This window comes from Amycolatopsis sp. NPDC054798, assembly GCF_053611505.1.
Window position 1 is genome coordinate 57,206 of record NZ_JBSHAM010000015.1, and the last position, 81,315, is coordinate 138,520.

The window sequence follows — 81,315 nt, forward strand, 5'->3', positions numbered from 1 at the left end:
CCCACGTGTCGAACTGCCGCGCGCGCAACGCGACCGTGCTGCGGCTGCGGACGATCGACGGCTTGTCGAGCTTCGCCCAGTCGTAGTCGATCCGCTCGACGGCCTCGGCCGCGAACCGGTCGCCGAGAACGGGCTGCGGATCCCGGGCGTCCTGAGCGCGCAGGAACAGCGTCACGAGCATCGTCGACTGCACGCCCGTGAGATCGACCCGCCCGGTAGCCACCGGAGAGATCTTACGCCGATCACCAGTGATGACCAGGCGTCGTCTTCACCGTCTTCATCGCGAACTGCGAATTCGTCCGTGCCACTCCGGGCATCCGCGTCAGCTCCGTCATATACAGCTGTTCGTACGCTGCCATATCAGGCACCGCGATCTGCATCAGATAGTCCGGCGTGCCGAACATCCGGCGGCAGGACACCACGTCCTCCAGTCGCACAGCCGTGTCCTCGAACACCTCGATGACCTCGCTGCGCTGATCGGCCATTTCCACGTGCAGCAGCACCCCGAGGCCGCGGCCGAGCGCGGCCGGGTCGACCGACGCGTGGTAACCGGTGATCACCCCGGCCGCTTCGAGCGCGCGGACCCGGCGCAGGCACGGCGATGGCGACAGCCCGACCCGGTCGGCGAGTTCGTTGTTCGGCAGCCGCCCGTCGGCCATCAGGTGGCGAACGATTGCGTGATCCGTCTTATCCATGGCATCCGATGCTAATCACCGCGCTGCGAAGCGCAATCTTTGCCATCGGCTGCCCGTCCTTCCGCATTAACGTCGGTTTCAGCATCCGATCATCTGGAAGGCAGCACCGTGAACTCCCTCGTCCTCTCCCCGGCGGAGCGCGCGCAAGCCGCTGACGCGCTGGCCCGTTTCGTCGACAGCTACGAGGAATCCCTGCCAGCCCGTCCGATCCTCCCGGACCTCGACCGGGACACCCTGGCGAAGCTCCTCGCCGAGCCGTTCCCGGACGAAGGCATTGGCGTGGCAGGGTTCTTCGCCGATCTTCGGGACCGCATCGTGCCCAATTCGACCGCCATCGCCCACCCCCGATTCCTCGCGTACGTGCAGGGACCGCCGAACGGAATCGCCCCCTACGCGGACGCGATTACCGCTGTGCTCAACCAAAACTGCAACTTCTGGCAGCTCTCCCCCGCCGCGAGCGTCGTCGAACGCTCGGTCGTCCAGTGGCTGGCCGGTCTTTTCACCCTCGGCCCGGCGGCGGGCGGCATCCTGACCAACGGCGGTTCCGGCGCGACCAAGGACGCCATCACCACCGCCCTCGCCGACCGCCGTCCGGATTTCCGCGAACGCGGCCTGCAATCCGGGGCCCCGCCGCTCGTGCTGTACACCTCCGAAGAAGCCCACCGCTGCGTCGACAAGGCAGCCGCCACGCTCGGCCTCGGTCTGGACCACATCCGGCACATCCCCACCGACGACGCCTTCCGCCTGCGCGTCGACCTCCTCGCCGACGCCATCGCCGCCGACCGCGCCGCCGGGCTCGAACCATTCTGCGTCGTCGCCACCGCGGGCACGGTCACCAGCGGCTCGATCGACCCCATCGGACCGATCGCCGATCTGTGCGCAAGAGAAGACCTTTGGCTGCACGTGGACGGCGCGTACGGCGCGCTGTTCGTCCTCGCCGACTCCGCACGGGAGACGTTCGCCTCGTTGTCCCGCGCGGATTCCATCGCGCTGGACCCGCACAAGATGTTGTTTACCCCGCTCGAAGCCGGTGCGCTAGTGGTGAAGGACGTCGCGAAACTCCGCGCGGCTTTCGCGTTCTCGTCGTCGTATCTCACCGTCGCCGAAGACGAGCTGATGCTCGACTTCATGGACTACGGCCCGCAGCTTTCGCGCAGCTTCAAGGCATTGAAGGTGAGGGCCGCACTGCGGACGTTCGGCGTCGACACCTTCCGCGCCGCCGCCGAACGCTGCCTCCGTCTCGCCGCGCGGCTCGGCGAACGCGTCGCCGCCGAACCCGGATTGACTCTGCTGAACCCCGTATCCCTGACAGCCGTGTGCGTGCGCCTCGACGGCCGTCGCGACGAGGAATACCCGGAACTGCTCGCCCGGCTCGCCGGCGAAGGCACCGCGTTGCTGGGCCCGGCCCGGCTCGGCGGCCAGACCGCGATCCGCGCGTGCATCGCCAACTACCGCACCACTGAGGCCGACATCGACCTAGTCGCCGACCGCTTGGCCGCGCTCGCCAAACATCCCCGCTGAATGCGCGGAACGGTCCCGGAATCCGCTAGCCCCGGTCCTGGTGCCGATCCCGGCGGCGAACGTAGCGTCTCCCTTGTGCCGAAAGAAATACAACCCGGGCGGATCGGCGGCCAGACCGTCGCGATCACCGGCGCCACCTCCGGGATCGGTTTCTTCGCCGCCGCGCGGCTCGCCGATCTCGGCGCCCGCGTGCTCGTGCTCGGCCGGTCGGAATCCCGCGGCCGCGCAACGGTTTCCGCCCTCCCGGACCCGGACCGGCACGAGTTCGTCCAGCTGGACCTCGCCGACCGGGCATCGATCGCCCAGGCTGGCGACCAGCTCGGCGAACTGCCGCGGCTGGACGCGCTCGTGCTGAACGCCGGAGTCGTCGCGGGAGCGTCCGGCTCCGGCCCGGCGCACCGGATCGGCGCGTTCGGCGTGGAGGAGATCGTCGGAATCAACCACCTCGCGCACGCGGAACTGCTGCGGCGCGCGCTCCCCTCGGTCCGGCGGGTGGTCAGCCTCGGCAGCGCGCTGACCCGGAAAATCCCGTTCGACCGCGAGAATTGGCTGTCCGAACAGCATTACCGAGCACGGGTCGCGTACGCGATGTCCAAGCACGCGACGGAAATCTTCGGCTTCGAACTGCACCGGCGGGCCGAGGTGCGGTCGATTGTCGTGGATCCCGGCGGGGCGATCGACGCGCTCGCGCCGGGACGGCCCGGGGCGCGTGTGCTGCGCGCGGCGGCCCGGCCGTTCCGCGGGATCGTGCAGGGGAAGGATCAGGCGGCGCGACCGGTCGTGGCCGCGGTCGCCTCGCCGGACCTGCGCGGCGGCGAGTACCTCGGCCCGCATCCGACCGCCGCCGCGGAAGTGCGCCAGCCGGTGGCCACGAGCCGGGATCCGGAGCTGGGCGCGTGGTTGTGGACGGAGACCGAACGGCTGCTCGGCGGCCGGATTCCGGCCGAACCGCGTCACCCGATCGGGTAGAAAACCGCCACGGCCCATCAAGCAGGCCGCCGGTTAACCGCCAGCTAGCCTTGAGCCGTGGACGACCCGGCGGTGCTGGACGCCTTGGCCCAGCGGCTGGCGCGGATCGGCGAACGCCGGAATCTCGACGTCCCCGCGCTGCTCCGCCGCGCCGGCATCCGCCCGGACCGCACCGGCGTCACCCGCCAGCAGGTCTCCGAGCTCACCCGCGAACTGTGGCTGCGGACCGACGACGAACTCTTCGCCCTCGGTCCGCGCGCGCCACGCGGATTGTTCCGGCTGGTAGTCCGCTCGGTGGCCCCCGCACCCGACCTCAGGACCGCCCTGCACCGCCTCGAAGAGGCGGCCGAAGTCCTCCCCGGCATGCCCGCGGTCGTGGTGCGGACGGCGGATCCGCTGGTCGAGGTGGACATCGAGGTCGGCCGGCTCGACGATCCCGAACACGTCGCGGCCGAACTGGTCGCCGTCGTCGTCCACCGGCTGCTCGGCTGGCTCACCGGACAGCGCATCGACCTGCGCGACCTCCGCCTGCCCTGGCCGAAACCGGACCACGCCCCGCACTACGAGCCGTTCTTCGGCCGCCATCCGCGCTTCGACGCCAGCACGCTGACCCTCGCCTTCGACAGCTCGCTCCTGTCCGCCCCGGTGATCCGCGGCGAAGCCGAACTCGCCGAATTCCTGGCGGACCAGCCGAACGTCTCGCTCGCCACGCGCGACTACAGCTCAACCCGTGCCGAGCGGGTCCGCACCATCATCGAGCAGGGCGTCGACGCTCCCGACGACATCGCCGACCGGCTCGGGATCAGCGCCCAGCATCTGCGCCGGCTGCTGCGCGCCGAACACACGTCGATCGGCCGGATCCGGGACGCCGTCCGCCGCGACATCGCCATCGCCAGCCTCAGCCGAGGCGGCGAATCCATCGAGAAATTGGCGCAGCGCCTGGGTTTTTCCGAAGCCAGCGCGTTTCGCCGCGCGTTCCGCCGGTGGACTGGGCGAAGTCCTGGAGACTACCGCTAGCCCGGCACCTTCAGCGCCCGCATCCGCGCGTACAACGTCGTCCGCGAAATCCCCAGCGTGCTCGCCGCCCGCACCTTGTTCCCGCCAGCCGACCGCAGCGCCGCGACGATCGCGTTCCGTTCCGCCCGCTCGATCGGAGCCAGTTCATGCCCGGAGGCGTCCGCCACCAACGCGGGCGGCAAGTCCGCCGGGCTGATCGCGCCCGCTGACCGTTTGCGGATCGCCTGGCTCAGCACGCCGCGCAGCTCCGGCAGATTGCCCGGCCAGTCGTAAGAGCCGAGGATCCGCAACGCGCCGGGCGTGATGTTGTGCGTGCGCGCGGCCCCGAGTTCGGCCAGCATTCGCATGGCGACCTCGGGAAAGTCCGGCCGGTGCGCCAGCGGCAGCAGCTCGGCGTTCTCCCCGCACGCCGCGATCAGCGCCCGCTCCGGCCCGGTCAGGCCCTCGCGCGGGCCCGTGGTGAGCACGAGGTGCGGGCCGACGCCCCGGGCGGCATGCGCGGCGACCAGATCGACCAGTTCCGCGGGCAGCTGGTCCGCGCCGTCGACGCAGATGCTGCCGGAACCCGACTCGACCGCGGCAGTGAACCGCGCGGCCCAGGCCGCCGACCCGCCGAGCACCGCTTCCGATCCGGTCAACGTGGTGCAGGGTTCCTCGGGCACCCGCAGCCGCGCCTCGGTGGTGCGGCCGGTTCCGGGCGGGCCCGAGATGTGCACGTGCCCGGCCAGCGGACCGGGCACCGCAGCGGTGCGGCGGCGCGTCCGCCGGGCCTCGTCCGCGCTCAGCGGGCGGATCTCGACCAGCACTCCGCCGCGGGCGCCGGCCACCGGTTCGGCCCGGACCCGCGCGCGCTGGCCGGAGCGCAGTTCGGTCTCCATTTCGGACGGTCCGGCCGCCTCGCCGGCGAGGTTCCACAGCAGCGCGACGTCCGCGCCTTCCAGCAGGTCCGCCGCGGCTTGGTTGCACAGCAACAGGTCCGGGCCGATCGCGACCACCGGCCGGGTCGGGCGCGACGTCGCCTGGAACGCGGCCAGCAGCGACCGTTCGGACACCCGGCTGCCTTCCAGCAGCTGCCGTTCGATCTCCTCGACGGCCTTCGCGACCAGGGGCGCGAGCAGCGGGTTCGCCTCGGCGGCCAGCAGCGTGATGTCGAGCGCGCCTTCCAGCCTGCGCGTGACCGGATGGAAAATCGGGTGCCCGTAACAGCTGAAGCCGCGCAGCGCCTCGGCGTAGTGCTCCTCCCCGTGCACCACGATGCTCGACCGGGTTTCCAGCGCGGTGCCCGGTCCGGTGGTCCCGACCTCCTCCTCCAGCAGGCAGGTGCCGACCCCGATGCCCAGCTGGTCGAGACTGTCTTCGACGGCGCGGTCGGCGCTCCAGCGGTGGACGAGCCTTCCGTCGTGGTCGACGAGCACAGTGGACATCGCGGTGCCGGCGAGGCGATCGTCGAGGTCCTCCAGCACCGGCGCGGCCGCCGAGAGCAGCCTGCTGGCCGGGTCGACCTCCTCGGAGCGCAGACCGAGCAGCGCGGTTTCGGGCCGCACCCCGGCGAGCGAAGCCCGCCGCCAGGACTGGGCGATCGGTTCCCGCAGCACCGCGCTGCGCGAGGACATCAGTGAACTCACGCGGATCTCCACCTTCGTTGGTGACGCGCAGCAGGATAACCATCGCTCTCCGCTGCCGCTGTACAGAACTTGAACACTCAAGCCCGCATTCACCCGGCAAGGTGGTCCCCCACCACCACCCGCGTGCACGTGTTGCGATCCGGCACGCGGTCCTTACCTCGAAAGGGGAATCAGCGTGACTCTCAGTCACTCCGAGTCGGACACCGGGAAGGAGCGCGCGGGCGTTTCCCGGCGCGGGTTCCTCGGCTACGTCGTCGCGGCCGGAACCCTCGTCGTCGCCGCGGACGTCGGGCTCGCCGCTCCCGCCGCGGCCGCGGTGCCGTCGGCTCCGCAGCCTCCCGAGCTGTACGACCTCAACGACGCGCTCACCGACGCCGCACTCCCGACGTCGCAGCTGATCACCGTCACCATCAACAAGGACGGCAGCGCCTCGTTCGAGATCCCGCGCGCCGAAGTCGGCCAGGGCATCACCACCTCGACCGCGATGATCATCGCCGAGGAGCTGGACCTTCCGGTCGAGAAGGTGCACGTCACGCTCGCCCCGGCGCGTCCGGAACTGCTGTTCAACCAGCTGACCGGCGGGTCGAACACCACGGTCTCGACCTACACGCCGATCCGCGTCGCCGCCGCGATCGCCAAACAGCAGCTGCTGCAGGCGGCGGCGATCCTGCTCGGCGGGACCGCCGAGCGGTTCATCGTCAAGGGCGGCGTCGTCACCGCGCCGAACGGCAAGACGGCGACGTACGGCGAACTGGCGACGAAGGCCGCGTCCAGCACCACAAAGCAGGTGCAGCTGGACCCGAGCAAGCTCAAGGGCTCCAGCGAGTTCAAGGTGCTCGGCAAACCGCAGACCCGGCTCGACGCGCTCGACATCGTCACCGGCAAGAAGCAGTTCGCGATGGACCTGGACGTCCCCGGCGCGCTGCCGACGATGATCTGCCGCCCGCCGACGCTCAACGGCACGCCGAAGGGCATCCGCAACAAGGCCGACGTGCTGAAGCTGCCCGGCGTCACCGACGTCGCGATCATCCCGACCGGCGTCGCGGTCCGCGCCGAGACGTTCGGCCAGTGCATCGACGGCGTGCGCGCGCTGCAGGTCGACTGGGGCCCCGGCAGCGTCGAGGGCGAGAACGACGAATCCGTGCTCGCCAACCTCCGCCGGGCCGAACTTCCGCTGGCTGTGCCGAAGGTTCCGGTGCTGGCCAAGACGGTCGAGGCGGATTTCGAGTTCATGTTCCGGTCAAGCGCCGCGCTGGAGCCGTACTGCGCGGTCGCCGACGTGCGCGACGGCAGCGCGGAGATCTGGGCCGGGCTGAAATCGCCGATCGTCACCCAGGGCGAGGTCGCGCAGGCCGTCGGCTTGCCGCAGGGCAAGGTGAAGGTGCACGTCGTCACCGGCGGCGGTTCCTTCGGGCACAAGCTGTTCGGCAACCACGCCGTCGAAGCGGCGCAGGCGTCGAAGGCGTTCGGCAAGCCGGTGCGGCTGATGTGGCACCGCGCCGACGAGCCGCGGCAGGGACGGCTGCACCCGATGGCGACGTCGCGGATCCGGGCCACCGTGCTCGCCGGGAACGTGCTCACCTTCGAGCAGCGGCACACCTCGGTCGAGACGTCGTTCCGGCACGGGCTCGGCGAAATGCTCACCTCGGTCGCCACGAAACTCCCGACCGGGCTGGGCAACCTCGGCGTGGCCGAGGCGGTTTTCGTGCTGAGCCAGGAAATGCCGTACAACTTCGGCGTCGTCGACCAGACGCTCACCGAAACCGACCAGCGGTTCAACACCGGGTCGATGCGCAACGTCTACTCGCCCGACGTCGGCTGCGCCAACGAGCTGGTGGTCGACATGCTGGCCAAGGCGATGGGCAAGGACCCGTACGACTTCCGGATGGAATTCCTCAAGAACGACAAGGTGAAGGGCGTGCTGCGCAAGGTCGCCGAGGTCGGCGGCTGGGGAAAGAAGATGGCCTCGGGCACCGCACAGGGCATCGCGATCCACAAGGAGTACAAGGGCGCGAGCGCCTGCCTGGTGGAAATCGACTGCCGCCCGGAGACGGTGAACCGCAAGGTCCGCGACGGCGTCACCGGCCCGCGCGTGACGAAGGCGGTCATCGCCCTCGACGCCGGACTGGTGATCAACCCGCGCGGCCTCGAGGCGCAGATCATGGGTGGCTTCGCCGACGGGCTGGCGCTGGCGCTGACCAGCAGTGTCCACCTGAAGGACGGGCATTTCCTGGAAGCCAGCTGGGACAACTACTTCTACACCCGGCAGTGGAACATCCCGCACGACTTCACCGCGATCGCGATGCCGTCCAACGGGGAACAGCCGGGCGGCGCGGGCGAAGCGGGCGTGGCCTGTTCCGTCGCGGCCGTCGCGTGCGCGTACGCCCGGGCGACCGGGAAGGTCCCGAAGCGGTTCCCGATCAACCACGACGACCCGATCGGCTTCGAGGTCAAGTCGTTCGTCCCGCCCGTTCCCGAATCGCCGACCGACGGCCTGAACTGGACCTTCTGAGGAGCACGCCACCGATGAGCAAGCACACCTTCATCCTCAACGGGAAACCGGTGTCCGTCGACGTCGACGACAACGTGCGGCTGCTGTGGGTCCTGCGCGACGTGCTCGGCGTCCGCGGGCCGAAGTACGGATGCGGCATCAACGTGTGCAAGGCCTGCACGTCGCACTTCAACGGCAAGGCGTTCAACCCGTGTTCGGTGCGGGTGGCCGACATCAAGGCCACCGACGAGATCACCACCATCGAGGGCCTGCCGGACACGGTGAAGGCCGACCTGCACCCGATGCAGGAGGCCTGGCTGGAGAACGACGTCGCGCAGTGCGGCTACTGCCAGCCCGGCCAGATCATGGCGGCGGTCGCGAAGGTCAAGGAGGCCAAGGCGAAGGGCCGCGAGATCACCGACGCCGACCTGGACGAGATCCGCAACGTCTGCCGCTGCGGCACGTACTCCCGGATCCGCGAGGCGATCAAGGCCGGCGCCGCGAAGATGTGACCGGTTGTCCTTGCCCCGCAGCCAGTTCCGGCTGCGGGGCAAGCTTCCCGGCCTGCGCCAGCGTCCCGCCGCCGAGCAGCACCGCCACTCCGATCAGCTGCACCGGGCCCAGCGCCTGACCCAGCAACAGCCACGCGAGCAGCGCGGCGACCAGGGGTTCGGCCAGTGCCAGCACTCCGGCCAAGGCGACCGGCAATCCGCTGAGCGCGTGCAGCCCGGCCAGATACGGCAGTACAGTGCCGAAGACGGCCAGAATCAGCAAAGCCAGCCAGGCCGGGATCGTCGCCTCGCCCAGTGCCACCGGGTTCGAGGCGATTTCGACGGTCCATAATGGACTGACCGCGATCGTGGCCACCGCTCCGATCGCCAGACCCGCAGCGGTCATCCCGAGCGGATCGTGCCGCTGCGCACCGCGTTCGCCGAGCAGGAAGTACCCGGCGGAACAGATCGCCGACGCCACTCCGGCCGCGACGCCCAGCGCGTCCAGCTTCGCCCCGGGCCCGATCCCGGCGATGAGCACCAGACCGGCGATCGCCAGCGCGATTCCCAGCCACACCGCCGCGGACAGCCGCGTTCGCCGGACGACGCGCACCCACAGCGCGACCAGCACCGGCGCCAGATTCACCAGCACCATCGCCACCGCGACCGGAATCCGTGACACCGCAACGAAAAAGAACAGTTGCACGCCCGCGACGCCGAGAAGCCCGTACCCGAGCGGCAGCCACAGTTCAGCGCGCCGGAACCGCAACGCTCGCGGCCGCAGCAGCGCGACGCCGGGCGTCAGCAGAACAGCGGCCAGCCCGATCCGCACCGCGGTCACCGCGGCCGCGCTCCAGCCCGCGTCCAGCATCGCCTTGGCGAGCGGGCCGGAACTCGCGAACAGCACCCAGGAGACCAGGCTCAGCCCGGTCGCCCGCGCGGTGCTGCCCTGGTCGGCCATCTCCGCATTCTGAGTCCCGGCCCGGTGCCGCGGCCACCGGTTTTCCGGGTGCGACGCGGGTCACATCCCGAGTTGTCACATCCGGCGGGCGGGCGGCATCTCATGGGCATCAGCTACACACCACTGGAGGATCTGATGAGCGCACGGTTCGACCTGATGAACAACGACCTCGGCAAGTCGCTCGGCAAGCGGTTCGCGGGGCTGGCCATGCTGCTGAACAACACGTCGCTGCCGAAGGCGACGCAGGAACTGGTTTCGCTGCGGGCCAGCCAGATCAACGGCTGCGGCTTCTGCGTCGACATGCACACCAAGGACGCCACCGCGGCCGGAGAGGCCGCGGAACGGCTCCACCTGGTGGCCGTGTGGCGCGAGGCGACCGTCTTCACCCCCGCCGAGCGGGCCGCGCTCGCGCTGGCGGAGGAGGGCACCCGGATCGCGGACGGCGGCGGCGTTTCGGACGAAACGTGGGCGCAGGCCCGCGAACACTACGACGACGACCAGCTCGCCGCGTTGGTATGTCTGATCGGGTTGATCAACGCCGCCAACCGGATGAACGTCATCGTGCGCATGCCCGCCGGGCTGTACCAGCCGGGCCAGTTCGCGACGCTCAACTGAGGCAGACACGGGCCGCCGCCGAGCAACGGTGGGACTCGGCGGCGGCCCGTTACCCAGCACGGGATGCCCCGTGCGTCTTCGCGGGCGCTTACTCGATCCGGGCGATCGGCGCGCCCTGTTTCACCACTTCGCCCTCCACCGCCAGAAACCGCACCACTCCGGAAGCCGGAGCGGGCACCTCCGCGTCGACCTTGTCCACCGCGACCTCCGCGAGCAGCTCGCCCTCGCGGACGGTCGCGCCGTCCGTCGCGAACCAGGTGGCCAGCACTCCCTCGCCGTCCGGATCGGTTTCGGACAGGACGGGGAACGGAACGTCGGTCATGCGCCCACCAGGTCGAGGACGGCTTGGCGGATCCGCGCCGGAGTCGGCAGCACGGCGTACTCGAGCGGACGCGCGTACGGGATCGGGACATCGGGCACCGCTACGCGCGCGGCGGGAGCGCGCAACAGGCCCGGATCCCGCTCCACGACCCGGGCGATCACCTCGCCGGACAGGCCGAACGACAGGTAATCCTCGTCCACCACGAGCAACCGGCCGGTTTTGCCGACCGAATCGAGGATCGCGTCGGTGTCCAGCGGGACCAGGCTGCGCAGGTCCACGACCTCGCAGTCGACGCCCTGTCCGGCGAGATCGTCGGCGACGTCCAAGGCGTGGTGCACCGACAGCGACAGCGTCACGATGGTGATGTCGCTGCCCGGGCGGACGACATTCGCCTTGCCGATCGGGACCTCGTGGCCGCCCTCCGGCACCGGGCCGATCGACCGGCGGTTCTTCGCCATCCACGGCAACCCCATGATCCCCTTGTGGAACAGGTACACCACCGGGTTGTCGTCGCGGATCGCGGAGGTCATCAACCCCTTGGCGTCGACGGGATTGCTCGGCACGACGACCTTCATCCCGGGCAGGTGCGCGAAGGTTCCCCACAGGCACTGGGAATGCTGCGCGCCGTCGGAGTACCCGCCGCCGACCGCGGCGGTCAGCACCATCGGCACGGACACGTTCCCGCCGGACTCGTAGTGGATTTTCGCCATATGGTTGTAGATCTGGTCCATGCACACGCCGAAGAAGTCGACGAACATCAGCTCGACGACCGGGCGCAGCCCCTCGACCGCCGCGCCGATCGCGGTGCCGATGAAGGCGGTCTCGGAGATCGGCGTGTCGAGCACCCGGCGCGGGCCGAACCGGTCGAGCAAACCCGTGGTGGAGCTGAAGATCCCGCCGTAGGACCCGACGTCCTCGCCGAGCACGAACACCCGGTCGTCGCGCTCCATTTCCTGCGCGACGGCCTCCACCATGGCCTTCGCGGTGCTGAGTTTCCGCCCGGCTGGCGCGGAGGGTTCGGTGAGCGTCATTGCTTCTCCTCGCTGGGTCGTCAGGCTGTCGTGAGGCTGTCGTCAGGCTCGGGCGAACACGAAATCCAGCGCGGTGGCGGGGTCCGGCTCGGGGCTGGCCTTGGCGAACGCGATCGCCGCTTCGACGCGTTCGGTGGCCGCCACCTGGAGCCCGGCGACCTTCGCGTCATCGAGAACGCCGTCCGCGCGCAGCTGGTTCTCGTAGGTGGGCAACGGATCCCGCCCTGGCACACCGTCCAAATCGGACCGGTAGCCCTGCGTGTCGCCTTCGAAGTGACCCCACAGCCGCAGTGTGTGCACCTCGAGCAGGCTGGGTCCTTCGCCAGCGCGAGCCCGCGAGACCGCCTGGCCCGCGGCTTCGTGCACTGCCTCGACCGAGTTTTCCTCGACGCGCACACCCGGAATCCCGTACCCGGCGGCGCGGTCCGCGTTCGACGTGACGCACGTGGACGCGCTGCGCGGCACCGAGATGCCCCAGTCGTTGTCCTCCACCACAAAGACCACCGGCAGCCGCCACAACGCGGCGAGGTTGAGCGATTCGTGGAACGCTCCCTGGTTCGCCGCGCCCTCGCCGGTGACCGCGACCGCGATCCGGTCCGTCCCGCGCCGCTGGAAGGCGAGCGCCTGTCCGAGTGCGGGCGGGTACCCCTCGGCGATGATGCCCGAACACGAGAAATGCACCGTGGGGTCGAAGAGGTGCATATGCCCGCCGCGGCCTCTGCCCAGTCCAGTCGTGCGGCCAAAGATCTCAGCGGTCATCCGGTGAAGTTCCACACCGTGCGCGATGGCGAAGTGGTGCGGCCGGTGCGTCGCGGTGACCGCGTCGTCCGCGGTGAGGTGCGCGCAGACGCCCGCCGCCACCGGTTCCTGCCCGGCGGACAGGTGCATCTCTCCGGGGACGAGTCCGGCGCCGATGTCGAAGACGGGTTTCTTGTCGGCGTGGTACTCGTGGAGGATGGCTTCCTCGTAGGTGCGGATCAGGACCATCGTGCGGTACAGGTCCAGCCTGTCCTGCGCTTCCATGGGACCTCCCGTTCGCTCTGGAGGTCACTTTCGCCGGGGCCGGCCCGCCGGACAACGGGCTGGATTTCAGATGGTGATAACGGCCCGGTTCAGCGCGTGACAGCGAGCGCGCGCGACACCCGCTGGGCGGCCCGGCGCAACGACTGCGCCGGCGCGGAACCCAGCCGCCGCGCGGGCAGGGAGATCGCGACCGCGCCCAGCGCCCCCGGCGTGCGGACGGTCGTCGCCAGGCACGCGGTGCCGAGCAGGTACTCCTCGCGATCGTTGAAAACGTCGCCGCTCTGCGACAGCCGCTGCTCCAGGACCCGGCTGTCGGTGATGGTGTGCGGCGTGAGGTCCGCCAGCCGATGCCGCGACAGGTAATCCCGGCGGCCCTCGCTGTCCAGGCCGGACAGGATGCACTTGCCGAACGCCGTCGCGTGCGCCGATTCGTGCACGCCGACCCACAGGTCGACCGACGGAGCGGCCGGGCCGTCGGCGATGTCGATGAGCTTGATGTCGCCGTCGGAGTAGAGCGAGAGGTAGGCCGCACCGTGCACCTCGTCGCGCAAGGCCCGCAGCACCGGGCGGATCTTCGGCAGCAACGCGTGCCGCGACGTGTGCTGGCGCAGTTCGCTGACCTGGCCGCCGAGCGCATAGCCGTCGTCGAGTTTGCAGAGGTAGCCCTCGTGGACGAGGGTGCGCAGCAGGTGATACGTCGTGGGCAGCGGCAGCCCGACGGTGCGGGCGAGCACCTTCGCCGGCACCGGCCGTTCGCTCGCGCCGACCGCGTCGAGCAGGTGCAGCGCGCGCTGCACGGACCCGATCAAGGTCGGCTCAGCCGCCATCCCCGTCACCTCCGCCGCCGCCGCGTCCCCGCGGACTCCAGCATGCGCTACGGCTCTGACCTGGGCAAGAGCAGTTCCGTCGGACGGATCACGGGTTTCCGCAGAAGGTTCGCTCGGCCGCGAACGGGTCCGGCGGGACGGTCACCCCGGTGCGGTGCACGGCTCCGGCGAGGTTGTCCCAGAACCGGCCCCACGACATCGGCTCGCGCGTGGACCGCTGGATCTCCGCCAGATCGCCGCAACTCAACGCGTGCCGGGCGGCGGCGACCTGCTCCGCGGTGACGTCGGCGCGCATCGCGAAGTTGCCCGGGCTGAGGACCGGGGCCGACGGGTCCGCGTAATCCGCCAGCAGCCAGGCGTTGCTCAGCGGTTTCGAATGCCCTGGTTTCACCGTCGGGAATTCGAACCGCGCGCCGATCGGGTTGGCCAGGCCCCAGAAGTCGACGACACCAACGTCCACCGGTGACATGACACCGACCGTCCCCAGATATATCCCGACGAGCATGGTCTTCGACGGGACGTCCGGGCGCAGTCGCGCGGCGAGGATCTGTTGCTGCGGGCCCGGGCCTTCATAGATCAGGGCACCTGGGCTCGCGGCGTCCTTGAGATATTTCATCCTCGGCGTGAAATCCGCCGACTCGGTGGGATACGTCTGGCCGGTCCACGCGTGGTAGTAGCCGCGCTCGTCGTCGATGAGCTTGCTGTTCTGCGGGACGAACTGTCCGACGCTGGCGCAAAGCACCGCCCACGCCAGCAGGACGACGCCGGTCGCGCGGGTGCTCTTCGCCGCCGGGAGCACCAGAACCGGCAGCATCAGCAGGAAGAAGATCGGCAGCGCCATGCGCGCGTGCATGTAGTCGCCGCCGACCTTCAGCAGATATCCCAGCGAGAGCACACCGGCGACCACCGGGGTGAGGGTGACGATCAGATCGGTGCGGTTGCTCTTGATCCGCCGCAGCGCCCCGGCGAGCAGGACCGTGCAGAGCACCAGGGGCAGCCACAGCAGATACGGGTTCACGAAATCGCCGACGTACGTGAATCCGCGCGCCCAGAACGATTCGCTCGCGTTTTTGGTGAGCGCGGGCATCGGCACGAGGATGCCGTAGAAGCCCATGCGGAAGATCTCGTAACCGACCGGCAGCGCCCCGGCAGCTGCCACCGCGGCGACGACGACGCGCCAGGACGGCTTCGTCACCAGCCACAGCGCCACCAGGAACACCGCTGCCACCAGTGTTTGTTCGGGACGCACCAGCGGGCCCAATCCCATCACGAACGCAGCCGTGACAACGGATTTGGCCGACGCGGCACCGCGCAGCCGCACGAGCAGCCACCAGCACAGCGCCATCCAGAACGTGTTCAGGCCGGTCTCCAGCCCGGACGTCGCGTACTGCCACACCGGCCGCACGCCCAGCAACGCGAGAACGCCGCACGGCACCATCGCCGCGACCTGCCCGCCATGCAACCGGCTCGTCGCACTCACCGCGAAACCGAATCCGGCGGCGGTGAGCAGCAGGCCGAGCATCCACGACAGTGTCGAGGTGTCCGACTGGCCGAACACGAACCCGGCGAACGCGAGCAGCCATTGCCACAGCGTGCTCGTCGAGGCCTCGGCCCGCTCGCCGAGGTTGTAGACCGGTCCGTTCCCGGCGAGGATCTGCTCGACGATTCTGGTGAAAATCAGCGCGTCGTCGCAGATCCAGCGGGTGAAATAGCCGAGAATCGCAATCAGGAAAACCGACCCGCCGATGATCCAGCTGTTTCTTCGGCGGTTTAACCGGACGTTGATCAGCTGATTTTGGGCGCGCGGAAGCACCCTGGGCATAGTGTCCATTTAATTTCCCCCCGTTAAGAGAGCTGGCGTCGGTAGTCGACGATCCCAGCCGCGATCAGCGCCGCGATGCCAGTGGCCACGAGGGACACCTGCAGCAGTTCCAGCTTCTGGAAGTCAGGCACGACCATGGTCGCTTTGAGCACCAGCGGCTGGATCAGCACGAGCGCACTGCACGCCGCGAGCGAGAACGACCACGCCGGCGAGCGGCGCCGGAACACGAAATAGGCGGGCGCGACGACCGCGGCCGCCCAGACGAACCAGGAAAGCCCGCGCATTTCCGATGCACCGAAGAAGCCGAAATAAAGCGCGGAAGCCGTGACCCCTGCCAGGGCAATCCACCATTTACGCGCCGACGGCAGCGGCGCACCGCCGTGGAATCCGGCGATCATCAGCAGCAGCGGAAGCCATTGCGGAATGAAATAGCCCAGCAGATCGGGGCTGAAACTGAACGAATACTGGTGCAAGAACACCGCGAACCCGCCGACCAGCACCACCGCGGCGACCACCCGCGCGGCCCGGCGCCGCCCGGCGAGGAGAAGCGCGAGCGGCACAGCGGCCGCGGCGGTCAACGCGATGTCGCGCCAGAGTTGCTGGGCCTCCTGCGCGACATAAAGCGACAGGGTTGCCTCGCCCGGCGAGCCGAGTGCGGAATACAGGCCGCTCGCCTGCGGATAGCCGTCGTACAAGTCGCGGCCGATGAAGAGGACGCCCTTCATCACTCCCCACAGGAGCCCGAGCAGTGCGACCAGACGGACGGTGTCGCCGAAAGCGACTACGCGAGCCGGAGCTGAGCCAGCAGCAAGCCGGGCGCGCAGGCCCAGCCCCAGCATCGCGAACAGTTCCCGCCATTCCGCGAGGCGGCTTCCGCTGGCCTCGCGGGCGTCCAGCAGGGCGCCGACCATTTCTTCCTCACGGTCGGCGCGGTACCAACGGGGCAGCAGGCGCATCATGCGGCGGTACTGGAGTTCCGGGGCGGTCATGCTCTGCCCCCGGTTCTGGCCAGCTGCCGGGATTGTTCGGAGTACGCGGCGTCGCTGGGGTTGGTGGACCGGGGACGCGAGCGCAGCGCCGAATCTGTCGCGGTCTTGGCGGCCGATCGCCTGGGCGGTTCGCCGCCGAGGCCAGCGAACCGGCGAGCCCGCAACACCGAACCCGCCGCCACGTTCACAGCCGACAGCCCCGACCGCCCGCCACCAAGATCGGCGACCCGACAAGCCCACAACACCGAGCCCGCCGCTGTGGCATTCACAGCCAACCGCCCACGCAGCTCACCGCCAAGCCCAACGACCCGGCGAGCCCACAACCCCGACCCCGCCGTCACGCCCCGCCCCCAGTCCCCAGCGCCCAGCCCCTCGCCCGCAGCACAGAATCCGCCGCAGCAGCGTTCGCCGCCAGCCGCCGCGACTGTTCGGCCAGCACGCGGCCGCCAAGATTGGTGAGCCGGTAGTAACGGCGCAGCCTGCCCTGGTGGATCTCCTCCTTGTCCCGTTCCGCCCAGCCGTCGGCGACCAGCCGGTCCAGCACGCCGTACAGCGTGCCGACTCGCAGCCGGACCCGGTTTTCGGACAGTTTCCCGACGGCCTGGACGATGCCGTAGCCGTGCTTCGGCTCGTCGGCGAGCGCGGTGAGGATCAGGAAGACCTGCTCCGACATGCCTCGTTCGGTCACCCGTCCATATATATCACGATGCGATATATGCGGGTGGCCGAACTACAGCTCGGCGACAGCCGTCCCCTCGAGTTCGACCAGCAGGGTCGGGATGGCCAGCCGGGTCACGCCGAGCATCGTGGTCGACGGCGCGACGCCCGCCGCGCCCAGCCGGGCCGCGAGGACGCCGTAGTGCTGGAAAAGCAGGTCGACGTCGGTCGTGTAGACGTTGAGCCGAACCAGGTTTCCGAGCGTCATGCCCGCTTCGGCGAGCACCGCTTCCAGGTTGTCGAGGCTCAGTGCCACCTGCTTCGCCATGTCCCCGGCGTGCTGGGGCTCGCCCTCGCCGCTCATCGCGGTCTGCCCGGAGCAGTACAGGGTCCGCACCGGCCCGGACACCAGTTCGCCCTGGTGATATCCCATCGCCGCCGACCAGGCCCACGGGTTGACAGTCGTTCGCTCCACCACTTGCTCCATTCGCGTTCTCAGCAGTACGCGGAGCAGCCTCGCAAGCAATACGCGACATCCTGTGTCGTGTATTCGGTACAGTTTCCAGCATGCGCGCCGACCGGTTGGTCTCGCTGGTCCTGCTGCTGCGCCAGCGCGGCCGGCTGTCCGCGGCCACCCTTGCCCGCGAGCTGGAGGTGTCGACCCGCACCGTGCTGCGCGACATCGACGCGCTGTCCGCGGCGGGCGTCCCGGTCTACGCCGAACGCGGGCGGAACGGCGGTTTCGCGCTGATGCCCGGGTTCCAGACCGAACTCACGGGCCTGAACCACGACGAAGCGCTCGCCTTGCTGGTCGCCGGATCGCGACGCGGCGCGCAGGCGTTCGGCCTCGGTTCGGCGCTCGCTTCCGCCATGCTCAAAGTGGTCGACGCACTGCCCGAAAGCCATCGGACCACTGCCGCGGGCGTGGCCGAGCGATTGCTCATCGATCCGGAGATCGACCTTCTCTCGCGCCGCGCGGTCGCCGAGGAGGCGCCCGACGCCGTGGTGGCCGAAATCCGCCGCGCGGTGTTCGCCGGGCATCAGGTGCGCATCCGCTACCAAGCGGTGGACCAGGCCCCGAAATGGCGCACAGTGCACCCGGTTGGACTGGTCACCGTACGAGAGCAGGGATATCTGCTGGCCACCCGCGAAGGCGAAGACCGGACCTACCGCCTGTCCCGGGTGCTGGCCGCCGAAGAACTCGACGAACCCGCGCAGCGGCCGGACCGGGTCGACCTGAGCCAGGCCTGGCAGGAGCGCAGCACGCGGTTCCGGAGCGGCGGCGACCGAATCGTCGCGCTGGTCCGGATTCGCCCGGCACAACGAGAAGAATTGGCCCGCACCGCGCTCGCGATGCACGCCGAGGAATCGCGCCCGGACGGGTGGCTGCACTTAGAGGCGGCTTTCCAGGATTCCCGGCACGCCGAATGGGCGCTGTGGCAGCTGGCAAGGAACGCGGAAGTCCTTGCACCGCAATCGTTGCGCACCGCGCTGCACGACCGCGCCGTCGCGCTCGCCGCCGCCTACGCGGACCCCTCCTGAACCCTCGGCACCGGCACTGCCTGCACCTTCCGTAGTTGTGCGGATACCTACTCGCTGGTAAGTTACCCGCCAGTCGTGATCCACTTCATGGTTCAAAGGGGAGTCATGATCCGGAAACCCGTCCGCGCGCTGATCGCCGCCGCCGCTCTCGCGATCACGTCCGCCGTCGCGCTGCCCGCCGCGGCCTCGGCCGATTCCTTCTACAGCTACGACGGCAGCACGCCGCTCTCGTCGTACGCACCGGGCACAGTATTGAAGACGCGGACGTTGACATATCACGTCTTCGGCTTCCCGACTCCAGTACAAGCCACGCAGCTGCTCTACCGGACCACCGACGCACAGGGCAATCCCACCGCGAATGTCACCTCGGTCGTCCGAAACCCGTTGGGCAACAACGGAAAAGCCGTGTCATACCAGTCCGCGTACGACTCGCTCAACCCCGAGGACGCGCCGTCCCGCGCAATCGCGGGCGACGTCCGGCTCGGCGGCGTGCTGCCGAACGCCGAGTCCGTGCTCATCGCGCCGGCGCTCGCGCTCGGGTACAGCGTCGTCATCCCGGACACCGAAGGCCCAGCCGCCGATTTCGCCGCCGGGCCGGAATACGGTCAGACCACTTTGGACTCCATCCGCGCCGCGACGCACGCGTCCGGCACCGGAATGACCGAAACCACCAAATTCGGCCTCCTCGGCTATTCCGGCGGCGCGATCGCGACCGGCTGGGCGTCGGCCATCGCCGCGAGTTACGCACCGGACGTCGAGAAGAACCTCGTCGGCTTCGCCGAGGGCGGGGTGCTCGTCGATCCCGCGCACAACCTCAAGTACGTCGGCGGCAGCCCGGTCTGGTCCGGCGTGATCCCGATGGCGCTGATCGGCGTCGCGCGCGGCTACGGCATCGATCTCAAGCCGTACGCCAGCGAGTACGGCCTCAAGGTGCTCGCCGAACTGGACCACGCGTCGATCGCGCAGGCGCTCGGCCACTACCCCGGGCTGACCTGGAAGAAGCTGGTCAAGCCGGAATACGAGAACCCGAATTCGGTGCCGCCGTTCGTCGACGCGGTCAACAAGGTGAACATCGGCTCGGCCGCGACGCCGTCGATTCCCGGGTTCATCGCGCAGGCCAACAACGGCGCGCTCGAAGGCACTGTCAGCAACGAGCCGGGCATCGGCACCGGTGACGGCGTGATGGTGGCCGGGGATGTCCGCGCGCTCGCGAATCAGTACTGCGAGACCGGAAACACCTCGATCAAGTACACGCAGTACGACGCGCTCAGCCACGCCACCGCCGTCCCGGTGTGGGCGCCGGCCGCGATCGCCTGGCTCGGCGACCGGTTCGCGGGCAAGGCCGCGCCGTCCAGCTGCGGGCACATCCCGCCGGGGAACTCGCTGGATCCGGAGCAGCACACCGGCTCGTAACAGATTGCTCCGGACGGTTCGGCGGCGAAATCCCGCACGGCCGCGTCGCCGAACCGCACGGTGCACAATCCCCGTAGCAGCCGGGATTCCGCTGCTTTCCGTGTGCCTGACGCTGTATCGCCGGGCACCACATCGTCCTCTTAGGACCTTCTGACTCCGGCTCGTCCCCAAGCTCCCGGCTCAGCGAACGAACTCCGCCAGCCGGTCGAGCTGCCGCACCGCGTCGGCGGGGTCCTCGTGGTCCTCGAGTTCGAACAGCACCCGGCGCAGCACCTTCACCCCGACCCCACCGATCAGCACGGGCAGCGACCGGGCCGGTTTCGGCCAGGACCAGATCTGGTCGAAGTCGACGAATTCGCCGTGGAATTCCGCTCCGTCCTCAGTCCAGATTTTCCGGACGGCGGCCACCGCCTTTCTGGCCAATGTCAGTGGTCCACTACCGAACGCCAGTTGAGATCCCACGAGAAAGCCCCTGCCCGCATGCTCGCGGACAGGGGCTTTCCGTTGCCGGCTAACGAATCAGCCGTCCGAATCAGCCGACGGGATGAACGCGCCCGGCACCTGGTCCGGTGCGAAGATCTTGTCCTCGCCCGGATACGGCTGGGTCCACCCGTGCACCTGGTACCACGTGAAGTGGTCCATCTGCGCGGGGTTGGCGTAGTCCGCGGTGGCGTTCGGGCCGGTCAGCTTCTGCTGCGCCTGCCATTGCTGCCACTGCTGCGCCAACTGCTGCTTGTCCGCGGGCACCGCCGTCGACGCCGCAGCGGTGGACGGGGTCGGGACGTCGTCCGTGCCGCACGACGGCGGGGTCTTCAGTCCCGCGGTCAGCGACGTTTGGTTCCGCACCGCGGTGAACGGCGCGTAGTCCGGTTTCGGAGTGAACGCGGTCGCCATCGGGGTGGCCGCGCTGTCCTTCTGGTTCATCGGGTGGATCCCGAGGATCTGCTCGATGGTGCGGATCATGGTGATCTGCGAGTAGTACCGGCTGTCGGTCACGCCGCGCTGGGCGTACGGGCTGATGATCTGGACCGGGGCGCGGTGCCCGTCGACGTGGTCCAGCCCGGCCTGGGAATCGTCCTCGAGGACGAAGATCGCCGAGTCCTTCCAGTACTGGCTGTGCGAGATCTTGTCCACGATCTTGCCGACGGCCAGGTCGTTGTCGGCGACCTGCGCGGCCGGGCTCGGCGGGCCGCCGGTGTGGTCGCTCGACAGCCAGAACATGTTCAGGTCCGCCGGGCCGTTCTTCTCGAAGTCGTTCTTCCAGATCTCGTACCGGTACTGGTCCGGCACGGCGGTGTCGAACTTCGGGAAGCCCGGCACCGAAACGCTGTTCAGCGACGGGATCGGCGACGACGAGACCAGCGGGTACGCGGTCGGCGCGCCGGTCGCGGCCATGGTCTTCGAGTCGCAGTACAGATTCTGCCAGCTCGCGTCCGCGGGCTTGGTCAGGAACTGGTGGAACTCGCCGAAGTCGCGGACGGTCCTGCCCGCCGCCTGCGCCCCGGTCCACAGGAAACCGCTGCGCTGATGGCCCAGCGCGTCGTCCTCGGTGTCGTAACTGCGCTTGTACTCGCCCGCGGAAGACTCGGTGTACTCCGGGTTGTCCGCCTGCATCAGCCAGTTGTGCCCCTCGGCCGAGTTCGTGCCGATGTCGTAAGTGTTGTCGTACAAGCCGAACTGGTCGGCCAGTGCGTGCTGGTTCGGCGTGACGGCCTGGCCGAACTGCGCGAGCGCCGGGTTGCCGTTGCCCTTCTTCATGTCGCCGAAGAGCTGGTCGTACGTCCGGTTTTCCTTGACCAGCAGGAAAACGTGCTTGATCGTGGACGGGTCGCCGAGGCGTTTCGGCACCGGAACGGGCTTGACGTTGCGGTTGCCGGACGCCACCGAACCCGGCGTCCAGCCGTTCTGCTTGAACACCTGATATGTCTGTGCCCAGGTCTGCCAGTCGGTCGGCAGCGTGAACCGTTGCAGGCTCGACGTGGTGTCGTGCGTGGCGTGCCCGGCCGCGGTGGTGGGGCGGCGGGCGTCGATGCCGCGGGTGTTCGCGACAAGGATGTTATTGCCCGACGCTGAGATACCAGACGGGAAGTAGTCCGTCGGCAGCAGCCCGATGAAGGCGGCGGGGGCCTGCGGGAACCAGTAGCGGTAGACCGCGACCGCGTTCGCCCGGCCTAGGGTCACCAGCAGGTGGCCGTCGTCGGTGAGTGTGAGGTCGGTCGGTTCGTAGCCGACGGTCGCCTCCGGCCATGGCTGCGTCGCGATGGTCTGCACCACGACGTTGCGCTGGGCGTCGATCACGGAAACGCTGTCGCCACCGGTGTTCGCCACGAACAGCGTGTTGTTCTTGGCGCGCAACGCGGTCGGGTGCAGGCCGACGTCGATGCTCTTGACCGGCGCGGCCGGGTTCGCCAGGTCGATCACGCTGACCGTGCCGGTGGTGGCTGCCCCGGTCTTCGGGTCCGCGACGATGTCGGTGCCGTACGAGTTGATCGTGGTGTCGCCCGGTTTCGCCGCGCGGCCGCCCTCGTTGCTGACGTAGATCCGGTTGCCGATCAGCACCAGTGCTCGCGGCGCGTTGCCGACCGTCCAGCTCTGCTTGATCTGGCCACTGGCCGCGTCGATCGCGACGACCCGGTTCTGGCCGTTCACCGCGGAGTACACAGTGGACCCGTCCGCGGAGAAAATCGCGCCTGCGGCAAGGGAATGCTTCGCCCCGTCAGCCGGGATCGGGACCCACGCCGGGTTGGCGACGGTGCCGTCCGGGTTCACGGCGAACTTGCGGTAGCCGTCGATCTGGCCCAGCCACAGCGTTTTCCCGTCCGGCGAGTACGACGGGCCCTCCTGGCCGACGTCGTTGCCCGGCAGCTGCAGGTCGGCCTTCTTGTCCTTGCCGACGAGCTGCTGCACCTTCCAGCTTTTCAGGTCGACGATGGTCAGCGCGATCCCGCCGTCGGTGGTCAGCGCGGCGAGGTGGCTGCCGTCCGGGCTGACCGCCGACGACATGATCTTGCCGTTCGGGACGACCAGCCGCTCGCCGATCGGCTTGAGGTACTGGTCGCTGGAGATGGTCAGGCCGTTCTCGGTTTCCTGGCCGACCTGGTCGGTGCCGAACTGCTTGGTGGAGGCGAGGCCGATGCCCGAGCCCGCGGCGACGAGAGCGGCCGCGGTCGCGCCCGCCGTGACGAAGCGCAGCCTGCGGGATCTCCGGAGTTCCTTCTTCCCGCTACGCCGGCGACGGCGCGTTACTTGCATGTCCTCATCCCTTCGTGGAGGAGAGCAGCTCGACGTTGCCGTCGAACTGCCACAGCGGGTTCGGCTGGTCCCCGTCCGGCGTCCGCACCTGGAAGTAGCCGTTCACTTCCTTCGGCCCGTCGCCGTCGGCGACGTACCGCCCGTCCGAGGTGACGTCGAGCTGGTAGATCGCCTGGCCGGTCGCTGAGATGCCAGGGAGATGCCAGGAGACGACACAGCGCCAGTCGTTGCCGGGGCCCTCGGCCTCGACGAGACCGCCGCCCTTGGTGCATTCCGTGCTGGCCGCGAGCTGCTCCTCGGTGACGTCCGGACGGTGCAGCTGCGCGGCCTGCATCCGGTAGAGGTGCGCGAACTCGGTGGACAGCGACTGCTGCAGCTTGGCCTGGTCGATGCCCGAACCCGACGCCGGCGTAGCGACCGCGACGACCGCCACGGTGACGGCGATCAGCCCGGCCAATGGCAGCAAGCCCGCGGTTAGTACCCGACGACCGGCGCCGTCATATGTCAGATCGGTGAAGTCGCGTCTCAGGAACAGCAGGTAGGCCAGTGCAGTCGCGACAATTGCCCATACCAGGCTCACCCCGATGCCGATCAACAGCGGGCCGAGCTGTGCCGGGTCGGTGAAGAGACCGTTCCACGAGATGAACGCGTACGTCGGCAGCGCGAGCCGCACGACGACCGGCAGCGGCAGCAGCTGCGCCACCGCCATCACGAGCGCGACCACCGCGGGCAGCAGCAAGCCCATCGGCGACCGTCCTAACGCGACAGAACCGAGCAGGCCGATCCCGGCGAGGGCGAGCGTCGGGGCGAGCACGCAGATCCAGGCGAGCACGACCTTCACCGCCGCGTCTCCGGACGACAGCAGATGTCCGTCGAGCCCGACCAGCGGCTGCCCGCCGACCGCGACCAGGCCGCCAGCCGTGCTGGACACCGCCAATCCGAGGACCAGCAACAAGATCACGGTGAGGCTGGCGAGCGCTTTCGAGGCGAAAATCCGCCGGTACGACCGCATCGCCACCAGCAGGTGCCGCCAGGTGCCGAGCCGGTCTTCGGCGGCGAAGACGTCCCCGGCGACCAGGGAAGTCAGCAGCGGAAGCGCGTAGCTGCCGGCGAACCCGAGCAGCACGAGCGGCCCGGCCCAGCCGGTGGCGTTCATCAGGCGGCCGAACAGGGTGTCCACCGGCAGGTCGCTCTGCTGGCTGACCGCGGCGACGAACACCGCCGGCGCGAGCCAGCAAGCGAGCAGCAGGACCCGGATTCGCCACTGCGACAACAGCTTCACCAGTTCGAACCGGTATCCGCGGCCCAGCCCGACCGGACGGGCCGAGGCCTGCGGCCCGGCGGGCGCCTCGGTGACGGTCATCGATTCGCTCCCTGCTCCGTCAGCTCCAGGAAAGCCGCCTCCAGCGGCGAAACGACCGGAGCCAGTTCCCGTACGCCGAGGCCCTTGCCGACAACGCGCGCGACCAGGTCGTCGAGCGCGGGCACCAGGCCGCGCACCACCAGGACGTCCGCCTGCCCGCGCGGGGTCTGGGTGTCGTCGATGCTCAGCCCGGGCACGTTCCCGGCGATCTCGCGCGCGGCTTTCTGGTCCGAGGTCACCAGGCGGTAGGCCAGTTCGCGATCCTCAGCGGACAGTTTCGCCAGCGGCCCGGTGAACACGACGGACCCCGCGGACAGGATGGTGACCTCCGAGCACAGCGCTTCGAGGTCGTCCATCCGGTGGCTGGACAGCACCACCGCGGCCCCCTCGTCGGCGAGCCGGGTGAGCACGCTGTGCACGTGTTTCTTGCCTGCCGGGTCGAGACCGTTGGCGGGTTCGTCGAGGATCAGCAGCCGCGGTTCGGTCAGCAGCGCGGCGGCGAGGCCGAGGCGCTGGCGCATGCCGAGGGAGAACCCGCGGGTCCGGTCGTCGGCGACGTCGGTGAGCCCCACCTGCGCGAGAAGGTCGTCGATGTCCGCTGTCCGCCCGCGCAGCGAGGCCAGCGCGGCGAGGTTTTGCCTCGCGGTGAGCGACGGGTACAGCCCCGGGCCGTCCACGAAGCCGGAGATGCCGTCCGGGGTGGCGAGCGCGCGGCCGACCGGGCGGCCGAGGATTTCGAGCTCGCCCTCGTCCGCGATCGCGAGTCCGAGCAGCAGGCCGAGCAGTGTGGTTTTGCCCGCGCCGTTCGGGCCGACGAGGCCGTGGATCTCGCCGTACGCCACGTCGAGATCGACGCCGTCGAGCGCGATCACGTCTCCGAAGCACTTAGTGATCGCGCGGGCCCGCACCGCGTCGCTTGCGTTCATGAATCCCCACTTTCCGAAGCCGTGAGGAACTTAGGCACGACAAGTGACATGCGAACCCGCGTGAGGTTGAACGTTGAGGAAACCCCGTGCACCGGAACCGGTTAACCGGGCAAAAGGGATCAATTTCGCGGAGGCAGCGTGTCCGCGAGCTCCCGGACCAGCGCGTAAGACCGTTTCCGCTCCGCGTGGTCGTGGATCGGGGTGGTGATCATCAATTCGTCCGCGCCGGTTTCGGCGGTGACTGTGCGCAATGAATTCCGCAGAGCCGCCGAGGCCCCGGCGAGCACCGGACCGGGGCCGACGGCCGGGTCCACGACCGCGTCTTCCGGAGATGGCAACAGGATCCGCTCGCCGCGCGAACGGCTCAGCGCCTTAGCCCGAATGGACCTGGCGAGCCATTCGGCCCGTTCCTCGGTCGCGGCGGCGACCACCGCGACGCTGACCACAATGGACGGTTCGGCGGTCCGGCCGGGACGGAAGGACTCGCGGTAGATCCGGGTCGCGGCGGCGGCTTCGGCCGGGCGGAGATGGTAGGCGAACGCGTACGGAAGGCCGAGTTCGGCGGCGAGACGCGCGCTCGCCGTGCTTGAGCCGAGCAGCCAGACGTCCGGCACGTTCCCTCGCGCGGGCGTGGCGCGCAGCGGTTGCTCGGTCTCGGCGAAATACTCCAGCAACTCCGTTGTCCGGGCGGGAAAACTGTCCGCGGGCGCGGAGTTCAGCGCGGCCGCCACGCGTCGCGGACCGCCGAGCGCGCGGCCGAGCCCGAGGTCGATCCGGCCCGGATGAAACGCGGCGAGCGTGCCGAACTGCTCCGCGACGACGAGCGGCGGATGGTTGAGCAGCAGAACCCCGCCCGCGCCGACGCGGATCCGCTTCGTGGCATCCGCGATCCGGGCGACTGCCACGGCAGGCGCGGCGCTCGCGACACCACGCATGCTGTGGTGTTCGGGCAACCAGTAGCGGTGATATCCCAACTCGTCGGCCTGTTCGGCCAAGTCGACAGTGCGCTGCAACGCCTCGCGCGCGGTCGAACCCGCGACGATCGGCGATGTGTCCAGCACTGAAACCCGCACGCAGGCATCATCCCGGACCCGCCGCGGCGGGACAAGCGGACCGCCCACGTCTCAAGTGGACGGTCCGGCCGCGGCTTACGAGGTCTCCCGCACCGGCGCGGGCGCGACCTCGTCCTCCTCTTCCACCGCTTCGCTCAGCTGCCAACCGCCCCGGCGGCGCAACACCACCAGGTAGTATCCCAAGGCCAGCAAGGCAATCCCCGCGGTGACGATGAGACTCGGCCGTCCGATCACCGGGTCGGTCGCGTTCACGTACAGCACGAACGCCAGCGCGACCAACGCGACCACCGGCGCGATCGGGAACCCGGGCATCCGGTACTTCGCCCCCGCTGTCGCTCCGGAACGGCGGCCGATGATCGCGCCGAGGCACAGCGCGGCGTACACCACGACGATCGACGTGCTGGTCACGACTGTCAGGATCTGCGGGTCCACAAAGCACAGTGCGGCAGCGATGAATCCGGTCGCCAGCGTCGCCACCCACGGGGTGCCGAATTTCGGGTGCACAGCGGCCAATGCGCGGTTCATCGCCTTCGGCCACGCACGATCGCGGCCGCTGCTGAACACCAGCCGGGCGCTGATCAGCACGATCGCCAGCACGGCGTTGATGATGGCGAGCGCGACCGCGAGACTCAGCACGGTGTCGAGCGTGCTGCCGCCGCGGGCCTGCACGAAGTACGACAACATGTTGGGAGAATTGAACAACGTGCCGAGATCCGGTGCGCCCATCAGCACCGCGGTGACCGGGACCAGTTCGGCCAGCACGGTGACCCCGAGTCCCATGAGGACGGCGCGCGCCACCCCGCGTCCGGCGTCCTTGGTTTCCTCTCCGAAGTAGACAGCCGAGCCGTAGCCGTTGTAGGCGAAGATCGCGATCGCCGTCGCGATCATCACCGCGCTGATCGTCGCCGGACCGCCGCCCGGGGCGACCGGATGCGCGAGCAGGTCGGTGAACGGCCGGGCCGGGCTGGCCAGCCCGAGCACCGCGACCACGACCAGCGCGAGCAGCTCCACCGCGAGGAAAATGCCGGTGACCCAGGCGTTCAGCTTGATGTCGAACACCGCGCAGATCGCGGCGAGGACGCACGTCACCGAAGCTACGACCGCCGGGGACACCCCCGGCAGCACCACGCTCAGGTAGGTGCCAACGCCGAGCGCGATCACCGCGACGATCAGCACCTGCGTCACGATCATGATGCCCAGCACCATGAATCCGGGCAGTTTGCCCAGCGTGCGGGCGGCGATCGTGTATTCGCCGCCCGCGCTCGGGAAGGCCGAGCCCAGCTCGGCGTACACGAAGGCCATGAAGATGCCGACCACGGCGGCGGCCAGGAAGGCGTAGAAGGCGCCCGATCCGGCGCCGGTGAGGACGCCCGGCGCGATGACGAACACCGAGGACGCCGGGCTGATCGCGGAAAGCGTGATCAGCAGCATGCCGAGGGTGCGCAACCCGCGGCGCAAGACGGGGGTGGACAACGCTGGCCTCCATCAAGTCGTTGCTCAAGTACGTTGTTTGAATGGAACTCAAATAACCAGCCGGGCGTTCAGCTAAGGCCCTCACGCCCGCTACGTCAAGACTTCTGCGGTCTCGATCCGTTCAGGGGTTGCGTTTTTCGCGATTTGTTCAAAGAATCAAGGCATGGCAAGACCGAGCAAGGCCCCCGAGCGGCGGGCGGAACTGGTGGCCGCGGCGCGGCACACGGTCGTCGAACGCGGCGTGCTGAACCTGAAGCTGCGCGACGTCGCGGACCACGCCGGCATGTCGCCGGGTTCCCTGTTGTACTACTACCCTTCCCTGAGCGACCTGCTCGAAGACGTGCAGCAGGAGGCCGTCGAACGCTTCTGCGTGGCGCGCGAAGCCGCGGTAGCCGCCGAGGCCGACCCGCGGGCCCGGATGCGCGCGATGATCGGCAGCGGCCTGCCGAACGGCAAGAACGACGAGCTGTGCGTGCTGCTGTACGAACTGGGCACCATCGCCCGCCGCGAACCGGCCTACGCCGCGCGGCACATCGCGCTGTACGAACGCCAGGTCCGCGGATACGTCGGCATCCTGGAAGCCGGTGCAGCGAAAGGGATTTTCGACCTGACCGACGACCCGGTCACCATCGCCCGCAACCTCGTCACCCTCGAAGACGGGTACGGACTGCACCTGACCCAAGCAGTGCCGCCGCTCGACCGGTCCGTCGCCGAGGCGGCGGTGCTGGCCTACGCCCGGGTTTCGACCCGCTGCTCCCTGGAGGACCCCGCATGACCCGCGCCCGCGACCTAGGCCTCGCGCTGTCCGGCAAGCCCGGCCCGCACAACGCGATCACTGACATCCCAGGCGTCGAGGTCGGATACACCACGTTGATCGAAGGCGATTCGGTGCGGACCGGGGTCACCGCGATCCTCCCCCGCGGCCGGGACCAGTTCGACGTCCCGTGCTCGGCGGGCACCTTTTCGCTGAACGGCAACGGAGAAATGACCGGCCGCGCCTGGCTCGCCGAAACCGGGTCGCTGACCCTGCCGGTTCTGATCACCAGCACGCACTCGGTCGGACAGTGCCATCGGGGAACGATCGACTGGGTGGTCCGCGAACGCCCGGACGCCGCGGCGGAATGGCTGCTGCCAGTGGTGGCGGAGACGTGGGACGGGTATCTCAACGACGTCAACGCGCCGACCATCCGGACCGAACACGCCGTCGCCGCCATCGACGCGGCTGCTTCCGGGCCGCTCGCCGAGGGTTCGGTAGGCGGCGGCACGGGGATGACCTGCTACGGCTTCAAGGGCGGGACCGGGACTTCGTCGCGGATTGTGGATCACGGGCCGGACAGCTACACCGTGGGTGCCTTGGTACAGGCGAACTTCGGCAGCCGGTCGGAACTTACGGTGGCCGGGACGCCCCTGGGCACGGAGCTCGCCGACGACAACCCGATGGCGGACACCAGCTGGCTCGCTCCCGCTGGTGCCGGTTCGGTGATCGTCGTGATCGGGACGGATGCGCCGCTGCTGCCCGGGCAGTGCACCGCACTGGCTCGACGCGTGCCGCTGGGGCTGGCTCGGACCGGGACTACCGGGTCGCACTTCTCGGGGGATCTGTTCCTGGCGTTCAGCACAGCCAATGCGGGGGCTTTGACCAGCCATTTCCCGCGGCCGGACGACGAGCCTTACGAGAGCATGCGGTTCGTTCCGTGGGGGGCGATCGACCCGTTCTTCGAGGCGGTGGTGCAGGTGGTGGAGGAGGCGGTGCTGAACGCGCTGGTGGCCAACGAGGAGATGGCCGGGAACCGGGGGCATCGGGTTCCGGCGCTTCCGCTGGCGCGCTGGGGTGCCTAGAGCAGGCGCGGCGGGCTCGCCCGGGCGCTGGCTGACCACGCGCCGCGCCCGGGCGAGCCGGAGCTTCGCCGTTAGACCCCGCCCCCGCCGAAAAAAGCCTCGTGAGTGCCTGTCACGGTTCTAACCGGGACGGGCACTCACGAGGCCCAGCTGCCTCACGACTGCTGCCGGATCGCCTTCCGCCGCGGCCGGGCGATGCTGGTGCGCTTCGGCACGTCACAGGTCCCGGCGCTCCGCGTCCCGCATCTTCAAAGCTGGCGTTTCGCCTAATCGCAAGATGCCGATCGCCTGATTGCTGACCTGCGCCCCGTTCGCCACCGAGTGCAGGATGCCGTTGTACACGAGATCCCAGATCCGCCGATCTGATTGCAGCTCCTGCGAGCTGCGGGAAAATCCGCCGTCCTTGCCGTAAAGCCAGAGGTGAAAGGTTGTTCCGCCGTAGGACGCGTCGATCTTGGTCAGGTGGTACAAGTCCAGACAGACTCGTTTCTTTATTCCCCACCTCGAGCGTTCCACCAGAAGCCAGTCGGCGCCCGCCGCGTAGGTCAAATACGTGAACGGGCTTGTCGTCAGGAAGGTGAATACCGCGATGACGACCCAGAGCTGCCAGTACTTGAACGCGCTCAGCCCCAGGCCGCGAACCAGGGAGACACCTGCCACCAGCGCGAGCATTAAAGCCAAGCCGACGACGGCGCTCATGATCTTCCCGCTTCGGCTCTCTCGATGCCAAGCCAGCACAGGCCCCTTGCCAGGCGGGGGCTGCGGCCGGCAGGAGAGGCGCTGCTCGCGCGTCGGGTCGTCGTAACGCGACTGCTGCTTTCCGCCGAAGTAGCTGAGGCCGTGCGGCGGAAATGGTTCACCGGTCTGTGAGTCCGGTCGCGGAGGGAGGCTGGCTGGCCCGCCTGCGCCGCTTGGAGTCGATGCGTCTGTCATGAATGAGACTTCCCGCTTATTTCGGCACGAGCCAGTCGGCGACCGCTTGGCCGCCGATCGCACCTGCGATTCCTCCGGCCGTGCCCACGATGAAAGAACCGAATGGCCCCAGCGGCGAACCGAGGAGGGCACCGGCGCCGGCGCTCGCGAGTGCCGCGCCCGCCGCGCCCCCGACGACCAGTCCGCCGGAGTCCGCTACAGCTTTTCCCCAGGATTGCTCGCCGCTGGCCGCTCCGATCGACTCGTTGACCACAGTCAAGGCACTGCCTACGTAGGGCATCCCTTTGAGGAGCTTCTGCCCGGCCTTCAGGCCAAGGCTCGCATCTTCCGGCAGAAGATGAATGCTGCCTTTTCCGGGATACTTCGCGATCCAATCGCGAACTTGCTCCGGGACTTTCTCGACATACTGCTGAAACTGCCGCGCCCGAGTCTCATACGCGGCCTTGTTGTCCCGAGCCTTGCCAGCCGCCCAAGCGAGATCCTCTTTGTTGACCGCGGTCAGGCTGACGCGGGCACCGTGCGCCCAGTCGTCGAAGAACTGCGCGCTCGCCGCGGAACGCTGGGCGTTGAGCAGCGCTTCCTTGCGCGGGTTTTCGAACGAACTGATGTAGCCGTTGACCCGGGCAATGGTGGTCGTTCCCACCACATACGCATCGATGTCGAGCCGCCCCGACGGCGGCTGGAGGGCGCGCTGGAGCGCCTGGTGCGCGTTGCCTTCGGTGGTCCGGGCAGCGTCGACGATCGCTTTGCACTCGTTGTAAGCAGCGACTTTGCCGTTGTACTGGAAAACGAGGGTGTTGTATTCCTTGATGTCGCCTTGATAGGTGCCGACCGCCCGGGTCGCGCCGCCGGCGGTGCACACCTCGATTGGAGTGCCGGGTTTGTTCGCGGGGATCGGGTCGGGCTCGACGATGAACGGGCCGTCGACCCGCAACCCGCCCGCGTGCGCTTGAGCGAGAGCTTCGTTCATGCGGGCCGTCACCGCGTCCAGTGACGACGCGAACTCGCGGAGGCCGCGTTCGGCGGTCGCGGCCCAGTTCGCCATGTCGTCTGCGGCGACGTCGATGTTGGCTATCGATTCCTGGAACGCCTGGCTCGAAGGCCCGTGCCAGCCAGCCTCTGCACTGCCGCGCGCGGCGCGGACGTTCCCGGCGGCGTGATGTCCTGCCTCGGCGACGGTGCGCAGCCAGTCCGCGGCAGCGACGCAGGTGCCGGATGAGCCGTTCACCGTGGTGTTGAGCGCTTGTCCCATGCTGCCCCTCTCAGCCGTGGACGTGCGTTTCCCTCTGTGTATCAGGATCGTCGGCGTGTTTGTCGTTGAGCTTGAGCTGCCCGGCGTGGGTGTTTTCGATGTCGTCGTAGGCACCGCTGGCGGCGTGCACCTTCTCGGCCGCACCACCGGCCGCGCCAGCGGCACCGACGCCCATCTTCACAAGGTCGTCCAGCACGGTCCCGACAATCGCGGACGATGCGCCCGCGTCGACTCCGCGCACGACGTTCGAGGTGACGCCGTCGAGCGCTTTCTCCGCGTCACGGAGCTGGCCGACGATACCGTTGAGCGTTCCTTCGCTGAAGCTGTAGCCGGTCGTGTCCCCATAGGGCGCGGACATGCCTATTCCCCTCCGATCGCGGGCCGAGACGTCCAGTCGCGCACGGGTGCGGCGTGCCGGGACTCTTCGGCGAGCACGGGATTGAGCAACACCCCGTGCGCTCCCGCCTCGTCCGCGACGGCTTCTAGGTCGTCGCCGTTGATCGCGACCCAGGGTTGATACGGCCCGCATCCGGCAGCCAGCAGCTCCGGCGAGGTGTAGGCCAGCAGCACCGGCCGCCCGTTGCGAGCCGGCTGCAGTTCCAGTTCCACCATCTGCTGGCCAGCCCGGACCGGCCGCGAAGGCACGTAGAGGAAGCCGTCCGATTCGTCCAGCGGCTCGACCGGCTCCAGCGGAGGCTGGTCCCGGCTGTCGATCTCCGGATACCGCGGTACGAGGTCGAGCACAGCATCGAACGCCACGACGCCGATTCCCAGCTCGCGGCACGCTTCGAGCAACCGGTCGCGGGCGACTTGCGCCCAGGGCTGCCCGCTTCCGCAAGCACCCACCAGCCGATCGATCGACGAATAGGCCGCGACCGCGAACTCGTTCCGCGTGGTACGACGGACTTCGAGCCCGCCCGGCTGATCCTCTGCATCCTGGCTGACCAGCACGAACACCAGATCCGGCAACCGTTCCGGCACATCGTCGAGGCGCACTAGCGCCTGGACGACGTTGGACGCGTCGGAGTGACCCGTCATCCCCACCCCCTGCACCACACCACTGTGCGTGTTCGCACCGTCACCGTAGTGGCGACAGGAGGGAATTGTCAGCAGCCGCAGACAGGCATCGCCGAATAGAGGCGCTTGACCAGCGAATATCTGTCTGATGCGCCGCAGGGGTTACCTCGCAAGGGCTACGCGCACACCCCTTGCCCCGAGCCGCCAGGATCGTATATCTTTTGAGATATCTTCCTCTCCCGACGACATCCGGGCAGGTCAACCCCCATGAGTCCCGTATCGAGCACTACCCCGCCGGAGCGGCCGGGCAAGGTCATCGCGCTTCATCTGAACTATCCGTCCCGCGCGAAGCAGCGTGGGAGGACCCCGGCGAAACCCTCCTATTTCGTCAAACCCACGACCTCGGTCAGCGCCTCCGGCACCCCGATCGAACGCCCGGCGGGCACCGAACTTCTCGCCTTCGAGGGCGAGATCGCCCTGATCATCGGCAAGCAGGCACGGCGCGTAAGCCCCGACGACGGCTGGAGTTACGTCGAGAGCGTCACCGCCGCCAACGACTTCGGCGTATACGATCTGCGGCACGCTGACGGCGGTTCCAACCTCCGTTCCAAGGGCGGCGACGGCTTCACCCCGCTCGGCCCGGCCGTCATCCCGGCCGCCGGCATCGATCCCGCGAAGCTTCGCGTCCGTACGTGGGTCAACGGCGAACTCGTCCAGGACGACACCACCGAAGACCTGCTTTTCGACTTCGGCACCCTCGTCGCCGATCTCTCCCAGCTGAGCACCCTCGAACCCGGCGACGTCATCCTCACCGGCACCCCGGCCGGGTCGTCCGTCGTCAAGCCGGGCGACGTCGTCGAGGTCGAGGTGACCCACGGCGACCAGACCACCGGCCGCCTGGTCACGCCGGTCGCCGAAGGCACCACTCCCCTCCCGGATTTCAGCGCCCAGCCCAAAATCGACGACAACCAGCGCGAACAGGCTTACGGCGACCGGGAATCCGCGGGGCTGCCGGCGGAATTCGTTCTCACCGAAGAACTCAAAGCCAAGCTCACCAGCGTCGGCACGGCAACGCTTTCCGCTCAGCTGCGCAAAAACGGCTACAACCACGTCTCCATCGACGGCCTCGGCTCCACCCGTCCGGACACCAAACTCATCGGCCGGGCAAGAACCCTCCGCTACGTCCCCTTCCGCGAAGACCTCTTCAAATCCCACGGCGGCGGCTTCAACGCCCAGAAACGCGCCATCGACAGCCTCAACCCGGGCGACGTCCTGGTGATGGAAGCCCGCGGCGAGAAGGGAACCGGGACTATCGGCGACATCCTTGCCTTGCGCGCCCAGGTTCGCGGCGCAGCGGGAATCGTCACCGACGGCGGCGTTCGCGACCTGGCGGCGGTGGCCGCATTGGACATCCCGACCTACCACTCCGGCCCGCACCCGGCGGTGCTCGGCCGCCGCCACGTTCCTTGGGACGTAGACGGCACCATCGCTTGCGGCGGTGCGACCGTCCAGCCGGGTGACGTGATCGTCGGCGATTCCGATGGCGTCCTGGTGATTCCGCCGCACCTGGTGGAAAAGATCGCCGACGCGGCCATCGAACAGGAGCGCCAGGAAACGTTCATCGCGGAGCAGGTCGCGAACGGCGAAAGCGTCGACGGCCTCTACCCGATGAACGACCACTGGAAGGCCAGGTACGCCCAGTGGCGCCCGTAGCAGGCGAAAGCAAATCCCAGCGCGCGTACCGCTGGATCAAGGACCGGATCGCCGACCGGACCTTCGGTCCCGGCTATCGCTTGGTGCTGGGACAGATCGCCAAGGAACTGGACGTCAGCGTCGTCCCGGTGCGCGAAGCGATCCGTTTGCTCGAAGCCGAAGGACTGGTCACGTTCGAGCGCAATGTCGGCGCGCAAGTGGTGATGGTCGACGAGACCGCTTACGAGCACACCATGCAAACCCTTGCCCTGGTGGAAGGTTTCGCCACCTCGCTTTCCGCACCGAAACTGTCCACTGAGGACATCGCACGGGCGCGCGCGGTCAACGAACAGATGCGGCTGTCGCTGGAAAACTTCGAGCCGCACCGGTTCACCGAACTGAACCAAGAGTTCCATTCAGTCCTTTTCGAACCGTGCCCGAACCCGCACGTGCTCGACCTCGTGCACCGCGGCTGGCACCGGCTGGCGTCGCTGCGCGATTCGACGTTCAGCTTCGTCCCGGGCCGCGCGCACGAATCCGTCAAGGAACACGAACAACTGCTGGTGCTGATCGAGCAGAACGCCGATTCCCTCGAACTCGAACTGGCCGCGCGCAGGCACCGCACCGCCACCCTCGACGCCTACCTCGACCGGCGGGCCGCCCCGCCCGCTTAAGCTACCCGGAAGGACCCCACCCCATGAGGTTCCGCAGTACCCCGAACGCCATCACCGGCTCGATCGCGCCGCTGATGACCCCGTTCACCGCTGACGGCGCGGTCGACCACGAGAGCCTGACCAACCTGGTGAACTGGCAGCTCGCGTCCGGTTCGCACGGCGTCTCGATCGGCGGCTCCACCGGCGAACCCGGCGCGATGACGCTGGCCGAGCGCGCGGAGACGATCCGCACCGTCGCCAAGGCGGTGGACGACAAGGTGCCGTTCATGCCCGGCACCGGGTCGGCGAAGCTCGACGAGACGCTGGAGCTGACCTCCGAGGCGCGCGACGCGGGCATCGACGCGGCGCTGATCATCACGCCGTACTACGCGCGGCCCACCCAGGAAGCGCTTTACCGCTGGTATGCCACGGTCGCGAAGGAATTCCCGGACCTGCCGATCGTCGCCTACAACGTGCCGAGCCGGACGTCAGTCGACCTCGCCCCGGAGACAGTCGCGCGGCTGTTCCGCGATTTCGACAACTTCGTCGGGATCAAGGAGACCACCAAGGACTTCGAGCACTTCTCCCGCGTACTTCACTTGTGCGGCAAGGAATTGCTTGTCTGGTCGGGCATCGAGCTGCTGTGCCTGCCGCTGCTTTCCCTCGGCGGCACCGGTTTCGTGAGCGCCACCGCCAACATCGCCCCGGCCGCCAGCGCCGAGATGTACCGCGCGTGGACCGAGGGCGATTTCGACCGCGCCCGCGAGATCCACTACGGCCTGCACCCGCTGGTCGACCTGCTGTTCGTCGAGACCAACCCGGCGCCCGGCAAATGGGTGCTGGAGCAGCGCGGGCTCATCCGCTCGGGCTTCGTGCGCCCGCCGCTGATCACCCCGACCGAACCGGGCATCGCCCGGATCACCGAACTCATGCGCCAGGGCGAGCAGTACCTCTCGCCCGTCGACGGCTTCACTGTGGAAGGAAAGTGACCATGACCGCGCACTACGTTCCGGAGAACCTGCCGGAGCACATCCGCCACTACATCGGCGGCGCGCCGGCCGACAGCGTCTCGGGCGAGACCTTCGAGGTGCTCGACCCGGTCACGAACAAGCCGTACATGACGGCTTCGGCGGGCAAGGCCGAGGACATCGACCTCGCGGTCGCCGCGGCGAAAGAGGCGTTCGACCACGGCCCGTGGCCGAAGATGCTGCCGCGTCAGCGCGCCCGGATCCTCAACAAGATCGCCGATCTCGTGGAGAGCCGCGACGCCCGGCTGGCCGAACTGGAAACCTTCGACACCGGCCTGCCGATCAAGCAGGCGCTCGGCCAGGCGCAGCGCGCGGCGGAGAACTTCCGCTTCTTCGCCGATCTGATCGTCGCGCAGGCCGACGACACCTACAAGGTGCCCGGCAAGCAGGTCAACTACGTCAACCGCAAGCCGGTCGGCGTCGCCGGGCTGATCACGCCGTGGAACACGCCGTTCATGCTGGAGAGCTGGAAGCTCGCCCCGGCGCTGGCGTCCGGCTGCACCGTGGTGCTCAAGCCCGCCGAGTTCACGCCGCTGTCGGCGAGCCTGTGGGCGGACATCTTCCGCGAGGCCGGCGTGCCGGACGGGGTGTTCAACCTCGTCAACGGCCTCGGCGAGGAAGCGGGCGACGCGCTGGTCAAGCACCCCGACGTCCGGCTGATCTCGTTCACCGGCGAAACCACCACCGGCGAAACGATCTTCCGCAACTGCGCGCCCGGGCTCAAGGGCATGTCGATGGAACTGGGCGGCAAGTCCCCGGCCGTCGTGTTCGCCGACGCGGACTTCGAAGCGGCGCTGGACTCCACGCTGTTCGGCGTCTTCTCGCTCAACGGCGAACGCTGCACCGCGGGCAGCCGGATCCTCGTGGAGCGCCCGATTTACGAGGAGTTCTGCGCCCGTTACGCCGAACGCGCCCGCAACATCGTCGTCGGCGACCCGCACGACCCGGCCACCGAGGTCGGCGCGCTGGTGCACCCGGAGCACTTCGACAAGGTGATGAGCTACGTCGAAATCGGCAAGACGGAAGGGAAACTGCTCGCCGGCGGCGGCCGTCCGGAGGGTCTGGACACCGGGAACTACGTGGCCCCGACGGTGTTCGCCGACGTGAAGCCGGACGCTCGGATCTTCCAGGAAGAGATTTTCGGCCCGGTCGTGGCGATCACCCCGTTCGACACCGACGAGGAAGCGCTGGAGCTGGCCAACAACGTCAAGTACGGCCTGGCCGCCTACGTCTGGACCGCCGACCTGACCCGCGCGCACAATTTCGCGCAGAGCATCGACGCCGGGATGGTCTGGCTGAACTCGCACAACGTACGCGACCTGCGCACGCCGTTCGGCGGGGTCAAGGCGTCCGGCCTCGGCCACGAAGGCGGCTACCGCTCGATCGACTTCTACACCGAACAGCAGGCCGTGCACATCACGCTCGGCGACGTGCACACGGCGCGCTTCGGAGCCGGGAAGGACAAGGCATGACCACGACCCCACCGGACGTCATCCGCTGCGCCTACGCCGAACTCGTCGTCAGCGACCTGAAAGCGTCGCGAGAGTTCTATGTGGACGTGCTCGGGCTCGTCGTGACATACGAGGACGACCAGGCGATATACCTGCGCGCGTTTGAGGAATACCTGCACCACTCGCTGATCCTCCGCCAGGGCGCGGAACCCGCACTGGCCGTGCTCGCGTACCGCGTGCGCAGCGAAAGCGAACTCGACGTCGCCGAGGCGTACTACCGGGAACTCGGCGTCGAGGTGCGCCGGGTTCCGGCAGGCACGACGCGCGGCATCGGCGAAGCGGTGCGCGTGCTCGACCCGCTCGGTTTCCCGATCGAGTTCTTCTACGAGGCCGAACACGTCGAGCGGTTCACCCAGCGCTACGACGTGCACGGCGCGGGCGCGCTGTCGCGGCTGGACCACTTCAACGTGAACACGCCGGACGTCCCGGCCGCGCGGAAGTACTACGAGGGCCTCGGCTTCCGGGTGTCGGAAGACATCGTGGACGACGAGGGCACCGTGTACGCGGCGTGGATGTTCCGCAAACCGACCGTGCACGACGTCGCGCTCACCGGCGGCGCGGGCCCCCGCCTGCACCACATCGCGTTCGCGACCCACGAACGGCACCAGATCCTGCACATCTGCGACCACCTCGGCGCGGTGCGGAAATCGGACCGGATCGAGCGCGGCCCTGGCCGCCACGGCGTGTCGAACGCGTTCTATTTGTACGTGCGTGACCCGGACGGGCACCGGATCGAGATCTACACGCACGACTATTACACCGGCGACCCGGACAACCCGGTGATCAGCTGGGACGTGCACGACAACCAGCGCCGCGACTGGTGGGGCAATCCGGTGGTGCCGAGCTGGTACACCGAGGCCTCGCGGGTGCTCGACCTCGACGGCAAGCTCCAGCCGGTCGAAGAGCGCACCGAAACGAAGGAAATGGACGTGACCATCGGCGCGGACGGGTTCTCCTACACCCGCGCCGGCGACACCGCCCAGGGTTTCAAACTGGGCGAACAGGTCTAAGGTGCGTCCCGTCCGTGAAGGGCTCCTTGCGGGACGCTGATTCCCTCAAGGAGCCCTTCACGGACACGCAGCGGTACCGGCACTTCGACGGAGAGGTGACATGATGACGGCTATCTTGCAGACGCCGACCACGGTCGCGCAGGACTTCACTGAGTTCCGGTCCGCTGTCCTGCGATCGTTCGTGCCGCTGCAGGTGAGCACCGAGCACCGGGACCGGTTCCACGGCAGGCTCCGCACGCACGAGGCGGGCGAGATCGCGCTCACCGAGATCACCGCATCGCCGCACGCGGTGGAGCGCACGCCGGAACTCATCGCCCGCGCCGACCGGCCGTGCTACAAGCTGAGCGTGATGCTGGCCGGCACCGGCATCCTCACCCAGGACGGCCGCGAGGCGGTGCTGCGGCCCGGCGACGTCGCGCTGTACGACACGAACCGGCCGTATTCGCTCGTGTTCGAGGAGAATTTCCGGACGCTGGTGCTGATGTTCCCGCAGCAGCAGGTTGACCTGCCACGCGACCTGGTTGGTCAGCTCACGGCGGTGCGGATGTCCGGGCGCGAGGGCGTCGGCAACGTCGTGGTGCCGTTCCTGGCGCAGCTGGGCGGGAATCTGGACGTGCTGACGAGCCCGGTGGGCGTGCGGCTGGCGCACAACGCGGTCGATCTGCTCACCACGATGCTGGCCACCGAACTCGACCTCGACCGCACGGCCGCCGACCCGCACCACGACCTGATGCGGCGGATCCGCAGCTACATCGACGCGAATCTGTCGCGTTCCGACCTCGGCCCTGCCCAGATCGCCGCGGAGCACTACATCTCCACGCGGCATCTGCACGGGCTGTTCCAGGAGCAGGGCACGACCGTGGCGGGCTGGATCCGGCAGCGGCGGCTGGAACACTGCCGTCGAGACCTCCGGGATCCGCTGCTGGCGGCGCGTCCGGTCGCGGCGATCGCAGCGCGCTGGGGATTTGTCGACGCGGCCCATTTCTCGCGGGTGTTCCGGGCCGCGTTCGCGCAGTCGCCGAGCGAACTGCGCGCCCGCGGCTGACCCCTTTCCAAGACCCGTACGGCGCTCCCGGTCACCGGGGGCGCCGTTGTCGTTTCGGGGCGAAGCCGCTGGTATTGACCGCGAGCGTCCGGCAGTTGCCCGCCAGCGCATGAACGTTCGCTCCCGGGACGGGGCGCGGCGAGCATGATGGGCATGTCCGACCCTTCCCCTGACGAATGGCGCACCTACGACGAGTTCGCCGCCGGGATCGACACCTACCGGCTGCCCAACGCCGACCTCTCCGGGCGGGAACTCACCGTCACGCTCGACGACGGAACGAAGCTCGAACTGCGGTTCCTCGACGGCGAACGGCTTACCTGCAACGGCGTCGAGGATCCCTACGACGCGGTCGCCGTGCGTCCCGACGTCTTCTTCGTGAACCTGCCGCTGACGAGCGTCGAGGGCGAAGCCCTCACGGTCGTCTACTCGACCACCACGCACCGCGCGCTCACCGTGCGGTCGGTGATCGGCGACGAGGACATCGAAGGCACGCCGCGGGTTTCGCAGACCTTCCACGCCGGAACCACCGACGGCGGCGAACCGACCGGCGACGTGCCCGGTCCGTCGCGGGACCTCATCGGCAAACGCAACGTCTACCGCTACAGCCCGAATCATCTGTACGAGCACGTCTATCTCTCCTCGGAACGCTACTGCTGGCAGTGCGTCGAGGGCGTGCAACGCGGGCACGGCGACGTGGACCTGTCGACCGTCTGGAAGTTCGCCGACGGCCTGTACCTGTTCTGCTTCCGCGAGTTCCGGATCGCAGTGGCCAGCGTGTGGCTGCACGATCTCGGCTACGACCTGCGCACCACCGGCGTTTTCCTCGGCATCACCGGCGACGGCCGGTCCGAGCATTCCCGCGCGGGCGGGCACATCTACCCGCTCGGTTCGATCAGCTACCCCGACGTCCAGCCTGTCTAAGGAGTTCTCCTGTGTCCAATTTGGACGTGATCACCGCGCACTACGAGGCCAGCGACCGCGGCGACCTCGACGGCATGCTCGCCCCGATCGGCCCCGAAACCACCTGGACCGAGGCCGCCGGATTCCCGTACGCGGGCACCTACACCGGCCCGGACGAGGTGCGGCGCAACGTTTTCGAGGCGATCGCCCGCGACTGGGACGGCTACAAGTTCACCCTGTCCGCCTTGCTGGACGCCGGCGATTCGATCGTCGGGCTCGGCACCTACACCGGCACGAACCGCAAGTCCGGCAAGGCTTTCACCGCACGGGTCGCGCACGTGTGGAAGTTCGACGGCGACAAGGTCGCGAGCTTCGAGCAGATCGTGGATTCCGCACCGGTCGCCGCGGCGACCGACTGAGTCTTCCGCGAAACGGCGGTGCCGGTCCTTCCCCCGGCACCGCCCCCGTTCTCTCTCCCCTTCCCCTCTGGTCACTGTGGACCGGAAAGCCGAGCCATGATGAGAAAGTTCCTGCCCGCGCTCGCCTCGGCCGTGCTCGTCACGCTGGTCGCGGCGGGCTGCGCGGGCACCGCCGATCCGAACGGACCGATCGTGGTCGGCTCGGTCAACGCGCTGAGCGGACCCGCCACCTTCCCCGAATCGTCCCAGGCCGCCAAGGCCGTCTTCGACGCGGCGAACGCGGCGGGCGGCGTGCACGGGCGCAAGATCGAATACCATGCCATCGACGACAAGGGCGATCCCGCCGCCGCGGCGGCCGCGGCCCGCGAAATCGTCGGCGGCGACCAGGCGGTGGCGCTGGTCGGTTCGTCCAGCCTCATCGAATGCCAGATCAACGCCAAGTACTACCAGCAGGAGAAGGTGCTTTCCATCTCCGGCATCGGCGTCGACCCGTCGTGCTTCACCAGCCCGAACATCGGGCCCGCCAACGTCGGGCCGTTCCACGACATGACGCTGACCCTGTTGTACGGCTCCGAAGTGCTGCACCTGCAGGACATGTGCGCGCTGCTGGAAATCGCCGGGAACACGCTGCCCTACTATCGCGCGGCCATCGACGAATGGTCGAAAATCACCGGCAAGAAACTGAAGTACGTCGACGCGACCGTGCCGTACAACGGTTCCGACTACACGCCGTACATCGTCAAGGCCCGCGCCGCCGGGTGCAAAGCCGTGACGGTCAACCCGGTCGAACCCGACTCGATCGGCCAGCTGAAAGCCGCGCAGGCACAGGGCTGGCACGACGTGACCTGGCTGCTGCTCACGAGTGTCTACAGTGAACAGTACGCGAAGGCGGTTTCGGACGCCGGTGCCGGCGTTTACGTCCCCGCCGAGTTCTACCCGTTCACCGACCCGGCGAGCCCGCGCACCAAGGAGTGGCGGGATCTCATGACCCGCAACAACATTCCGCTCACCTCGTTCAGCCAGGGCGGGTACCTCGCGGCGAAATACTTCCTGCAGGTGCTCAACGGCATGCCGGGCGAAATCACCCGGGAGTCGGTGACGAAGGCGCTGCGCGAGATGAAGCCGATCTCCGATCCGATGGTCGGCACGCCGTACGTGTTCGGCCCCGGGCAGACGCACCACGACAACATCGCGGGCTGGCCGGTGAAGCTCGCGACGGGCACGAACCGGTGGCAGATCGCCGGTACCGACTGGCTGCGGATCCCGCGGCGCTAGCCCCCACTCGGGAAAGAGGAGACTGCAATGGTGCAGGGAGCGCTGGCCGGGCTGGCTGCCGGCGGGTTGTACGCGGTGCTGGCGGTGTGCCTGACGCTGATGTCGCGGCTGGTCCGGGTCGTCAACTTCGCCCAGGCGGCCACGGGCATGTTCGGCAGTTACGTCGGGGTGGCCCTGTCCGTCCACGGCGGACTGCCGGAATGGCTGGCAGTGGTGCTCGGCGTGCTGCTGGGCGGGGTGCTGAGCGTGCTGATCGGCTGGGTCGTCTCGACCTGGCTGGCCGAAGCGGGCACCGGCACCCGCTCGGCGGTGACCGTCGCGGTGCTGCTGCTGTTGATCTCGTTGTCGTTCATCCTGTTCGGCAACAAACCGCAGCCGTTCCAGGCGTTGCTGGCCGGTCCGGCCTTCACTGCCGGCGGCGTGGTGATCAGCCAGGTGACCGTCGTGACCGTCGCGCTCGCGGTGGTGATCGCCTTCGCCGCGCGGTTGATCCTGACAAAGACGCCCGTTGGCATCTCACTGCGTGCTTTGTCGGAACGCCCGACGACAGCTGAGCTGTTAGGCATCCCCGCGAAACGTCTCAGTGCCGCCGTGTGGGGCGCCACCGGCCTGATCAGCACCGTCATCATCGTGATCGTCGCCCCGTCCCAGTCGAACGACGCCACCTCGCTGTCCATGCTGGTCGTGCCCGCCGCTGCGGCGGCCCTGCTCGGCGGGTTCCGCCGGCTGGACCTCGCCGTCGCCGGCGGGCTGGTCCTCGGCATGCTCCAGGGCGCGCTCGCGCAGGTCGACCAGCTTTCGGTAGTGCGGAATTTCGTCCCGTTCCTGGCCATCGTCGGCCTGCTCGTGTGGTCTCAGCGCAAGGAGGTGTGGGATGCAGCTCGCTGACCGGGCCGCAGTGTCCCGCTTCGGAACCCCACTGGTCGTCGCGGTGGTCGCGGTACTGGCCGGAATCGGCCTGACCGTCGGCCTCAACGGCTACTTCGCCTACCTCGGCGTGAGCGTCGTAATCGCCGCCATCGCCCTGCTCGGCCTCGGCGTCGTCACCGGAAGCGCGGGCATGATCTCCTTGTGCCAGCTGACTTTCGGCGCGATCGGCGCTTGGGTCGTCTCCGCGCTGAACGTCGCACATGCTCCCGGCGGCTTCCTTTTCTGGCTGCTGCTGGGCGGTCTCGCGGCAGGCGTCGTCGGTGTCCTCATTGGACTCCCCGCGCTGCGCCTGCGTGGCATCAACCTGGCCGTGGTCACCCTCGGGCTGGCAGCGGCCGCCGACGTAACCCTGGTGGAAATCCAGTTCCCCGGCACCACCGAAGGCGTTTCGGTGGACCGGCCGTCCTTGGTCGCCGACGACAACGCCTACTTCCTGCTCTGCGTCATCGTCCTGATCGTCTGCGCCTTGGTCGTGCACTTCCTGCGCCGAGGCCCGTGGGGCAGCAGCTGGGCTGCGGTGGCGTTCTCCGAACGCGGCACCGCCGCGGCAGGAGCCAGCGTCCGCACCGCGAAACTCTCGGCCTTCGCAGTCAGCGCCACTCTGGGCGGCATCAGCGGCGGTTTGCTTACCGCACAGGTCGGTTTCGCTTTCCCGACCAGCTTCGCCCCGCTTCAGTCGCTGGCGTTGTACGTGCTGGCGATCATGTCCGGTGCGCACCTGATTGACATGGCAGTCTTCGGTGCTGTCCTGTGGGTCGCGGTACCGGAGCTGCTGAAGCGATGGGGAGTCCCGCAGGACTGGGGTTACGTGATCTTCGGCCTGCTGGGCATCCAAGCCTTGGCCGGGCGCGGCAACCTGGGCACCGCGATCCGCGAACTGTGGCGTCGCCGTTCGCGGGCCAGCGCCGGAGTCCAGATCACCGCGCTGGACGAGGAACCTCCGCGCTTGCCGCCGGGCGAACCGGTACTGGTCGTCCGCGGCCTGAGCGTCACTTTCGGACAGGTGAAAGCACTGTCCGGAGTGGACTTGGCCGTCCCGAAGGGCGGAGTGCTCGGCGTCATCGGCCCGAACGGCGCGGGAAAGTCCACTTTGGTCGACGCCATCAGCGGTTTCCTGCCGCAAGCCGAAGGATCCGTGGAACTGGCCGACCGCCCCCTCACCGGAAACCCGACGCAACGAGCCCGTTCCGGTCTGCGCCGGACGTTCCAGCAGGACCGGGTCCCCGCGGGCCTGACTATCGAGGCCTACGTCCGCTTCGTGGCCCGGCGACGGCCGCCCGCCGCGGAAGTCGCCGCCGCGCTGGAGTTCTTCGGCTGCCCGCCGGCGTCGACCCCGCTGGACCGGGTCGACGTGGGCGCGCGCCGCCTGGTCGAAGTCGTCGGCCACCTCATGGCGAAGCCCCAGGTGCTGCTCCTGGACGAGCCGGCGGCGGGCCTGCCGCACGAGGAACACGTGGCCTTCGGCGAACGCCTGCGGCAAGTCCCGGCCAGATTCGGCGTCTCGGTGCTGATCATCGAACACGACCTGGACCTGGTCCGGTCGGTCTGCGACACGCTGACTGTGCTCGACTTCGGCGAGGTGCTGGCGAGCGGCCCGCAGGCGGAGGTACTGGCCGATCCGGCGGTTCTGAAGGCCTACCTGGGCGAAACGGAGATGCTGTGAGCACGCTGCGAATCGAGAACCTGACCGTCACGCGCGGCGCCGGCCCCGTGATCGCCGACGTCGGCCTGACGCTGGAGGCTGGCAAGATCACCGCGCTGGTGGGCCCCAACGGCGCGGGAAAGACCAGTCTGCTGGAGGCGTTGTCCGGCGTGATCCCGGCGGCGGCCGGGACCATCCACGTTGGACACACGGACGTCACCAAACACTCGCGTGTGGCCAGGGCGAGACTGGGACTGGCTCACGTAGAACAAGGCCGCGCGGTCTTCGCCGGCCTGACCGTGCTGGAAAACCTGCGCCTGACCGCCAAAACTCCCGCCGGGGTGGACGAAGTCCTCGCCCTTTTCCCAGAACTGGAGAAACGCAAGAACTCCCCCGCCGCGCTGCTGTCCGGCGGCGAGCAGCAGATGGTGGTCCTTGGCCGGGCTTTCGCCGCGAAACCGAAGTTCCTGCTCATCGACGAGATGTCCCTTGGCCTCGCTCCCGCCGTTTTCACCAGGCTTCTCCCGGCGGTGACCGAGTTCGCCGACGCGGGCGCGGCGATCCTCCTGGTGGAGCAATTCACCCACCTGGCGCTGAAAGTCGCACAGGAAGCCCTGGTCGTTTCTTCCGGAAAGGTCACCTACGCCGGGGAATCGCAGCCCCTGCTGGACAACCCGGACACCTTGCACCAGGCATACCTGGGCACCAACTGAATCGGCGGGTGGGCGTCCGCGGCGGGACGCCCACCCCCTTCGGAATTCAGCCTTTCCGGATGGTCATCTTGGCGATCCGGTCGCCGTCGACGTCGAAGACGAACTTCGACCGGCCGTTGGCGTGGTTGCTCCGCCAGTCCCCGACGACGGTGACGGCGTCGCCGGAGACAGTGCTTTCCTCCGGCGTCAGGACGCCGTGCGCGCCGATGAACTCGACGTCGCTCCATTTCTTGATCTCAGCGCGCCCGGTGAATAACCGGCCCCAGTCGTCCACGACCCCGGATTCGGCGAACGCGTCCAGGAACGCGGCCTCGTCGTGCCTGTTCACGGCGGCGACGAAGGACGACACCGGTTCGGGAATTTCCACTTCTGACATAGAGGATTCCTTGCTGTCGCAGCGAAAAATCAGCGCGTAGTGTAGCCGCCGTTGGCGAAAATCGTCTGCCCGGTGATCCACCAGCCCGACGTCGCCAGGAACGTCACGATCGGGGCGATGTCCTCGATCTTGGTCAGCTGCCCGCCCATCGCCTGCGACTTGTGGAATTCCACGCGCTCCGGGGTTTCCTGGCCGTAGAAGAACGGCGTGTCCATCGGGCCGGGCCCGACCGCGGTGACCGAGATCCCGCGCGAGGCGAATTCCTTGGCCGCGGCCCGGGTGAAGTGCTCCACCGGGCTCTTCCCGCCCGCGTAGGTCGAGTACCCGTCGGTGAACGCCGCGAGCAGGCTGGTCACGATCGTGATGATCTTGCCGCCGTCGGCGACGTTCCGGCCCGCCTCCTTGATGAAGAAGTACGCCGCCTTCGAGTTGATGTCGAACATCGAGTCGTATTCGTCTTCGGCGGTCTCGACGATCGGCTTGCGGAGCACCTTGCCCACCGTGTTCACCGCGACGTCGATCTTCCCGAGCGCGGCTTCCGCGTCCGCGAACAGCTTCTCCACGTTCGCCGGGACGGTGAGATCGCCGGTCAGGAGGACACCCTTGCCGCCCGCCGCCTCGACCGCGGCGAGCGTTTCCTCCGCCTGCGGCCTGGTCGACTCGGAGTTGTAGTGGATCGCCACGTTCGCGCCGGCCTCGGCGGCCTGCCTGCTGACGAGCCCGCCCAGGTTCTTCGCCCCAGCGGCGACGAGGACGTTCTTGCCCTTGAGGGTGCGGTCGGTCATGAGTACCCCTCCATCTCTTTATCACTGATATGCGTCACTGTATCACTGCGATAGCGACTACTGTAGCGGTGTGACACAGATGGCGAACGCGGATACCCGGACCCGGCTGCTGGACGCCGCGGCCAAACAGGTCGCCGCGACCCCGGGCGAGGACATTTCGCTGCGCGCGATCTGTGCCGAAGCCGGGGTGAAAATGCCGACGCTGTACCACTTCTTCGGCAGCAAACAGGGCCTGCTCGACGCGGTCGTCGAGCGCGGTTTCGACCTGTACCTCGCGGAAAAAGGCGCGCACGAGCCGTCCGGCGACCCGATCCAGGACCTGCGCGACGGCTGGGACGCGCACGTCGCCTTCGGGATCGCGAACCCCGGCTTCTACACGCTCATGTACGGCCAGGTCCATCCCGGGCACGCGCCCGCGGCGCAGGAGCGGCCCAGCGCGATGCTGCGCGCCCTGACCAAGGCTGCCGCCGACCAGGGACGGCTGACGGTCCCGCCGGACCAGGCGGCCGCGCACATCCTGGTGGCCAACATCGGGGTCACGCTGCGCCAGATCATCCTCGCCGAGGAGGACCGGCCGCTGTCGGTGGCGGTGCGGGAAGGCGCGATCGCCGCGATCACCGGCACCGCGGCCAGCGGCGACCGGCACTCCGAGATCCACCGCGTGCTGGAACACGCCGCCGCGCATCCGGAAATCCTGGGCGCGGCGGAAACGCAGCTGCTGACCACCTGGCTGCGAAAGCTGGCTGAATCAAGCTGATCCGACGGCCGGACGGTCGATCCGGCCGGGCATCGGGTCTCCTTCGGGCGAGTCCGCGGCGAAGACCGGCGTCGTCCCCGCCATGCTGAGGTATCCGTTGAGACTGCGCCTGATCGCGAATCCGTATCCGTCGGAAGTTCTCGCGTAACCGGCGGAAACCGGCGGCTTCGCGCGGAACTCCGTCGCCCAGCCCTGGTCGCGCCACGACCGCATCGTCAGGTCGAGGTACTGATCGGACGTCTCGGCGGTGGCCCCGAGCACCCAGTAGGCGATGTCGAAGAATCGCCGGGTTTCGTCGCGGCCGTAGTCGTCGGACAGGGTCACCCCGTGGTGGAAGACCGCTTTGGGCAGGTCCGGATGCCGCAGCACCAGGGCCGATCCGGACGGCAGCGCCCGAAGGGTTTCGGTGAAGTACCCCAGCAATCGCGCGCGGACCGCGGCCTGAGTCGTCGCTGTCACGTCGCCTGCCCGGCCGCACGGAGGACTTCGGCGGCGGCGTCGCGCACGTCGTCCAAAACTCCGGTGGCCCACTGCTGGGTCTCGGCGTCCTTGAACTCGCCGCCCATCACGCCGGTGAGCACGGTGGCGGCCCGCGCCATCGCGGCGGCCAGCGTGCCGGCGGCGTCGGCCACCTTCTCGACCCAGTCGTCACCGTAGGAGTCGGACACGATCGCGACCGGCACCCGCTCGACGTTGTAGAAGGTCGTGCTGGCCTCGCGTGCCGCGGCCAGAATCGCGAACACCCGGTCGGCGAGCGCCTCGCGGGCGCGCGCGACCGGGTGTCGCGGGTAGGTCATGGCCTCGTGGCCGAGCAGGACTTCCACTTCCCGGGCGATCGCGACGGCCTTGTCCGCGAACCGCTGATTGACCGTCGCGGTCTTCGCCGCCCAGTCCCCCTCGAACGTCATCCCGCCATTGTGGGGCTACATCCCGGCCCGCTCAAAGGCCAATGTGGGCAAGTCGACCGCGTGCGCCCCGCCGTCGGCCACCAGCACCGCACCGGTGATGTACGAGGACTCCGAAGACCCGAGGAACCGGACGATAGAAGCGATTTCCTCCGGCTCGGCAGGACGCCGCAGCGGAACCTCGGCGGTCACCCGCCGGTACCCCTCGTCGTGTCCGCCGTCGAATCCGGCCGCCTCCGCGAACTGCTCCATCTCCCCGTCCGCCATCGGCGTCCGGACCCAGCCCGGGCACACGGCGTTGGCCCGGACCCCGCGCGGCCCGTAATCCCGGGCGATGGACCGGGTCAGCCCGATCAACGCGTGCTTGGCCACGGTGTACCCGGCGACATTGGGCCCGGCGAACAACCCGGCCAGCGAGGAAACGATCACCACCTGCCCGCCGCTCTCCACGAGCGAGGGCAGCGCGGCCCGGCAGAACACGAACGCACTGGACAAATTGGACCGGAGCGCGATCTCCCACTCCTCGTCGCCGGTGTCGACCACCGACGACAGCCCGTGCCCGCCCGCGTTGGCGACGATCACGTCCAGCCGGCCGTACTTCCCGAGAATCTCCGCGATCGCCGCCTCCGCGTCCTCCCGGACGCTGGCGTCGCAAGCGATCACGTGCGCCCCGGTCTCCGCCGCGACCTTCTCCAGCGGCTCCCGCCGCCGGCCCAGAACCACGACCTGCGCGCCTTCGCCGGCGTACCGCCGAGCAACCGCAGCCCCAATGCCCGTCCCCCCGCCGGTAATCGCCACGACCCGCGTGTCTGCCATCGTCATTCCTTCCCTTTCAAGCAGGAAACCCAGACCGAGCCGAAACGCCGAAGTCGGCGAGCAGGGCCTGTCCGTTCACCGTCCGCGCCCGCGCGGAAGCCAGATACAGCACTTGCTGGGCGACCTCTTCGGCCGCCTGCACCGGGAATCCCGGTTCGTCCAGGAGATCGCCCAGATCTCCCCGCGCCATCGGCGTGTCCACCACCGACGGGCATACGCAATTGACCCGGACGCCGTCGAACTCGACCGACAACGCCCGTGTCAACGACACCACCGCGCCCTTCGACGCGCAGTAAGGCACCATCCCCGGCGCGCACACGAAGGCCGAATCGCTGGCCAGGAAAACGATCGAACTCCCGTCTCCCAGCCACGGCCGCGCGTGCTTCGCGACGAGGAACTGCCCGAGCACGTTCACTGCCAGCACCGCCGTGAAGTCCTCGGCGCTGGTCTCCGCGAGCGGCCGTCCGACCGGGCCTGATATCCCAGCGCAGCCGACTACCACGTCAATCCCGCCGAACGACTCCGCCACGAGCTGCACCGCCGCGGCGACCTGTCCCTCGTCGGTGATGTCCGCCCGCGCCGCGACGACGTCCCCCGGCAGCGACGGCGGCCGGACCCGGTCCACCACCCCGACCCGCGCGCCCTCCTCCAGGAACGCCCGCGCGCAGGCCAGCCCGATCCCGGACGCGGCACCGGTGATCAGCACGGCCTTGCCGGAAAGCTCGAGTCGCATTCCGCAATCCTGCAGCAACCGCCCCGCCGGGGATTGGCAGCGAGTGCATCCTTGTTGTCAGCGACCGCACGACCCCCGGATCCCGGCTACCGCTGCCCCGGGGCAGGCGCGAACACTGCGGCGAGGAGCGCGAAGGGACACCATGAGCAACGCACACCGCCACCCCCTCGACCCGCTGACCGCCGACGAGCTCGCCGCCGGCCGGGCAATGCTGGAGACACACGGGCTGGTCACCGAGACGACCCGGTTTCCGCAGGTCCTCCCGGTGGAGCCGGACAAGGCCGCCGTACTGGCCGGCGAACCGGCCGACCGCCGGATCCAGTACACCCTGCTCGACACCGCGACCGGCGAATCCGCCGACGCGGTCGTCTCGGTGACCGGCGGGGAGCTGGTCAGCCACGAGAAGTGCGCCGAGGGCCAGCCCCCGTACCTTTTCGAGGAGTACGACCTGGCCGAGGCCATCACGAAGGCGTCGCCGGAATGGCAGGCGGCGATGCGCCGCCGCGGCCTCGGCGACCGCATCGAGCACGCGTTCTGCGCCCCGCTCGCCCCCGGCTATTTCGGCCGTGAGGACGAGACCGGCCGGGTCATCCGGTCGCTCACCTTCCTGCGCGAGGACGAGACCGACAATCCCTGGTCACACCCGGTCGAGGGCCTGGTCGCGCACCTCAACCTCACCGAGCAGCGCGTCATCCGGGTCGAGGACGAGGGCGACGCTCCGGTCCCGGCGGACTCCGGCCGCTACGGCCACCACACCGCGCGGACCACGCTCAAGCCGATCGAGATCACCCAGCCGGAGGGCCCGAGCTTCGAGGTCGACGGTTCGCTGGTGACCTGGGAGGGCTGGCAGCTGCGCGTCGGGTTCAACGCGCGCGAGGGCCTGACCCTGCACCAGCTGACCTTCCAGGACCGTTCGGTGCTGTATCGCGCCTCGGTGCCTGAGATGGTTGTTCCCTACGGTGATACGTCAATCGGCCGGTTCTGGATCAGCTACTTCGACGCCGGCGAATACCTGCTGGGCAAGAACGGCAACAGCCTGCGTCTCGGCTGCGACTGCCTCGGCGTGATCCACTACTTCGACGCCTTCCTCGCCGACGACCACGGCCAGCCGGTGCGCGTGCCGAACGCGATCTGCATGCACGAGGAGGACTACGGGATCCTCTGGAAGCACACCGATCTCGACGGGAAGGCCGAGGTCCGCCGTTCGCGCAGGCTGGTGATCTCGTCGATCTCCACCATCGGCAATTACGACTACGGCTTCTTCTGGTATCTCTACCTCGACGGCACCATCGAATGCGAGGCCAAGGCGACCGGCATCGTCTTCTCCGGCGCCGCGGAACCCGGGTCCGCGCAGCCGCACGCGTCCGAGATCGCGCCCGGCCTGTTCGCTCCGGTGCACCAGCACCTGTTCTGCGCCCGGCTCGACTTCGCGGTCGACGGCCAGCGCAACTCGGTGTACGAAGTGGACGCGGTCGGCATCCCGATCGGCGACGAGAACCCGTATGGCAACGCCTTCACCTGGAAGGCCACGGAACTGCGCACCGAACAGGAAGCCAAACGGCACGCGAATCCGGCGGCCGCGCGGGTGTGGGAGGTCCGCAGCACCGAGCACACCAACCGGCTCGGCGCGCCGACCGCCTATCAGCTCGTGCCGCGCCCCTCGGCGACTCTGCTGGCGCAACCGGAATCGTCGGTTTATCAGCGCGCGACGTTCGCCACGAACCACCTGTGGGTCACGCCGTACGCGCCCGGCGAACGCTTCCCCGCGGGCGAGCGTCCCAACGCGCACCCGGGCGGGGCCGGCCTGCCCGCGTGGACGGCGGCCGACCGCTCCGTCAGCGACACCGACGTCGTGCTGTGGCACGTCTTCGGCCCCACGCACGTCCCGCGTCCGGAGGACTGGCCGGTCATGCCGGTCGACTACTCCGGATTCATGATGCGCCCCTACGGGTTCTGCGACCGGAACCCGGCACTCGACCTGCCCTCGGCCGCCCACGGCCACTGTGAACACTGACGATGAACGACCACTGACGATGAACGCTGAGGAAGGCCCCATGCCCGCGACCAATCTGTCCGACACCTCCACCTGGCTCCCGCTCGACGGTCTCGCTCCCGGCTTCGACGCCAACAAAGCGGCCACTGTGGACGATCTCGACAACCAGTCGTTCACTTTGGACTGTGCCGACGGCGGCACGTTCTCGATCAGCTTCTCCGGCAGCCGCGCCTCGTGGAACGAGGACGGCACCTCCGGCGAGACCGCTTCCGAGACGTTCCTCGTGGATGCCGGACTGTTCTATGTGCAGTTCCACCCCGGCGAGGAAACCTCGTTCAGCCTGCTGCTGGATGTGCGCCAGGGCCGCGCGCTCGTCGTCACGAGCACGATCGGCGACGGGCTTCCCCGGGTGACGCAACGGTTCCGCCCGGCGACCATCCAGGGCCGCGAGGCGCACGGCGAGGAAATCGCGCCCAGCACGGCGCTGATCGGCCGCCGCGTGCAGTGGGTCTACAGCGAAGAGCACGCGTACGAGCACGTTTACCTCACCCCGCACTGGTACACCTGGCAGTGCCTGTCCGGTCCGGAGCGCGGGCTCGCCGACACTGACGAGAACTCCGTCTACCAGATCCGGCCCGGCATTTACGTGTTCACCTGGCGGGAGAAGGTCATCCCGTGCGCGTCGGTGACCGTGGCCGACCACCGGAACGTGCGCGAACTGCGGTCGCACGGATCGCTGTTCGGTCTGGGCGAGGACGGCAAGACGCCGACACACTTCACCTTCGGCGCGTACGGCCGGCTGCTCAGCAACACTGTTTATTCGCCGGACTACGACCCCGCTGGACAGTGACCCGTGGCGCCTGAACTGCTCCTCACCAACGCCACTGTGTACACAGTGGACGAAGACCGGCCGTGGGCGACCTCGCTCGCGGTGGAGAACGGCCGGGTGACGACCGCCGCGGCCGGTCCGGGCACCGAGGTCGTCGATCTCGGAGGCGCGTTCGTGCTCCCGGGTTTCGTGGACGTGCACAGCCACCACGCTCTCGCCGGGCGGGAATTGTTCGAGCTGCGCCTGGAAAGCGGCTCCGGGATCGAAGAAATCCTCGCCGCCGTGCGCGAATGGTCGGCGAAGCTCGGTCCGGACGAGTGGGTCGTCGGCGGGGCTTGGCCGTCCACTTTGGCTCCTGAACTCGGTCGCGAATCGGTGCGCCGCGCGCTGGACGAAGCGGCGGGCGGGCGTCCGGTCGTGCTGATCGAGGACAGCAGGCACAACCGGTGGGCGAGCAGCCGGGCGCTGGAACTGGCCGGGATCACCGAGTCCACTCCGGACCCGACAGGCGGGACGATCCACCGCGACCTCGACAGCGGCGCGCCGACCGGACTGCTCATCGAGTCCGCGGGTTTGGCGGTGGAGCGGGCGATGCGGGACACGCGCACGCTCACCGCCGAGCAGCACGCCGAAGCGTCGCGGCGGGCCATCGAAATCCTGCACTCGTACGGGATTACCGCGTTCCAGGACGCCGGGGCCACGCTGGACATCCTCGCCGCGCTGAAGACGCTGGACGACGCTGGCGAACTGGCGGCGTGGGTAGTGTCGTCGATGCTGGTGAACGATCCGATCTTCGGCGCGGACCCGATCGGCGAGCCGCTGCTCGATCGCGCCGCAGCGTATCGCAGCGAGCACCACCGCCCGGACTTCGTGAAGATCTTCCTCGACGGCACCCCGCCCGCGCACACCGCGGCGTTCCTGGAGCCGTACCTGCACCACGAGTGCTTCTGCGGCGACACCACGATGCCGCCGGAGGAACTCGCGGGCTGGCTGGACGTCGCTGCCGCCGCCGGTCTTTCGGCGAAGATCCACTGCGCGGGCGACGCGGCTGTCCGGGCCACTTTGGACGCTGCCGGGACCCTGCGCGCCCGCGGCGACTACACGACGAAAATCCAAGTGGCGCACGGACAGTTCATCCACCCAGACGATTTGGAACGGTTCGCGACGCTCAACGTGTCGGCGGACATCTCGCCGTTCCTGTGGGTCCCCGGCGTGATCCCGGACGCCATCGCACAGGTGATTCCTGCCGAGCGCGCGGCGCGGATGCAGCCGAACCGGACGCTGCTGGACACCGGCGCGCTGGTCGCGGGCGGTTCGGACTGGCCGGTGAGCGAATCCCCGAACGCCTGGGAGGGCATCGAGGGCCTGATCACCCGGCAGGACCCGTACCGCAAGCACCCGGGAAGCCTGTGGCCGGAGCAGGCGATCACGCTCGCCGAGGCGATCCAGGTGTTCACGCTGAACTCGGCCCGGGCGTGCGGGCTGGACGACGTGACCGGGTCGCTGACGCCCGGGAAGTCGGCGGATTTCGTGGTGCTGGACCAGGATCCGTTCAAGACCCCGGCGAACGAGCTGGCCGGGATCACGGTGCGGGAGACGTGGTTCGGCGGCAAGCGGGTGTTCGCCCGGGACTAGGGCTCGTGCGTGGTTATCCCGGTTCTAACCGGGATAACCACGCACGAACTCCTCCACCGCTTCGCCGCTCTCCCCGCGCACCAGCAGTACCAGGCGCGCGGGTACTCCGGCTGCGGCGTAGGCGGCCAGCCGGTGGTGTCCGTCCAGGACGACGCCCAGCACGAACCGTTCCGGCCACTGCGCGCTGATGTACCTGTCCTCCGCCCACGCCAGCAGCAACGCCGCCGGACGCTCGCCGCGGGCAATGGCTTCCGCGTACCGGTCGACTGTCGCCGGGTCCAGCGCGTCCAGCGGTTGCGACGGAACCACGCTGCCGTACGTCGGCATCTCGCCGGGAATCGCCTGCGGGACTTGGAAATGCTCGATGCCCGGCCAGCTCGGCTCCCCCTCCCACGCACTGCGCGTCTCCGTTCTGCGCAGCCACCACCACGACTGCTCCGCCGCCCGCACGCGTTCCAGCGGAAGATCGGCCAAGAGCATCCGGTAGTGCCCAGTCTCCAGCTCCTGGAGCAGCGGTTCCAGCGCGCGCATGGTCGCGGTGGTGAGTTCGCGCGGCTCAGCAAGGACTTCCCGTACCTGGGCGGCACCGGCCAGTGCTTCAGCGGGACCGAAACCGAGCAGGCTCAGCGTTGTTTCGCAGGTCTCGCAACCGGAGCCGACGCCGAATCGCGCCCGATCCCCGACGTACAGCGTCTGATCCCAGCGCGGCCACATCGATCCCGGCACCGACGGGTCGAACTCGACGCGCACCCGAGCCCGGCCTTCATCCACGGAAAACCGCAGCGCGGAAGGAGAATCGACGGCGACGTCCCGCACCTGAGGGACTGGCCCCGCAGTGAGGTCGAGCCCCGCCCAAACCCGGCGGATGTCGTCGGGCGAAGGAAGCAACGGGGACCGTCCGGTGAGCCGGACCAGCGCCCGGTGGACGTCCCAGGCGTTCTGTTCCGGGCCGTTCGCCAGCCAGTCGAGCAGCACCGGGACCGCGGCCGGATCGCCCATTTCCTCCAGCGCGACCGCCAGGAAGATGTGCTTGAGCCCGGCGGACGCGAAAAGCCGCCGGGCGATCGGCACAGTCCATTCGCGCGCGCCGAGCCGGGCAAGTGCGAGCGCCGCCCGGCCGCACAGGTCGTCGTCGTTCAGCAGCGCCCCGAGCGCCTTCGCCCGCCGGCGGTCCCCGGACACTCCTGCCGCGTCAACGACGGGCCGCTGATATCCCAGTTCCTTGACCAGTTGATCCAGCACGGGTCCGGGCACCGGCAGGCCCCGGCTCACCACCGCCTCGAGCAGCCCGGCCGTGCGGAGCCGGGCAAGCAGGTCGAGCAGGACCGGATCGCCGTCCGTGCCGAGAAGGGCGAGCAAGTAGCGGAGCCGCCGACGCTGTTCCTCGTCCGCGTCCGGGTACTGCTCGGCGACGCGTGCGGCGAGCGCGGCCCGTCCCGAAGGCGGGTCGGCGGCCAAAGCGTCCAGCGCCGAGTAGTCGGCGGTGAGCAGATCCATCCGGCAAGCCTACTGACGCCTGCGCGCGATTTACGCCAGCAGGAAATCCGCGACCCGCTCGCCCATCAGTACCGCGGGCGCGTTCGTGTTCCCGCTGATCACCCGCGGCAGCACCGAAGCGTCCGCGACCCGCAGCCCGGACACCCCGCGCACCGCGAGCGTCGGATCCGTCACCGCCATTTCGTCGGTCCCCATCCGGCAGGTGCCGACCTGGTGGTGATAGGTGATCGCGGTGCGCCGGACGTACTCCCGCACGTCCGCCGGCCCCGGATACAGCTCCCGCGCACCCCATTCCTCGGCCAGCGCCGGGGCGCGGCCGATCAACCGGCACTGCTCCACCGACGCGACCAGGCTTTCGAAATCCGCGGGGTGCGCGAGCGCGGCCAGATCGATCAGCGGCATCTCGGCCGGATCCGTGCTGCGCAACCGCAACGTGCCCCGGCTCTGCGGCGTGATCATGCCCGCCATCAGCGAAAAACCTGTCGCGGGCCCGGTCATCCACGGCTCGTACATCGGCACGCTGAAGTGGATCGGCTGGGTGTCCGGCACCGCCAGGCCCGGGCGGCTGCGCCAGAACAGGTGCGTCTGGGTCACCGAAAGCCCGGTCTGCGGCGGCGCGACCTCACGCCGGTCAGTGGCGAAGATGACCGGCGACAGCAGATGGTCGTGCAGGTTCTCGCCGACACCCGGCAGGTCGGCGACGACGTCCAGGCCCAGTGCGGCGACGTCGTCGGCCGGGCCGATTCCGCTACGCAGCAGGATCGCCGGGGACGCCAGAGCGCCGGCGGCGAGCACGACCTGATCGGCGAACAACGTCTGCAGTTCACCGTTGATCTCCGCCAGGACGCCGAGGCAGCGATCGCCCGCGAACAGCACGCGATGCACCAACGCGCCGGTGTGCACAGTCATCTGGCCGGCGACCGGTTCGGCGTAGCAGAGCCAGGTGTTGCGCCGTCGCCCGCCGGTCATCGTGACCTGCTGAATGGAGATGCCGTCGAGGGTGCCGTCGTTGTAATTGTCGTTGAACGGCAGGCCGATTTCCTGTGCGGCGTCCACAATAGACTGCTGGATCGGCTGCAGCGGATCGTGCTGTTCGAGGTCGAGCAGGTCGCGTTCGATCCGCTCGTACACCGGGCGCACGTCATCCCAGTACCAGCCGGGCAGCTCCCAGCCGTCGTAGTCCTCCGCCGCGCCGCGGACCCAGATCATCGCGTTCAGCGAATGCGAACCGCCGAGCACCTTGCCGCGAGGCAGGTGCAGCCTGCGGTTTCCGGCGTGCGGCTGCGGCACCGTGTAGTAGTCCCAGTCCTCCGCGGCGTGCCACAGCTCGCCCGCGCGCGACGGGTCGTGGATCGCCGCGTTCGTGTCCGGTCCGCCCGCTTCCAGCAGCGTCACCTTCGCGCCCGCGTCGACCAGCCGCCGGCACACCACCGAGCCCGCCGAGCCCGCACCCACCACGATCACGTCCATGTCCTGATCCTGACCGGTCCCCCGGCGCGGCCCGGAATTGTCTTCACTCGCCGACAACGGGCGTGCCCTCGCGGACAAGACCGCCCGCCCGCCGCGCGCCGATACTCGGGAGCGACCAGAAGATCGGGACTAGGGAGCACCATGGCGACACGCCTGTTCATCGACGGTCAGTGGACCGAGGCCGGCGGGGAGCCCATCCCGACCCGCGACCCGGCCACCGGCACGGTTCTCGAAGACGTCGGGACGGCGACGCGAGCCGACGTGGACGCCGCGGTCGCCGCCGCCCGCCGCGCGCTGACCTCGCCGGAGTGGGCCGGGCTCGCGCCGGTGCAGCGGGCGAAGCTGCTGTTCCGCCTCGCCGACCTCGTCGACGAGCACCACGAGGAACTCGCCGCGCTCGAAACCCGCGACCAGGGCCAGCCGATCGGCATCTCCCGGCAGGTGAGCGTCACCGGCGCGGCCGAGCACCTGCGCTATTTCGCCGGCTGGGTCACGAAAATCCAGGGCACCACGAACCCGGTTTCGTTCCCGGACACCCTGCACTACACCCGGCGCGAGCCGGTCGGGGTGAACGCGCTGATCACGCCGTGGAACTTCCCGCTGATGATCCTCGTCTGGAAGCTCGCGCCGGCGCTCGCCACCGGCAACACCGTGGTGATCAAGCCGAGCGAGGTCACGCCGCTGACCAGCATCCGGCTGGTACAGCTGACCGAGCGGGCTGGTATTCCAGCGGGCGTGGTCAACCTGGTGACCGGCGACGGCCCGGTGGGCGCGATGCTGAGCGCGCACCACGACGTCGACCACGTCTCCTACACCGGCTCCACCGCGGTCGGGAAGCTGATCACCGCGGCGAGCGCGGAGTCCAACCTCAAGCGGCTGACGCTCGAACTCGGCGGCAAGGCCCCGAGCATCATCGCCGCGGACGCCGACCTGGACGCCGCCGTCGCGGGCAACCTCGCCGGTGCGACGCTGAACACCGGTCAGGTCTGCGCGGCGTACACGCGGTTCTACGTCGACCGCAAGCGCGAGCAGGAGTTCGTCGAGAAAATGGCCGCCGGGCTGGCGGGCCTGCAGGTCGGACCCGGTTTGGACGAGACGACGCAGGTCGGGCCGCTGGTGTCGGACAAGCACCGCAGGCACGTGGCGAACCTCGTCGCGACCGGCCGCTCCGAAGGCGCGGACCTGATCACCGGCGGCTCGGAAGTCGACCGCGAAGGCTACTTCTACCAGCCGACGCTGTTCGCGGGCGTCACGGACACCATGACGATCATGCGCGAGGAGATCTTCGGCCCGGTGCTGGCGGTGACGCCGTACGACGACCCGGACGAGCTGGTCGCGCGCGCGAACGACACGCAGTACGGCCTCGCTGCGACTGTGTGGACCCGAGACATCCGTACTGCGCAACGGTATGCGGACGGAATCCGCGCGGGTGCGGTGTTCGTGAACATGCCGCCGATCCCGGACATGGCCGCGCCGTGGGGCGGGTACAAGGCGTCGGGCTGGGGTCGCGAGATGGGTCCGTGGGCGCTCGACGCGTACACCGAGACCAAGGCGGTCTGGCTGCACTACGGCTACTGAACGCCGTCGGGGCCTGGCAGCCGGTCTGCCGGGCCCCGGTCAGCGAGCCAGTTCGGCCAGCGACAGCAGCAAATGCGCCGACTCCGGGTACCAGATGTCCGAATGCGCCCCGGCTGGATTCCACCACCGCCCGCGCCGGAACCGCCATCCCGACTCGACGTTGACGATCCTCCAGTCCATTTCGGACCGTGAGTACTCCGCTTCCACCTTGTGCAGCACGGTGGTCGCGACGTCCCCGGCCGGGGTTTCCACCCCGACGTTCCCGATCCCCCGCACGCCTTCGGCCAGCCGGTGCCACAGCCCGGTCGCCCGGTCGGCACGGGAACGGGTCAGCACGATCGGCCCGTTGATCGGGGCGTCGCGCAACACCGGGGCGAAACGGCCGGCGAAGATGTCCGGCCGGGCGGCCATCTGGAACACCAGCAGAGTGTCCACAGTGAACGGATAGCGCGGGTCGGCGCGGTCCCAGCCGAGGACCGGCGGGCCGTCCCCCGCGGCTGCCTGCACCGCTTCCACGACGAACCGGCCGCCGAAGGAATGGCCGACGCAGTGCAGGTACTGGCCGGTGACGGTCCGCAAACTCGGTGCGCTGCCGGGCAACTGGCGTTCCGCGTTCAGATAGCCGAGCAGCTGCCCGAGCGCTTCCGCGGCCCGTCCGTCGGTGGTCATCTTGTGCGCACGGTCGCGGATCCGCCGGTAGCCGGTCAGGAACGGGTTGCTCATCGACGGCCAGCGCACCATCACGTAAAACCCTTGCCACGCACCGAGTCCTTCGTAAGACCCAGCCGCATAGCGCTCTTCGAGCAGCGTGAAGAACTGCCGGGCCCGCCGGTCCGCGGTCTCCCGGTTGTTCTGCCAGCCGTGCACGAACACGACGATGTCGGTGGCCTCCGCCGGAACCTCCAGCCACCGGGCCAGAAACCGAGGCGTCGCCTCGGCGGGCACCGGCCGCCCGGTCTCCGGGTCCACGAATTCGCCGTGCTCGTCGAGGTCGAGGATCACCGGTCCGGTCACGGTCGTCCTTCCTGCCACAGATGCACGTCGATCCCGCGGTACAGCGAAAACATCAGCCCGAGCGGATTGTGGTGGTCGTCGGCGAACGAGCGCGCCAGCGAACGCACGATGTCGCCCAGTTTCGCGCCCGAATCGATGAATTCGGTGAACAACCGCTGCGAATACTCGCGCGCGAACGCGGGCGGCAGATCGATCTGCGGGCCGATCAGGCAGCGACCGCCGTTGCCCAGCAAGGCTTTGCCGAACGCGGAGTAGAACGCCGACGTCACTTGCCCGCCCTGGCACGCCCCGACGTACACGAACGGCCGCGTCGGCAGCGGCGCTTCCGCCAGCCACGCGATCAGGTCGGTGCCGTAGATCCGTTCGCCGTCGCCGAGCTTCAGGTACGGCTGTTCGACCAGGCCGCCGGATCCGCTCACCTTGCCGTGGCAGCCGAAATACGTGACGTGGTCGGCGAAATCACGGCTGCGGAAATGCGCGGCCAGCGTTTTCTTGTCCGGCCGCAGCACGACTTCCGCCCGGCCGTGGAAGAAATCGACCACCGGCGCGATGTAGGGCGTGTCCGGGAACTGCCGGTCCACCCCGTGATCGACATTGAGCCCGACGACCGGTTTGCCGCCGTCCACGGTGATCCGCGCGTCGAAGTCGTCGACCCGGGAGAAGGTGTGCTCCACGACGTGCCGGTAGCCCCAAAACCCGGCGAGCGACCAGTTTTCGTCGTCCGGGTACTCGTCCGGCTGCCGCGGCGAGGTGTACAGCATGCCCCACGGCACGATCAGGCTGTCCGATTCGATGCTGAGCACGTTCTCGCCCTCGGCGAGCGCGAGTTCCAGCAGCGACCGGATGCGCCGCAGCCCGCGGTCCGGGCCGGCGAACAGCAGCCGGTACATCAGGTGGCCCGCGTCGGCGAGCGCAAAGCCGGCCCGCCGCAACAGTTCCGGCCGTTCCGACAGGTCCCAGCCGTCGGCGAACGGATGCCGGCGCGGACCGCGTTCGGTCCGCTCGGCGAGGTCCACGATGTGCCGCTGCCACGTTTCGCGGAGGATGTCGATCCGGGAGTTCAGCTCGCCGAGGCTGTGCGCGATCCGGCCCTGGTACCCGCCGCCGCCGTCCTCCGGGAACGCGCTGCCCCACGCTTGCACGAGAAGCCCTGGCACACCGGGGAATTCGAGGAACCGCAGGTTCACCGTCCGCGCCCGGTTGTACGGCGGCACCGCGACGCGGCTCAGCCCGGCGGTGTTGTCGACGGTCACCTCGGCGTTCAGCTGACGGGTCACGACGGCTCCTCCACCGGCAGCGCGGCCGCGATTTCCAGGAGCAGCTGGGCGTCGTGCTCGCGGTAGATCCGGAACACCAGCCGCAGCGGCCCCGGCGCGGCCGGGACGACGTCGAACTCCGCCGGATCGCGCAGCCGGTCGCCGGTGATCCAGCCGATCCGCGACATCGGTTCCGCCGCGGCGGGCGCGGCGTCGAGCAGCACCCGGACCCGCACCACGCCCGCCGGCGCCGCCGAGGGTTCCTTGCGCCGCACCGAAACCGCGACCCGCACCGCCTTCCCGGCGACCACCGGATCGTCGGACCGGCATTCGACGGTCGCCGCCAGCAGCCCCGGCCCCGGCGGTGAGGTGTCGGGGGTGTCATCCGGCGGTCTCGCAGCAGACCTCCGCAGTCCCGCCCGGATCACGCGCTGGAGGTCGAACGGGTCCGGCCCCGGATCCACCTGCTCGCGCCGCACCGGATAACCGACCCGGCCGGTACGCCAGGTAGCGGGCCGCGAATCCACTCGACGAGAATCCACGCGACGGGAGTCGGCCCGCCGAGAATCGACCCGCCTGGAGTCCACGCGACGGGAATCCGCCCGGCGGGAATCCACGCGGCGCGAATCGACCCGCGCACTGAGCACCGCACCGTAAACAGCCGAGTCGTACCGCGCCGAATCCAGCACCTCGTAGTCCTCCTCGGCAGGCACCGCTATCGCCGCCGACGAGACCGGCCCGCTTTCCCGCAGCGGCACCGAAATCCGCTCCGAAAGAAGGTCTTCCTCGGGGAGCGGCCCGCGGAGGCTGACCAGCCCGCTCTCCGCGTCCACAATGTCCACCAGCAACCGCAACCGGTTCAGCACCGCCTCGTTTCCCTGCGCGGCCGCCAAAACCACCGCCGAGCCCAGTGCGTCCATCGCGGCGCCCAGATTCCCGTTGCCGTACGCGGAAAGCGCGGCGTCGACCGCGGCCGCGAGACCTCGGTGGCGGCCGACCGGCGGCCGGGTCAGCTCGACTGGATCGTCCGTCAACCGCACGTCAACGGTTTCCGCCTCCGATTGCGCCGATTCCTGGTGCGCCCACATCGCGACCAGCTGAGTGTCCTGTTCGAGCGCCATTTTCGACGGCACCAGCAAACTCAGGGCGTATTCCCGGGTTTCGCCCGCCGCCCATTGCCCGAGATCGAGCACCGAGTCGCTGACTCCCCGCGTCGGCAGCGGCAGCGGCCTTCCCGCCGGGGCCAGCTGGCTGACGCTGTACAGCACGCAACCGGGCGCTTCTCGCACGAACAGCCGCAGCGAACCATCGGAACCGGCGGTGATCGCGACCTTCACAGTGGTGCTGGAGGTGCGCGATGGCAGGTAACCGGCATGGTGCACCACGACTTTCGGCCGCGACGCCGAGACCGGTTCCGGCACCTTGGCGTTGCGCACCCGGCCGGAATGTTCCCGCAACCCCGGCCACGCCCGTTGCGAATGCGTCCAGTAGATCTGCGCGAGGTCGTGCTTCACCGCGCGCAGGTCAGGCAACCGGGCGGCAGCGGCCGCGGGTTGTTCGGCCGCCAGCCGCAGCAGCGTTTCCCCGACCACGGCGGTGAGCCGGTCCTGTTCGTCCTCGTCCAGGTCCAGCTCGCCGAGCCGCGACCAGGCAGCGGCGGCTTCGTCCAGGCTGGGCAGCGAATCGCCCGGCCCGGCCGCGGCGAGCGCGCGCACCGCACCGGCCCGCGCCGCCGTACCGGACTCCGGGCCCAGTTCCCGGCTGGCCGCGGGCACCTCGTCCAGCACCGCGGCCGCGCCTACGCGATCTCCCAGCGCGAGCCGGGTCCGGGCGAGCCCGAACGCCGCCGCGACCACCTCCCGGTCGCGCGCCCACACCGCCTCGTAGTACCGCTCCGCCGCCCCGCGAGCACCCCGCGCTTCCGCGCACAAACCCAGTGCCAGCAACGGTGCCAGTTCGCCTGACACCAGCCGCGCGCACTTCCGGACCTGCTCTTCCGCGGCCTCGACCCCTCCGCGGTCCAGCGCGTCGAGAGCGAAGTGCCAGGCCCGCTCGACCTCCTCGCGCGCGGCCGGGAGCACGAAAGGCAAAGCACTCGCCACGTCGTAGTACTTCGGCACCTCGTCGGCACGCAGCGGAGGTTCGTCTCCCCACGCCCTCCATTCAGGCACGCCGAGTCCCGCCGCAGCGAGTTCGGCCGGAACGCGGAACACCTGGGACACAGCCGGACGCGGCACGCGGGTGCGCAGGCTGAGGAGCTGCCGCAGCACTCCGCGCAGCTGTTCGGCCATGTCGCCGGCGGTGGCGAACCGATCGGCGTAGTCCGCGGTCGCCCGGTCGATCAGCGCCTGCAGCATTTCGCGGCCAAGTCCGCCGTCGGGACCCGGGCAAGCGCGCAGCAGCTCTGCCAGGGTGCGGCCGATCGAATAGAGATCCGAGCGGACGGTGAGGCCCTCGCGGCTCAGCTCGGACTGCGGCGGCTGGTAGCCCGGGGTGCCGACGACCGCGCTTTCCCGGTCGTCCTCCCGGCGCACCGAACCGAGGTCGACCAGGGTGATCCGGTCGCCGTCCTGCAGCACGTTGTCCGGCTTCAGATCGACGTACAGCAAACCCCGTTCGTGCAGGTAACCGATCGCGTCGAGCAGCTGCAACCCGTACGCGGCGACGTGTTCCGGGCGCAGCCGCTTCGCGCGCCGGAGCACCGTCCGCAGCGAAATCCCGCGGACATACTCCATCACCTGATACCCGGTGAGCCTGCCGGTTTCCGGATCCGGATGCTCGACGTGCGCGAGGGTGCGGACGACGTGCGGATGGTCCAGTTCCAGCAGCTGCGGGACGACAGCGGCTTGCGCGGCGGCCAGCGCCTCGCCGCGGTCGCGTTCGCCGATCAGGCCCTTGAGCACCACGAACCGGCCGTTGTCGGCCTCGTCGCGGGCGAGGTAGATCCAGCTGAACCCGCCGTGCGCCAGACAGCCAAGCACCGCGTACCGGCCGGCGACGACCGTGCCCGGCTCCAGCGTCGGCAGAAAGACGAACGGCGTGCCGCAATGCACGCAGTAACCGCGCACGCGGCCCGGCCGCCCGGCCTCGCCGCGGCCCACCGGATTGCCGCATTCCCCGCAGAACCGGTGCCGCTCCGGCAGTGCCGCGTCGGACAGCACGGCGTCGAACGGGTCCGGCGGAGCCGCTTTCGGCAGCGAGACCCGCAGGTCGCCGGTGTCCGGCAGCGGCAGCGCACCGGTGCGGACGAGGAGTTCGTCCAGCCGCTCCTCGATCGCCGAATCGTCGGTCACCCATTCGCGCAGCTGGGGGAAGTACGCCAGCACGGTGTCCGCGGGAACCAGCCGCACTTCGCTGTCGACCACCACGATGCCGAGCAGCCGCCCGGTGGCGCGGTCAAAAACCGGGCAGCCGGACAGGTCCGGGTCGGCGCGGCCCTCCGCCAGGGTCAGCGGCACCCGCTCGCCGTCCGGCTCCCCCATGACGGCGCGCACCCAGATGCCGTAGCCGAGACGGAGCGGAAGACTGTGGATCCGGACTTCCCGCCCGGCTCCGACCTCGCGTCGCAGCGTGGCGCCGTGCGGCACCGGGGTGTCCAGTTCGAGCAGCGCCAGGTCGCCGCGCCCGCCCGCGAGCGGCGGGACCAGCGCGGCCAGCGCCGCGAGACCGGCCGATTCGACCCGGAAGGCGGTTTCGCCGCGGGCCGCCCGGGAGCAGGTCAGCACGTACCGGCCGCCGATCAGCACTCCGGCGCCGAGGAGGCGGCCGTCGGCGGCGCGAATGCGCGTCTGCCCCGTATTCCACCCCAGATCAGCGGCCACGAGGTAAAACCTTACCCGGGGAAAGCCGCCGGATCGTTCCGTTCGGGCAAAGCCGTCCGGTCACCCGGCGCGACGGATCGCCCTCCCCGAATGGACGTATCGCGCGCGGCCGTCGCCGTCGTCGCCGAGGAAGACCAGAGGCAGGTGGACCCCGCCCTGTGCCTCGCGAAGGATCAGCGTGTCGCCTTCGAGCAGGACCAGTTCGGATTTGCTGGCGGCGCTCAGCTCCGCGGCTGTCCCTTTAGGACGTTGCTCCAGCCAGACCCGGCCGTCGTCGTCCTGGGAAACCACGAGATCGGCGACTGTGCTGGCGTACGTGCCGAGATAGCGGTCCGCGGCGAACGGCTCCGGCTCGGCAGGCGGACGCGGCGGCAGCGACACTTCGACCCCGCCGAATTCCTTGAGCAGCGCCGGAACGAGTTCGGCGTACAGGCTCGTCGCGTCGCCGCCGTTGGTCAGCAACGCCACCACGAGATCGCTTTCGGGCACCAGCCGCAGGAACGCCGCCTGGCCGATGGTGTTGCCGTCGTGGCCGAACACTTGCCCGCCCGGGGTGTCGAACAGCTCCCAGCCGAGCCCCCAGGCGTCGCCCATGATGCCGAGCGGCGGGAGGGTGACCTGCCGCTGCAGCATCGCCGCGGCGCTCTTCGCGCTCAGCACTCCAGCCCCGCCCGCGAGGTGCATGCGGCCGAAGGCGAGCAGATCCGCCGCGGACATCGCGAGCGACGACCCGGCCGGGCCGTTGGACCGCAGCATCGACCAGAACGGCGCGGGCACGAGACCGGCGCCCGGTTCGGGTTCGAGATGCCCGATCGCGGCGCGGAAGCGGATCGCGTCGTTCGCGTTCGGCGAGAAGTGCTGGAGTTTCAGCGGAACGGCGAGGTGCTCGCGAAGGCAGTCCTCGTAATGCTTGCCGCGCAACACTTCCACCAGCCGACCGAGGACGACGTACCCGGCATTGTTGTAAGAGAACAACTCCCCGGGAGGGAAAAGCTGGGCGACGCCGTCGAGCGTCGCGACGAACTTCTCCACCGCGTCGTCGCCGGGACCGGTGTCGGTGAAGAGGTCGCCCTCGAATCCGGCGGTGTGGCTGAGCAGCTGCCGCACGGTGACGGCCGCGTCGCCCAGGTTCAGTTCGGGGAGATACCGGCGGATCGGTGCGTCGAGGTCGACCCGGCCCTCGTCCACGAGCTGCAGGACGAGGGTGGCCGTCCAGACCTTGGCGATCGAGCCGATTTGGAATACCGAATCAACGGTGGCGGCGACCCCGGTGCCGAGGTTCAGCACCCCGGCGGCCGCGGTGGCCGTCTCCTCGCCGACGGCCACCGCGAGCACGGCGGCGGGGACCCGGTGGTGTTCCAGCAGCGCGGGAAGTTCCTGCTCCAGCCGCCTGCGGAGAGCGTCGAGCTTGTCCATCCCGGGAAGGTAGCGCCGCGCCGAGGCGGAAAGTTCGTCTCAGCCCACGAAAAACCCGCGATGGCCTGGAACGCCGGACGAACCCCTCAGATCAGCACTTCCCCGTCCCGAGCGACCACCCGGCCGCCCGCGATCACCATCGCCCGCTCCGGCACCCGCACCAACGCGTCCGGCACATTCTCCGCCGCCACCAACACCGCATCCGCCCGGCAGCCTGGTGCCAGATCATGCCGCTCCCGGCTCACGAACGACGCTGCCCGCCGCGTCGCCAGCTCCACCGCCGCCGTCAGGTCCGCGTCCGTCCGCAGCCCGTGCAAACGGGCGAAACCGAGCGCGATCCGCAGAATGTCCCCGTCGCCGTACGGGGACCACAGGTCGCGGATTCCGTCCGTGCCGAGGCCAACCGGGACCTCGCGCGCGGACAGCCCGGTCCACGGCAGCGGGGCCGTCCGCACCGGCGCGACGGTCGCGAGCGAGATGCCCGCCTCGGCGATCCGGTCGAGCAACGCCGCCTGCCGCGCCGGGGGAACCTCGCCGAGCGCGAAACCGTGCGACACGGTGACCTTGCCCTGCAAACCGGTGCGCACCGTCCGGTCGGCGATCAGCTCGTACTGGAAAGCGCCCAGCTCGCCGCCGTCGTGCAGGTGGATGTCGAGGCCGACGCCGCGCCGTTCGGCGATCTCGAACAGCCCGTCGAGCTGGCCGACCGGGTCGCGGTCGATGCCCGCCGGGTCGAGGCCGCCGATCCAGCCCGCGCCCGCCGCCGCGGCCTCGTCGAGCAGCTTGAGCACCCCAGGCCGGCGCAGCACGCCGTCCTGCGGGAAGGCCACGATCTCGACCTCCACCGCACCGCCCAGCCGCCGCGCGGCTTCCCGCACGATTTCGATGCCGCGCAGGCCGAGCCCCAGGTCGACGTCCACGTGGCTGCGCGCCGCGGTGGTGCCGTGCCGCAGGAACTCGCGCAGCACCGTCTCGGCGGTCTCGACGCTCGGGATCCCCAGCGCGTCCCGCTCGGCGCGCTCGTGTTCGATGCGGCCTTCGGTGGTCGCGACGCCGCCGTAGGAGACCCACGGCTTGCCCCACCAGCTCTTGTCGACGTGTGCGTGCGAGTTGACGAACCCGGGCAGCGCGAGCAGCCCGGCGCCGTCGATCCGTTCGCCCTCGACCGGGGCCGAACCGGCGGGGCGGACGTCGGAGACGCGGTCGCCGTCGAGGACGAGGTCGGCCGGCTCGCCGCCCCACGGGCGCACGCCGGTCACAGTGAGAGAAGCCATGCTAATGGTATACCAAAAATCCCCGAGCCTGGTCCCGCGAGCCTGGCCCTGACACTCCCAGGACCGAGGGGGTACTGGCCGCGTCCCGCCCGCGGCAGCACCATGGACGACAGCCGCGACGGCGCGGCGGGAAAGAAAGGCAGAACATTGACCGACAACCTCCCCGGCGGGACGTTCCCGTTGGCCGGGCACACCGTCGCCCGCCTGGGATACGGCGCGATGCAGCTGGCCGGACCCGGCGTCTTCGGGCCGCCGAACGACCGCGACGAGGCGCTCGCGGTGCTCCGCACGGCCGTGGAGCTGGGCGTGAACCACATCGACACCGCTGACTTCTACGGGCCGTACGTGACGAACGAACTCCTCCGCGAAGCGCTCGCGCCCTACGACGGATTGCAGATCGTCACCAAGGTGGGCGCGGTGCGAGACGACTCCGGCGGCTGGATCCACGAGCGTTCGCCCGAGCAGCTGCGCGAACAGGTCGAGTCGAACCTGCGCAATCTCGGTGTCGAGGCCCTGGACGTGGTGAACCTCCGCGTCGGCGGCGGGCCGGACGGACACTCGCCGGTGCCGGGTTCGCTGGCCGAACCCTTCGGAGCGCTCGCCGAAATGCGCCAGGAAGGCAAGATCAAGGAACTCGGCGTGAGCGTGGTCGACGCCGACCAGGTGGCCGAAGCGCAGTCGATCGCGCCGGTGGTCACCGTGCAGAACTGGTACAACGTCGCGCACCGCGGGGACGAGAAGCTGATTGAATCCCTTGCCGCGCAAGGCATTTCCTACGTCCCGTTCTGGCCGCTCGGCGGGTTCGACCCGGTGCAGTCCTCGACCCTCGACGCCGTCGCCGCCCGCCTCGGCGCCAGCCCGAAGGCGATCGCGCTGGCCTGGCTGCTGCACCAGTCGCCGAACATCCTGCTGATCCCCGGCACGTCGTCGGTCGCGCACCTGCGGGAGAACGTGGCCGCGGGCGATCTGGAACTGCCCGCGGACGCGTTGGCGGAATTGGACACGATCGCCGGATAACGGCAAATCGGGATGCTGGCCGCGCGATCGCGGGGGCGCACAGCCAGCATCCCGAATCGCCGCGGAAAACACGAACTCGGTTTCCGGTGAACAGACAGCGAATCCCTCCCGCTTGATTGACCGACGAACGAAGGTGCAGAAAAGCGCGCGGCGCGATTAGCGTGGCCACCGGCAGTTTCCGCCACGCTAAAGGAGAAAACGCGCCAATGAACGTCAAGAGCGCCTTCGCCGCGATTCTCGCCGTCGCCGGGCTCATCGCCGCGCCGGTCACCGCCTCGGCGGCGGTGTCCGAACTGCCCAGCTACGACCGCTGGCAGGCCGACGTGCGCGAAGCCGTCGACCCGGCCATTCCGTGGCTGACCGACCGCGTCGCGCAGGGCGGGTCCGGGCTGGCGATCGTGCTGGACATCGACAACACCTCGCTGGAGACCGAATACAACCCCGGCGAGCCGAACCGGCCGGTGCTCGCGGTCGCCCAGTGGGCGGGCGAGCACCACGTGTCCGTCCTGTTCGTGACGGCGCGGACCAGTTCCTCCTCCGCGCGCACGCAGCTGAGCGAGGCGGGTTATCCGATCGACGCGATCTGCACCCGCAAGTCCGGCGAGAGCACCGTGAAGGGCAAGCAGCGCTGCCGCGCCGACCTGACCCGGCAGGGCTACACGATCACGGCGAACATCGGCAACCGCTCCACCGACCTCGAGGGCGGAAACTACGAAAAGGGCTTCAAGCTGCCGGACTACGACGGCCAGCTTTCGTAAGCCACCACGACACTCGCCACGACGCTGAACAAGCCGCGCGAGCGAATCGTCCCTGCCCGAAACACTCGGCGGCGCGTTCAGCAGGTCGCCGAGCCGTGTCGTGCCGGTACTTTTCGAGTCGCGCGGCCGGTCAGCCCGGCCGCGAAGGCGGCGGCCAGTGCGAAAACCACTGCCTCGTAGGTCATCGCGTGCCACAGCGCCTGCCCGGAATTCGCGGCGGGCACCGCGTAAACGATGCCCGCGAACGTGACGCCCAGTGTTCCGCCCAGTTGCTGCGCCGTCGGGAGCAGACCCGATACCGACGTCGCGGCCTCGGGGCGGACTCTGGCGATGATCTGGGCGAACGCCGAAGCGGTGAAGACCCCGAAACCCACGCCGCCAAGGGAAAGCGCGAGCCAGTACCCCCACAACAGGTTCTGGTCGTCGATCGTCACCGGGACGGCCAGCGACACCAAGGCCAGCGTCAGCGAGGACGCCGCCAGCGCCCGCGGGCCGAAGCGCCGGCCAAGGCTGTTCGCGATCCCGCTCCCGGCCAGCGCCCCGATGGCGTACGGGGTGATGCCGAGCCCGGTCTGAAGCGGACTCCAGCCCTGCGCGCCCTGCAGGTGCATCGAGAGCAGCAGCGTGAAGGACGGCACTCCGGCGTTGAACACCAGGACGATGGCCAGCCCCCAGCGCGTCGCCGGTTCGGCCAAGGCGGACGGATGGACGAGCGGGTGTGCCGCCTGGCGCTGGGAAACCGCGAATCCGGCGAGCACCGCCATCGCCAGCGCCAGGCTCAGCCAGGTCCACCACGGCCAGCCTGCGTCGCGCCCGGTCGTCAGGGGAAAGACCAGCAGGGCCAAGCCCAGCAGGCTCAGCGTCGCCCCCGTGCGGTCGACGCGCTGCGCCGCGGGTCTGGCCTGATCGGGCGGCAGTGCGGGCGAAAGCATGAGCGCGGCGATACCGACGGGAACCGTCAGCAGCATCGCCGCCCGCCAGCCAAGGCCCAGCGGGTCGAGCTGGATGAGCACCCCGCCGAGCACCGGGCCCGCGAGCGAGGCCGCGGCCATGGTCGCGCCGAACGCGCTCAGCGCGGCGGCACGGCGCTCCCGGGGCACCGCGGACTGGATGATCGAGAGGATCTGCGGCGCCATCAGCCCGCTGCCGAATCCCTGCACCAGTCGCCCGGCGATCAGCACCCACGCTTCCGGCGCCGCGGCGGCCCCGATCGAGGCGGCGGTGAACAACGCCATCCCCGCGACGAACATCTTCCGGTAGCCGTACTTGTCGCCCAGCCGGGCCGCGACGATCAGCGAGCAGGCGTAGGCGAGGGTGTAGCCGGCGAGAACCAGTTGGCTCTCTCCTGCCCCGGCGCCGAGATCCCGCTGGACGTCGACCACGCCCACCTGCATCACGGTGACGCTGAACAGCTGGACGAACGTGCCGGAGAGGATGACCGGCAGGACCAGCCGCCGGGCCGGGGAACGCACCGTGGTCATCGAGCGGGCCGCTGCAAGGCGATGCCAGCGAACATCGTCGCCAGCTCAGCCGGCCGGACCACGAACGGCGAATGGCCGCCCGGCAGGGAACGCACCTGGAACGGATTGTCCGGCGTCACCTGGTCGGCCTCGGAGATCATCAGGTCCTGGGTCGCTAGCGGCAGGGCGAGGTCGCCGGTCAGCCGGACGTAGGTGCGCGGGAGCCGCCCCCAGCGCTCCGCCGAGAGCGGAACCGGCGTGACGAAGTGCGAGAACGGGTGATCCGGGTGCAGGAACTGCCGCCACGAGTCCGGAGCGTCCGCGGGGAGGTCGTTCAGGAACGCCCGGCGGATGACCTCGGTGACCGCCTGGTCGGGAGAAAGCGGATTGATCCGGATCGCGCCCAGCTCGGCCGGGTCGCCGATCGGCGGGACCTGAACGGCGCCGGCGTTCTCCTCGGCTTCGATGTAGTCGGCGAACCGCGGCCGGCCCGCGGGCACGAACGAGGACAAGTACACGAGGCGGTCGACCAGTTCGGGAGCCTGTTCCGCGGCGGCCGACACCACCGAACCCGCGGCGCTGTGCGCGACCAGCACCACATTCCGGTAGCGGGTGCGAGCGCTGACCAGCGCGTCGAGCACGACGTCGGCGCCGTCCTGCAAGGTGAGGTCGCACAGCGCCGACTTCTCGGTGGCCAGCCCCGGCTGGCCGGGCTGGAAGTACCCGCTGGGAACGGGCGCGCCGAGCCCGCTGCCGGGCAGGTCGACGGCGATGCTGGCGAGGCCGTGGCGGCCCAGCGCACGCTGGGCCGGACTCCAGTGCAGGGCACCGTGCCAGGCGCCGTGCACCAGCAGCAGAACGGTCTCGGACGAGGACGGACGGGTCATTCCAGGGCCCTTCGGAAGCGTCGATCGCGGACCTCATCAGGTCACCGCAGCTCCGCCCAGTTATCTACTCTCATCTCTGACGAACGCCCCCGTCATACTTTTCACGTATCGTGGCCGGGTGGAAGCCCGTCATCTTCGCTACGCTCTGGCGCTCGCCGAGCATCAGCATTTCGGCCGCGCCGCCGCGTCGCTCGGGATCGCCCAGCCTCCGCTGTCGACGCAGATCGCCGCGCTCGAACGCGAAGTCGGCGAACGCCTCTTCGACCGCACCTCGCACGGCGTTTTCCCTACCGCAGCGGGGAAAGCCTTCCTCGCCAGGGCGAGCAGCGCACTCGCTGAAATGAGCCTGGCGAGGGTTGACGCGGGCCGCGCGGCGCGCGGGGAGACCGGAAGGCTGCGGCTCGGGTTCATCGGGTCCGCGCTGCTCGACCCGCTGCCGGGCGTGCTCGGCCGGTTCCGGCGGACCCGTCCGGACGTGCGGATGACCCTCCAGGAGCTGGACACGCCGACCGCGTCGGCGGCCCTGCTCGCCGGGGAACTCGACGTCGCGGTGGGGCGCGGCAGCCCGCGCGGCGTCGGGGCAGAAGACCTGGTGACGGTCCCCATCGGCGCGGATCACCTGGTGGCCGTGGTCTCGGCGGAACATCCCTTCGCCGGGCAGCGGTCCGTCGAGGCCGGGCAGCTGGCGCGCGAACCGCTCGTGGTCAGCGCGGACGCCGCCGGTTCTTATCTGCGACCGGTGTTCGAGCACGATCCCGCGGCCCTCGACGACGCCACACTGGCGCGCGACGTCCACACGATCGCCGGGCTCGCCGCCTGCGGTGCGGGGGTCGGGCTCGGCCCGGACCGGATGCGCCTGATCGCCCGCGGCGACATCCGGTTCTGCGACGTCGAACCCCGCTTCCGGCTGCCGGATCTGCAGATGTCGTTCCGGGCAGCCGATTCCTCGCCGGTTCTCGCGGCATTTCTTTCCGTGGTGCGGCAGAACTGCGCGGAGGTCGGCACCCGGCTCGACGACCTGCTCGCCCGGCACCCGGCTGCCACCGGTGCGTGACGTCTCCTGACCGGCGAGTCCACTGTGGAGACAGGAACATTCAACGACCGCAAGGGAGAACTATGCCCAGGGACACGCTCGAGTCGGTGCGCCTCGACGACGTCGAACTGGCTTACCGCATCGAAGGCGACGGGCCGGAACTGGTCGTCTTGGTGCACGGCTGGCCGCAGACGAACGCGTGCTGGCGCCACGTGATCGAGCCGCTCGCCGAGGGCCGCACCGTCGTCGCCCCGGATTTGCGCGGTTACGGCGCCTCGGGCCTCGCCCGGTCCGGGGACTACAGCAAGCGGGCCGCCGCCGCGGATCTGAGCGGCCTGATCCACCACCTGGGGTTCGAGTCGGCGGCGGTGATCGGGCACGACCGCGGAGCCAGGGTCGCGCATCGCTGGGCGCTCGACCGCCCGTCGGACGTCAAAGCGCTGGCGCTGCTGGACATCCTGCCCACGAGGGTGGTCATGAACTCGTTCGACCGGGAGTCGGCGAGCACGATGTGGCACTGGTTCTTCCACCGGAACCCGGAGCTGGCCGCGACCCTGGTCGGCGGGAATGTCAAGGCGTATCTCGGTCATTTCTTCGCCAGGGTCCGCGAATCCGGTGCTGTCGACGAGGAAACCTTCGAGCATTACGTCGAGGCGTTCAGCGACCCGGCGCGGCTGCGAGCCTCTTTCGAGGACTACCGGACCGGCTTCTCGGCCGATCTCGAACGCGACGAGGCGGATCACGCCAGCGGGCTGCGGGTGCAGGCCCCGCTGCTGCTCCTGTGGGGTCGCGAAGGCGGCCTCGGCGGGAGCGACGTGGTAAGCGTCTGGCAGGAACATCACGCCGCTCCGGCCGCAGTCACCGGTCATGCCGTCCCCGGCGGCCACTACGTTCCGGAAGAAGCACCCGGCGAGGTCGTGGCCGCCGTCGAGGCTTTTCTGAAGCAGGCCCGCTGACCTCCCGAAGCCCGGCCACCACCCGCTCGCGCCGCTACCGGCCTGCTCGCGAAGTACCAGCAGACAGCCGCGTCACCGGCTCAGCCACTCCGCCAGCCCGACCTTCCCCCGCCAGGAGCCTTCCGCCGGCACCAGGCTGTCCTTGCCCAGCACGGTTCCGAAGTACTTCGCGGCCGGGTCGGTCACCACCTCGCGCGGGTCCTCCCGCGCGGCCAGGACCCGCCGGATCCACTCGTCCATCGGCAGCACGTCCGGGCCGCCGATCTCGACGATCCCGCCGGCCGGCGGTTCTGCCGCGGCCCGCGCGACCGCCACCGCGACGTCCTCCGCCGCGATCGGCTGCGTGCCGCCGTCGGAAAGCCGCACCACGCCGTCGACCGTCGAGGTGTCCGCGATCGCGACGGCGAACTCCAGGAACTGCGTCGCGCGCACGATCGTGTAGGCCAGTCCGCTTTCCCGGATCAGCTTCTCCTGCGCGACCTTCGCCCGCAGGTATCCGGAATCCGGCAGCTCGTCGGCACCCACGACGGACAGCGCGACGAAATGGCCGACCCCGGCTTCGCGCGCGGCCTCGACCAGATTCCCGGTCGAGCGCTGGAAGAACTCCATCACGTCGTCGTCCGCGAACGACGGCGAGTTCGACACGTCTACCAGCACGTCGGCGCCCCGCAGCACGTCGGACAGCCCTTCGCCGGTCAAGGTGTTCACGCCGGTGCTCGGCGCGGCAGCCACCACCTCGTGCCCCTCCAGCAGCTGCACGACCTGCGAACCGATCCGCCCGGTCCCGCCGATGACGACGATCTTCATGCTCGTTCCCTCCGTTCCGCCGCGGCGGTCGCCCGCGGCGTCGCCAGTCATGACCGGACAGCGCGCCGATTTGTGACACCCCTGCCCGCTAAGCTCGCGAAGGCCCGATGGAGCAGGAAGGAACGCGCCGCTGATGGAGGAAATCGCCGAGGCCGCCTCGGTGTTCGCGCAGGTCCGGCCGCGGCTGTTCGGGATCGCCTACCGGATGCTCGGCAGCGTCGCCGACGCCGAGGACCTCCTGCAGGACGTCTGGCTGCGCTGGCAGACCTGCGACCGCTCGGCCGTCCGCAACCCGGGCGCGTTCCTGGCCACCACCACGACCCGGCTGGCGATCACCGCGAGCCAGACCGCGCGCGTCCGGCACGAAACCTACGTCGGCCCGTGGCTGCCCGAGCCCATCGACACCTCCGCCGACCCGCAGCTGGGCGCCGAACGCGCGGCCGCGCTTGAGGTCGCGGTGCTGTTCTTGCTGGAGAAGCTGCCGCCGACGGAACGGGCGGCGTACGTGCTGCGCGAGGCGTTCGACTATCCCTACCACCAGATCGCCGACATCGTGCAGACCACCGAGGTGAGCGCGCGCCAGCTGGTCAGCCGGGCGCGCAAGCACCTCGCCGCGGAACGCCGGACGCCGGTCGAACCGGCGGAACAGCGGCGGCTGCTCGCCGCGTTCGTGGACGCCGCGCGCACCGGGGACCTGGCGACGCTGGAGAAACTGCTCGCCGAGGACGTGGTCAGCTACTCCGACGGCGGCGGCGTGGTCCGCGCAACCCGCATCCCGGTGGTCGGCGCGGTCACCGTGGCGAAGTACGTGCGCGCGTTCGCCGACCGGTTCTGGCCCGGCACCGAGGTGGCGTGGAGCGACGTCAACGGCCAGCCCGCGGCGGTGGTGAGCCACAGCGGCGAGGTGATCGCGGTGCTGACCGCGTCCGCCTCGGCCGAGGGCATCGACCGGCTGTTCTGGCTGATGAATCCGGCCAAGCTCGGCGCGTACGCCGCCTGAACGCGGGGTACCCGCCGGGCATGAAGCGTCCCGGACCGGTGCGCTGGCTGCACTACGTCTACGGCGGGGTACTCCCGGACGAGTACCGCGAATGGGTGCTGCACGACGCGACCGCGAAAACCTGGGTGCTGCGCTTCGCGTTCCGGATCTTCGTCGAGGCGCTGCCCTGGCTGATCGCGGGCTACGTCGTCCTCAGCCTGGTCACGCCGATGCCCGCCGGGATGATCGTCGCCGCGCTGCTGATCAGCCTGCTGCTGAGCCTGTTCCTCACCGTCACCAGCGCCGACGAACTCGCCGAGGTCCGGCTCGCCAAGCACGGTTTCCCGCGCGGCACCGGGAAAGCGGTCCGCAAACGCCGCGGCGGCGCCTCGACCTGGCCGTGAGCCGCTTGCCGGAAGCGTAACCACTGGGTTACGCTTCTGCCGTGGACCTGGTCGCCAACGCGATCGCCGACCCCGTGCGGCGGGACATCCTGGCCCTGCTGCAGCGACAGCGGCTGCCCGCCGGGGAGATCGCCGCGCGCTTCGAGATCAGCCGCCCGGCGGTGTCGCGTCATCTGCGCGTGCTGCGGGAAAGCGGGCTGGTGCGCGACGAACTCGTAGGCAGGCAACGGTTTTACACGCTCGACCCGCAAGGCTTCGCCGAACTCACCGCCTGGCTCACCCGGCTCGTCGCCCCGCCCGCTTGGCAGCAGCGGCTCGACGCGCTGGAGACCGAGGTCCACCGCACCCGTCGCGAACGCCGCCGGGACCCCGCTTCCGGAGAGGAACACACCGCGTGAAACCCGTGCCCACCGCCAGAGCCCACCGTCTCGCCGACACCATCGATCTCGTTCTGCCGCGTACTTTCCGCGCGCCGATCGACGACGTGTGGGCCGCGATCACCGAACCGGAACGGACCGCGCGCTGGTTCGGCCCCTGGGAGGGCGACGGGGCGCCCGGTCGGATGATTCGCGTCCAGATGGTGTTCGAGGAGGAGGAACCCTGGATGGACCTCCGCATCGACGCCTGCGAGCCGCCGCGCCGGCTGGCTGTTTCGTCCACCGACGAATCCGGGGCCTGGCGGATGGAATTGCGCCTGGAGTCCCAAGGCGCGGCAACGGAACTCCTGCTGGTGCACCACCTGGACTCCGCGGACAAGATCCCGGACGCCGGGCCGGGCTGGGAGTACTACCTCGACCTGCTCACCGCTTCCTTCGAGGGCACCCCGAAGCCGGACTTCGCGGACTATCACCCGGCGATGACGCCCTATTTCACCGAATTGGCCGGAAAGGTCTCCTGACCGGCCGTCAATAGTCCACTTCGGACAGTCGGCGGCCGAACGAAATGTCCTTGAACGGCCGAGACTTCCCCGTTCGGCTGATCCCGGACGCCGGCGCCGAATCGCGCGGCCGACTGCCCGTTCCTCACCGTCATATGGAGTACACTGCTGTACCAGTTACTTTCAGTAGTCCCGCGTGACGAAGTGTGGGCCGCTCCGGTGGGAGGTGCACGGTGGACGCGACACTGGACAGCACTCTGGTCACCGATGCGCGGGAGGACGAGCGCACCGATGCCGAACTCCTCGCCGCCGTGCGCGCCGGGGATTGCCAGGCCGGCGGGGAATTGTTCCGGCGGCACGTCACGTTGATGCGCCGCGTCGCCGCAGGTTTGGTGCGCCAGCAGGCCGAACGCGACGATCTGGTCGCCGAAGCCTTCGCGCGCGTGCTCAGCACCGTCGCGGCAGGCGGCGGCCCGGAGTCGAACGCCCCGGCGTACCTCGTGGCCACGATGAGAAATCTCTTCGCGCGCTGGAGTCGCCACGAAAATCGTATCGATCTCTACGCGACAGTTCCGGAACCCGTAACCCTGGACGGCGGCGCTGACGAACTCGCAGTCATGCGCTCGGAAGACCGGCTCGTCTGGTCGGCCTACCGGACCCTGCCCGGACGCTGGCGGACAGTGCTGTGGCGGATGTCCGCCGAAGGCGACACCCCGGCCGAACTCGCGCCGGTGCTGGGTGTCTCGCCGAACGGCGTCGCGGTGCTCGCCCGCCGCGCCCGCGAAGGGCTGCGGCAGGCGTACCTGCAAGTCCAGGTGCCGGACGCGAAATTGCCGCAGTGCCAGGAAGTCCGCCGCCGGATGGGCGCGTGGCTGCGCGGCACGCTGCCCGCCCGCCGGGCCGGGGTTCTCGCCGGGCACCTCGCCGTGTGCGAACCGTGCCACGCGGTCGCCGCCGAACTGGCCGAGGTCAACCGCGAGCTGCCCCGGATGGCGGGCTGTGGCGATCCGGCGATCCCGGAGCCCCGCTAGCCAGGTTTCGCGTCATCAGGTTGACGGTGAAGGCGAACCGGTCGTGCCCGGAGCCGGACGTCAGCTCCGCCGCGTACTGCCGGGTGTGCGGGAATTTCTCCTCCGGCAGCCCGGTGAACCGGTCGATCAGGTCCTCGCGACTGAGCACCCACTCGCCGCCGTGCTGCTGCCGTTGCCGGACAAGCGACCGTTCCCAGGCGTAGGCGGTGACGTAGAGCGTCAGTGAATCCCGCACCCACGCGGCGGTCTGCGGTTCGATCCCGCCGGCCAGCAGAATCGCCAGGATCCCCTCCCCGACCCGCAGCGTTTCCAGGTGCGTCGGAACCATCGCCAGCGCGGCACGGGACACGCCGGGGTACTTCAGGTACAGGTCGCGGATCTGGCCGTAGACGTCCAGGAGCTGCTGCTGCCACGTCTCCGGGTCCGGTTCGGGCAGTTCGATCTGCGCGCAGAGCCTGCCGATGAGCAGATCGTCGAGATCCTCTTTGTTGACGATGTGCGCGTAAAGCGACGACGGCCCCGTGCCCAGCACGGCGGTGACCCGGCGGACGGTCAGCGCGTCGTAGCCCTCAGTGGCGACGACCTGCAGCGCGGCGTCGGTGATCCGGTCGACGGTGATGGGTTCTTTCCGCGGTTTCGGCGCGGCCTCGGCGTTGGCGGACGCGTGCCGGGCGGCGCGGCGCTCTCGGGGGGCAGCGGGCATGCCGGTCACTATAGCTTGACACGAACTTAGTTCGTCATTTAGAACTTAGTTCGTGACTACTGAACTTAGTTCGTCCCAGCGTGTGGCGCCGCTTCCGCTGGTCCAGGCGTGGCTGGTGCTGGCGGTCGTGGTGATCGCCGACCTGATGGACCTCATCGACACCAGCGTCGCCGCTCTCGCCGGCCCCTCGATCCGCGCCGATCTCGGCGGCGGCCCGATGACCCTGCAATGGGTGCTTTCGGCCTACACCGCGGCGTTCGCGCTCGGCCTGGTGACGTCCGGCCGCCTCGGCGACCTGCTCGGCCGCCGCAGGCTGTTCCTGCTCGGCATGACCGGCTTCACCCTCGCGTCGCTGGCCTGCGGGCTCGCGCCCAGCGCGGGGTTCCTGATCGGGGCCCGCGTGTTCCAGGGACTGTTCGGCGCGACGATGATCCCGCAGGGCATCGCGCTGGTGAAGGTCGTCTTCCCGCCCGAACAATTGCGCAAAGCCCTGATGCCGTTCGGCCCGATCATGGGACTGGCGACCGTCGCCGGCCCGATTCTCGCCGGCTGGCTGCTGCACCTGAATCTGTTCGGCAGCGAATGGCGCTCGATTTTCCTGATCAACGTCCCGTTCGGCGTCCTCGCCGGGCTGCTCGGCCTGCGCGTGCTGCCGCGGCACAGCGGCGAGGACCGCAGCGCCCGCCTCGACCTGCGCGGCGTCGGCCTGCTCACCGCCGCGTCAGCGCTGCTCATCGTGCCGCTCATCCAAGGCCGCGACCTCGGCTGGCCCGTGTGGACGTACGTGCTGATGGCCGCCGGGGTGGTCGCTTTCGGCTTGTTCGCGTGGTCCGAACGCCGCAGCTCCCACCCCGTCATCGCGCCTTCGCTGTTTTCCAAGCGCGGCTTCGTGTTCGGCCTGCTGATCACCGGCGGCTTCTACGCCTCGCTCAGCGGATTCGTGCTCGTGGTGAACCTTCTGCTGCAGTCCGGTCTCGGCTGGACGCCGCTGCAGTCCGGCTTCGCTCTGCTCCCCTGGGCCGCGGGCACGGCCATCGCGACCCTGTTGTCCGGCGCGGTGCTCGCCGCGAAACTCGGCCGCACTTCGCTCCACTTAGGACTGGCCATCGCGGTCGTCGGCTTGCTCGCCCTGTGGTGGTCCCTCGCGCATTGGGGTGCCGCGATCACCCTCTGGCAGCTCGCCCCCGCGTTGTTCGTCACCGGAGCCGGTTCCGGGCTGTTGTTTATTCCGCTCTTCGATTTCATCCTCGGCGACGCGACGCCCGAAGAGGTCGGCAGCGGTTCCGGAATGCTCAACGCCGCCCAGCAATTCGCCGGAGCCATCGGTGTCGCCGCGCTCGGCACCGTGTTCTTCGCCCGCGTCGGCCCGGCCGCCGCACCGTCCTGGATCCCTGCCGCGGAACTGGTTTTCAGTCTCTGCGCCGTTTTGTACCTCGGGGCACTGGCCCTCGTCGGATTCCTGCCGAAACATTCCTCCCACTGACCGGAGAAATCGCCGTGCCGAAAACCGCTCTGATCACCGGAACCAGCCGCGCCGTCGGACTCGGCTTCGCGATCGCCCGGCTCCTGTCCGAACAGGACTATCACGTGGTCCTCACCGCCCGCGACCCAGCGCGAGCGGAAACCCTCGCCGCGCAACTCCCGAACGCCACCGCGGTGCGGCTCGACCTCACCGACCTCGCCACCATGACGGCCGCCGCCGATCATCTCGCGGATGCCTTCGGCCAGCTCGACGTATTGGTCAACAACGCCAGCGACACCGTCGATTTCGCCACGCTGTCCGCGCTCGACGCCGATCTGTCCGCCGTCCAGTCCGCATTGGACATCGACGTCCTCGGCCCCTGGCAGCTGACACAACTGTTGCTGCCGCTGCTGAAAGCCGCGCCGGCGGCCCGGATCGTCAATGTTTCCAGCGTTTCCGCATTGCAGATCTCGACCGGGCTCGACCTCGGCGCGAGCTTGCGCGCCCCGGCGCATTCCTTCGCCAAGCACGCGCTGAACACGCTCACCGGCGTGCTCGCCGCCGCGCTGCGGGACACGCCGATCCTCGTCAACGCCGTCGATCCGGGAGAAACCGCTACGCATCCCGAACGCGGCGACGAGGACGACGCGCGCCCCGCGCTCGAAAGCGCCCGCGGCGTGGTGTGGGCCGCGACCCTGCCGCCCGGCGGACCGACCGGCGGACTCTTCCGCGACGGACGGCCGTTGCTGTCGCTGCTGCCCGGAACCGGAAAAACCGCGGGCCCGGACCATGTGCGGTCCGGGCCCCCCGCCGGCAAACCCATGCTACG

Annotated in this window: 77 protein-coding genes (1 of these 77 running past the window's edge); 38 read left to right on the forward strand and 39 right to left on the reverse strand. The window is 69.4% G+C overall.

What is annotated here, in order from left to right:
* Positions 1–223, reverse strand: partial view of a class I SAM-dependent methyltransferase gene (locus ACWGIC_RS12585; RefSeq protein ID WP_452076020.1) — the start only. It extends 608 nt beyond the left edge of the window; 223 of the gene's 831 nt are visible here — the first part of the coding sequence; its start codon is at positions 221–223; the stop codon falls past the left edge of the window.
* A gap of 19 nt (positions 224–242) precedes the next feature.
* Positions 243–695: an Lrp/AsnC family transcriptional regulator gene (locus ACWGIC_RS12590; protein WP_452076021.1), complete on the reverse strand. Its 453-nt coding sequence runs from the start codon at positions 693–695 to the stop codon at positions 243–245.
* Positions 696–803: 108 nt separating this feature from the next.
* On the opposite strand from ACWGIC_RS12590, the gene ACWGIC_RS12595 reads away from it, so the two are divergent.
* The 3 genes from ACWGIC_RS12595 to ACWGIC_RS12605 all read left to right on the forward strand — a co-directional run bounded on the left by ACWGIC_RS12595 (position 804) and on the right by ACWGIC_RS12605 (position 4,202).
* Positions 804–2,216 (forward strand): pyridoxal phosphate-dependent decarboxylase family protein, encoded by a 1,413-nt coding sequence (locus ACWGIC_RS12595; RefSeq protein WP_452076022.1) that lies wholly within the window; start codon positions 804–806, stop codon positions 2,214–2,216.
* Between the two features lie 75 nt (positions 2,217–2,291).
* Positions 2,292–3,185 (forward strand): SDR family NAD(P)-dependent oxidoreductase, encoded by an 894-nt coding sequence (locus ACWGIC_RS12600; protein WP_452076023.1) that lies wholly within the window; start codon positions 2,292–2,294, stop codon positions 3,183–3,185.
* Between the two features lie 57 nt (positions 3,186–3,242).
* Positions 3,243–4,202 carry an AraC family transcriptional regulator ligand-binding domain-containing protein gene (locus ACWGIC_RS12605; protein WP_452076024.1) on the forward strand — a complete coding sequence of 320 codons (960 nt, stop codon included), beginning with the start codon at positions 3,243–3,245 and terminating at the stop codon, positions 4,200–4,202.
* Here the strand turns inward: ACWGIC_RS12605 and ACWGIC_RS12610 are convergent.
* On the reverse strand, positions 4,199–5,827 hold the full coding sequence (locus tag ACWGIC_RS12610; RefSeq protein ID WP_452076025.1) for a sigma-54-dependent Fis family transcriptional regulator: 1,629 nt from the start codon (positions 5,825–5,827) through the stop codon (positions 4,199–4,201). The genes ACWGIC_RS12605 and ACWGIC_RS12610 overlap by 4 nt on opposite strands.
* A gap of 175 nt (positions 5,828–6,002) precedes the next feature.
* On the opposite strand from ACWGIC_RS12610, the gene ACWGIC_RS12615 reads away from it, so the two are divergent.
* Together ACWGIC_RS12615 and ACWGIC_RS12620 are read left to right on the forward strand one after the other, a co-directional pair.
* A complete protein-coding gene (locus ACWGIC_RS12615) occupies positions 6,003–8,339 on the forward strand; it encodes a molybdopterin cofactor-binding domain-containing protein (protein ID WP_452076026.1) in 2,337 nt (778 codons plus the stop codon).
* Between the two features lie 14 nt (positions 8,340–8,353).
* Positions 8,354–8,830 (forward strand): (2Fe-2S)-binding protein, encoded by a 477-nt coding sequence (locus ACWGIC_RS12620; RefSeq protein ID WP_452076027.1) that lies wholly within the window; start codon positions 8,354–8,356, stop codon positions 8,828–8,830.
* On the opposite strand, the gene ACWGIC_RS12625 is transcribed toward ACWGIC_RS12620, so the two are convergent.
* Positions 8,805–9,770 carry an EamA family transporter gene (locus ACWGIC_RS12625; protein WP_452076028.1) on the reverse strand — a complete coding sequence of 322 codons (966 nt, stop codon included), beginning with the start codon at positions 9,768–9,770 and terminating at the stop codon, positions 8,805–8,807. The two genes, ACWGIC_RS12620 and ACWGIC_RS12625, sit on opposite strands and share 26 nt — an antisense overlap.
* 135 nt (positions 9,771–9,905) lie before the next feature.
* Between ACWGIC_RS12625 and ACWGIC_RS12630 the strand changes: the two genes are divergently transcribed.
* Entirely contained in the window at positions 9,906–10,385 is a 480-nt protein-coding gene (locus ACWGIC_RS12630) for a carboxymuconolactone decarboxylase family protein (RefSeq protein ID WP_452076029.1), read from the forward strand.
* Between the two features lie 88 nt (positions 10,386–10,473).
* Here the strand turns inward: ACWGIC_RS12630 and ACWGIC_RS12635 are convergent, their stop codons facing one another.
* From ACWGIC_RS12635 to ACWGIC_RS12670, 8 genes are all read right to left on the reverse strand, one after another.
* Positions 10,474–10,707 carry a biotin/lipoyl-containing protein gene (locus tag ACWGIC_RS12635; RefSeq protein WP_452076030.1) on the reverse strand — a complete coding sequence of 78 codons (234 nt, stop codon included), beginning with the start codon at positions 10,705–10,707 and terminating at the stop codon, positions 10,474–10,476.
* A complete protein-coding gene (locus ACWGIC_RS12640) occupies positions 10,704–11,738 on the reverse strand; it encodes an alpha-ketoacid dehydrogenase subunit beta (RefSeq protein WP_452076031.1) in 1,035 nt (344 codons plus the stop codon). Before ACWGIC_RS12640 ends, ACWGIC_RS12635 begins: the two co-directional genes overlap by 4 nt.
* 42 nt (positions 11,739–11,780) lie before the next feature.
* Positions 11,781–12,761, reverse strand: coding sequence for a thiamine pyrophosphate-dependent dehydrogenase E1 component subunit alpha (locus ACWGIC_RS12645; RefSeq protein ID WP_452076032.1), 981 nt, complete (start codon positions 12,759–12,761; stop codon positions 11,781–11,783).
* 89 nt (positions 12,762–12,850) lie between these two features.
* Complete coding sequence (locus ACWGIC_RS12650) at positions 12,851–13,588, reverse strand: IclR family transcriptional regulator (protein ID WP_452076033.1); 738 nt, start codon at positions 13,586–13,588, stop codon at positions 12,851–12,853.
* Between the two features lie 88 nt (positions 13,589–13,676).
* Positions 13,677–15,419, reverse strand: coding sequence for a hypothetical protein (locus ACWGIC_RS12655; RefSeq protein WP_452076034.1), 1,743 nt, complete (start codon positions 15,417–15,419; stop codon positions 13,677–13,679).
* 14 nt (positions 15,420–15,433) lie between these two features.
* Positions 15,434–16,399: a hypothetical protein gene (locus ACWGIC_RS12660; protein ID WP_452076035.1), complete on the reverse strand. Its 966-nt coding sequence runs from the start codon at positions 16,397–16,399 to the stop codon at positions 15,434–15,436.
* A 337-nt stretch (positions 16,400–16,736) separates the two neighbouring features.
* Complete coding sequence (locus tag ACWGIC_RS12665; RefSeq protein ID WP_452076036.1) at positions 16,737–17,087, reverse strand: PadR family transcriptional regulator; 351 nt, start codon at positions 17,085–17,087, stop codon at positions 16,737–16,739.
* Positions 17,088–17,129: 42 nt separating this feature from the next.
* On the reverse strand, positions 17,130–17,531 hold the full coding sequence (locus tag ACWGIC_RS12670) for a RidA family protein (protein WP_452076037.1): 402 nt from the start codon (positions 17,529–17,531) through the stop codon (positions 17,130–17,132).
* A 92-nt stretch (positions 17,532–17,623) separates the two neighbouring features.
* Between ACWGIC_RS12670 and ACWGIC_RS12675 the strand changes: the two genes are divergently transcribed.
* A complete protein-coding gene (locus ACWGIC_RS12675) occupies positions 17,624–18,598 on the forward strand; it encodes a helix-turn-helix transcriptional regulator (RefSeq protein WP_452076038.1) in 975 nt (324 codons plus the stop codon).
* A 105-nt stretch (positions 18,599–18,703) separates the two neighbouring features.
* A complete protein-coding gene (locus ACWGIC_RS12680) occupies positions 18,704–20,011 on the forward strand; it encodes a lipase family protein (RefSeq protein ID WP_452076039.1) in 1,308 nt (435 codons plus the stop codon).
* Positions 20,012–20,191: 180 nt separating this feature from the next.
* On the opposite strand, the gene ACWGIC_RS12685 is transcribed toward ACWGIC_RS12680, so the two are convergent.
* The 6 genes from ACWGIC_RS12685 to ACWGIC_RS12710 form a co-directional block, all read right to left on the reverse strand.
* The gene (locus tag ACWGIC_RS12685) at positions 20,192–20,434 is read right to left on the reverse strand and encodes a hypothetical protein (protein ID WP_452076040.1); all 243 of its coding nucleotides are present in this window, start codon (positions 20,432–20,434) and stop codon (positions 20,192–20,194) included.
* Between the two features lie 96 nt (positions 20,435–20,530).
* On the reverse strand, positions 20,531–23,263 hold the full coding sequence (locus ACWGIC_RS12690; protein WP_452076041.1) for an alkaline phosphatase family protein: 2,733 nt from the start codon (positions 23,261–23,263) through the stop codon (positions 20,531–20,533).
* Positions 23,264–23,267: 4 nt separating this feature from the next.
* Positions 23,268–24,626, reverse strand: a complete 1,359-nt coding sequence (locus ACWGIC_RS12695; protein WP_452076042.1) for an ABC transporter permease — start codon at positions 24,624–24,626, stop codon at positions 23,268–23,270.
* Entirely contained in the window at positions 24,623–25,552 is a 930-nt protein-coding gene (locus ACWGIC_RS12700; RefSeq protein WP_452076043.1) for an ABC transporter ATP-binding protein, read from the reverse strand. The genes ACWGIC_RS12695 and ACWGIC_RS12700 overlap by 4 nt, the downstream gene beginning before the upstream one ends.
* Positions 25,553–25,671: 119 nt before the next feature.
* Positions 25,672–26,625, reverse strand: coding sequence for an MsnO8 family LLM class oxidoreductase (locus tag ACWGIC_RS12705; RefSeq protein WP_452076044.1), 954 nt, complete (start codon positions 26,623–26,625; stop codon positions 25,672–25,674).
* 75 nt (positions 26,626–26,700) lie between these two features.
* Entirely contained in the window at positions 26,701–28,098 is a 1,398-nt protein-coding gene (locus ACWGIC_RS12710) for an APC family permease (RefSeq protein WP_452076045.1), read from the reverse strand.
* Positions 28,099–28,261: 163 nt separating this feature from the next.
* On the opposite strand from ACWGIC_RS12710, the gene ACWGIC_RS12715 reads away from it, so the two are divergent.
* Both ACWGIC_RS12715 and ACWGIC_RS12720 read left to right on the forward strand, forming a co-directional pair.
* Positions 28,262–28,873, forward strand: a complete 612-nt coding sequence (locus ACWGIC_RS12715; RefSeq protein ID WP_452076046.1) for a TetR/AcrR family transcriptional regulator — start codon at positions 28,262–28,264, stop codon at positions 28,871–28,873.
* A complete protein-coding gene (locus ACWGIC_RS12720) occupies positions 28,870–29,937 on the forward strand; it encodes a DmpA family aminopeptidase (protein ID WP_452076047.1) in 1,068 nt (355 codons plus the stop codon). Before ACWGIC_RS12715 ends, ACWGIC_RS12720 begins: the two co-directional genes overlap by 4 nt.
* A 216-nt stretch (positions 29,938–30,153) precedes the next feature.
* Here the strand turns inward: ACWGIC_RS12720 and ACWGIC_RS12725 are convergent, their stop codons facing one another.
* From ACWGIC_RS12725 to ACWGIC_RS12740, 4 genes are all read right to left on the reverse strand, one after another.
* Positions 30,154–30,636 (reverse strand): hypothetical protein, encoded by a 483-nt coding sequence (locus ACWGIC_RS12725; protein WP_452076048.1) that lies wholly within the window; start codon positions 30,634–30,636, stop codon positions 30,154–30,156.
* A 250-nt stretch (positions 30,637–30,886) separates the two neighbouring features.
* The gene (locus tag ACWGIC_RS12730) at positions 30,887–32,236 is read right to left on the reverse strand and encodes a hypothetical protein (RefSeq protein WP_452076049.1); all 1,350 of its coding nucleotides are present in this window, start codon (positions 32,234–32,236) and stop codon (positions 30,887–30,889) included.
* Positions 32,133–32,480: a hypothetical protein gene (locus ACWGIC_RS12735; protein WP_452076050.1), complete on the reverse strand. Its 348-nt coding sequence runs from the start codon at positions 32,478–32,480 to the stop codon at positions 32,133–32,135. The genes ACWGIC_RS12730 and ACWGIC_RS12735 overlap by 104 nt, the downstream gene beginning before the upstream one ends.
* 2 nt (positions 32,481–32,482) lie before the next feature.
* On the reverse strand, positions 32,483–33,160 hold the full coding sequence (locus tag ACWGIC_RS12740) for an SAV_915 family protein (RefSeq protein ID WP_452076051.1): 678 nt from the start codon (positions 33,158–33,160) through the stop codon (positions 32,483–32,485).
* 246 nt (positions 33,161–33,406) lie between these two features.
* On the opposite strand from ACWGIC_RS12740, the gene ACWGIC_RS12745 reads away from it, so the two are divergent.
* From ACWGIC_RS12745 to ACWGIC_RS12800, 12 genes are all read left to right on the forward strand, one after another.
* The gene (locus tag ACWGIC_RS12745; RefSeq protein WP_452076052.1) at positions 33,407–34,852 is read left to right on the forward strand and encodes a fumarylacetoacetate hydrolase family protein; all 1,446 of its coding nucleotides are present in this window, start codon (positions 33,407–33,409) and stop codon (positions 34,850–34,852) included.
* Positions 34,840–35,505, forward strand: a complete 666-nt coding sequence (locus tag ACWGIC_RS12750) for a GntR family transcriptional regulator (protein ID WP_452076053.1) — start codon at positions 34,840–34,842, stop codon at positions 35,503–35,505. The genes ACWGIC_RS12745 and ACWGIC_RS12750 overlap by 13 nt, the downstream gene beginning before the upstream one ends.
* Before the next feature lie 23 nt (positions 35,506–35,528).
* Positions 35,529–36,473: a 4-hydroxy-tetrahydrodipicolinate synthase gene (gene dapA / locus ACWGIC_RS12755; RefSeq protein WP_452076054.1), complete on the forward strand. Its 945-nt coding sequence runs from the start codon at positions 35,529–35,531 to the stop codon at positions 36,471–36,473.
* A 2-nt stretch (positions 36,474–36,475) separates the two neighbouring features.
* Positions 36,476–37,984, forward strand: coding sequence for a 5-carboxymethyl-2-hydroxymuconate semialdehyde dehydrogenase (gene hpaE / locus ACWGIC_RS12760; RefSeq protein WP_452076055.1), 1,509 nt, complete (start codon positions 36,476–36,478; stop codon positions 37,982–37,984).
* Complete coding sequence (gene hpaD, locus ACWGIC_RS12765; protein WP_452076056.1) at positions 37,981–39,033, forward strand: 3,4-dihydroxyphenylacetate 2,3-dioxygenase; 1,053 nt, start codon at positions 37,981–37,983, stop codon at positions 39,031–39,033. Before hpaE ends, hpaD begins: the two co-directional genes overlap by 4 nt.
* Before the next feature lie 103 nt (positions 39,034–39,136).
* Positions 39,137–40,078, forward strand: a complete 942-nt coding sequence (locus ACWGIC_RS12770; protein WP_107051170.1) for an AraC-like ligand-binding domain-containing protein — start codon at positions 39,137–39,139, stop codon at positions 40,076–40,078.
* A 153-nt stretch (positions 40,079–40,231) separates the two neighbouring features.
* Positions 40,232–40,999 (forward strand): MoaF C-terminal domain-containing protein, encoded by a 768-nt coding sequence (locus tag ACWGIC_RS12775; protein ID WP_452076057.1) that lies wholly within the window; start codon positions 40,232–40,234, stop codon positions 40,997–40,999.
* A gap of 11 nt (positions 41,000–41,010) precedes the next feature.
* Positions 41,011–41,397 (forward strand): nuclear transport factor 2 family protein, encoded by a 387-nt coding sequence (locus ACWGIC_RS12780; protein WP_452076058.1) that lies wholly within the window; start codon positions 41,011–41,013, stop codon positions 41,395–41,397.
* Between the two features lie 96 nt (positions 41,398–41,493).
* A complete protein-coding gene (locus ACWGIC_RS12785; RefSeq protein ID WP_452076059.1) occupies positions 41,494–42,672 on the forward strand; it encodes an ABC transporter substrate-binding protein in 1,179 nt (392 codons plus the stop codon).
* A 27-nt stretch (positions 42,673–42,699) separates the two neighbouring features.
* Positions 42,700–43,560: an ABC transporter permease subunit gene (locus ACWGIC_RS12790; RefSeq protein WP_452076060.1), complete on the forward strand. Its 861-nt coding sequence runs from the start codon at positions 42,700–42,702 to the stop codon at positions 43,558–43,560.
* The gene (locus ACWGIC_RS12795; RefSeq protein ID WP_452076061.1) at positions 43,547–45,265 is read left to right on the forward strand and encodes a branched-chain amino acid ABC transporter ATP-binding protein/permease; all 1,719 of its coding nucleotides are present in this window, start codon (positions 43,547–43,549) and stop codon (positions 45,263–45,265) included. Before ACWGIC_RS12790 ends, ACWGIC_RS12795 begins: the two co-directional genes overlap by 14 nt.
* Positions 45,262–45,957: an ABC transporter ATP-binding protein gene (locus ACWGIC_RS12800; protein WP_452076062.1), complete on the forward strand. Its 696-nt coding sequence runs from the start codon at positions 45,262–45,264 to the stop codon at positions 45,955–45,957. The genes ACWGIC_RS12795 and ACWGIC_RS12800 overlap by 4 nt, the downstream gene beginning before the upstream one ends.
* 46 nt (positions 45,958–46,003) lie before the next feature.
* Here the strand turns inward: ACWGIC_RS12800 and ACWGIC_RS12805 are convergent, their stop codons facing one another.
* Complete coding sequence (locus tag ACWGIC_RS12805; protein WP_452076063.1) at positions 46,004–46,333, reverse strand: nuclear transport factor 2 family protein; 330 nt, start codon at positions 46,331–46,333, stop codon at positions 46,004–46,006.
* A gap of 29 nt (positions 46,334–46,362) precedes the next feature.
* Positions 46,363–47,118 carry an SDR family oxidoreductase gene (locus tag ACWGIC_RS12810; protein WP_452076064.1) on the reverse strand — a complete coding sequence of 252 codons (756 nt, stop codon included), beginning with the start codon at positions 47,116–47,118 and terminating at the stop codon, positions 46,363–46,365.
* Between the two features lie 79 nt (positions 47,119–47,197).
* Between ACWGIC_RS12810 and ACWGIC_RS12815 the strand changes: the two genes are divergently transcribed.
* Positions 47,198–47,875, forward strand: a complete 678-nt coding sequence (locus ACWGIC_RS12815) for a TetR/AcrR family transcriptional regulator (protein ID WP_452076094.1) — start codon at positions 47,198–47,200, stop codon at positions 47,873–47,875.
* On the opposite strand, the gene ACWGIC_RS12820 is transcribed toward ACWGIC_RS12815, so the two are convergent.
* Genes ACWGIC_RS12820 through ACWGIC_RS12835 form a run of 4 tightly spaced genes read right to left on the reverse strand, consistent with a single transcriptional unit; the run spans position 47,867 to position 50,329 of the window.
* Entirely contained in the window at positions 47,867–48,334 is a 468-nt protein-coding gene (locus tag ACWGIC_RS12820; protein WP_452076065.1) for a hypothetical protein, read from the reverse strand. The genes ACWGIC_RS12815 and ACWGIC_RS12820 overlap by 9 nt on opposite strands.
* On the reverse strand, positions 48,331–48,783 hold the full coding sequence (locus ACWGIC_RS12825) for a hypothetical protein (RefSeq protein WP_452076066.1): 453 nt from the start codon (positions 48,781–48,783) through the stop codon (positions 48,331–48,333). The genes ACWGIC_RS12820 and ACWGIC_RS12825 overlap by 4 nt, the downstream gene beginning before the upstream one ends.
* A gap of 15 nt (positions 48,784–48,798) precedes the next feature.
* Positions 48,799–49,596 (reverse strand): SDR family NAD(P)-dependent oxidoreductase, encoded by a 798-nt coding sequence (locus ACWGIC_RS12830; RefSeq protein WP_370934968.1) that lies wholly within the window; start codon positions 49,594–49,596, stop codon positions 48,799–48,801.
* A 16-nt stretch (positions 49,597–49,612) separates the two neighbouring features.
* Positions 49,613–50,329, reverse strand: coding sequence for an SDR family NAD(P)-dependent oxidoreductase (locus tag ACWGIC_RS12835; protein WP_452076067.1), 717 nt, complete (start codon positions 50,327–50,329; stop codon positions 49,613–49,615).
* 142 nt (positions 50,330–50,471) lie between these two features.
* On the opposite strand from ACWGIC_RS12835, the gene ACWGIC_RS12840 reads away from it, so the two are divergent.
* The 3 genes from ACWGIC_RS12840 to ACWGIC_RS12850 are packed head-to-tail and all read left to right on the forward strand — an operon-like array spanning position 50,472 to position 54,786.
* Positions 50,472–52,343 carry a primary-amine oxidase gene (locus ACWGIC_RS12840; RefSeq protein WP_452076068.1) on the forward strand — a complete coding sequence of 624 codons (1,872 nt, stop codon included), beginning with the start codon at positions 50,472–50,474 and terminating at the stop codon, positions 52,341–52,343.
* A 40-nt stretch (positions 52,344–52,383) separates the two neighbouring features.
* Positions 52,384–53,172 (forward strand): molybdenum cofactor biosynthesis F family protein, encoded by a 789-nt coding sequence (locus ACWGIC_RS12845; protein WP_452076069.1) that lies wholly within the window; start codon positions 52,384–52,386, stop codon positions 53,170–53,172.
* A gap of 3 nt (positions 53,173–53,175) precedes the next feature.
* Positions 53,176–54,786, forward strand: a complete 1,611-nt coding sequence (locus ACWGIC_RS12850) for an amidohydrolase (protein WP_452076070.1) — start codon at positions 53,176–53,178, stop codon at positions 54,784–54,786.
* A 24-nt stretch (positions 54,787–54,810) separates the two neighbouring features.
* Here the strand turns inward: ACWGIC_RS12850 and ACWGIC_RS12855 are convergent, their stop codons facing one another.
* Both ACWGIC_RS12855 and ACWGIC_RS12860 read right to left on the reverse strand, forming a co-directional pair.
* A complete protein-coding gene (locus ACWGIC_RS12855; RefSeq protein ID WP_452076071.1) occupies positions 54,811–56,283 on the reverse strand; it encodes a hypothetical protein in 1,473 nt (490 codons plus the stop codon).
* Between the two features lie 30 nt (positions 56,284–56,313).
* Positions 56,314–57,753 (reverse strand): GMC family oxidoreductase, encoded by a 1,440-nt coding sequence (locus ACWGIC_RS12860; protein ID WP_452076072.1) that lies wholly within the window; start codon positions 57,751–57,753, stop codon positions 56,314–56,316.
* Positions 57,754–57,894: 141 nt separating this feature from the next.
* Here ACWGIC_RS12860 and ACWGIC_RS12865 point away from each other — a divergent pair, with 141 nt between their 5' ends.
* Positions 57,895–59,331, forward strand: a complete 1,437-nt coding sequence (locus tag ACWGIC_RS12865; RefSeq protein WP_452076073.1) for an aldehyde dehydrogenase family protein — start codon at positions 57,895–57,897, stop codon at positions 59,329–59,331.
* A 39-nt stretch (positions 59,332–59,370) separates the two neighbouring features.
* Here ACWGIC_RS12865 and ACWGIC_RS12870 read toward each other — a convergent pair whose 3' ends face one another.
* The 5 genes from ACWGIC_RS12870 to ACWGIC_RS12890 all read right to left on the reverse strand — a co-directional run bounded on the left by ACWGIC_RS12870 (position 59,371) and on the right by ACWGIC_RS12890 (position 68,112).
* Positions 59,371–60,345, reverse strand: a complete 975-nt coding sequence (locus tag ACWGIC_RS12870) for an alpha/beta hydrolase (RefSeq protein ID WP_452076074.1) — start codon at positions 60,343–60,345, stop codon at positions 59,371–59,373.
* Complete coding sequence (locus tag ACWGIC_RS12875) at positions 60,342–61,622, reverse strand: hypothetical protein (RefSeq protein WP_452076075.1); 1,281 nt, start codon at positions 61,620–61,622, stop codon at positions 60,342–60,344. The genes ACWGIC_RS12870 and ACWGIC_RS12875 overlap by 4 nt, the downstream gene beginning before the upstream one ends.
* Entirely contained in the window at positions 61,619–65,422 is a 3,804-nt protein-coding gene (locus ACWGIC_RS12880; protein WP_452076076.1) for a protein kinase domain-containing protein, read from the reverse strand. Before ACWGIC_RS12880 ends, ACWGIC_RS12875 begins: the two co-directional genes overlap by 4 nt.
* 60 nt (positions 65,423–65,482) lie before the next feature.
* Positions 65,483–66,838, reverse strand: coding sequence for a serine hydrolase domain-containing protein (locus tag ACWGIC_RS12885; RefSeq protein ID WP_452076077.1), 1,356 nt, complete (start codon positions 66,836–66,838; stop codon positions 65,483–65,485).
* Positions 66,839–66,924: 86 nt separating this feature from the next.
* Positions 66,925–68,112, reverse strand: a complete 1,188-nt coding sequence (locus tag ACWGIC_RS12890) for an amidohydrolase (RefSeq protein WP_452076078.1) — start codon at positions 68,110–68,112, stop codon at positions 66,925–66,927.
* Positions 68,113–68,214: 102 nt separating this feature from the next.
* Between ACWGIC_RS12890 and ACWGIC_RS12895 the strand changes: the two genes are divergently transcribed.
* The gene (locus ACWGIC_RS12895; protein ID WP_452076079.1) at positions 68,215–69,129 is read left to right on the forward strand and encodes an oxidoreductase; all 915 of its coding nucleotides are present in this window, start codon (positions 68,215–68,217) and stop codon (positions 69,127–69,129) included.
* A 206-nt stretch (positions 69,130–69,335) separates the two neighbouring features.
* Positions 69,336–69,887: an HAD family acid phosphatase gene (locus ACWGIC_RS12900; protein ID WP_452076080.1), complete on the forward strand. Its 552-nt coding sequence runs from the start codon at positions 69,336–69,338 to the stop codon at positions 69,885–69,887.
* 77 nt (positions 69,888–69,964) lie between these two features.
* Here the strand turns inward: ACWGIC_RS12900 and ACWGIC_RS12905 are convergent, their stop codons facing one another.
* The gene (locus ACWGIC_RS12905; RefSeq protein ID WP_452076081.1) at positions 69,965–71,368 is read right to left on the reverse strand and encodes an MFS transporter; all 1,404 of its coding nucleotides are present in this window, start codon (positions 71,366–71,368) and stop codon (positions 69,965–69,967) included.
* Positions 71,365–72,234 carry an alpha/beta fold hydrolase gene (locus ACWGIC_RS12910; protein WP_452076082.1) on the reverse strand — a complete coding sequence of 290 codons (870 nt, stop codon included), beginning with the start codon at positions 72,232–72,234 and terminating at the stop codon, positions 71,365–71,367. Before ACWGIC_RS12910 ends, ACWGIC_RS12905 begins: the two co-directional genes overlap by 4 nt.
* 118 nt (positions 72,235–72,352) lie before the next feature.
* On the opposite strand from ACWGIC_RS12910, the gene ACWGIC_RS12915 reads away from it, so the two are divergent.
* On the forward strand, positions 72,353–73,288 hold the full coding sequence (locus tag ACWGIC_RS12915; RefSeq protein ID WP_452076083.1) for a LysR family transcriptional regulator: 936 nt from the start codon (positions 72,353–72,355) through the stop codon (positions 73,286–73,288).
* 62 nt (positions 73,289–73,350) lie between these two features.
* Positions 73,351–74,223 (forward strand): alpha/beta fold hydrolase, encoded by an 873-nt coding sequence (locus tag ACWGIC_RS12920; protein ID WP_452076084.1) that lies wholly within the window; start codon positions 73,351–73,353, stop codon positions 74,221–74,223.
* Positions 74,224–74,295: 72 nt separating this feature from the next.
* Here the strand turns inward: ACWGIC_RS12920 and ACWGIC_RS12925 are convergent, their stop codons facing one another.
* A complete protein-coding gene (locus ACWGIC_RS12925) occupies positions 74,296–75,030 on the reverse strand; it encodes an SDR family oxidoreductase (RefSeq protein WP_452076085.1) in 735 nt (244 codons plus the stop codon).
* Positions 75,031–75,163: 133 nt separating this feature from the next.
* On the opposite strand from ACWGIC_RS12925, the gene ACWGIC_RS12930 reads away from it, so the two are divergent.
* The 5 genes from ACWGIC_RS12930 (at position 75,164) to ACWGIC_RS12950 (ending at position 78,321) form a co-directional block, all read left to right on the forward strand.
* Positions 75,164–76,030, forward strand: a complete 867-nt coding sequence (locus tag ACWGIC_RS12930) for an RNA polymerase sigma-70 factor (protein ID WP_452076086.1) — start codon at positions 75,164–75,166, stop codon at positions 76,028–76,030.
* Positions 76,031–76,050: 20 nt separating this feature from the next.
* On the forward strand, positions 76,051–76,413 hold the full coding sequence (locus ACWGIC_RS12935) for a DUF5313 family protein (RefSeq protein ID WP_452076087.1): 363 nt from the start codon (positions 76,051–76,053) through the stop codon (positions 76,411–76,413).
* 41 nt (positions 76,414–76,454) lie between these two features.
* Positions 76,455–76,811 carry a metalloregulator ArsR/SmtB family transcription factor gene (locus ACWGIC_RS12940; RefSeq protein ID WP_452076088.1) on the forward strand — a complete coding sequence of 119 codons (357 nt, stop codon included), beginning with the start codon at positions 76,455–76,457 and terminating at the stop codon, positions 76,809–76,811.
* The gene (locus tag ACWGIC_RS12945) at positions 76,808–77,311 is read left to right on the forward strand and encodes an SRPBCC family protein (protein ID WP_452076089.1); all 504 of its coding nucleotides are present in this window, start codon (positions 76,808–76,810) and stop codon (positions 77,309–77,311) included. Before ACWGIC_RS12940 ends, ACWGIC_RS12945 begins: the two co-directional genes overlap by 4 nt.
* A 212-nt stretch (positions 77,312–77,523) precedes the next feature.
* Positions 77,524–78,321: a sigma-70 family RNA polymerase sigma factor gene (locus ACWGIC_RS12950; RefSeq protein ID WP_452076090.1), complete on the forward strand. Its 798-nt coding sequence runs from the start codon at positions 77,524–77,526 to the stop codon at positions 78,319–78,321.
* Here ACWGIC_RS12950 and ACWGIC_RS12955 read toward each other — a convergent pair.
* Positions 78,260–79,024: a TetR/AcrR family transcriptional regulator gene (locus tag ACWGIC_RS12955; RefSeq protein ID WP_452076091.1), complete on the reverse strand. Its 765-nt coding sequence runs from the start codon at positions 79,022–79,024 to the stop codon at positions 78,260–78,262. The genes ACWGIC_RS12950 and ACWGIC_RS12955 overlap by 62 nt on opposite strands.
* Positions 79,025–79,076: 52 nt before the next feature.
* On the opposite strand from ACWGIC_RS12955, the gene ACWGIC_RS12960 reads away from it, so the two are divergent.
* On the forward strand, positions 79,077–80,507 hold the full coding sequence (locus tag ACWGIC_RS12960; RefSeq protein WP_452076092.1) for an MFS transporter: 1,431 nt from the start codon (positions 79,077–79,079) through the stop codon (positions 80,505–80,507).
* A gap of 14 nt (positions 80,508–80,521) precedes the next feature.
* On the forward strand, positions 80,522–81,315 hold a 794-nt coding region (locus tag ACWGIC_RS12965; RefSeq protein WP_452076093.1), incomplete at its 3' end, for an SDR family NAD(P)-dependent oxidoreductase.

What these genes read in the sequence shown, in the direction of transcription:
- ACWGIC_RS12660 (WP_452076035.1), bottom strand. Translation starts at nt 16,399, where the DNA reads ATGACCGCCCCGGAACTCCAGTACCGCCGCATGATGCGCCTGCTGCCC.
- ACWGIC_RS12675 (WP_452076038.1), top strand. Translation starts at nt 17,624, where the DNA reads ATGCGCGCCGACCGGTTGGTCTCGCTGGTCCTGCTGCTGCGCCAGCGC.
- hpaE (WP_452076055.1), top strand. Translation starts at nt 36,476, where the DNA reads ATGACCGCGCACTACGTTCCGGAGAACCTGCCGGAGCACATCCGCCAC.
- ACWGIC_RS12910 (WP_452076082.1), bottom strand. Translation starts at nt 72,234, where the DNA reads ATGACCCGTCCGTCCTCGTCCGAGACCGTTCTGCTGCTGGTGCACGGC.
- ACWGIC_RS12900 (WP_452076080.1), top strand. Translation starts at nt 69,336, where the DNA reads ATGAACGTCAAGAGCGCCTTCGCCGCGATTCTCGCCGTCGCCGGGCTC.
- ACWGIC_RS12695 (WP_452076042.1), bottom strand. Translation starts at nt 24,626, where the DNA reads ATGACCGTCACCGAGGCGCCCGCCGGGCCGCAGGCCTCGGCCCGTCCG.
- ACWGIC_RS12920 (WP_452076084.1), top strand. Translation starts at nt 73,351, where the DNA reads ATGCCCAGGGACACGCTCGAGTCGGTGCGCCTCGACGACGTCGAACTG.
- ACWGIC_RS12905 (WP_452076081.1), bottom strand. Translation starts at nt 71,368, where the DNA reads ATGACCACGGTGCGTTCCCCGGCCCGGCGGCTGGTCCTGCCGGTCATC.
- ACWGIC_RS12650 (WP_452076033.1), bottom strand. Translation starts at nt 13,588, where the DNA reads ATGGCGGCTGAGCCGACCTTGATCGGGTCCGTGCAGCGCGCGCTGCAC.
- ACWGIC_RS12935 (WP_452076087.1), top strand. Translation starts at nt 76,051, where the DNA reads ATGAAGCGTCCCGGACCGGTGCGCTGGCTGCACTACGTCTACGGCGGG.
- ACWGIC_RS12680 (WP_452076039.1), top strand. Translation starts at nt 18,704, where the DNA reads ATGATCCGGAAACCCGTCCGCGCGCTGATCGCCGCCGCCGCTCTCGCG.
- dapA (WP_452076054.1), top strand. Translation starts at nt 35,529, where the DNA reads ATGAGGTTCCGCAGTACCCCGAACGCCATCACCGGCTCGATCGCGCCG.
- ACWGIC_RS12740 (WP_452076051.1), bottom strand. Translation starts at nt 33,160, where the DNA reads ATGACGGGTCACTCCGACGCGTCCAACGTCGTCCAGGCGCTAGTGCGC.
- hpaD (WP_452076056.1), top strand. Translation starts at nt 37,981, where the DNA reads ATGACCACGACCCCACCGGACGTCATCCGCTGCGCCTACGCCGAACTC.
- ACWGIC_RS12775 (WP_452076057.1), top strand. Translation starts at nt 40,232, where the DNA reads ATGTCCGACCCTTCCCCTGACGAATGGCGCACCTACGACGAGTTCGCC.
- ACWGIC_RS12955 (WP_452076091.1), bottom strand. Translation starts at nt 79,024, where the DNA reads ATGCCCGCTGCCCCCCGAGAGCGCCGCGCCGCCCGGCACGCGTCCGCC.
- ACWGIC_RS12590 (WP_452076021.1), bottom strand. Translation starts at nt 695, where the DNA reads ATGGATAAGACGGATCACGCAATCGTTCGCCACCTGATGGCCGACGGG.
- ACWGIC_RS12700 (WP_452076043.1), bottom strand. Translation starts at nt 25,552, where the DNA reads ATGAACGCAAGCGACGCGGTGCGGGCCCGCGCGATCACTAAGTGCTTC.
- ACWGIC_RS12745 (WP_452076052.1), top strand. Translation starts at nt 33,407, where the DNA reads ATGAGTCCCGTATCGAGCACTACCCCGCCGGAGCGGCCGGGCAAGGTC.
- ACWGIC_RS12835 (WP_452076067.1), bottom strand. Translation starts at nt 50,329, where the DNA reads ATGCGACTCGAGCTTTCCGGCAAGGCCGTGCTGATCACCGGTGCCGCG.
- ACWGIC_RS12655 (WP_452076034.1), bottom strand. Translation starts at nt 15,419, where the DNA reads ATGGACACTATGCCCAGGGTGCTTCCGCGCGCCCAAAATCAGCTGATC.
- ACWGIC_RS12890 (WP_452076078.1), bottom strand. Translation starts at nt 68,112, where the DNA reads ATGGCTTCTCTCACTGTGACCGGCGTGCGCCCGTGGGGCGGCGAGCCG.
- ACWGIC_RS12635 (WP_452076030.1), bottom strand. Translation starts at nt 10,707, where the DNA reads ATGACCGACGTTCCGTTCCCCGTCCTGTCCGAAACCGATCCGGACGGC.
- ACWGIC_RS12715 (WP_452076046.1), top strand. Translation starts at nt 28,262, where the DNA reads ATGGCAAGACCGAGCAAGGCCCCCGAGCGGCGGGCGGAACTGGTGGCC.
- ACWGIC_RS12720 (WP_452076047.1), top strand. Translation starts at nt 28,870, where the DNA reads ATGACCCGCGCCCGCGACCTAGGCCTCGCGCTGTCCGGCAAGCCCGGC.
- ACWGIC_RS12785 (WP_452076059.1), top strand. Translation starts at nt 41,494, where the DNA reads ATGATGAGAAAGTTCCTGCCCGCGCTCGCCTCGGCCGTGCTCGTCACG.
- ACWGIC_RS12795 (WP_452076061.1), top strand. Translation starts at nt 43,547, where the DNA reads ATGCAGCTCGCTGACCGGGCCGCAGTGTCCCGCTTCGGAACCCCACTG.
- ACWGIC_RS12725 (WP_452076048.1), bottom strand. Translation starts at nt 30,636, where the DNA reads ATGAGCGCCGTCGTCGGCTTGGCTTTAATGCTCGCGCTGGTGGCAGGT.
- ACWGIC_RS12845 (WP_452076069.1), top strand. Translation starts at nt 52,384, where the DNA reads ATGCCCGCGACCAATCTGTCCGACACCTCCACCTGGCTCCCGCTCGAC.
- ACWGIC_RS12930 (WP_452076086.1), top strand. Translation starts at nt 75,164, where the DNA reads ATGGAGGAAATCGCCGAGGCCGCCTCGGTGTTCGCGCAGGTCCGGCCG.
- ACWGIC_RS12885 (WP_452076077.1), bottom strand. Translation starts at nt 66,838, where the DNA reads ATGGACAAGCTCGACGCTCTCCGCAGGCGGCTGGAGCAGGAACTTCCC.
- ACWGIC_RS12690 (WP_452076041.1), bottom strand. Translation starts at nt 23,263, where the DNA reads ATGCAAGTAACGCGCCGTCGCCGGCGTAGCGGGAAGAAGGAACTCCGG.
- ACWGIC_RS12620 (WP_452076027.1), top strand. Translation starts at nt 8,354, where the DNA reads ATGAGCAAGCACACCTTCATCCTCAACGGGAAACCGGTGTCCGTCGAC.
- ACWGIC_RS12810 (WP_452076064.1), bottom strand. Translation starts at nt 47,118, where the DNA reads ATGACCGACCGCACCCTCAAGGGCAAGAACGTCCTCGTCGCCGCTGGG.
- ACWGIC_RS12625 (WP_452076028.1), bottom strand. Translation starts at nt 9,770, where the DNA reads ATGGCCGACCAGGGCAGCACCGCGCGGGCGACCGGGCTGAGCCTGGTC.
- ACWGIC_RS12840 (WP_452076068.1), top strand. Translation starts at nt 50,472, where the DNA reads ATGAGCAACGCACACCGCCACCCCCTCGACCCGCTGACCGCCGACGAG.
- ACWGIC_RS12735 (WP_452076050.1), bottom strand. Translation starts at nt 32,480, where the DNA reads ATGTCCGCGCCCTATGGGGACACGACCGGCTACAGCTTCAGCGAAGGA.
- ACWGIC_RS12860 (WP_452076072.1), bottom strand. Translation starts at nt 57,753, where the DNA reads ATGGACGTGATCGTGGTGGGTGCGGGCTCGGCGGGCTCGGTGGTGTGC.
- ACWGIC_RS12645 (WP_452076032.1), bottom strand. Translation starts at nt 12,761, where the DNA reads ATGGAAGCGCAGGACAGGCTGGACCTGTACCGCACGATGGTCCTGATC.
- ACWGIC_RS12815 (WP_452076094.1), top strand. Translation starts at nt 47,198, where the DNA reads ATGGCGAACGCGGATACCCGGACCCGGCTGCTGGACGCCGCGGCCAAA.
- ACWGIC_RS12895 (WP_452076079.1), top strand. Translation starts at nt 68,215, where the DNA reads ATGGACGACAGCCGCGACGGCGCGGCGGGAAAGAAAGGCAGAACATTG.
- ACWGIC_RS12825 (WP_452076066.1), bottom strand. Translation starts at nt 48,783, where the DNA reads ATGACGTTCGAGGGGGACTGGGCGGCGAAGACCGCGACGGTCAATCAG.
- ACWGIC_RS12630 (WP_452076029.1), top strand. Translation starts at nt 9,906, where the DNA reads ATGAGCGCACGGTTCGACCTGATGAACAACGACCTCGGCAAGTCGCTC.
- ACWGIC_RS12855 (WP_452076071.1), bottom strand. Translation starts at nt 56,283, where the DNA reads ATGGATCTGCTCACCGCCGACTACTCGGCGCTGGACGCTTTGGCCGCC.
- ACWGIC_RS12865 (WP_452076073.1), top strand. Translation starts at nt 57,895, where the DNA reads ATGGCGACACGCCTGTTCATCGACGGTCAGTGGACCGAGGCCGGCGGG.
- ACWGIC_RS12770 (WP_107051170.1), top strand. Translation starts at nt 39,137, where the DNA reads ATGACGGCTATCTTGCAGACGCCGACCACGGTCGCGCAGGACTTCACT.
- ACWGIC_RS12640 (WP_452076031.1), bottom strand. Translation starts at nt 11,738, where the DNA reads ATGACGCTCACCGAACCCTCCGCGCCAGCCGGGCGGAAACTCAGCACC.
- ACWGIC_RS12830 (WP_370934968.1), bottom strand. Translation starts at nt 49,596, where the DNA reads ATGGCAGACACGCGGGTCGTGGCGATTACCGGCGGGGGGACGGGCATT.
- ACWGIC_RS12925 (WP_452076085.1), bottom strand. Translation starts at nt 75,030, where the DNA reads ATGAAGATCGTCGTCATCGGCGGGACCGGGCGGATCGGTTCGCAGGTC.
- ACWGIC_RS12790 (WP_452076060.1), top strand. Translation starts at nt 42,700, where the DNA reads ATGGTGCAGGGAGCGCTGGCCGGGCTGGCTGCCGGCGGGTTGTACGCG.
- ACWGIC_RS12805 (WP_452076063.1), bottom strand. Translation starts at nt 46,333, where the DNA reads ATGTCAGAAGTGGAAATTCCCGAACCGGTGTCGTCCTTCGTCGCCGCC.